Source organism: Sporomusa sp. KB1, from assembly GCF_007830295.1.
Lineage (GTDB): Bacteria > Bacillota > Negativicutes > Sporomusales > Sporomusaceae > Sporomusa.
Genome location: NZ_VLKC01000002.1, coordinates 4,499,746 through 4,615,088 on the forward strand (window position 1 = coordinate 4,499,746; position 115,343 = coordinate 4,615,088).

114 protein-coding genes, 1 tRNA gene, 3 pseudogenes and 2 riboswitches (2 of these 120 only partly in view) are annotated in these 115,343 nt (G+C 43.7%); of the genes and pseudogenes, 102 read left to right on the forward strand and 16 right to left on the reverse strand.

Annotated elements, in window-relative coordinates; genetic code table 11:
• From SALPA_RS24860 to SALPA_RS25005, 32 genes and pseudogenes are all read left to right on the forward strand, one after another.
• On the forward strand, window positions 1-1,054 hold the 3' portion of the coding sequence (locus SALPA_RS24860) for a bifunctional 4-hydroxy-3-methylbut-2-enyl diphosphate reductase/30S ribosomal protein S1 (protein ID WP_255451342.1). The gene continues 944 nt to the left of window position 1, outside the view; only the last 1,054 of its 1,998 coding nucleotides appear in the window; the start codon falls outside the window, past its left edge; the stop codon is at window positions 1,052-1,054.
• Between the two features lie 8 nt (window positions 1,055-1,062).
• Window positions 1,063-2,142 carry a type 2 isopentenyl-diphosphate Delta-isomerase gene (gene fni, locus SALPA_RS24865; RefSeq protein WP_255451343.1) on the forward strand — a complete coding sequence of 360 codons (1,080 nt, stop codon included), beginning with the start codon at window positions 1,063-1,065 and terminating at the stop codon, window positions 2,140-2,142.
• Window positions 2,143-2,227: 85 nt separating this feature from the next.
• Window positions 2,228-2,992 carry a DUF1614 domain-containing protein gene (locus SALPA_RS24870; RefSeq protein ID WP_255451344.1) on the forward strand — a complete coding sequence of 255 codons (765 nt, stop codon included), beginning with the start codon at window positions 2,228-2,230 and terminating at the stop codon, window positions 2,990-2,992.
• The gene (spoIIP, locus tag SALPA_RS24875) at window positions 2,982-4,187 is read left to right on the forward strand and encodes a stage II sporulation protein P (protein WP_145100403.1); all 1,206 of its coding nucleotides are present in this window, start codon (window positions 2,982-2,984) and stop codon (window positions 4,185-4,187) included. The genes SALPA_RS24870 and spoIIP overlap by 11 nt, the downstream gene beginning before the upstream one ends.
• Before the next feature lie 153 nt (window positions 4,188-4,340).
• On the forward strand, window positions 4,341-5,648 hold the full coding sequence (locus SALPA_RS24880; protein ID WP_145100406.1) for a DUF512 domain-containing protein: 1,308 nt from the start codon (window positions 4,341-4,343) through the stop codon (window positions 5,646-5,648).
• Between the two features lie 209 nt (window positions 5,649-5,857).
• On the forward strand, window positions 5,858-7,183 hold the full coding sequence (gene der / locus SALPA_RS24885) for a ribosome biogenesis GTPase Der (protein ID WP_021170347.1): 1,326 nt from the start codon (window positions 5,858-5,860) through the stop codon (window positions 7,181-7,183).
• 21 nt (window positions 7,184-7,204) lie between these two features.
• Window positions 7,205-7,825, forward strand: coding sequence for a glycerol-3-phosphate 1-O-acyltransferase PlsY (gene plsY, locus SALPA_RS24890; RefSeq protein ID WP_145100409.1), 621 nt, complete (start codon window positions 7,205-7,207; stop codon window positions 7,823-7,825).
• Window positions 7,822-8,865 carry an NAD(P)H-dependent glycerol-3-phosphate dehydrogenase gene (locus tag SALPA_RS24895; RefSeq protein WP_304624553.1) on the forward strand — a complete coding sequence of 348 codons (1,044 nt, stop codon included), beginning with the start codon at window positions 7,822-7,824 and terminating at the stop codon, window positions 8,863-8,865. Before plsY ends, SALPA_RS24895 begins: the two co-directional genes overlap by 4 nt.
• A gap of 146 nt (window positions 8,866-9,011) precedes the next feature.
• On the forward strand, window positions 9,012-10,490 hold the full coding sequence (spoIVA, locus tag SALPA_RS24900; RefSeq protein WP_145100411.1) for a stage IV sporulation protein A: 1,479 nt from the start codon (window positions 9,012-9,014) through the stop codon (window positions 10,488-10,490).
• A gap of 152 nt (window positions 10,491-10,642) precedes the next feature.
• The gene (locus SALPA_RS24905; protein WP_021170351.1) at window positions 10,643-11,092 is read left to right on the forward strand and encodes an ACT domain-containing protein; all 450 of its coding nucleotides are present in this window, start codon (window positions 10,643-10,645) and stop codon (window positions 11,090-11,092) included.
• Window positions 11,093-11,102: 10 nt separating this feature from the next.
• Window positions 11,103-12,395, forward strand: a complete 1,293-nt coding sequence (locus SALPA_RS24910) for a homoserine dehydrogenase (RefSeq protein WP_145100414.1) — start codon at window positions 11,103-11,105, stop codon at window positions 12,393-12,395.
• 20 nt (window positions 12,396-12,415) lie between these two features.
• Window positions 12,416-13,321 carry a homoserine kinase gene (thrB, locus tag SALPA_RS24915; protein WP_145100417.1) on the forward strand — a complete coding sequence of 302 codons (906 nt, stop codon included), beginning with the start codon at window positions 12,416-12,418 and terminating at the stop codon, window positions 13,319-13,321.
• 152 nt (window positions 13,322-13,473) lie between these two features.
• Complete coding sequence (locus SALPA_RS24920; RefSeq protein WP_145100420.1) at window positions 13,474-13,968, forward strand: DUF1648 domain-containing protein; 495 nt, start codon at window positions 13,474-13,476, stop codon at window positions 13,966-13,968.
• A gap of 141 nt (window positions 13,969-14,109) precedes the next feature.
• On the forward strand, window positions 14,110-14,580 hold the full coding sequence (locus tag SALPA_RS24925; protein WP_145100423.1) for a YbaK/EbsC family protein: 471 nt from the start codon (window positions 14,110-14,112) through the stop codon (window positions 14,578-14,580).
• Between the two features lie 998 nt (window positions 14,581-15,578).
• Window positions 15,579-15,740: pseudogene (locus tag SALPA_RS31685) on the forward strand (ATP-binding cassette domain-containing protein); the annotation flags it as partial.
• Window positions 15,741-15,915: 175 nt separating this feature from the next.
• Window positions 15,916-16,095 carry a hypothetical protein gene (locus tag SALPA_RS29295; protein ID WP_186451223.1) on the forward strand — a complete coding sequence of 60 codons (180 nt, stop codon included), beginning with the start codon at window positions 15,916-15,918 and terminating at the stop codon, window positions 16,093-16,095.
• 189 nt (window positions 16,096-16,284) lie between these two features.
• Window positions 16,285-17,286, forward strand: a complete 1,002-nt coding sequence (locus SALPA_RS24935) for a radical SAM protein (protein WP_145100428.1) — start codon at window positions 16,285-16,287, stop codon at window positions 17,284-17,286.
• A 240-nt stretch (window positions 17,287-17,526) separates the two neighbouring features.
• A complete protein-coding gene (locus SALPA_RS24940) occupies window positions 17,527-17,952 on the forward strand; it encodes a hypothetical protein (protein ID WP_145100431.1) in 426 nt (141 codons plus the stop codon).
• A 35-nt stretch (window positions 17,953-17,987) separates the two neighbouring features.
• Window positions 17,988-18,143, forward strand: coding sequence for a hypothetical protein (locus SALPA_RS29300; protein ID WP_186451224.1), 156 nt, complete (start codon window positions 17,988-17,990; stop codon window positions 18,141-18,143).
• A gap of 294 nt (window positions 18,144-18,437) precedes the next feature.
• Window positions 18,438-19,220, forward strand: a complete 783-nt coding sequence (gene arsM / locus SALPA_RS24945) for an arsenite methyltransferase (RefSeq protein ID WP_145100434.1) — start codon at window positions 18,438-18,440, stop codon at window positions 19,218-19,220.
• A gap of 454 nt (window positions 19,221-19,674) precedes the next feature.
• Window positions 19,675-21,879, forward strand: a complete 2,205-nt coding sequence (locus SALPA_RS24950; protein WP_186451225.1) for a molybdopterin-dependent oxidoreductase — start codon at window positions 19,675-19,677, stop codon at window positions 21,877-21,879.
• 26 nt (window positions 21,880-21,905) lie between these two features.
• Window positions 21,906-22,445, forward strand: coding sequence for a 4Fe-4S dicluster domain-containing protein (locus SALPA_RS24955; protein ID WP_145100437.1), 540 nt, complete (start codon window positions 21,906-21,908; stop codon window positions 22,443-22,445).
• An 11-nt stretch (window positions 22,446-22,456) separates the two neighbouring features.
• Window positions 22,457-23,143, forward strand: coding sequence for a molecular chaperone (locus tag SALPA_RS24960; RefSeq protein WP_145100440.1), 687 nt, complete (start codon window positions 22,457-22,459; stop codon window positions 23,141-23,143).
• A 66-nt stretch (window positions 23,144-23,209) separates the two neighbouring features.
• On the forward strand, window positions 23,210-24,178 hold the full coding sequence (locus tag SALPA_RS24965; protein ID WP_145100444.1) for a sulfurtransferase: 969 nt from the start codon (window positions 23,210-23,212) through the stop codon (window positions 24,176-24,178).
• A 44-nt stretch (window positions 24,179-24,222) separates the two neighbouring features.
• Window positions 24,223-25,701: a [FeFe] hydrogenase, group A gene (locus SALPA_RS24970; protein ID WP_255451345.1), complete on the forward strand. Its 1,479-nt coding sequence runs from the start codon at window positions 24,223-24,225 to the stop codon at window positions 25,699-25,701.
• Window positions 25,702-26,026: 325 nt separating this feature from the next.
• Complete coding sequence (locus SALPA_RS24975) at window positions 26,027-26,947, forward strand: radical SAM protein (RefSeq protein ID WP_222428112.1); 921 nt, start codon at window positions 26,027-26,029, stop codon at window positions 26,945-26,947.
• 383 nt (window positions 26,948-27,330) lie between these two features.
• Window positions 27,331-27,407: transfer RNA gene (locus tag SALPA_RS24980), tRNA-Pro, on the forward strand.
• Window positions 27,408-27,598: 191 nt separating this feature from the next.
• Complete coding sequence (gene queC / locus SALPA_RS24985; RefSeq protein ID WP_145100449.1) at window positions 27,599-28,258, forward strand: 7-cyano-7-deazaguanine synthase QueC; 660 nt, start codon at window positions 27,599-27,601, stop codon at window positions 28,256-28,258.
• 28 nt (window positions 28,259-28,286) lie between these two features.
• Window positions 28,287-28,901, forward strand: coding sequence for a 7-carboxy-7-deazaguanine synthase QueE (locus SALPA_RS24990; protein ID WP_255451346.1), 615 nt, complete (start codon window positions 28,287-28,289; stop codon window positions 28,899-28,901).
• A gap of 102 nt (window positions 28,902-29,003) precedes the next feature.
• Entirely contained in the window at window positions 29,004-29,741 is a 738-nt protein-coding gene (pyrF, locus tag SALPA_RS24995; protein ID WP_145100455.1) for an orotidine-5'-phosphate decarboxylase, read from the forward strand.
• 25 nt (window positions 29,742-29,766) lie between these two features.
• Window positions 29,767-31,047: a dihydroorotase gene (locus SALPA_RS25000; RefSeq protein ID WP_145100457.1), complete on the forward strand. Its 1,281-nt coding sequence runs from the start codon at window positions 29,767-29,769 to the stop codon at window positions 31,045-31,047.
• A gap of 52 nt (window positions 31,048-31,099) precedes the next feature.
• Window positions 31,100-32,407: an MFS transporter gene (locus SALPA_RS25005; RefSeq protein WP_255451347.1), complete on the forward strand. Its 1,308-nt coding sequence runs from the start codon at window positions 31,100-31,102 to the stop codon at window positions 32,405-32,407.
• A gap of 143 nt (window positions 32,408-32,550) precedes the next feature.
• On the opposite strand, the gene SALPA_RS25010 is transcribed toward SALPA_RS25005, so the two are convergent.
• Window positions 32,551-33,120, reverse strand: a complete 570-nt coding sequence (locus tag SALPA_RS25010; protein ID WP_370516743.1) for a zinc ribbon domain-containing protein — start codon at window positions 33,118-33,120, stop codon at window positions 32,551-32,553.
• Window positions 33,109-33,234, reverse strand: a pseudogene (locus SALPA_RS33345) (recombinase family protein); the annotation flags it as partial. The gene SALPA_RS25010 and the pseudogene SALPA_RS33345, both read right to left, overlap by 12 nt.
• Window positions 33,235-33,459: 225 nt before the next feature.
• Between SALPA_RS33345 and SALPA_RS25015 the strand changes: the two are divergent.
• From SALPA_RS25015 to SALPA_RS25030, 4 genes are all read left to right on the forward strand, one after another.
• Window positions 33,460-33,975, forward strand: coding sequence for a hypothetical protein (locus SALPA_RS25015; RefSeq protein WP_145100462.1), 516 nt, complete (start codon window positions 33,460-33,462; stop codon window positions 33,973-33,975).
• Between the two features lie 481 nt (window positions 33,976-34,456).
• Entirely contained in the window at window positions 34,457-34,708 is a 252-nt protein-coding gene (locus tag SALPA_RS25020) for a hypothetical protein (RefSeq protein WP_145100465.1), read from the forward strand.
• A gap of 90 nt (window positions 34,709-34,798) precedes the next feature.
• The gene (locus tag SALPA_RS25025) at window positions 34,799-35,128 is read left to right on the forward strand and encodes a type II toxin-antitoxin system Phd/YefM family antitoxin (RefSeq protein WP_145100468.1); all 330 of its coding nucleotides are present in this window, start codon (window positions 34,799-34,801) and stop codon (window positions 35,126-35,128) included.
• Window positions 35,129-36,439: 1,311 nt separating this feature from the next.
• Entirely contained in the window at window positions 36,440-39,538 is a 3,099-nt protein-coding gene (locus SALPA_RS25030; RefSeq protein ID WP_186451227.1) for an EAL domain-containing protein, read from the forward strand.
• A gap of 55 nt (window positions 39,539-39,593) precedes the next feature.
• Here the strand turns inward: SALPA_RS25030 and htpG are convergent, their stop codons facing one another.
• From htpG to SALPA_RS25055, 6 genes are all read right to left on the reverse strand, one after another.
• On the reverse strand, window positions 39,594-41,555 hold the full coding sequence (gene htpG, locus SALPA_RS25035; RefSeq protein WP_145100473.1) for a molecular chaperone HtpG: 1,962 nt from the start codon (window positions 41,553-41,555) through the stop codon (window positions 39,594-39,596).
• A gap of 202 nt (window positions 41,556-41,757) precedes the next feature.
• Window positions 41,758-41,922, reverse strand: a complete 165-nt coding sequence (locus SALPA_RS29305; RefSeq protein WP_186451228.1) for a hypothetical protein — start codon at window positions 41,920-41,922, stop codon at window positions 41,758-41,760.
• Window positions 41,922-43,175, reverse strand: a complete 1,254-nt coding sequence (locus SALPA_RS25040) for a Ger(x)C family spore germination protein (protein WP_145100476.1) — start codon at window positions 43,173-43,175, stop codon at window positions 41,922-41,924. The genes SALPA_RS29305 and SALPA_RS25040 overlap by 1 nt, the downstream gene beginning before the upstream one ends.
• On the reverse strand, window positions 43,160-44,269 hold the full coding sequence (locus SALPA_RS25045; RefSeq protein WP_145100479.1) for a GerAB/ArcD/ProY family transporter: 1,110 nt from the start codon (window positions 44,267-44,269) through the stop codon (window positions 43,160-43,162). The genes SALPA_RS25040 and SALPA_RS25045 overlap by 16 nt, the downstream gene beginning before the upstream one ends.
• Window positions 44,266-46,146, reverse strand: coding sequence for a spore germination protein (locus tag SALPA_RS25050; protein WP_145100482.1), 1,881 nt, complete (start codon window positions 46,144-46,146; stop codon window positions 44,266-44,268). Before SALPA_RS25050 ends, SALPA_RS25045 begins: the two co-directional genes overlap by 4 nt.
• Before the next feature lie 124 nt (window positions 46,147-46,270).
• On the reverse strand, window positions 46,271-47,539 hold the full coding sequence (locus SALPA_RS25055) for a DNA recombination protein RmuC (RefSeq protein ID WP_145100486.1): 1,269 nt from the start codon (window positions 47,537-47,539) through the stop codon (window positions 46,271-46,273).
• 194 nt (window positions 47,540-47,733) lie between these two features.
• Between SALPA_RS25055 and SALPA_RS25060 the strand changes: the two genes are divergently transcribed.
• From SALPA_RS25060 to htpX, 3 genes are all read left to right on the forward strand, one after another.
• Entirely contained in the window at window positions 47,734-48,990 is a 1,257-nt protein-coding gene (locus SALPA_RS25060; protein WP_145100489.1) for an acetylornithine/succinylornithine family transaminase, read from the forward strand.
• Window positions 48,991-49,029: 39 nt separating this feature from the next.
• A complete protein-coding gene (locus SALPA_RS25065) occupies window positions 49,030-49,470 on the forward strand; it encodes a type II toxin-antitoxin system RatA family toxin (RefSeq protein ID WP_145100492.1) in 441 nt (146 codons plus the stop codon).
• Window positions 49,471-49,618: 148 nt separating this feature from the next.
• Window positions 49,619-50,488: a zinc metalloprotease HtpX gene (htpX, locus tag SALPA_RS25070; RefSeq protein WP_145100495.1), complete on the forward strand. Its 870-nt coding sequence runs from the start codon at window positions 49,619-49,621 to the stop codon at window positions 50,486-50,488.
• A 162-nt stretch (window positions 50,489-50,650) separates the two neighbouring features.
• Here htpX and SALPA_RS25075 read toward each other — a convergent pair whose 3' ends face one another.
• Complete coding sequence (locus SALPA_RS25075; RefSeq protein WP_145100498.1) at window positions 50,651-51,451, reverse strand: class D beta-lactamase; 801 nt, start codon at window positions 51,449-51,451, stop codon at window positions 50,651-50,653.
• Window positions 51,452-51,757: 306 nt separating this feature from the next.
• On the opposite strand from SALPA_RS25075, the gene SALPA_RS25080 reads away from it, so the two are divergent.
• The 22 genes from SALPA_RS25080 (at window position 51,758) to pyrR (ending at window position 70,643) form a co-directional block, all read left to right on the forward strand.
• Window positions 51,758-52,522 (forward strand): fumarylacetoacetate hydrolase family protein, encoded by a 765-nt coding sequence (locus SALPA_RS25080; RefSeq protein ID WP_145100501.1) that lies wholly within the window; start codon window positions 51,758-51,760, stop codon window positions 52,520-52,522.
• A gap of 20 nt (window positions 52,523-52,542) precedes the next feature.
• Window positions 52,543-53,064, forward strand: coding sequence for a gamma carbonic anhydrase family protein (locus SALPA_RS25085; RefSeq protein WP_145100504.1), 522 nt, complete (start codon window positions 52,543-52,545; stop codon window positions 53,062-53,064).
• A 1-nt stretch (window position 53,065) separates the two neighbouring features.
• Window positions 53,066-53,518: a nucleoside-diphosphate kinase gene (gene ndk, locus SALPA_RS25090; protein WP_145100506.1), complete on the forward strand. Its 453-nt coding sequence runs from the start codon at window positions 53,066-53,068 to the stop codon at window positions 53,516-53,518.
• Window positions 53,511-54,029, forward strand: a complete 519-nt coding sequence (locus tag SALPA_RS25095; RefSeq protein ID WP_145100509.1) for a cob(I)yrinic acid a,c-diamide adenosyltransferase — start codon at window positions 53,511-53,513, stop codon at window positions 54,027-54,029. Before ndk ends, SALPA_RS25095 begins: the two co-directional genes overlap by 8 nt.
• A gap of 279 nt (window positions 54,030-54,308) precedes the next feature.
• Window positions 54,309-54,467 carry a hypothetical protein gene (locus SALPA_RS30605; RefSeq protein ID WP_222428113.1) on the forward strand — a complete coding sequence of 53 codons (159 nt, stop codon included), beginning with the start codon at window positions 54,309-54,311 and terminating at the stop codon, window positions 54,465-54,467.
• Window positions 54,468-54,469: 2 nt separating this feature from the next.
• Window positions 54,470-56,551 (forward strand): elongation factor G, encoded by a 2,082-nt coding sequence (fusA, locus tag SALPA_RS25100; protein WP_145100512.1) that lies wholly within the window; start codon window positions 54,470-54,472, stop codon window positions 56,549-56,551.
• 225 nt (window positions 56,552-56,776) lie between these two features.
• A complete protein-coding gene (pgeF, locus tag SALPA_RS25105; protein WP_145100515.1) occupies window positions 56,777-57,589 on the forward strand; it encodes a peptidoglycan editing factor PgeF in 813 nt (270 codons plus the stop codon).
• A 347-nt stretch (window positions 57,590-57,936) separates the two neighbouring features.
• On the forward strand, window positions 57,937-59,103 hold the full coding sequence (locus SALPA_RS25110; RefSeq protein WP_145100518.1) for an ABC transporter substrate-binding protein: 1,167 nt from the start codon (window positions 57,937-57,939) through the stop codon (window positions 59,101-59,103).
• A gap of 283 nt (window positions 59,104-59,386) precedes the next feature.
• The gene (locus tag SALPA_RS25115; RefSeq protein WP_145100521.1) at window positions 59,387-60,055 is read left to right on the forward strand and encodes a YggS family pyridoxal phosphate-dependent enzyme; all 669 of its coding nucleotides are present in this window, start codon (window positions 59,387-59,389) and stop codon (window positions 60,053-60,055) included.
• A gap of 20 nt (window positions 60,056-60,075) precedes the next feature.
• The gene (locus SALPA_RS25120; RefSeq protein ID WP_145100524.1) at window positions 60,076-60,528 is read left to right on the forward strand and encodes a cell division protein SepF; all 453 of its coding nucleotides are present in this window, start codon (window positions 60,076-60,078) and stop codon (window positions 60,526-60,528) included.
• A 27-nt stretch (window positions 60,529-60,555) separates the two neighbouring features.
• The gene (gene proC, locus SALPA_RS25125; RefSeq protein ID WP_145100526.1) at window positions 60,556-61,368 is read left to right on the forward strand and encodes a pyrroline-5-carboxylate reductase; all 813 of its coding nucleotides are present in this window, start codon (window positions 60,556-60,558) and stop codon (window positions 61,366-61,368) included.
• Window positions 61,368-62,162, forward strand: a complete 795-nt coding sequence (locus SALPA_RS25130) for an RNA-binding protein (RefSeq protein WP_145100529.1) — start codon at window positions 61,368-61,370, stop codon at window positions 62,160-62,162. Before proC ends, SALPA_RS25130 begins: the two co-directional genes overlap by 1 nt.
• 21 nt (window positions 62,163-62,183) lie before the next feature.
• Entirely contained in the window at window positions 62,184-62,636 is a 453-nt protein-coding gene (locus tag SALPA_RS25135; protein ID WP_145100532.1) for a DivIVA domain-containing protein, read from the forward strand.
• 2 nt (window positions 62,637-62,638) lie between these two features.
• Window positions 62,639-62,944 carry a DUF167 domain-containing protein gene (locus tag SALPA_RS25140; RefSeq protein ID WP_255451351.1) on the forward strand — a complete coding sequence of 102 codons (306 nt, stop codon included), beginning with the start codon at window positions 62,639-62,641 and terminating at the stop codon, window positions 62,942-62,944.
• Window positions 62,945-63,243: 299 nt separating this feature from the next.
• Window positions 63,244-66,036, forward strand: a complete 2,793-nt coding sequence (gene ileS / locus SALPA_RS25145) for an isoleucine--tRNA ligase (protein WP_145100535.1) — start codon at window positions 63,244-63,246, stop codon at window positions 66,034-66,036.
• 82 nt (window positions 66,037-66,118) lie between these two features.
• Window positions 66,119-66,445: a DUF5665 domain-containing protein gene (locus SALPA_RS25150; RefSeq protein ID WP_222428114.1), complete on the forward strand. Its 327-nt coding sequence runs from the start codon at window positions 66,119-66,121 to the stop codon at window positions 66,443-66,445.
• A 22-nt stretch (window positions 66,446-66,467) separates the two neighbouring features.
• Window positions 66,468-66,995 (forward strand): nitroreductase family protein, encoded by a 528-nt coding sequence (locus SALPA_RS25155; protein WP_145100538.1) that lies wholly within the window; start codon window positions 66,468-66,470, stop codon window positions 66,993-66,995.
• A gap of 15 nt (window positions 66,996-67,010) precedes the next feature.
• A complete protein-coding gene (locus SALPA_RS25160) occupies window positions 67,011-67,688 on the forward strand; it encodes a TraR/DksA C4-type zinc finger protein (protein WP_145100541.1) in 678 nt (225 codons plus the stop codon).
• 155 nt (window positions 67,689-67,843) lie between these two features.
• The gene (locus tag SALPA_RS25165) at window positions 67,844-68,548 is read left to right on the forward strand and encodes a TVP38/TMEM64 family protein (RefSeq protein WP_145100543.1); all 705 of its coding nucleotides are present in this window, start codon (window positions 67,844-67,846) and stop codon (window positions 68,546-68,548) included.
• 93 nt (window positions 68,549-68,641) lie between these two features.
• Window positions 68,642-69,112, forward strand: coding sequence for a signal peptidase II (lspA, locus tag SALPA_RS25170; RefSeq protein WP_145100546.1), 471 nt, complete (start codon window positions 68,642-68,644; stop codon window positions 69,110-69,112).
• 9 nt (window positions 69,113-69,121) lie between these two features.
• Window positions 69,122-70,075 carry an RluA family pseudouridine synthase gene (locus tag SALPA_RS25175; RefSeq protein WP_145100549.1) on the forward strand — a complete coding sequence of 318 codons (954 nt, stop codon included), beginning with the start codon at window positions 69,122-69,124 and terminating at the stop codon, window positions 70,073-70,075.
• Window positions 70,076-70,079: 4 nt separating this feature from the next.
• Window positions 70,080-70,643: a bifunctional pyr operon transcriptional regulator/uracil phosphoribosyltransferase PyrR gene (gene pyrR, locus SALPA_RS25180; RefSeq protein ID WP_304624555.1), complete on the forward strand. Its 564-nt coding sequence runs from the start codon at window positions 70,080-70,082 to the stop codon at window positions 70,641-70,643.
• On the opposite strand, the gene SALPA_RS25185 is transcribed toward pyrR, so the two are convergent.
• Window positions 70,630-72,384 (reverse strand): NFACT family protein, encoded by a 1,755-nt coding sequence (locus SALPA_RS25185; RefSeq protein ID WP_145100552.1) that lies wholly within the window; start codon window positions 72,382-72,384, stop codon window positions 70,630-70,632. The two genes, pyrR and SALPA_RS25185, sit on opposite strands and share 14 nt — an antisense overlap.
• Window positions 72,385-72,527: 143 nt before the next feature.
• On the opposite strand from SALPA_RS25185, the gene SALPA_RS25190 reads away from it, so the two are divergent.
• From SALPA_RS25190 to SALPA_RS25340, 31 genes are all read left to right on the forward strand, one after another.
• Window positions 72,528-75,284 carry a calcium-translocating P-type ATPase, SERCA-type gene (locus SALPA_RS25190; protein ID WP_145100555.1) on the forward strand — a complete coding sequence of 919 codons (2,757 nt, stop codon included), beginning with the start codon at window positions 72,528-72,530 and terminating at the stop codon, window positions 75,282-75,284.
• A 25-nt stretch (window positions 75,285-75,309) separates the two neighbouring features.
• Window positions 75,310-76,143 (forward strand): diaminopimelate epimerase, encoded by an 834-nt coding sequence (gene dapF / locus SALPA_RS25195; protein WP_145100558.1) that lies wholly within the window; start codon window positions 75,310-75,312, stop codon window positions 76,141-76,143.
• A 118-nt stretch (window positions 76,144-76,261) separates the two neighbouring features.
• Window positions 76,262-76,864 carry a hypothetical protein gene (locus tag SALPA_RS25200; RefSeq protein ID WP_145100560.1) on the forward strand — a complete coding sequence of 201 codons (603 nt, stop codon included), beginning with the start codon at window positions 76,262-76,264 and terminating at the stop codon, window positions 76,862-76,864.
• Between the two features lie 149 nt (window positions 76,865-77,013).
• The gene (locus SALPA_RS25205; RefSeq protein WP_145100561.1) at window positions 77,014-77,898 is read left to right on the forward strand and encodes a YicC/YloC family endoribonuclease; all 885 of its coding nucleotides are present in this window, start codon (window positions 77,014-77,016) and stop codon (window positions 77,896-77,898) included.
• Window positions 77,899-77,948: 50 nt separating this feature from the next.
• Window positions 77,949-78,215: an extracellular matrix/biofilm regulator RemA gene (gene remA / locus SALPA_RS25210; protein ID WP_145100563.1), complete on the forward strand. Its 267-nt coding sequence runs from the start codon at window positions 77,949-77,951 to the stop codon at window positions 78,213-78,215.
• Window positions 78,216-78,235: 20 nt separating this feature from the next.
• Complete coding sequence (gene gmk, locus SALPA_RS25215) at window positions 78,236-78,874, forward strand: guanylate kinase (protein ID WP_145100565.1); 639 nt, start codon at window positions 78,236-78,238, stop codon at window positions 78,872-78,874.
• Between the two features lie 22 nt (window positions 78,875-78,896).
• On the forward strand, window positions 78,897-79,103 hold the full coding sequence (rpoZ, locus tag SALPA_RS25220; RefSeq protein WP_021170572.1) for a DNA-directed RNA polymerase subunit omega: 207 nt from the start codon (window positions 78,897-78,899) through the stop codon (window positions 79,101-79,103).
• Window positions 79,104-79,112: 9 nt separating this feature from the next.
• Window positions 79,113-80,315 (forward strand): bifunctional phosphopantothenoylcysteine decarboxylase/phosphopantothenate--cysteine ligase CoaBC, encoded by a 1,203-nt coding sequence (gene coaBC, locus SALPA_RS25225; protein ID WP_145102273.1) that lies wholly within the window; start codon window positions 79,113-79,115, stop codon window positions 80,313-80,315.
• 54 nt (window positions 80,316-80,369) lie between these two features.
• A riboswitch (SAM riboswitch) is annotated at window positions 80,370-80,478 on the forward strand.
• Between the two features lie 70 nt (window positions 80,479-80,548).
• The gene (gene metK / locus SALPA_RS25230) at window positions 80,549-81,739 is read left to right on the forward strand and encodes a methionine adenosyltransferase (protein ID WP_145100567.1); all 1,191 of its coding nucleotides are present in this window, start codon (window positions 80,549-80,551) and stop codon (window positions 81,737-81,739) included.
• A gap of 105 nt (window positions 81,740-81,844) precedes the next feature.
• Window positions 81,845-82,069: a heavy-metal-associated domain-containing protein gene (locus SALPA_RS25235; RefSeq protein ID WP_186451229.1), complete on the forward strand. Its 225-nt coding sequence runs from the start codon at window positions 81,845-81,847 to the stop codon at window positions 82,067-82,069.
• 234 nt (window positions 82,070-82,303) lie between these two features.
• Window positions 82,304-84,724, forward strand: coding sequence for a primosomal protein N' (gene priA, locus SALPA_RS25240; RefSeq protein ID WP_145100571.1), 2,421 nt, complete (start codon window positions 82,304-82,306; stop codon window positions 84,722-84,724).
• Between the two features lie 78 nt (window positions 84,725-84,802).
• Window positions 84,803-85,255, forward strand: a complete 453-nt coding sequence (gene def, locus SALPA_RS25245; protein ID WP_145100573.1) for a peptide deformylase — start codon at window positions 84,803-84,805, stop codon at window positions 85,253-85,255.
• Window positions 85,256-85,259: 4 nt separating this feature from the next.
• Entirely contained in the window at window positions 85,260-86,222 is a 963-nt protein-coding gene (fmt, locus tag SALPA_RS25250; RefSeq protein ID WP_145100576.1) for a methionyl-tRNA formyltransferase, read from the forward strand.
• The gene (locus SALPA_RS25255) at window positions 86,215-86,994 is read left to right on the forward strand and encodes a DUF116 domain-containing protein (protein ID WP_145100578.1); all 780 of its coding nucleotides are present in this window, start codon (window positions 86,215-86,217) and stop codon (window positions 86,992-86,994) included. The genes fmt and SALPA_RS25255 overlap by 8 nt, the downstream gene beginning before the upstream one ends.
• Window positions 86,995-87,027: 33 nt before the next feature.
• On the forward strand, window positions 87,028-88,371 hold the full coding sequence (rsmB, locus tag SALPA_RS25260; protein ID WP_145102274.1) for a 16S rRNA (cytosine(967)-C(5))-methyltransferase RsmB: 1,344 nt from the start codon (window positions 87,028-87,030) through the stop codon (window positions 88,369-88,371).
• Window positions 88,372-88,384: 13 nt separating this feature from the next.
• Window positions 88,385-89,449 (forward strand): 23S rRNA (adenine(2503)-C(2))-methyltransferase RlmN, encoded by a 1,065-nt coding sequence (gene rlmN / locus SALPA_RS25265; protein ID WP_255451353.1) that lies wholly within the window; start codon window positions 88,385-88,387, stop codon window positions 89,447-89,449.
• Window positions 89,450-89,512: 63 nt separating this feature from the next.
• On the forward strand, window positions 89,513-90,280 hold the full coding sequence (locus SALPA_RS25270) for a DUF3662 and FHA domain-containing protein (protein ID WP_145100580.1): 768 nt from the start codon (window positions 89,513-89,515) through the stop codon (window positions 90,278-90,280).
• Window position 90,281: 1 nt separating this feature from the next.
• Entirely contained in the window at window positions 90,282-90,764 is a 483-nt protein-coding gene (locus SALPA_RS25275; protein ID WP_145100582.1) for an FHA domain-containing protein, read from the forward strand.
• A 4-nt stretch (window positions 90,765-90,768) separates the two neighbouring features.
• Window positions 90,769-91,482 (forward strand): Stp1/IreP family PP2C-type Ser/Thr phosphatase, encoded by a 714-nt coding sequence (locus SALPA_RS25280; protein WP_145100584.1) that lies wholly within the window; start codon window positions 90,769-90,771, stop codon window positions 91,480-91,482.
• 2 nt (window positions 91,483-91,484) lie between these two features.
• Window positions 91,485-92,747, forward strand: coding sequence for an FtsW/RodA/SpoVE family cell cycle protein (locus tag SALPA_RS25285; RefSeq protein ID WP_145100590.1), 1,263 nt, complete (start codon window positions 91,485-91,487; stop codon window positions 92,745-92,747).
• Window positions 92,740-94,164 carry a penicillin-binding protein 2 gene (locus SALPA_RS25290; RefSeq protein ID WP_145100593.1) on the forward strand — a complete coding sequence of 475 codons (1,425 nt, stop codon included), beginning with the start codon at window positions 92,740-92,742 and terminating at the stop codon, window positions 94,162-94,164. The genes SALPA_RS25285 and SALPA_RS25290 overlap by 8 nt, the downstream gene beginning before the upstream one ends.
• Before the next feature lie 12 nt (window positions 94,165-94,176).
• Complete coding sequence (pknB, locus tag SALPA_RS25295) at window positions 94,177-96,060, forward strand: Stk1 family PASTA domain-containing Ser/Thr kinase (protein ID WP_145100596.1); 1,884 nt, start codon at window positions 94,177-94,179, stop codon at window positions 96,058-96,060.
• 25 nt (window positions 96,061-96,085) lie between these two features.
• Entirely contained in the window at window positions 96,086-96,961 is an 876-nt protein-coding gene (gene rsgA, locus SALPA_RS25300) for a ribosome small subunit-dependent GTPase A (RefSeq protein ID WP_145100599.1), read from the forward strand.
• A 9-nt stretch (window positions 96,962-96,970) separates the two neighbouring features.
• On the forward strand, window positions 96,971-97,621 hold the full coding sequence (rpe, locus tag SALPA_RS25305) for a ribulose-phosphate 3-epimerase (protein WP_145102278.1): 651 nt from the start codon (window positions 96,971-96,973) through the stop codon (window positions 97,619-97,621).
• A 60-nt stretch (window positions 97,622-97,681) separates the two neighbouring features.
• Window positions 97,682-97,817, forward strand: a riboswitch (FMN riboswitch).
• A gap of 115 nt (window positions 97,818-97,932) precedes the next feature.
• Window positions 97,933-99,069: a bifunctional diaminohydroxyphosphoribosylaminopyrimidine deaminase/5-amino-6-(5-phosphoribosylamino)uracil reductase RibD gene (ribD, locus tag SALPA_RS25310; protein ID WP_145100602.1), complete on the forward strand. Its 1,137-nt coding sequence runs from the start codon at window positions 97,933-97,935 to the stop codon at window positions 99,067-99,069.
• Window positions 99,032-99,685: a riboflavin synthase gene (gene ribE, locus SALPA_RS25315; RefSeq protein WP_145100604.1), complete on the forward strand. Its 654-nt coding sequence runs from the start codon at window positions 99,032-99,034 to the stop codon at window positions 99,683-99,685. Before ribD ends, ribE (SALPA_RS25315) begins: the two co-directional genes overlap by 38 nt.
• Window positions 99,686-99,722: 37 nt before the next feature.
• On the forward strand, window positions 99,723-100,937 hold the full coding sequence (locus SALPA_RS25320; protein ID WP_145100607.1) for a bifunctional 3,4-dihydroxy-2-butanone-4-phosphate synthase/GTP cyclohydrolase II: 1,215 nt from the start codon (window positions 99,723-99,725) through the stop codon (window positions 100,935-100,937).
• The gene (ribE, locus tag SALPA_RS25325) at window positions 100,937-101,407 is read left to right on the forward strand and encodes a 6,7-dimethyl-8-ribityllumazine synthase (protein ID WP_222428115.1); all 471 of its coding nucleotides are present in this window, start codon (window positions 100,937-100,939) and stop codon (window positions 101,405-101,407) included. The genes SALPA_RS25320 and ribE (SALPA_RS25325) overlap by 1 nt, the downstream gene beginning before the upstream one ends.
• Before the next feature lie 17 nt (window positions 101,408-101,424).
• Window positions 101,425-101,982: a phosphodiesterase gene (gene yfcE, locus SALPA_RS25330; RefSeq protein ID WP_145100609.1), complete on the forward strand. Its 558-nt coding sequence runs from the start codon at window positions 101,425-101,427 to the stop codon at window positions 101,980-101,982.
• A 21-nt stretch (window positions 101,983-102,003) separates the two neighbouring features.
• On the forward strand, window positions 102,004-102,867 hold the full coding sequence (hslO, locus tag SALPA_RS25335) for an Hsp33 family molecular chaperone HslO (protein WP_145100612.1): 864 nt from the start codon (window positions 102,004-102,006) through the stop codon (window positions 102,865-102,867).
• 75 nt (window positions 102,868-102,942) lie between these two features.
• Window positions 102,943-103,233 (forward strand): hypothetical protein, encoded by a 291-nt coding sequence (locus tag SALPA_RS25340; protein ID WP_145100615.1) that lies wholly within the window; start codon window positions 102,943-102,945, stop codon window positions 103,231-103,233.
• Between the two features lie 31 nt (window positions 103,234-103,264).
• Here the strand turns inward: SALPA_RS25340 and SALPA_RS25345 are convergent, their stop codons facing one another.
• Entirely contained in the window at window positions 103,265-104,167 is a 903-nt protein-coding gene (locus SALPA_RS25345) for a LysR family transcriptional regulator (RefSeq protein WP_145100618.1), read from the reverse strand.
• 129 nt (window positions 104,168-104,296) lie between these two features.
• On the opposite strand from SALPA_RS25345, the gene SALPA_RS25350 reads away from it, so the two are divergent.
• The 4 genes and pseudogenes from SALPA_RS25350 to SALPA_RS25365 all read left to right on the forward strand — a co-directional run.
• Window positions 104,297-105,157, forward strand: coding sequence for an EamA family transporter (locus tag SALPA_RS25350; RefSeq protein WP_145100621.1), 861 nt, complete (start codon window positions 104,297-104,299; stop codon window positions 105,155-105,157).
• Window positions 105,158-105,556: 399 nt separating this feature from the next.
• A complete protein-coding gene (locus tag SALPA_RS25355) occupies window positions 105,557-106,504 on the forward strand; it encodes a tripartite tricarboxylate transporter substrate binding protein (RefSeq protein WP_145102282.1) in 948 nt (315 codons plus the stop codon).
• Window positions 106,505-107,049: 545 nt separating this feature from the next.
• Window positions 107,050-107,877, forward strand: a complete 828-nt coding sequence (locus tag SALPA_RS25360; protein ID WP_222428116.1) for a class I SAM-dependent methyltransferase — start codon at window positions 107,050-107,052, stop codon at window positions 107,875-107,877.
• A 19-nt stretch (window positions 107,878-107,896) separates the two neighbouring features.
• A pseudogene (locus SALPA_RS25365) lies at window positions 107,897-108,103 on the forward strand (Hsp33 family molecular chaperone HslO); the annotation flags it as partial.
• Between the two features lie 111 nt (window positions 108,104-108,214).
• On the opposite strand, the gene rpmB reads toward SALPA_RS25365, so the two are convergent.
• Window positions 108,215-108,406 carry a 50S ribosomal protein L28 gene (rpmB, locus tag SALPA_RS25370; protein WP_021170531.1) on the reverse strand — a complete coding sequence of 64 codons (192 nt, stop codon included), beginning with the start codon at window positions 108,404-108,406 and terminating at the stop codon, window positions 108,215-108,217.
• A 194-nt stretch (window positions 108,407-108,600) separates the two neighbouring features.
• Between rpmB and SALPA_RS25375 the strand changes: the two genes are divergently transcribed.
• From SALPA_RS25375 to SALPA_RS25390, 4 genes are all read left to right on the forward strand, one after another.
• Window positions 108,601-108,807, forward strand: a complete 207-nt coding sequence (locus SALPA_RS25375; protein WP_145100624.1) for a DUF1858 domain-containing protein — start codon at window positions 108,601-108,603, stop codon at window positions 108,805-108,807.
• Window positions 108,808-108,817: 10 nt separating this feature from the next.
• On the forward strand, window positions 108,818-110,881 hold the full coding sequence (gene recG / locus SALPA_RS25380) for an ATP-dependent DNA helicase RecG (RefSeq protein WP_145102286.1): 2,064 nt from the start codon (window positions 108,818-108,820) through the stop codon (window positions 110,879-110,881).
• Window positions 110,882-111,064: 183 nt separating this feature from the next.
• Entirely contained in the window at window positions 111,065-111,265 is a 201-nt protein-coding gene (locus SALPA_RS25385) for a hypothetical protein (protein ID WP_145100627.1), read from the forward strand.
• 53 nt (window positions 111,266-111,318) lie between these two features.
• Window positions 111,319-111,978, forward strand: coding sequence for a TVP38/TMEM64 family protein (locus SALPA_RS25390; RefSeq protein WP_145100630.1), 660 nt, complete (start codon window positions 111,319-111,321; stop codon window positions 111,976-111,978).
• Here the strand turns inward: SALPA_RS25390 and SALPA_RS25395 are convergent.
• A complete protein-coding gene (locus tag SALPA_RS25395; protein ID WP_145100633.1) occupies window positions 111,913-112,764 on the reverse strand; it encodes a HipA family kinase in 852 nt (283 codons plus the stop codon). The genes SALPA_RS25390 and SALPA_RS25395 overlap by 66 nt on opposite strands.
• A 128-nt stretch (window positions 112,765-112,892) precedes the next feature.
• Window positions 112,893-113,471 (reverse strand): hypothetical protein, encoded by a 579-nt coding sequence (locus SALPA_RS25400; protein ID WP_145100636.1) that lies wholly within the window; start codon window positions 113,469-113,471, stop codon window positions 112,893-112,895.
• A 195-nt stretch (window positions 113,472-113,666) separates the two neighbouring features.
• On the opposite strand from SALPA_RS25400, the gene SALPA_RS25405 reads away from it, so the two are divergent.
• Window positions 113,667-113,852 carry a 2-hydroxymuconate tautomerase gene (locus SALPA_RS25405; protein WP_145100639.1) on the forward strand — a complete coding sequence of 62 codons (186 nt, stop codon included), beginning with the start codon at window positions 113,667-113,669 and terminating at the stop codon, window positions 113,850-113,852.
• A 56-nt stretch (window positions 113,853-113,908) separates the two neighbouring features.
• The gene (locus SALPA_RS25410) at window positions 113,909-114,397 is read left to right on the forward strand and encodes a hypothetical protein (RefSeq protein ID WP_145100642.1); all 489 of its coding nucleotides are present in this window, start codon (window positions 113,909-113,911) and stop codon (window positions 114,395-114,397) included.
• On the opposite strand, the gene SALPA_RS25415 is transcribed toward SALPA_RS25410, so the two are convergent.
• Entirely contained in the window at window positions 114,394-114,678 is a 285-nt protein-coding gene (locus SALPA_RS25415) for a ferredoxin family protein (RefSeq protein WP_145100645.1), read from the reverse strand. The two genes, SALPA_RS25410 and SALPA_RS25415, sit on opposite strands and share 4 nt — an antisense overlap.
• On the reverse strand, window positions 114,678-115,343 hold the 3' end of the coding sequence (locus SALPA_RS25420; protein WP_145100648.1) for an FAD-dependent oxidoreductase. The gene runs 714 nt beyond the window's last position; the window shows 666 of its 1,380 coding nt (coding positions 715-1,380); its start codon lies off the right edge, out of view — the gene reads right to left on this strand; it ends in the stop codon at window positions 114,678-114,680. Before SALPA_RS25420 ends, SALPA_RS25415 begins: the two co-directional genes overlap by 1 nt.

The following is a 115,343-nucleotide window of genomic DNA, read 5'->3' on the forward strand; positions in this document are numbered from 1 at the left end:
TGTTGACATTGGTTATAAGGCCGAAGGAGTAATTCCGTTATCAGAACTGGCCTACCCGGCACCGCAAACGGCGATTGAAATTGTTGGCGTAGGACAGGTCATTGAGGTGTTGGTGCTTGACGCCGACAGTGCTGATGGTCAGGTCAAGCTGTCCAAGATACAAGCAGATAGAATTACTGCCTGGGATAAATTAGAGCAAGCACTTACTGACAAACTGCCGCTGGAAACTACAATTACCGAAGTTGTTAAAGGGGGGCTGGTTTCCAGCGTTTTCGGCATACGCGGCTTTATTCCGGCTTCGCAGGTTGACCTTAGATTTGTCGAAGATTTGCAGCCGTTTGTCGGTCAGACTGTTCAGGCAATCCCGATTGAAATTGATAGAGAAAAACAAAAAGCCGTCTTATCGCGTAAGCAGCTTTTAGCGCAAGAAAGAGCAGTAAAAGAAAAAGAACTGTTTGCCACACTGGCAGTAGGACAAAACATTACCGGCAGAGTAAGCCGCCTGACTAACTTTGGCGCGTTTGTCGATGTGGGTGGTATTGATGGGCTTATCCATATCTCCGACTTGTCGTGGCAGCGGGTAAAAAACCCCCAAGAAGTTGTCAATGTTGGCGATGAGGTAACTGTGGTTGTCCTCAAAGTCGACCCGGAAGCAAAAAAACTTGCCCTCAGCTTAAAAGATTTAGAACGTGATCCCTGGTACGCCACAGTGGAAACTTTGGCAGTGGGAACCGTCCTGACTGGCAAAGTTAGCAAGCTTGCCAAATTTGGCGCGTTTGTTGAACTTAAAAAAGGGGTTGAAGGACTGGTACATATCTCCGAAATGGCCGAGCGCCGAGTAGCTAGTCCTGAGGAAGTGGTCAGCGTCGGTCAACAAGTTGCTGTTAAGATTCTTGCTATTGACAAAGAAAACAAGCGGATTGCGCTTAGTATCGCCCAAGCCGAACAAGATAAAGAGCGAGCCGAATTCAGCGATTATCTCCTAGCCCAAGCTCCTTCATCAGGAGTTACACTTGGCGATAAGTTTGGTCATTTATTCAAGCGGGAGGACTAAAAAAACACATGATACGGCAGTCACGCAAATTGGAACACTTGAAGTATTCTCTGCTCTTGGATGATGGCCCGGCGGCTGCCGGATTTACTGATTTTCATTTGGTGCATAACTGCCTTCCTGATTTGGCGTGGCAGGATATTACTATCAATACAGCTATCGCTGACATCCCCTTGTCACAACCCATTATTATTAATGCAATTACCGGCGGCGCAGCCGATGTCATGCCTATTAACTGTGAGTTAGCAGAATTTGCCCGGTTGACAGGAGCGGCGATAGCGGTAGGATCACAATATTCCGCTATTGAAGACCCGGCGGCGGCTGAGTCCTATAAAGTGGTAAGAAAGCGTAATCCAAATGGCGTAATATTTGCCAATCTGGGCGCCCATGCTTCCCCGGAGGCTGCTCTTTGTGCTGTTGAAATGATTGGCGCACAGGCTATCCAGATTCATCTTAATGCCGGCCAGGAAATCATTATGAGTGAAGGCGACCGCAATTTTAGCGGCTATCTATCTCATATTGAAGCTATTGTCAAAAAAGTTAACGTGCCTGTCATTGTTAAAGAAGTGGGCTGCGGTATTGCCCGTGAACAAGCGCAAGCACTTACCGGTATTGGCGTTAAAGTCATAGATGTAGGCGGCAGCGGCGGCACCAACTTTCTAGCCATTGAAGCTGCCCGCGGGCAGCTAACCCTAGATGCTGAGATGATGTCCTGGGGGATTCCTACAGCTATTGCAGCCGTCGAAGTAATGTCGGCAGTCACACCAGACGTGAATGTGGTTGTATCAGGCGGCGTGCGGACACCACTTGACGCCGTAAAAGCTCTTGCTCTTGGCGGTATGGCAGTAGGCATTGCCGGTCCTGTATTAAAAGTAATTACTTGCCAGGGACTAGAAGAGGCTATCCGCTGGTATGAAAATTTCATTATTGATATAAAACGCTTCATGCTCTTGATCGGTGCCCATACTATCACTGATCTACGATCAGTCCCGATGGTAATTACCGGTTTCAGTCAAGAATGGCTATCAGCCCGGGGAATTACTACAGCGCAATTTGCTGAGCGAAAAAAATATGCAAAAAGCATGGCTTAAAGCCATGCTTTTTGCATTAATTAAGCGGTAACAGCACAAACTAGCCTTGATAAATCAACATTACAGGGCTATGAGGTGAGATAACATGATGAATATGCCGCTTGGGATGATTTTACTGTTAGTTGTCAGTGTGCTGGTTTACTTTGGATTAGCTCAACGAATCTTAGATCGCATGCGCATGACGGATAAACAAGCATTACTATTTATTGCCGGTATTGTTGTCGGCAGTTTCATTGACATTCCCATTATGCGTTCTCCGATGGAGATTACTATCAATGTCGGCGGGGCGGTGCTACCCGTTATACTGAGCATCTACTTAATTACCAAAGCAGATGAAACAGCCGAAAGAGTACGGGCAATTGTAGCCGCAGTGCTTGTTGCCGCGACTATATCATTAGGCTCTCGCTACCTGCCATATGAGCCAGAGAACATGTTTCTTGATCCCAAACTAATCTATGGATTAGCAGCTGGCCTTATCGCCTATATAGCTGGTCGTTCTCGCCGCAGCGCTTTTGTCGGCGGTGTTCTAGGCGTCGTGCTCAGTGATATTGTCCACATTATTACGCTTTCAGGTTTGGGCATTCCTGGCACTACTTCACTTGGCGGGGCCGGAGCATTTGATGTTACCATTATCGCTGGTATTGTCGCTGTAATGATTGCCGAACTCGTGGGCGAAACGAGGGAGAAGCTTCAAGGCGGTCCAGTACTCGGCCCCAACCGGCCTGAAGGTTTATATGAATTTAGTAAAGAACTACATCCTGAAGAAAAAGCAATAGCGGATCACAAAGTGGCTAAGAAGCTGGAAGATAGCGATACCTCTGACAAGGAGGAAAGCAACAATGGTAAATAAGCTTCTTACTACATTACTGGCTCTGCTATTTATTACAGCAAATGCTTTATGCTACGCTACTGAAAGCAGCAATGGAAATTATTCGACAGTTGTTGATGAAGCCGGTAATTCGGTGTATATGACCGGTTGGAAAATGCGAGCCGGCGATCAGGTACTTACTGAAAATAACCGGCGCTATGAAGTTTTTCGTGTTGAGGGAAACGTTGCCTATGCTAAATTTCTCGGTGATGTTAACTTATCTGCCTATTATTATGAGGATACAAGTATACTTGGTCACTTAAAAGCCTATCTTAAACCAGCCATTGCCGAAGCAGAAGGTAACGGTAAAGTTGCTATTTACCATACCCACTCCGATGAATCCTATGTGCCTACAGATGGTGAAGAAAGCATCTTGGGAGCTGGCGGCATTTACAAAGTTGGCGATGCCTTTACTGCGTCATTAGAGAAAAAGGGAGTTACCGTCATCCACTCGCAAGCAAAGCATGATCCACATGACGATATGGCTTACGAGCGTTCTCGGCGGACGGTACTGGATTTGATAAAAAAAGAACAGCCTGATGCTATTTTTGATGTTCATCGTGATGCAGTACCACCACAGGTATATAAAACCACCATTGATGGGCAAGATGTGAGTAAAGTTCAGCTTGTTGTCGGTAAATACGGACCAACAGGTAAACAAATTGAAGACTATGCACTCCAGATAAAGGCAGCGTCTGACAAACAGCATCCCGGATTGGTAAAAGGAATATTTTTCGCCAAAGGCGGTGATTACAATCAGGATCTGCACCCGCGTTCTATGCTGCTGGAAGTAGGTGCTCAAACCAATGATCGTGAATCAGCCGAAAAGGGGATTGCTTTGTTTTCTGATATTGTGCCCACTGTGCTGGGAAAATCCAGCACTCCCACAGGACCCAATGCTGCCGGGGCGACTGGTGCAGCTGGTAATACCGGTTTAGGTTCGGCAGCTGGTGGCGCGTCAGGTGCGACTAAATCAATGGGATGGATTTTAGGACTCTTACTTGTCGGCGGCGCAGCCTTTTTGCTGCTAAGCACAGGGAGTTTAAAAGAAGCTGGCGCCAAACTTAAAAATTTTACTTCCACTGAGTTTACTAACTTCCTGGGAACCAAAAAAAGCAAGCAGCGTAATACCCCAGCAAAGTCAGAGGACACAGATCAGCAGGACGATAAAAAGTAGCTCTTACCAGGCAGGCTTAGGTCCTGCCTTTTTCTTATTTACCTTATGCCTTACAGTTTGCTGAAGCTAATTCTCACTTTATTTTGTTGTTTAATAAACAATTTGCAGGAAATTATAGCTACTAACGGAATAGTAAAGAAAGGGGGGAATACTTTGACATATAAAGGCATTATATCTACTGTTATACCAGATAGTATCGGCGCTGAAATCGGCCTTGTGCCTGGAGATCGTTTACTTGAGGTCAATGGAGAGGCTGTTCAGGATATTATTGATCTCAGTTTTGCACTAGCAGAGGAAGAAATTGAACTCCTAATTGAACATGCTTCAGGCAATCAGGAACTAATTGCCTTTGAAAAAGAGTACGACGAGGATTTAGGGCTGGAATTTGAAAGTGCAGTATTCGACAACGTACGGCACTGTGCCAACAATTGCATCTTTTGTTTTGTTGACCAAATGCCTAGCGGTATGCGTGATAGTCTCTACATCAAAGATGATGATTACCGACTGTCCTTTTTGTATGGGAATTTTGTTACCTTGACGAACTTAAGTTCACGCGACCTGAATCGAATCGCCAGACTTCACTTATCACCACTCTATGTTTCAGTACATACGACAAATGGTGAGCTTAGACAGCAAATGCTGGGCAGTAAGCATGCTGGGAAAATTATGGAACAGCTAAATGAACTAGTAGCGAAAGATATTGAGCTCCACACTCAGGTTGTTTTATGCCCCGGATTTAATGACGGCATAGAATTAGAGAAAACTATCCGTGATTTATATGCTATGCACCCTGCGGTTTTATCACTGGCCATTGTACCTGTCGGTCTTACCTGTTATCGTGATAACTGTCACCCCTTGACCGGATTTTCATCTTCAGCTGCTGGAGAGATAATTAAGCTGGTACACCACTGGCAAAAAAAATGTCGTGAAGAAAGCCACTCATCCTTTGTATACCTGGCTGATGAATTTTATCTGGCTGCCGGTAAAGAAATTCCTGATTATGAATCGTATGATGGCTTTCCGCAGCTTGAAAATGGTATCGGCCTTGTTCGCAGCTTTTTGGCTGATTGGGAGCAGGAACAGGTAGCAATGGAAGGATATAGTGAACCTCACTATATTGATGTTGTGTGTGGTATTTCAGCAGCGAAAATTCTCTCGCCCCTTATAGCTGAATTTCGGATTTCCAACCTGACAGTCCGAATAATTGCTGTAGATAATAAGTTTTTTGGCAGTAGCATAACTGTCACCGGACTCTTGACAGGCGGCGATATAATAGCAGCTTTACAAGAAATACCAGGTTCCCGTACCGGGGTTATTATTCCAGGGGTGGCACTCCGAAAAGGCGAACATGTTTTTCTCGATAATCTGACACCTGATACAATTGCCGCCAAACTAGATGTTCCTGTGCGCACGGCCTACTTTGCTCAGGATTTAAAACAGCTGCTCGCCGCCTGGCGGTAGTGAACTTGTTTCGGCATAGCTGAAACATCGGCGGGTTCAGGTGGGGAGTCTACTTCGCCTGAACAAACGCCGCCTGCAGAGGCGGGAGTCTTAATTCGCCGCCAAAGATAAGAGTATAGCGTGGCAGGGACAGGCAAAACTATTGCTAACCGGTAACTTGTCTGTGCACAGCAATCGTTGATTATTAGAAAGATACAAGGTGATATTTGATGAGTAAACCAATTGTTGCAATCGTTGGCCGGCCCAATGTCGGCAAATCAACCATATTTAATTATATCGGAAAAAATCGGTTATCTATTGTAGAAGATATACCTGGTGTTACCCGTGATCGCATCTACATGGATTCCGAGTGGCTGGGCCGTAATTTTACCATGATTGATACTGGTGGTATCGAATTTGAAACTACTGACAAAATGCTTACAGCAATTCGCAATCAGGCTAAGCTGGCCATCGACGAGGCTGATGTCATCATGTTTGTTGTTGACGGCAAGGTAGGTATGACGACCGCCGACAACGAAGTAGCCGTGATTCTGCGCAATACCAAAAAACCAGTTTTATTAGTAGTAAACAAAGTTGACAACATGAAGAATGAGGCTGACATTTATGAGTTCTACAACCTGGGACTAGGCGATCCAATTGCTCTTTCGGCCACCAATGCACTTAATTTTGGCGACATGCTGGACAGGCTGATTGAGAACTTGCCTGAAGAACATATTGAACCTGAAGAAAATGATCAGATTAAAGTTGCCGTAATCGGCCGTCCCAATGTTGGCAAATCTTCACTGGTTAATGCTATCATTGGTGAAGATAGAGTCATAGTCAGCGATATTCCCGGAACTACCAGAGATGCTATTGACACTCACTTCACTAAAGAGGGACAGTCCTATGTAATGATTGATACTGCCGGGATGCGCCGTAAGGCTAAGGTTGACATGCCTGTTGAGCGATATAGTGTTATTCGTTCACTGCGGGCAGTTGACCGCTGTGACGTAGTACTCATGGTTATTAACGCCGAAGAGGGAGTAACCGAGCAAGATAAAAAAATCGCCGGCTATGCCCACGAGGCAGGGAAAGCCAGTATTATTGTTGTCAATAAATGGGATCTCGTTGAAAAAGACAGTAAGACTTCCCTTAAATTTACCGAAACCATCCGTGAAGAACTGGGCTTTATACAATATTCTCCGGTTTTATTTACTTCAGCCCTTACCAAACAACGGGTGCAGCGGGTAACCGAGCTTGTTAAATATGTAGCTGATCAACATGCAATGCGGGTGACAACAAGTGTACTTAACCAAGTTATTGAAGATGCAACAGCCATCAATCCACCGCCTTCTGAGCGGGGACGACGGCTCAAAATTTACTTTACTACCCAGCCTGCTGTTAAACCACCTACGTTTATTTTCTTTGTCAATGACCCTGAGATCATGCATTTTTCCTATTTGCGTTTTTTAGAAAATAAATTAAGAGAAGCATTTGGTTTTGAAGGAACCCCACTCAAACTGATTGTTCGCGGACGCAAAGAGAAAGATGAGTAAACAAATTGAGGGAGTGGGAGAATGGAATATTTGCTGGTTATTGTCGCCAGCTATTTGCTTGGTTCAATCCCTAATGGGTTGATTATTGGTCAAAAATTCTATAAAGTTGATTTAAGGCAGTTTGGCAGTAAAAATATTGGCGCAACAAACGCCTATCGAATACTGGGTCCCTGGCCAGCCTCCTGGGTATTTCTTACAGATGCCTGCAAGGGAATCGCCGGGGTTCTTCTCGGTCAGTATATCGGCCAAACGGCGATAGCTGAACTGTTTGGCGGAATGGGGGCCATTGCCGGCCATAACTGGTCAATATTCCTGGGATTTAAAGGTGGACGCGGTGTGGCTACCGGGGTGGGCGTAATTGCAATGCTCGCACCAAAGGTTACAATAATTGTCGTTGTTATCTGGGTAATTATTGTCTATTTTACCCGTTATGTTTCACTAGCATCGATTATCGCCGCCGCCTTAGTTCCAGTTTCAATGTGGCTACTGAACGCCAGGCAGGAATTCTTTTATTTTGGCGTACTAGCTGCACTGTTTGTCATTATCAGACATCGGCCAAACATTGAACGATTACTAACCGGGACAGAGTCGAAAATTAAAGCCGGCAGTAAAACTGAACCAGGCTCCGCGAAAGAGAAGTGATAATTACTAACATGCATATAGCCGTCATTGGTGCAGGCAGCTGGGGTACAGCTTTGGCCACCGTATTAGGCCAAAAACACACAGCTGTTAAACTATGGGTCCGCTCACCTGAGCTATCTGAGCAGATCCAGCTAACCCGAGAAAACGCAACCTACTTGCCGGGTTGCAACCTACCTTATTCGGTTACTGTTACCCATAACCTGGAAGAGGTCGCCGCAGAGGCTTCGCTCATTGTGCTGGTAACCCCATCACATGCTATCAGGCAAACAGCGGCAAAGCTAGCTCCCTATATCAAATCCGGGACTATTCTTGCTACTGCAGCTAAAGGTCTGGAGTTAAGCAGTGTCAAGCGGCTATCGGAGATTATTGCTGAAGAATTACCGGCAATTGCCGGCCAAATAGCGGTATTATCCGGCCCTAATCATGCGGAAGAGGTGGCCCTGCGCTATCCAACAGCCACTGTCGTAGCAGCTAAGTCCCGCAACGTTGCTGAGTATATCCAAGATACTTTTATGCTCCCTTATTTTCGTGTGTATACCAATCCTGATATGGTTGGCGTCGAATTAGCTGGAGCATTAAAAAATGTTATAGCGCTAGGGGCTGGTATCTCTGATGGATTAGGCTTTGGCGACAACGCTAAATCTGCGCTTATGACGCGCGGACTGGCTGAAATTGCCCGTCTGGGTATGGCCATGGGGGCCAATCCCCTGACCTTTGCCGGACTCGCAGGTATTGGCGATTTAATTGCTACCTGCACCAGCATCCACAGTCGTAACCGGCGAGCCGGACTTATGTTGGCAGAAGGTAAGACGGTAGATGAAATCCAGGCTGAAACATCAATGGTGGTAGAAGGCATCAGGGCCACCAAAGCTGCCTATCAGCTAGCAACCAGGTATGAAGTTACTATGCCGATAACAGATCAAATCTATCAAGTACTATATCAAAATAAGTCTCCCAAAGACGCTGTCCTGGAGTTAATGACCCGCAGTCGCACCCACGAGGTCGAGGAAGTTGCTCTTACTAATTTAAACTGGAATTAAATAAACTTGGCATAAAAAAGTATGGTAACTAATAAAGTATGGTAAGTTACTTTTTAGTTACCATACTTTTTTTATTTTGTAATATTTGGAGTGGCCTGTCATATATTTATAATGACAACTACCGTAATCAGGGAGGGATACGCCAGATGGAAAAATTCGACCTGTTTAGAGATATCGCCGAACGCACTGGTGGAGATATTTATATTGGTGTAGTCGGCCCGGTCCGCACGGGTAAATCAACCTTTATCAAGCGTTTTATGGAGACTATGGTACTGCCTAATATCACTAATCCCTATGACAAAGAACGTGCCAAAGATGAATTACCGCAAAGTGCCGGCGGTAAAACCATAATGACGACTGAACCCAAATTTATTCCTAATGAGGCAGTAGAAATTAATGTAAAAGACAACGTGAATGTTAGAGTGCGGGTGGTCGATTGTGTTGGCTACACAGTAGATGGTGCGTTAGGTTATGAAGAAGATGAGGGACCTCGCATGGTGCTCACACCCTGGTTCGAGAACGAAATTCCCTTCCAGGAAGCGGCTGAGGTAGGCACTCGCAAGGTAATTACTGAACACTCAACAATTGGTTTAGTTGTTACTACTGATGGTACTGTTACCGAGCTGTCGCGAGATAAATATCTAGCAGCTGAAGAGCGGGTCATTACCGAACTCAAAGAACTACAAAAACCATTCTTAGTAATTCTAAATACTAGCAAACCCAATGCAAAAGAAACACGGGAGCTGGTAGCAAAATTAGAAGGTACTTATGATGTACCGGTAATTCCGGTAGACTGTGCCCAATTATCCCATGATGATATATATGGCATTTTGCAAGAGGTACTCTACGAGTTTCCTGTTAGAGAAGTCAATATTACCCTGCCTAAGTGGGTTGAGGAACTTGATAAAGACCACTGGTTACGTCAGAAATTCGAAGGCGCTGTCAACAATGTAGTGCAATATATTCGACGCCTGCGCGATATTGACCGGGCAATTGACGATTTATCAGGCTATGATTTTGTCGCCGATGTAATTCTTCATGATATGGATCTTGGCAACGGTATTGCCGTTATTGAAATGACCGCTCGCACAGACCTATTCTACGGTGTTCTTGAAGAGCTCACAGGCTTTACCATCACGGGAGAACATCACCTGCTCAGGCTTATGAAGGACCTTTCAGTGGCCAAACGGCAGTATGACAAAATATCGGCTGCGCTGGAAGAGGTTGAACAAACAGGTTATGGTATTGTGCCGCCGCAGCTTGATGAAATGGTTCTGGAAGAACCAGAGATTATTCGTACCGGCAATCGCTTTGGCGTAAAACTCAAAGCTTCAGCACCTTCTTTACATATCATCCGCACTGATGTGCAAGCTGAAATCTCGCCTATTATTGGCACTGAAAAACAAAGCGAAGAACTGATTCAATATCTAATGCGCGAATTTGAAGGCGAGCCGGAAAAAATCTGGCGCACTAACCTATTTGGTAAATCGTTAAATGAGCTTGTTCGTGAAGGTATTCAAAATAAACTAACAAGTATGCCGGAAAACGCACAAATGAAACTAAAAGATACACTTCAGAAGATCGTTAATGATGGTAGTGGCGGATTAATATGTATCATTTTTTAAATAATCCAGTACTTTATCCAAGGTTAGCAGTCAGTTCTGTAAAGGACTGACTAATTTTTTTGTATTTTTGCTTGTAAAAGCCGCTATTTTGATGATATAATGTCTACCATATAAAGATATCCATCCGCAACAGCAGTACCAAGGAGGGCAAAATGGTTACAGGACAAAAAGCTATTTTTTATCTAGTTCGGGAAGAGATTTTACCCGAAGCCATAAAAAAAACAATTAAAGTAAAAGAATTATTAAAGCGTGGTGAAGCGCGAACAATCAACGAAGCAGTTGAAAAAATGGAATTGAGCCGTAGTGCTTACTACAAATATAAGGACTATGTATTTCCGTTTTACGAAGCAAGTAAAGAAAAAATTGTAACAATCGCTTTACTGCTAGAACACAAATCAGGTGTATTGTCACGGGTTTTGAACACCGTAGCCAACGAACATGGCAGTGTACTAACAATAAATCAAGGTATTCCACTTCAAGGAGTGGCAAACGCGACAATATCTATTGAAACTGCCGAGTTAGTTATCGACTTGGAGGCACTGCTTGACAAGTTGAGAATGGTAGATGGAGTAAAAAGACTGGAAGTTTTAGGCCAGGCTTAGGAGGCTAACTATGAGTGCAATTAATATTGCTTTGTTGGGAATGGGTACTGTCGGTACCGGCGTTGTGAAAATTTTAACTAACAACGCCCGTAATATTTCCCAAAAGGTAGGTATACCAGTTGTAATTAAGAAAATATTGGTGAGAAATCTTACCAAAGCTAGAAATGTAGCAACAGAGGCTGAACTAGTGACAGATATGGAAGAAATCCTAAATGATCCTGACATTTCAATTGTCGTCGAAATCATGGGTGGAGAAATTCCTTCTAAGGATTATATGCTGGCTGCACTTAAAGCCGGTAAACATGTTGTCACTGCCAACAAAGATGTTGTATCCAAATATGGGCGTGAACTCTTTGAGGCGGCTGAAGCCAGCCAGGTTGATTTTCTCTTTGAGGCCAGCGTGGGCGGTGGCATTCCCATTATCCGTCCTCTTAAGCAGTGCTTAGCTGCCAATAAGATTACCGAAATTATGGGCATAGTTAATGGGACCACTAACTATATGCTTACCAAAATGTCAAATGAGAAACTGGACTATGCTGACGTACTAGCCGAAGCACAGGCCAAAGGCTATGCCGAATCTGATCCAACAGCCGATGTCGGTGGCTTCGATGCTGCCCGCAAGATTGCCATTTTGGCATCCATTGCCTTTGGTGTCCGAATTACACTGGATGATGTCTCCATCGAAGGTATAACCAACATCTCTATTCAAGATATTGAATATGCTAAAGAACTTGGTTTTATCATCAAACTACTGGCCATTGCCAAGCAAAATGAGCAGGGGATTAATGTCCGGGTTCATCCGGCATTCCTGCCGTCCAGCCACCCTTTAGCCTCAGTTAATGACGTGTATAATGCAATATTCGTCAAAGGAGATGCCGTAGGTGAAACTATGTTTTATGGCCGTGGTGCAGGGGAATTGCCGACAGCCAGTGCAGTTGTTGCTGATATAATTGATGTCGCACGTGATATTCGCCATAATGTCAGTAGCCGTATTTTATGTACTTGTTTTGATCAAAAGCCTATTTATCCGGTCAATAAAATAGAATCCCCCTATTACATTAGACTACTTGTTGAAGATAAACCTGGCGTATTAGCAGCCATTGCCGGCGCATTTGGCGCTCAGCAAGTCAGCTTACATTCTGTTATTCAAAAGCGAAAAGTCGAAGGTTCTACTGAACTTGTCCTTATTACCTACCGGGTATCTGATGAAAATATTCGTTTGGCCATGAGCACCTTGCTGGGTATGTCAGTAGTAAGTAAATTAGGTAGTGTTATTCGAGTAGAAGCAGAACAAATTTCATAAGTTCAAAGGGTGGCGATACTATGGCAAACACCGTAAAAATTCGCGTGCCGGGAACAACCGCCAATTGTGGCCCTGGGTTTGATGCGGTCGGCATTGCATGTACATTATACAACGATCTTGAGCTTACCTTGAGTGACGAGGACGGTATATCGCTGGCGATAACGGGAGAAGGGGCTGAGTTCATTCCCGCTGACGATTCTAACGTTGTAATTAAGGCGATAAAAATGATTCTAAACAAAACCGGCCATACAGCCAAAGGCATAAAACTCACGATGATTAATAAAATCCCCCTTGCCCGGGGTCTTGGCAGCAGTGCAGCAGCTATTGTTGGTGGACTGGTCGGTGCCAATGAGCTTACTGGTCGCCACTTTACCAAAGAAGATATCTTGGCTATGGCAACAACCATCGAGGGTCACCCTGATAATGTTGCTCCCGCCATCTTTGGTGGGATTACTGTAAGCATTATGGATAGTGGCATCGCTAACTATCTGCGTTTTTTACCACCTACAAATTTTTCGATGGTGGTTGTAATTCCCGAATTTAATCTATCTACTAAAGCCGCCCGCAAGGTACTGCCGGAAACCGTACCTTTTGCTGATGCTGTATTCAATGTCAGCCGGGCAGCACTCTTAATTGGTGCATTATGTACTGGCGAATTGAAGTTATTATCACATGCACTGCAAGATAGACTACACCAGCCTTACCGGGAAAAACTTATTCCCGGAATGGCTCAAGTCCTGTCAGCTGCTCGCCAGGCAGGAGCACTGGGGGCAGTTCTAAGCGGTGCTGGTCCCTGCCTGTTAGCCTTTACTGATGGAGACTCTGATAAGATCGGAAGGGCTATGGTTAAAGCCTTTCGTATTCACAAAGTAAAAGCAAGCTATCAGCTTTTGCAAATTGATCAGCAAGGTGCTGTCATTATATAGTTGTCCGGTTGGATTACAAGTAAAAAAGGAACCCCTGTTCATCATTAATACGAACAGGGGTTCCTTTGATACTAAGCCAATGAAGATTAAAGGAATTACTTGCCAGTGAGCATAATTAACAATTATAGCGATTGGTAAGGAGGGCAAAATATATGGCTTTTTCAGAAAAAAAGAGTGTTCGACCAATCATAAAACTACCGTTTACAAGCACCGAACTTATCTTAGAATGTATTGCAGTTATTAGTTTAATCTTCATGCTTGGAACACTGGTTTCTTCGTGGCCATCAATTCCAGAAGTAGTGCCAAAGCATTTCGGTCTTACAGGAAAAATCGATGCATGGGGCAATAAGAATCTTCTTTATTTGCCCATTACGTCTGCGGTTATCATTTATATCTTCTTATCTGTACTAACTCGTTTTCCGCATAGTTACAACTATCCAGTCAATATTACTGAGGAAAACGCAGAAAGACAGTACAGAACGGCTCGCACTTTAATAATAGCGGTAAAGACTGAAATAGTGTTGCTTTTTATCTACATCCAATGGACTATGATAGCTAAGGCTAAAGCGTTGTTTTCACCTGTGTTTTTATTTATATTTCTGGGGACTTTATGCTATTTCATACACCGCGCCTATAAGCTTAAATAACCTGACACACCAACGCTAAGACATTCCCAATTTGAGTTAAGCAAGGGACGGGGAGACAAATGAACTGTCGTTCTGTCTCTCCAGAAAATTAAGCGTTCGATTTGAAGATTGTAAAATGTTTTGCCGAAAAGGAGAATCATCATGGCGATTGAAAAAGTAAAAGCGTATTTTGAAAAATATAACTTGGCGGATCGGGTACAGGAATTTGAAGTGTCCAGTGCAACCGTGGAGCTTGCTGCAGCCGCATTAAATTGTGAACCGAAAAGAATTGCAAAAACGCTCTCCTTTATGGTCGGCGGACAGGCTATTTTGGTCGTCACCGCCGGTGATGCCAAAATAGATAATGCAAAATACAAGGCACAATTTGGAACGAAAGCGAAAATGCTTACTTCCGACGAGGTAGTTGATCTGATTGGCCATGCTATAGGTGGGGTTTGTCCTTTTGCCGTCAAAGAGGGAGTTGCCGTTTATCTGGATGAATCTCTAAAAAGATTTGAAACGGTATTTCCAGCTTGCGGCAGCAGCAATAGCGCCATTGAGCTGACAATAGAGAAACTGGAAAAATACTCGAACTATTCTGCGTGGGTGGATGTAGGTAAATGCTGGAATTAGTGCACCTGTTTATATCAGCTATTGCAGATTTTTTAAAATAGAAAGTGCCATCAGAAGGACTAAATCCAGTAAGTGTATTATTCGGAGCCGTAATGATAATTCTGCTGTCATTGTGGGGCAGATTGGAGTGAAAGTGGCTCTCTGTCCAGGTAATTGCAGCTTTTGCGCTTTTGGTAAAAATCATACCCACTTTCAAAATAATAGAATCAGCGAGAATGAATTTATTACGAAAGTTACGGACTTTTGTAAAGAAGGAGACTTATATGGTCTATATTTAATGGCCATGCATGAATATGATCTCGATTTTTACTTAAAGATCATTCGCCAGCAAAAAAAATGGTAAAAGCTTTGAAGAGTTTTCAAGTATTAATTGCAAATAAATTTAATCTTGCAATTGATAAAATTTTACTATAAAATAATAGTAGATCTGAAGCACAGCGTGAAACTGGAATGAAGGGAAGTTGATGCATACACAGTGGTTTCAAGCAATAAAGGAGGAAGAAAACTGCAACATAAAAAACTGATACCGGGTATATGTCTCTTACTATCATTATGGCTCTTGGTAGTACCGTTCCTTTTTCCACCATGTGTTTCACAAGTTCACGGCATGGGGCATATGTCTTGCTGGTATACATAGCAATCTGAACCATTTAATGCAATTATGGCTGTCATTGTCAGCATCTACCTCATTTTTACATCAAGCTCTCAGGTAAAAAAGCATTGGGTCTGGTTTTGTGCATCTGTGGAATTATTGCCGCAGCACTACCCCAGTCGTGGGGACTCGGCATGTGTGTCAAAGATACTATGGCCTGTCATAAGACTTATCTGTATACAATGGGTGGGAGCGATTCCCCTGTTCTTATTAGGCATAAGTATTTTCTGCAAAAATTTTCGCAGTCATACACTGATTGACGAGGATGAAGATGAATGACTTTATTTCACATGATCCGCAGCAACCTTTTACATAGAAACTGCAAAATAGTATTGTTGTACATCGCTTCTTTTCCGCTTTTCCCCATCAACTTTCCGGTGGGATGGAACAACGTGTAGCACTTGCCCGTGCCCTTGTAAATCATTCGAAAGCTTTGCTTTTGGATGAACCGTTGGGCGCTCTTGATGCCTTGACTCGCATGAGCATGCAGGGTGAGATCCTGCGCATTTCGAACTGAAAATGACGCTTAAAAATGGATTGCTGATAATGTCAATAGTGGTCTAAAACACTTGGCCAAGACTGTAACATTGCAGATTTGCCCTATTTTTTTAGGCTTATGAATTGCAAATGTATTTATTATTGCAATCGATATTTTAATATATACTGGCTTGGAGGTGATAAAAGTGACAATCTTTCTGAGACGGGCTAACGCAGATATAGACGCTGAAAAATTGGCATCTGCCGTACTTCATCCGGAGGGATGTACAACTAAGCTCAATCATTTGATTAGAATGGGAAATGTAAGCAATGGTGTTGACACTGAGCTTTGCACTGGGAATTGCGGGAACCACTTTTGCCGCTAGCCCGTTTGCCGATGTGCCGGCGAAACACTGGGCCTATAACGCTGTGGACAGAACCAGGTACGCGCTCATTCTTTGAGAGAATGGGCGGTGTACCTAAGCCCTCAATTGATTGATTGGGCCGACGAGATTGCGGGAGGGAGGATAAGAAAAAATTTGTCCAAATAAAAAATGACTGGAGGTTAATTAACCGTGAATAATCAAATTTCGCAGATTACTAATAAGGCGATCGACGGCGGCGAAATTACTGCCCTGGAACTACGCAGCTTACTTAACGTCGATTCACTGTCGGAAGAAGCCTATCTGATTCAATGCGCCGCACGCAAAGTCAGCGCCGCTGCTGCAAATGGAAAAGCTGAGGTATATGCCCAGGTAGGAATGGATGTTGGACCGTGCCCGAAAGACTGTCAATTTTGTTCTTTTGCGCCGGTCAATAAGGTTTTTCCTAAAGAAAAGGTTTACAGTCTGGAAGAGATTATTGAAAAATCGCTACGTTTTGAAGTCGATGGCGCCAACGCTATATATCTTATGGCAACAGCCAATTACAAATTTGCTGATTATCTGGAAGTTACTAAAGAGGTAAGAGCGGCCTTAAAACCGAAAACTCCGATGGTTGCCAACATTGACGATTTTGACGAAGACGAAGCCAGAGCACTGAAGAAGGCCGGTTTTGCCGGAGTCTACCATGTGATGCGGATGGGCGAAGGAATTGTTACCGGGATTGATCCGCAAGTGAGGGTAAGAACAATAACCGCAGCCCAAAAAGCAGGGTTGCTCGTGGGTGCCTGTGTTGAGCCGATAGGGCCGGAACACTCCATTGATGAAATTGTTGAAAAGGCCATGTTTATAAAGAAAATGAAGCTGGTACATGCCGGAGTGGGGCGGCGGTTAAAGATACCAGGATCGCCTTTGGCTATTCATGGCATATTGACTGGAGTTCAGCAAGCCCACATTGTTGGAGCGGTTAAACTAGCAATGGGATATAGTATAGCTGGTCACGGCGCTGGGTGTGGATGCGAGGAACTTACAACTTTAGCCGGAGGGAACCTGTTGTGGGCCGAGTCCGGCTCTAATCCGCGGGATACCAAAGCCAATACGGTAATTGGTGGGACAGTGGCAAGCAAGCGGGAAATACTTCATGAAACCGGCTGGAAAATAGTCGACGGACCGTCGGTGCTATTTAGTCCAAGGTAGAAAAGCAAGCTTTTAAGGAAACATCTTGAGCCACTTTATTTGAATTGCATATAGATTTATATTTGCAATCGCAAATGCGTTGGTATATACTGGAATAGCAGTCTAAAACAAATGACAAGACTGCAACATCGCTGATTTGCCCTATATTTATGGTTTAGCAATTACAAAATGTTTTAAATGAGTAGTCAGTTTGCGAGTATACTCAACCTCCGGGAACAATTATATAAAGGGGGAAAAATTATGTTTGCAAGAATCCATAATAAAAGCGATATTTTAGAAAACGGGAAAATTATGTTATTGACCGATAGTACACCAGGTTGCCGTACACTAACTGATTTACAATATTTAGAACATACACTGCGTGAAGTGCTTGTGGAAACACATAAGAGCATTCAAGAAGCTATGGCGAATAATAACAACTTTACGTTCAAAGCATATGTTGAAATTCTTTCATCTTTAACTGGTAACCTTAAAATTATTACAGAATCTATTCTTGCAGTTAAATCTTGTATACAGGCGAGTCGTGATAAGAATTCTGAGGCTCAAAAACCAGAAAAGTTACAGAAATATAGCGACTTTTTATCATATTCCGTACTAGCACTTTCAGAAACTGATATTTCTAGTACGAACCTACGTGCACGAATTTTTGAATACCATGAGAAATAAGACACTCTTAAACATTTAGAAAAGAGGTGAGCATTTTGAACAGATGTTTGGCATTTACAAAAAAGCAGAGACAAATCAAGACGGAAGCCACGCAGAAATTTGCAAAGACAATAGAAGTAAATAAACGTATTGCAGTAAGAGCAGTCGCTGAAAATGGTGGGTTGCCACATTGGAAGGAAAATTTATGGTAAAAGCCGCCAATGCCCGTACTGTTATTAATATTAATTGCCATAGCAGGTGTGCTTTTTTTTGACATTATAGAAACTTCTTACATTCCGCAGACCAATTATCTTAAATATCAAAACGGTCTTGATGACGTTGAACCGGCAAAAATGAAAAATAAGGCTCATAAAAAACATTCTTGAGGCGGGAATAGCGGAAATATATGTATTGGTTGAAAATGTCTTTGCCTTGAGTATTTTGGAAGAAAAATATAATGGATGTGATTATAGACCATAAAAATAATAATTTAAGGAGGAAGACAAATGCAAGATATTAGAGAAACTGTCAGGAAAAATTATGCGGAAAAAATCACCAACAAGGTTAATAGCTGTTGCGACAATAGTCAACATTCTATTTCGAAAGACCTGTATTTGGTAGACAATTTAGAAAATTTAGATCTTGCACTCATTGCCACTTCTTTTGGGTGTGGAAATCCAACTGCTTTGGCCCACTTAAATCAGGGTGAAGTTGTCTTGGATTTAGGAAGCGGCGCCGGGCTGGATGTATTGCTGGCTGCCAAGCTAGTTGGCCCAAAGGGCAAAGTTTATGGACTGGATATGACCGATGAGATGCTGCTAGTTGCTAAGGAAAACCAGAAAAAGGCTAACATTGCCAATGCAGAGTTTTTAAAAGGGCACATCGAGGATATTCCTTTGCCTGACAATACAGTTGATGTTGTTATCTCTAACTGTGTTATTAATCTCAGTGGTAATAAAAATGAAGTTATAAAGGAAGCTTTTCGGGTATTAAAACATGGTGGAAGATTTGCTGTTTCTGATATTGTACTTAAAAAGCCGCTTCCAGAAAAAATTGCGAAGGATATTTTAGCTTGGGCAGGCTGCATTGCTGGAGCACTTTTAGAAGAAGAGTACAAAAATATACTAACTGCTGCAGGTTTTGTGGAAATTGATATTGAAGTGACACGGGAATTGGATTTCACGAAACAAAATTTTAAAAATTTAATTGACGGCCTATCCTTAACTGAGAGGACGGAACTTAAAAGCTCAATTGTTAGTGCTTTTGTAAGCGGTATTAAACCTTGCTGACTATGACCAAATGCTTTTGCAAATGAATCCAGATGATGTTGCTCAAATGGGGCTAAAAGATGGATTAGACCTGGTTGGTTATTTCTAATAATATAGAACATTTACTTATAATTGCAAATTGTTTTATTCTTGCAATTATAAATATGGTGTTATATAATGGCAATAGTGGTTGAAGCACGTAGCAGAACTGTAAAATACGCAGTTTTGCTCTTATTTTTAGTCTTATGATTGCAAAATGATTGAATGATGCAATTTGGCTTTCAGTATATTTCTGCTTTTGAGGTGATAAAAGTGGCAATCTTTGATGCAAGGAGACAGGTTTGTGTTACCACTGAGGGATCAAAGCATGGACTACCAATCAGAATGGCCTGTTTAACACGTTGGGGGCCTGTCGGTGTTGTTCGACGGCAAACAAATGAACTATTATTATGTAAGAAAAAGGAGCAGTGATTGCATGAGCAACCTATTTAAACCAGGATGTAAAATGACCCGCCGGACATTTTTAGCAGGATCAGTGGCAATGGGAGCGAGCTTGACTCTTTTTGGATTGCTTGATCGTATGACAGCCGAGGCCAGTGGAATAAAAACCGGTGAGTCAGGCATTCTATCCTATCAGGCATGTCCGCGTAACTGCCATGATACCTGTACCCTAATATCAAAAGTAGTTGATGGAAGAATCGTGAACATTACCGGCGATCCCACCCATCCAATTACCGCCGGGACACCTTGTGTGAAGGGACATTGTTATCCTACTTGGGTCTACCACCCTGACCGAATTCTTTATCCGATGAAGCGGGCCGGCAAAAAAGGCGAAGGCAACTGGGAACGGATTTCCTGGGACGAGGCATACAGCACCATAACAGATAAATTTAAAGCAATTATTGAAAGTGATGGTGCCAAAGCCATTCTACCTTATAGCTATTCCGGCAATCTTGGGATTGTTAACAACTACGGGGGGCCCAATCGTTTTTGGAATAAGCTGGGTGCCAGTAAGCTGGATCGCGCGGTGTGCGCCGGTGCAGGTAGTGTTGCAACAAATTATACTTATGGTCAGGTTGGGAGTATTGATCCGGAAACATATTCTAAAACCAAACTTTTCGTTTCCTGGGGCGTTAACCATACTGCGACTAATGTTCATATCATTAAATTCATCAACCGGGCACGGGACAACGGGGCCAAACTGGTGGAAATTAACCCAGTACGGACACCACTGGGTTCCCAGGCTGACATACATATTCAACCAAAGCCGGGAACGGATGCTGCATTGGCCTTGGGTATTATGAACGTTATCATTAATGAAGGTCTATATGACAAAAGTTTTGTGGAAAACTACACTTTGGGTTTTGATAAGTTGGTGGAAAAGGTACAGAACTATCCGGTAGAGCAGGTGGAGCAAATAACTGGCGTACCTGCCGCTACAATAGTTGAATTTGCCAGATTATATGCGACAACCAAGCCGTCTATCATTCGGGTTGGCTATGGCATGCAACGTAGTTCCAATGGTGGCCGGATGGTGCGCGCTATTTCTCTGTTGCCCGCACTGGTAGGCATGGTAGGCGTTGATGGCGGAGGCTATATCTACATCAATGGCGATTATTGGGCGTACGATTGGAAAGCCCTTCAAAGACCCGATTTACTGGCTGATAGCAAGGTACGCTCTATCAACATGAATGAAATCGGTAAGGCCCTTAATGGACAAACCAAAGAAACGGAAGGTATGCCAGTTAAGGCGCTCTTTGTGTACAATAGTAATCCCTTGGCCATGTCTACTAATACCAATCAGATCAAACAAGGCTTAGAACGTGAAGATTTATTTACTGTTGTTGTCGATCCCTTTATTACCGACACAGGCGATTATGCCGATATTCTTCTGCCTGCGGCCACCTTTTTTGAATATGAAGATATAAACTCCGACTATCTCGGCTGGTATGTACGGCTCAATCAACCGGCCATTCCGGCCCTTGGCGAGAGTAAATCCAATTTAGAGATATTCGCTGAATTGGCCAATCGAATGGGCTTTACTGAGCCATGCTTTGGCGATACTGCTGCCGACATTATCAAAGCAGGCTTAAAATCCGGTAGCCCTCTGTTTGAAGGCATAACTTATGAAACCCTTAAAGACAAGCATTGGATGAAACTTAAACTGGATATACCTTTTGCTGACCGGAAATTTAAAACACCCTCCGGCAAGATTGAATTTTATTCTGAAGCCTTAGGCAAGGCCGGTTTTGATCCGGTGGCTGAACATGTGCCACCGGCTGAAGGTTCGGAAGAAACTCCTGAATTGTATAATAAATATCCCCTCCATTTTTTGACCCCGGCCACCAAGCATTTTATTACCACTCAGTTTCACAATCTGCCGTATATACAGGAAATTTACGATGGCCCATTAGTCTATATCAATCCTAAAGATGCTGAAGATAGGGGGATCGAGAGTGGCGACTGGGTTTACGCCTTTAATGATCGCGGTAAGGTTAAGCTGAAAGTTAGAGTAACCGAAGGAGTAAAACCGGGGGTAGCCATGTCGCCTAAAGCTCCGTGGCAAAAACTGAGCCCAGGGAAAACCAATGTCAACGCCCTGGCGCCTGACAGACTAGGCGATATGGGAGGCGTATCGACGTATCATACCAATCTTGTACAAGTTGCCAAAAAGATATAGTATCCGGATAAATGGAGGAGAAATAAATGGGAAAACAAGTAGGCTTCTATTATAATCAAAACTACTGTATTGGGTGTCAGGCCTGTGAAACTGCCTGCAAAAATAAGAACAAGCTGGACGTCGGGATTCGATGGCGTGTGGTTGAGCATTCTGAAACTACCGTTAACGGGCGTCAGGTTGACCGATATTTTACCCATGCCTGCATGCATTGTGAAAAACCGGCCTGTGTTGCCACCTGTCCGGTGAAAGCCTATAGTAAGCGGGCAAAAGATGGTATCGTAGTACAGGATTATGAAAAATGTGTGGGCTGTGGGGCCTGTGTCAATGCTTGTCCCTATAAAGCGGTTAGTTTTAGCCGTAAGAAATTAAAGGCATCGAAATGCAACTTGTGCTTAGATTACCTGCAGCAAGGTGAGGCTCCGGCCTGTGTCCGCGGCTGTCCGTTACAGGTGTTGAAAGCAGGGACGATAAGTGCTATGGATAAGGAAGGGGCCGTAAAGGAATGTAAGGGCTTCTTGCAAACAGGCTCCGGCCCATCCATCCGCTTTGCCCCTGAGAAAAGGTAGGATAAAGCACAATGTACCCAAAAAATGTGGTTAGCGACACTTTTAGCGAGCTTGCTGAAATGTTGCTAGAGCGCGGCTGTGTGTATGAAATGCTGCGGAGATTGTTTTTGTTTGGGCCGACTGTCGGATTAGTAACAGAATTGATTGAATTGTCGTCTGCTTATCAAGAGGAAGATGCGGTGGAGTGCCCAGCAGGAGAAAGAGAATGGGTTGGTTTTTTACAAACCCTGCAGCCTGATTTGGCTGAGGCACTGGTTCAAAAATTGCAGCCGGAATTTACCCGGCTTTTCATTGGGCCCCGTCACTTGCCTGCTCCGCCTTACGAATCGGTTTACAGATCGGCGGAGCGTGTCTTGATGCAAGCAATAACCATTGAAGTTCGGGAGAAATACCGGGATGCCGGTCTTGAGGTGAAAAACCTAAATCATGAACCTGACGATCATATCGGTTTGGAATTAGAATTCATGTACTACCTTAATAGAAAAGCGTTAGAAGCTTTAACGCGAGGCGACGTACCTGCCATGCTCGCGGCACTCGATGCACAAAGCCGCTTTCTCACTGGGCACCTGAGCCAATGGGTTTCGACTTTTTGTGATGATATCGCAGGCAATACCTGTCAAGAGTTTTTCCGGTATATGGCAGAATTCCTAAAAGGATTCATTATGGAGGACTGCGAGCAGGTAAGACGATTCATATAGACTGGACGAGAAATCTTAGAAGACGCAACATGATGCGCAGTTAATCATACAGGAGGTTAAGTACAGATGCCAAGAAGAAAAAGTATTTGCACAAAAACGATTTTTGTTAGCCTGCTTGTGGCGATTTTTGTGAGCATATCATTATGTCCGCAGATTTTTGGCGCTACCGCGAACGCCAATGCTGCAGACTCCAGAAATCAGGGGTTTATTAACAAGGATTCACTGATAACCCCTATAAAATTGAACGACTTAATGAAGGACAGAACCGTCAAAATAATTGATGTAAGGTCACCGGAACGCTATCAGAAAGAACATCTTCCCGAGGCCGTGAATACATGGTGGAAAGACTACGAGGATGAAAAAGGTCTGATCCCGTCACCCGAGCGTTTTGCTGCTTTGCTAAGTAAACTGGGGATTAATAATAAAGATACCATTGTGCTCTATGCCGATTCTGATAAGCATGGCCCGGCGTATGTGGCTCACTTTTGGTGGCTGCTTGATATGTTTGGTTATCATAACGTGAAAATGTTGGATGGTGGTTTGGAAGCTTGGCAGGCTTCAGGGTATAAATTGTCTAACGAGATTTCGAAAGTTGACTCCGGCAATTTCCGGTTAACTAGGATAGATACTAGTAAATTGGCGACAACGGAAGAAGTTTGGACTGCCGTAAAAAAGCATGATTCCAATGTGATTATTTTGGATGTCAGGGAATGGGAAGAATTCTCGGGTAGCATACAGGCCCCAGGCGCAGTGAGAAAGGGCCGAATTCCCGGGGCCGTTTGGCTATACTGGGGAGATGTGCTAAATCCGGATAAAACGCTCAAAAATGCCGGCGAGTTGCGAAAAATATTCACTGCAAAGGGAATTACTCCGGGCAAGACGGTCATTACCTATTGCCAGGCCGGAGTTCGTGCCGCACATACTGCTTATGTGCTGAGTGAGGTTCTCGGCTACAAAAACGTGAAAAACTATGCCGGGTCGTGGATCGAATGGAGTCAACGAGAGGAACTGCCGATAGAGATTGATGGGCAATAGGAAAGCTGATGGAAAATTGGACTACACGTTTTACCAAAGCAAAAATGACACGACGCAGTTTTTTAAAATTCATTGGCGGCGCGAGTCTTGGCAGTATGGCTGTCACAATAGTAGCCTGCAGTACGGAAGCGGCAGAAGGCCGTGTTCCCATCGATCCCGATAATCCATCCATTGTTCGTGATGATCAGAAATGCATCCTCTGTGGCCAATGTTTGGAAGCTTGTGAGAAGGTCCAATCTGTCTATGGATATTATGATCTTCCCATTAAAAAGAATATTATTTGTGTCAATTGCGGACAGTGCAGCTTGTGGTGCCCTACGGCAGCAATTACCGAACGGGACGACATTGATAAAGTTGTTGCAGCTCTTGAAAATAAGGATATCCATGTTGTTGTTCAGACCGCTCCAGCTACGCGAGTTGCCTTAGGCGAAGAATTTGGATTGGTGCCAGGTAGCATTGTTGAAGGACAACAAGTGGCGGCATTAAGAGAACTGGGATTTTCGGCCGTATTTGACACGAACTATAGCGCAGATCTCACTATTATGGAAGAAGGAACGGAACTGGTTAAACGTATCCAAGGCATGAAAGACTTCCCGTTGCCACAGTTTACTTCTTGTAGTCCCGGTTGGGTCAAATTCTGTGAATATTATTATAGCGATTTGATTCCGCATCTTTCCACAGCTAAGTCGCCGCAGCAAATGCTGGGCGCTCTTGTCAAAACCTACTATGCCAAAGAAAAAGGGATTGCTCCCGAAAAGATCATTTCTGTTGCTATTATGCCATGTACAGCTAAAAAATTTGAATGTCTACGTCCGGAAATGAATTCTGCTGGCGTGTTACACGGCAAACCGCAGATTCGCGATGTAGATATTGTATTAACGACGCGGGAGCTGGCTCGTTTAATGAAACGAAAGGGCCTCGATCTTAATGCCCTAGAGGATGCAGCGTATGACCGTATCATGGGTGAAGGCACTGGCGCAGGCGTTATTTTCGGTACCACAGGTGGTGTTATGGAAGCCGCCGTGCGCAGTGCCTATTATCTTATTACCCATGAGGACCCACCTGAAACATTGTTAAATCTTGCTCCAGTGCGTGGATTACAGGGCGTAAAGGAAGCTACGGTAACTATTCCGGGTGTCGGACCGTTTTCTGTAGCTGTTTGCCATGGCCTCAAAAATTCCCGGGTTATTTTAGATGAAATCCAAGCCGGAAAATCGCGCTGGCAGTTCATCGAATTTATGTCCTGTCCAGGCGGTTGTGCTGGGGGTGGAGGACAACCCCGTACTTCCCTTCAACCATCAGATGAAGTGCGTCAGGCACGTATCGCCAGTCTCTACCGTCTGGATGGGAAAATCTACAAAAAACGTCTGAGCTATCAAAATCAGAAAGTGCAAGCTCTCTATCAGAACTACTTGGACCATCCCATGAGCGAACTGGCTGAAAAACTGCTTCATACGCATTACACCGATCGGAGCAAAGAGTTGTCAGTTAAAAGAAAGTTTATAAAGAGAGATACAACATGAAATGATCATGTCGAAAAGCTTGATAATTAAGCCTTTTTTCAAAATTCCACTCCAACAGGGAACTAACTACCACAATTAGCAGGTGTCCTTATTTACATGTTTAGGTATTACTCTACAAAGGTTACCCATCAAGGATCGGGTAGAAACAAGGTGATTAGTTAAGAAGAGCTAACGATTGCGATATAATTCAATATTGCAATCGTTAGCTCTTTTATTATATAATGGATATATGTATGAAAGACAGGAAAATGTGGACCATCATTTCATCAATGTCATGTTATTGGGGAAATAACGTAAATTTTCAAAAGAACGGAGTACATAAGAAATGGATATAAATATTGCTCAAGTTATTCAAAAGGCTGTGGATGGCGGTGAACTCAACGCATCAGAGTTACGCCAGTTGTTTAGTGTATATTATCTTTCTGAAGAAGCATATATGATTCAACATGCTTCAAGGAGACTCAGTAGCGCTACTTCAAAGGGAAAGGCGGAAGTTCATGGTCAGGTGGGAATTGATGTTGGACCATGTCTCAAGAACTGCGATTTTTGTTCTTTTGCAATCAAAAATAAGATTTTTCATGAACCCAAGGTACATGCATTGGAGGATATTATTGAAAAATGCCTTGAATTTGAGAATGCGGGTGCTAATGCAGTTTATCTCATGGCAACGGCTGCTGTTAACATCCATGAATTCATTAAAATGGGGAAAGAAGTGAAAGCTTCATTAAAAACAGAAATTCCCCTTGTAGCAAACATTGACGATTTCGATGAAGATGGAGCAAAGGCACTTAAAAAAGCCGGATTTGCCGGCATTTATCATTGTGTACGCATTGGAGAGGGAACAATTACGGACATTGATCCTAAGGTGCGGATAAAAACAATTCATGCGGCACAAAAAGCAGGTCTGCTATTAGGAACAAGCGTAGGTCCGGTAGGACCGGAACATACGCTTGATGAACTAGTGGAAACCACAATATTAACCAGAAGCCTGAAACCGATAAATAACGCCTCATGCCGTCGTATCAACATCCCCGGTTTACCGCTCACCGCCCATGGATCGATGAATTACGGACAAATGGCGCATGTTCTTGCGGTAATCCGGTTAGCCAGCGGCTATAACATCATTGGTCACGGTACACATGAACCGAATGGCATAGGGGCTATGGCCGGAGCTAACCTTTTTTGGGCTGAGCAAGGTGCAAATCAAGAGATACCAGTGAACAAACAGTTAGAGGATGGACCGTGAAACGAACGCAAACAGTGTTCAAAGAAGCTGGCTGGGATATATTGCAAGGTCCTTCGGTAATGTTTGGTTGTTAATATTCTAATGAATGACGAAGAGGTTGTCAAAGACAGGGGGATGGTGGTAGTGTCTTGAATCAAACAGCCGTAGACCGAAATATATTTATCAAAGAATTAAAAAAAGAGGTTTATCTATACGGCGGACATCTAGAGTGAGTGGTGTAAGTAAAGGGATTATTGAAAGAATAAAGACATTACCACTGTCCGTGTATCCCTTCATAAAAATTTTGGCATTTAGGGTTGACATCTCTCTCTAAATTGGGTACAATGAATTTTGTCAGTCAGATACTAGACGCAGCAGTTGCCAATGGCTGGAGACAAGAATATCGGGGCGTAGCGCAGTTTGGTAGCGCATTAGTCTGGGGGACTAAGGGTCGCAGGTTCAAATCCTGTCGCTCCGACCAAAAAAGTTTTGGGATTCCATCTTGGAATCCCTTCTTTATAACATGATAGTAAAATCCTTGGCTTCTATGCCGTTATCCTACTCTTTTGACCGAGGGTAGGAGTTTTTGGTTTTTTACTGTCACTTTTGACCATTCTTAGTATTTGAGCAGAAGAAAGTAACCCAACTAAGCATACCAGGGGGTAAAAATTAATGTCAAAAGCAGCGCTAGTAGTCTTCAGTGGTGGACAAGACAGCACTACATGTCTGTTCTGGGCAATGCAACACTTTGATAAAGTGGAAGCGATTACGTTTAACTATAACCAAAGACATAAACAGGAGATAGAGTGTGCTACTACTATTGCCAATGAATTTAAGATACCTCATATGGTTTTAGACATGAGCTTGCTGAATCAGTTGGCTCCTAATGCGCTAACCAGAAGTGATATCGAAATAAAAGCCGGTGAAAACGGACAACTACCTACAACATTTGTAGATGGTCGTAATTTACTCTTCCTGTCATTTGCAGCAGTAGCCGCCAAACAAAAGCAGATTCGTCATATTGTTACAGGGGTTTGTGAGACTGATTTTAGTGGTTATCCCGACTGCCGTGACGTTTTTGTCAAATCAATGAATGTTACTTTAAATCTGGCAATGGACTACCCGTTTGTCATTCATACTCCCTTGATGTGGATAGATAAGGCCGATACCTGGGCGTTAGCCGATAGCTTAGGTAAATTGGAGTACATTCGTCAGAATACACTTACCTGTTATAATGGCATCATGGGAGACGGGTGTGGCGAATGTCCCGCATGTAAACTACGGAATGCTGGTTTGAAAAAATATCTTGAAACAAAGGCAGGCAAACAATAATTGGGAAAATTTATTAAACTAACGAAGGTTGATCGTAAGGTGTGCAATGGTTGACATCCTTTATCCGATAATCGAAATATTTAGTAGTATTCAAGGTGAAGGCTTTCATATGGGTAAGGGAGCAACCTTTATTAGGGTCGCGGGATGTAATCTAAGATGCTCATGGTGTGACACCGGGTATTCCTTTGATTTGTCAAAATCAAAGTGGATGAGTGTTGATGCTATAGTAGCTGCTGAGCATTTTTCTCATCAGCTTGTTGTCATTACCGGAGGAGAACCGACATTATACAATCTTGAACCATTAGTACGGGCATTACATAAATTAGGTAAGTATGTCACTATAGAAACCAATGGCACAAATCCAATACCGGTTGAGTGGGGGATCGATTGGATTACTGCATCCCCAAAACCAGCTAACGGATTTGCTTTGTCTTGTCGGGCGGATGAATTGAAATATGTAGTGGATGACGAATTTAGCATTGATGTTATCAGCAAGCATGATGTACCAGAAGGAAGGATCTTTCTTCAAATAGAAAGTGGCCGGCAAGAGTCACTCCAAAAAGCATATGATTTAATTAACCGCTATCCGGAACTACAGTTACGACTAGGGATACAGATGCATAAAGTTCTTAATTTTAGGTGAGAGTTTATTATTTTGTATAGTAAGGCCCTATGCAGACCAAACGCTCACCTATTTTTTAGGTAAGCGTTTTCTTAGATAACATGAAGGAAAGGATGGGCAAATATGGAAAACATAACAAATCGGCTTATTGTTGCACTCGATGTTCCTACAACAGAACAGGCCATTAGTGTGGTAGATTCATTGGGAGAACTTGTGCAATATTACAAGGTTGGGATGGAAGCATTTTATGGAATGGGGCATGCTGTATTGGCACAAATCGCCGGTCGCGGCAAGAAAACCTTTCTCGATCTCAAGCTGCACGACATTCCCACAACGGTAGCCAGAACAGTAACAACCCTTTGCCAGTTTTCACCGGCATTTCTTACCTTACATGCAGCAGGCGGATCAAAGATGATTAAAGCAGCGATTGGGGCAGCCGATGAATGGGCCGGTAAAACCAATCGACCGCGTCCCAAACTGCTGGCTATCACAGTTTTGACAAGTATTGGCGAGCGTGATTGGGTTGAAATTGGCTACCAGAGTCCCATACGTGAGTCAGTACTGCGGATGTCAGTCATGTGCAAGGAAGAAGGACTTGACGGTGTTGTTGCCTCTCCCCGGGAGGCTGGCGCCATTCGCGCCTTGTGCGGGCCGGACTTCTTGATTGTTACACCAGGCATACGTCTTCTTCCTGATGAACAGGGGGATCAAATGAGGACTGCCACACCGGCCCAGGCGCTGAAGGTGGGCGCAAACTATTTAGTTGTCGGTCGACCGATCTTATCAGCAGATAATCCTCGTGAAGTAGCCGCAAGTATCATAAATGATATGAAGCCCGCCGAGCAGGAGGCTACTATTTAGGTAAAGCACGGAAGGTGGTGTCATTATGGAAGGAGAAAAAATCATACAATTGGCAGAGCCGATACTCCTGAAAAATGGCCGGGTTATTGATCCAGCCCAAGGCATTGATGGTCCTGCAGATGTTCTAATTTCTGAGGGTCAAATAGCTGCTCTTGCTCCAAAATTGTCTTGCGAGGGAGCTATCAGGATTGATTGCACCGGCAAGTGGGTGGTACCGGGATTGATTGATGTTCATTGCCACTTACGCGAACCAGGTTTTGAACACAAAGAGACAATTGAAACTGGCAGCAAAGCCGCCGCTCACGGTGGATTCACAACAATCGTAGCCATGGCTAACCTCAATCCTGTTCCGGATAAGCTCAGTGTGTATAACAAAATCCAGCAACTAATTGCCGAAAAAGCCCTCGTGCATGTTATTCAGGCTGCCAGCGTCACCAAGGATTTAAAAGGACGTGACCTGTGTGATATGGCTACGCTGGCGGCTGCAGGGGTTCGGATATTTTCTGATGATGGGCTGTATATTGATCGTGCTTCGGTATTGTATCAAGCGTTACAGTTAGCCAGGAAGTTAAAGGTCGTACTTTCGCTGCATGAGGAAGATGCAACCTTAAAATCGTATTGGCCGACTGCCTATGAACCGGTTAATGAGATTGCCGCCATAGCGCGCGATCTCGAAATCTTGCGTGTTACTGGCGGGCAGGTACATTTTCAGCATTTGAGTACAGCAAATAGTATTGAGTTGATTCGCCGGGCAAAAAAAGAGGGGCTTAATGTAACAGCAGAAGTTTGTCCGCATCATTTAACTCTTTCATTAGCCGATGTTATCCATCAAGGCACAAATGCCAAAATGGCTCCGCCTGTACGCACCCACGAGGATATTGCTGAACTAATTCACGGCTTGGACGATGGAACGGTGGATATGATTGCCACCGATCACGCACCACATGCCCTAGATGACAAGAATGTGACCTTTGACTTGGCGGCCAATGGCATTGTTGGCTTTGAAACAGCGCTGCCTACTTTACTCACTAAACTTGTGCATGAGCAAGGCAAATCACCTGCCTGGCTGATTAAACGCATGAGCAGCAATCCGGCACAAATCTTTGGTCTTCCCGGGGGAACGCTGGCAGCAGGAGCAGCAGCAGATGTCTGTGTTATTGATCCGATTCGGGAATGGACAATAGATAAAAATGCTTTTTTTTCAAAGAGTCGTAATACACCCTACCACGGAGCCAGCGTAAAAGGCAGTGTTTGGCTTACTTTAGTTAACGGAAAGGTAATCTTTGATGGTAGAGCAAGCCGTTAAAGATTACCTTTTGTTAAATAAAATTATTATGATGAAATAAGGAGGAGAAAAAGTGGAATTGCAAAGCAAGCAAAATCTGTTTTCGGGTGAGGATGAAGCCACCTGGAAACGCCGCTGGAAAGTGATGTATGCCTCGATAGCCGGGTATGCCATGGATGGATTGGATATGCTGATTCTTTCCTTCGTTATGACCGCCATTATAAAGGAATTCGGCTTGTCTTTCGTTGATGCTGGCTTAATTGCGACCTATACTTTAATAGGGGCAGTCATGGGTGGTTATATTTTTGGCATTATGGCCGACTACATAGGCCGGGTAAAAGTATTCGCACTTACCATTATTCTTTTTTCAATTTTTACGGGACTGTGCGCAATAGCAAGTTCCCTAACTGAACTGAATATCTACCGTTTTCTATCTGGTTTGGGTCTGGGAGGCGAATTTGGCATCGGAATGACACTTGTCGCTGAAACCTGGCCTGCTGCCAAACGGGCGCGTGCGACTGCTGGTGTAGCTATTGGCTGGCAGCTAGGTGCAGTATTGGCTGCCGTTCTCGCAGCTATGGTAGTTCCACATTTCGGCTGGAGAGGTCTTTTTGCCATTGGCGTGTTACCTGCCTTATTTGCTGCTTGGGCACGGCGGGGTCTGCCTGAACCTGATATTTGGGTTAACCGCAAGATAATGAAAGACACGGTCGCAAAAAAATTAGCTAACAAAGAAGCACTTTCTGATACTGAAAAAGAATTTTGGAATAAGGCTAACAAGTTCCCGCTGACTCATCTCTTTGCCAGCAAAAGAAAATTCATAACTACTTTTGCGCTTACAGTAATGACCAGTGTCCAAAACTTCGGTTATTATGGCATCATGATTTGGCTGCCAACTATCTTGATGCAAAAACATAACCTTTCACTCAATAAAACCACAACATGGATGATTGTTACGGTAATCGGAATGGTTATCGGTATTTACCTTTTCGGACAATTCGCTGACCGAGTGGGTAGAAGACCGGCCTATATTACCTTCTATATTTGCTCAGCGGCGGCTGTTTGGATATACTCCATTTTGAATGATCCAATTTTTCTCCTCATCGGCGGCGCTCTCCTCGGCTTCTTTTGCAATGGAATGATGGCCGGTTATGGTGCACTATTATCTGAGCATTACACTACCGACGCCCGCTCTACAGCGCAAAACTTTATCTTTAATTCAGGCCGGGCTGTCGGCGGTTTTGCCCCGGTTATTATCGGTATGCTGGCAGCCAAGTATACTCTCAACGGCGCCCTGGTAATCCTTGCCTTTATGTATGTGGCAGCCGCAGTGAATGTATTTTTCCTGGTGCCGGAAACAAAGGATGTTACGTTAGATTAGAAAAATTGTCTCAGCAGAAGAGGTCCTGCCTTGCCAGTCAAGGCAGGACCTCTTTTTTACTTTAGTTTAAGTTGAACATTGATTTGAGGACAACTGCCGCGCCCCCGGGTATTTGTCAACTCGTTCAACGATAACCCTGTCCATTATAGCCCGTACTGCGGCTTTTTTTCATCGCTGGTAAAATTTCCTTTGTCAAAACTGGTCTTAATTGTAGCGGCAATTTCGGCCGTCGAGCGAGCAGGGGCGATAGTAGCCAATTCGGCTTGGTATGCTTTTTTCATTTGCGCAATATCGGCTAATTGACGGCTGATATCTTGCAGTTGGCTTTCGGCATCATTCTCAGTCAACATCTTTTGCCGAAACCAGCGAAGAACGCTTTCTCTTTGCTTTATCAGCTCTTTTTCAGCGTTGCCCATTTGCTCTAGTGCTGCTTTATGCTGCTGCATGTCTTTGCCTTCAGGAACTGCCTGAATATGCTCGGCAAGCTTATCATGATTGTGATAGAATTCCAGCAAGTAATTGAAAACATACTCATCCAATACTTTGGTAGGAACTTGCCTGGCTGTACATGGCTCCAGGCCGGAATACGCATAGGAGGTGCTTTTCTGGCTAAGACAGGCATAGTAGCTGATATGTTCTTTACAGCCAGAATGCGAGATAACCATAGCTCGCCCGCAGCGGGCACAGGTAATCCTATATATGCTGGAAACTATCCAATATTTTTTTGCGCGGGGCGAGGGGATACCCCGCGCATTGAGCTCCTTGCAGATTCGTGCTGTACCCATTTTATTGATAACAGAGAAGTTGAAAATCATTCTAACAATATTGGCTTCATTTTCACCTCAGTTAATCCTATGCTGACTCAGGTTGTCTGCTTGACGGAAATCTTATTAAAAATTCATATCAGCAGACTCACATTTAATTTGTGAGTATACAGTTTGCGTGTTATAATATACTCACGAAAAATTTGTGAGTATACCGGTTTTCCTGGGATATATACTCATAAATTTAATGTGAGTATATATGTATTTAGGTTTGAGAGGTAACTGAAAATGAATATTGAGCTACGTAAAAACGGAACGTTTTATCTGAAAGACAGCAGCTATAATCCTGAAACCAAGCTTCCTAAAAACACCTCTATTTATCTTGGTTCCAATCCTCTGCAGGCAAAAGCTAAGCTAAAAACGTTTACAGATGATTTGGCACTTCTCGATCAAATACCTGACACACTACCGTATGAGATTGAACTTAACAAGGCCATTAAGAATCTGCAAAAATTGAATACGTTGCAGACAGAGGGTGTAATGAGGCTTATTAACTATTATTTAAATGACCTCTTACATGCCAAGCAGTTTATTCATAAGGCAAAGCAGGGAAGCATTCCGCCTACTAGTGATTGTCCGGGTTGCCGCTTTAAAACCGCAAATCGCTGTGACCACTTTAAACAAAATTTTTTGATCGGAAATAATAGATATAAAGAAGGTACGCCAATACGATGTCCGGCCTATGAATTAGGGCAAGTAAAATTGCCGGCAGGTTCAATTAAGCTGCCGCGAGACTTTAGATAGTTGCATTACAATTATTTCCAGGAAATAATTGTAAATCTATTTTTATACTGATTTGCATCCTGGGTTTTGTGAAACCGTAGAAGTAAATCAGCATTTAAAACTGGTATTTTTTCCCGCAAACACTTAAGCATTAGGTCCTCGCTATTCGAGGATTGATAACTAAAATACCCTAATGCTTCTAAAAAACACTCAAATAGAGCGAGACATTGCTTTCTTTTTAAGGCTAACCAAAGTATGCAAAATATGTTTCCTCATACGAGCCACGTGGAGTGCACAGTTCTGCTGAAAAGAAAACACAGCCCGTGAAGCTAGGCGGCGCCTGACTTCATGGCTGTGGGGAAATATGGTATATGTTTCCTTAGACGTAGGAAGAAAACTTTAGGTATTAATATTGTGAAAGCATAACTGAAGAAAATGCCATCAGATTTCACATAGTCTGATGGTGTTTTTTATACTCTGTTTTTTAAAAAAACTGTAGAGCATGAACGGCGTTAACAACCAGTTTCGCTCCTATTTCAATGTTGGCATGAATGTAGGGCTGACCGAAGCGCAGATGAGGAGCTTGGTAGTAGTTCTCGAAGCCAGAGTCGGACAGCAGGAAGCCGATAATGCAGCCGCTGAACAAGGTTATAGAAAGCAGAATACGCAAGTAAGTATACTGGCTTCCGATCCAGCGCCCACTATAATCGATATTTTGATACCATCATTGACACAGCGGTTTTTCACAAAATAAATGATTATAAAATGATTATAAATTGATTTTATATTGATATTTGGGTATAATAAATATAGGTAGAATTCTAACATAAAGAGGTGAAACAATATGAAAGCTATCATTCGTCCCATGACGGATTTGGCAAAGAAGATGGACGAAATTGAACATTTTTGTATTACCGAAAGCTTACCGGTATATATCACGAAAAAAGGCACTGGCAGGCTGGTTGTCCTTGGTCATGCAAACTATGAAAATCTAATGTCCGAACTCGAAAAAATTAAAGAAGAAAATGAATTGTATAAATCTCTTATTCAAGCGGCGGGCGAGAGCCGTAGAGGCGAAAGTCGGGATGTTAATGATGTCTTGGACGAATTAGACGCTGAATTAAGGGAGCGAGAAGATGACGACAGGCAAACAGAGCGGAAAGTATCAGGTTAAAATCGTACCTACGGCTCAGAAAGACCTCCGGGATGCAGCTATGTATATAGCGCAAGACAGTTCTGCGAATGCCAGAAAATTTGTCGCAGACGTAAAGGCCAGAACAATGTTTTAGCGAATAGTCCCAATATCTGTTTACCGCCTAGAGCGTACCCTTTTTTAGCGGAACAAGGATACTTACGGTTTTCCGTGCACACAAACTATTCAGCCCTATGGGTCTGGAACGGGCCGGTTATTGAGATACATCGTATTTTACACAACAAGAGAAATTGGACGCTGATCATAAGTGGCCCTGAAGACATGGAAGGAATATAACCCTCCGAATAATTCGGAGGGTTATATTCCTTCATGCACTGTTTAGCTTACCCTGCACCGAATGATAGGCGCCTTGCTGGTTTTTTTGCGCCAGCAGAATAACATTGGCTTTGCGGATGGCCTGAGGATAGGTAAGCAGGTTAGCCCTGTTTCCAGAGCACTTGCAAAGATTCGGCAAAAGGCTCGTCTGTTTTTTGAGCAGTCATGAGCAATTTAGCAGGAGCAACAAAACTTGTGAACCTGTAGCACGTTCAAAGAATTCATCAAATATGTTAAATAATTCGTGCTGAAGTTGAGTATAATTGATTATTTGAGATTGCTCCAACGTGCGCAATTAATTAGTGTGATGGAGGAGGCGGCGTGCTCCCTCTTGGAAAAAAATTCAGCCCTGGATATTTATTTCTATTGAAAAGCAATCTGATAAGTTGAAATTAGCAGAAGCGTTTGCTATGGGAGTATTGATAAAAAAGATTCCGCTACCATGCTGTGTTGGTCTCAATTAAAAGTCATGGGATAAAAATAATCAGCATGGAAGGTAAAAGAGTTATTAATTAATTCTGGATTTAATATGTCTGATGAGGAATATTGACAAAACCTATCTTAATACCGAGTTAGCTCAGGCTCTAGCTGCGAAGTCATCTTCACTGATGGCAAGGACATTTGAGAATATGGGAATAGCTTCTGGATTTATAATTTTGGAAGCTATGAATCAGGGATTGGGTGCATGGTATTACTAAGCAGCCTTGCGGCCCATAAAGCCACAAACTGGCTGCTTTTATTTATACTGATTTGCATCCTGGGTTTTGTGAAACTCAGGATGCAAATCAGTATTTTAAATTCAGTCAGGCAAATACACTCTCTGATAGACGCACTATTTTTCAATCTCAAAATTATCTATACGATTTTTGGCAAGGGTATGGCCGAATAATGGCGAATTATATACCTGCTTATTCAATGCAATGGTAAATAATTTCGGAATGAAACGAGTGGATGGATATGTTACCTTCAATTCGGCAGCAATTGACGTTAATTATATGCTCTTTGATTTTGCTAGCGATGGTTTCAACGCTGACGATTAGTTATTCTTTAATTGCAGCAGATTACGAAACCAATATGCAACATAACAACTCGGTTATGTCAGAAAGCTTGGCAGGTAATATCACTCAATTCATGCAGAATGCTTACAATATTAGCCAATTTATCGCAGAGTATCCCGATTTGGAAAAGTGGGATACAAAAAGACAACAAAAACTATTGGCAGATACGACAAAGCTGTATCCATTTTTCCAAGTACTGGCCGTGCATAATCTTAATGGAGACCAATTAGCCAGATCAAGTGGTCTTTTGGCTAATCGCTCTGAACGCTGGTGGTTTAAAATGTTCATGACGGAAAAGCAGCCATTTATCTCTAAGACTTATTATTCACTATTCTCTGAGTCTCCTGTCACAACGATTGTTCATGGCATATACTCAAATGGCAATTTAGCCGGACTGCTTATGGCTGATATTGAAACAAACAAATTACAGCAGATGGTCGAGAATTATAATTCTGGGGAGGGTAGCTACGCCTATCTTTTAGATGGGGAAGGTGTGGTGATTGCTCATCCTAATAGGCAACAGGTTGCCGAATTGTATAACTACAAAACCATGAAGAAAAAGGTGTTATTGCGAGATGCTGGCGGCAGGATAGTAAAAGATGATAAGAATAACGAAATTACCGAGGAAATCAATTTTGACGTTGCGTCTTCCCTGCAGACTATTATTACTAAAGCTATGGCCGGCGAAATTGGAGTTGGTGAATATACTGACCTTAACGGCGAGGAGTATCTGTGTGCTTACCGGACTATAGCATTGCCAGGAGCATCTGCCCCGTGGAGCCTGATTGTTGTACAAAAGAAAAGTGCTGCTATGGCCTTTATGGAGTATGTAACAGTAAAGACTACTATTGTGGGAATGTTGGTCATTGTGTTTGCAATACTCTTGACAATTTGGTTTTCACGGAAAATAACCAATCCATTGATCGATGTTGTGAATGCCACTAACCAAATCAAAGAGGGCGATTTGGCAGTGCAGCTTGCCATTAAATCGTCTAATGAAATTAATGCGTTAGCGAAAAATTTTAATCAGATGGTAGCTGAGCTGCGCCAACACCGTGAAGGTTTGGAAGAGTTGGTGGAAGCACGCACGGTTGAGCTGGGTGCTGCTAATCAAGAGCTAACAGCCATGAATGAAATCTTAGAGGATACAAATCAACGGTTGAATGATGAAAACAAAGCTAGGTGTCAAACCGAAGGCAAGCTTGTTTTGCGTGAACGGCAATACCGAGCCATAACAAGCCTCTTGATACGAGCCGGCGATGACACGGAAGATATCCTTGCGTTAATTTTGCATAATGCAGTCCGCCTGCTCAACTCGGCAGCAGGCTATATCGGCTTGTTTGATGAGGGCGGAAAGACTTTTTATATACATAATGGTATCGGGATTGATGCAGCTTTGATCAGGAAACCGCTACCGGTTGAAGTTGGGATGAAATGGCAGGTTTATACTAGTGGTGAGATTTTCTATGTTGAGGACTATCGTAACTATCCCGGTTGCCTCGACGATAAAAGAATGGATTCTTCAGCAAGCAGTGTGATTATGACGCCGCTGAAACAAGCGGGTAAGGTTAAAGGCGTTCTTGTGTTAAGTTGGGAGGATAACATACATCCAGTCAATAAGGAAGATTTGGATGCTTTGCGTCAGTTTGGCGATTTGGCTGTGGTAGCGCTGGAACGGGATATGATCGAGAAGAAAATTAGCCACATGGCATTTTGCGACCCATTAACAGGTTTGCCTAATCGGGCGAGTTTAACTGCTTTTCTTGAGGCCGAAATGGAGAAGGCTCATCGCGGCGAAACACAGGGTATTATTTTGTTTATTGATCTTGATGATCTTAAAGCGGTAAATGACAATTTTGGGCATTCTTTTGGTGACAATATTATTGTTGCAGCAAGTCAGCAGATTGTTGTTGCAGTCGGTGAACAGGCTTTTGTGTCCCGCATTGGCGGTGATGAGTTTATTGTTATTATGCCGGGGAAGAGCAGCAGGGGAAGAGCGGCCCACATTGCAGACATAGTCCTTGCAGAACTTTGTAAAGAGTACGAAGTCGCTACCCAAAAAATTCAAATGTCAGCCAGTATTGGAGTTGCGGTGTATCCTGATGATGGTGATAGGGCGGAGGATATCCTAAAAAAGGCCGACAGTGCTATGTATGCTGCTAAGAAGGCGGGAAGAAACTGCTGGCGTTTTTATGAACCAATTTTACTACAGGCGGCTTATGAAAAGATGATGCTGACAAATGGTTTGCGTCGTGGATTAGAACGGGGCGAATTCTTTCTAAAGTATCAGCCGCAGTTTACTGCAAAGGGTGACCGTATTGTCGGGTTTGAGGCCTTGCTGCGGTGGAATAGTCCTGATCATGGTTTCGTGTCGCCAGCAAAGTTTATTCCTTTGTCTGAGCAAAACGGACTTATTTTGCCTATTGGGCAATGGGTGCTTCAAGAAGCCTGCCGGTTTGCCCGGCGACTAGCCGATATGGGGAAAGAAAGTATTCGTGTAGCGGTGAATATATCGTCTCGACAGCTGATGGCAGATGATTTTGTTACCCATGTTCGCACAAGTATTGAGAATGCCGGCATAAAGCCATGGCAAATTGAAATTGAAATTACGGAAAGTGTTTTTATTGAATCTATGGAAGAGAGTGTTTTCAAACTTTGTCAGTTACGGGATATTGGAGTGATATTGGCGCTAGATGATTTTGGCACAGGCTACTCTTCGTTAACTTATTTACGCAGTTTACCTGTGGGAGTATTGAAGATAGATAAGTCATTCATTGACAAGATTAGTAATGATAAAATGCAGCTGCAGGTGGTAGGCTCAATTATTGATTTAGGTCATAATCTGGGGTTGACGATAGTGGCTGAAGGGGTGGAATTGGAAGAACAGTTAAACATATTGAAAGTGCTTGGATGTGACTATATTCAAGGATATATTTTCAGTAAACCGCTAACGGAGGAAGCCGCTGCTATGTTGGTGGTGCAAAGAAACAATACATAGTAAAAAGTACTATATAAATAAGCGCCTACCCCAAAAATCAGGTAGGCGCTTATTGCTATTGTGCGCTACGGGCCATTAGACGGGCCACTTTATTGGCAAAACTGATGGGGTCATCTGGGGTAATTCCTTCCATCAGCAATGCTTGTCCATACAATAAATCACAATAATCGTTAAATGAGTCAGAATCAGGAGCTGTCTGATACAGATTCTTCAGTACACCAAATATCTCATGATCAGGATTAATCTCAAGAATCCGGCTAGCTTTATACATAGTTTTGTTCATTTCCGATAAAATTTGTTCCATGGACAGGCTAATGCCGCTATCATCGCTAACCAGGCATACGGCACTGGATTTTAAGCGATTGCTGATTTTAACGTCAGCTACTTTACCGGTAAGGCGTTCCTTGACGGCCTTGATCAGCGGCTCATTTTCTTTTGCTAGTGCATCAATATCCTTTTTGGTTTCAGGCGAGTCAATGTCGTCAAGTTCCAGGTTGCCGCGGCTGACTGACTGAAACTTTTTCTCTTCATATTCTTGCAAGGCATCAATAGCAAATTCATCTACCCGGTCAAAAAGATAGAGCACTTCAATGTTCTTTTCACGCAGTAATTCCATTTGTGGTAAGCGTTCCACTGCGGAGCGGTCTTTGCCTGTCGCGTAGTAGATAACCTTTTGGGTTTCCGGCATGCGTTTGGTGTAGTCTTCCAGCGTAGTCAGCTCATCGGCCGCCTGCGAGGTGGCAAAAAGCAAAAGGTTCTTTAATTTATCCCGGCTCTGGTACTCAGAATATATGCCAGTCTTGATGGCTTTGCCGTACTCATGCCAAAATTTTTCGTATTTCGGCCGATCTTTTGATAGCATAGTTTCCAGCGTTTTTAGTATGCTTTTCTCCAGATTTTTGCCAACCCGTTTCAACTGTTGACTCTGTTGGAGCAGTTCACGGGAGATATTGAGGGAAAAGTCGGGAGAATCGACTAACCCGCGAACAAAACGCAGGTACTCAGGCAGGAGATCCTGACAATTATCCATGATAAAGACATTTTTTGAATATAAACGAATGCCTGTCGTAGACTCGCGCTGGTAAAAGTCAAAAGGCGCATGCGATGGAAGAAACAGCAGACTGGTATATTCTACAGCTCCTTCCACTTTGGAGTGGATAATCTCCAGGGGATTTTCCCAGTCATGGAATAGATTTTTGTATAATTGATAATACTCCTCCTGAGTGATGTCGTTTTTATTCTTAGTCCAGAGGGGGGCCATAGAGTTGAGTGTACGAACTTCAACGGTCTTGGTGGGCGGGGCATCTTCTATCACTTTGCCGTCCGCATCCAGCGGTTTTTCCTCTTTAGTAAAATTCATCTTAATTGGGTAGCGGATATAATCAGAATATTTTTTGATCAGGTTTTCCAGACGGTAGTTGTTGAGAAAGTTTTCCTCAGCATGTTCGGCAGAGCGATATTCCTCTTTGAGGGTTAAGATGATTGTCGTACCTCGAGTATCTTTGGCGTACTCTTCAATAGTATAAGTGCCATCACCGTTTGACTCCCAGCGAATGCCCTTAGACTGACCGGGAGCACGGGTAAGTAAAGTAACTTTTTCTGCTACCATGAAGGCCGAATAGAAACCAACGCCAAATTGACCGATTAGTTCAGTATCAGCTGCTGAGCCAGCTGTTTTTATTTTATCTAAAAAGGCTTTGGTGCCAGATTTGGCAATTGTGCCGATGTTTTCCACAACTTCGGCGTAGGTCATACCCATGCCATTGTCAGAGATAGTGAGGGTGTTGGTCGTTTCGTCAGGCAGGATAAAAATTTCAAAATCAGCAGTGTCTTCAAGCAAGTCATGATTTGTTAATGATTCAAACCGAATTTTATCAATAGCATCTGAGGCGTTTGAGATAAGCTCCCGTAAAAAAATCTCCCGGTTTGTATAAATTGAGTGAATCATTAGATCCAGTAGCTGCTTAGTCTCAGCCTGGAATTCTTTTGTTTCTTTGTTGATTGTTTCTTGAGACATTACGAACCTCCAATATCATCAAAAATTCTGTTGTTAGCACTCTTAGAAGCTGAGTGCTAACACTATCTAAATAATAACGAAAATAATTTATAAAATCAAATATTCGATAACAGAAAAAAGACAGATACCGGCGTATTCCTACCAAATTTGCAAGATATCTCCTGCTTTTGTGGTATAGCATGTTTTTTCTCAAAATGATGTTCTAATTTTCCTTGAACATATGCAGCAATGACAGAGCCAGACCGGTCAGAACCAAGATAGCTATTCCAATTGCCCCCAATATATTGCCGTTATTTTTCAGCCAACGGGCATATGTCAAGGCATGAAAACCAATGACAGCACCTATAACGAGGTTGATATAATTCATTAGTCATTACCCCTTATCGGCATGCTCTTAAACATTAGTCCGGTACGACGGATTTTAGTATTGATTTGGACATGAATTTCAGCCTCAGGATAAAGGCTGTTCCAATTAAAACTGGCAACCTCATCATAGGTCTGGAACTTAGGTCGGAAGTAGCGGCCAAAATTAACAACATCAGTTTCCAGCGCTTGCGTATGGTTAAGCATATCTACCATTTCTAGCTTGATGGTTTTTGACACTTCTTGTTCCAGAAGTTTCCTGTTATCCTCGGATTCATAGTTAATATCGCTGGCAATACTGGTGAGTTCGCCTTCTAACAGCACATCAATATCAATAACAGGCCGGTTATTTACGAAGCCAACATTAATTTGTGGATCTTTGCCTAGCCGGAAAAGAATATGCACATTCCGCTCGGGTTTTTTGGGATCAATTATAGTTAAGAAGCCTTTAGGAAAATTCCCCATAAGAATAGCCATCATGCGTGTTTCTTCATTAGTCAGCATCCCTGCCAGTTTGCCACCCTTAAATACAGCCGTACCAATAACAGCGGCAGGATTACCGCCTTCACGCGGTATATCGCCGGGCAAATACTCTTTTGCTCGTTCTGGTGGGATTGGGTTGGCTGTAGGCCTGTCTGTACCTGATAAGGGATTAATTCCCGCCAACACGGCATAGGGAGCGCCGCTCGTAGTCTTTAGTCGATTATAAAATTCATGAACATGCGTAGGCAGTAAATAGCCGGTCTCACTCCCTGATAACAAGAGACCTTCAATCCAGCGTGAAGGTAATACTTCAATTGACGGCTTATTTTTGTTGATAAATTCCTGTGCTGTATTACGAACCACCATCATAAACATAGATCCGCGAAATTCACGAAACCGGAGGAGTGGTCCTACTAAATTCTCTAGTCCCTGTCGTGCTAATTCTTCACTGACGATCCATACCTTAACATGGGATAAATTAGGGGCCCGGCCAATTGAGGCGCCGAGCAAAGACTGGCCTTCGGCTAGGGAGGGAGCCTTGATGGTAGTAATAACCACGCTTTTGTCACGGTCTGCATTACTGCCACTTCCACTAGTGCCTAGTGCCCTGGGAATAGCAATCAGATAGGTAATATTTATCTGTTCGTTTGGCAGATAATCAACACCAACAGCCAAAACATAGGCCACTTCGTCGGTTTCCTTAGCACCGGAACAACCTGATAGTATAAGGCATACGGCTAAGCCTAAAGATAATATAGTCAATCGGCAGAACACGACTGGCCCCCCTTTTTGCTAGTCTTCACCATCGCCGCTACCAGCAGCAGCGGTGTAAGGGAAAATAGAGTAGTGGTAAAGAAGTTAGCTACTACAAACTCATCCAGGCGAATAACGGTGGCAATATCAGGTGGTATCATGGCTAGCTGCGCAATGATATAAGCCAAGAGCGGAATGAGTGGTTTAAGGGCTGGCAGCTTCAATAAACGGGTAATTAAATAGGCTCCCATATAAAGGCTGATAGCAATTCCCAGCAACCCTACAATAACCCACAGTATGATAAATAATGACTCAATCCGTTGCAGGTAGCGGCTCAAATATACTAAGCGTGACATCTCAAAAAAAGGTAGTGTTTTTTCACTTGCCACGGCCACTCCAAATACTATGATGAATACCATCATGGAAAATGCCTTGAGCAAGACACAGCCCATTATTCCAAAGATACTAGCCCATTTAAAAGTTCGGACATTCTGCATAGCAGGTGCAACAATCACAAGAACCAGCGCGCCAAAGTTGGTACCTGCTCCATACATTCCCTGTTTGAGTGAAGGTAGAAGCCCGTAACCCTGCCAGGGAGCTAGATTATAAATGTCATAATTGGGAGCTAATAAGAGCAGGACTATTAGTAAACTAAAAACGCTTATCGGCAATAACAAGTAGGTTCCGCGTGCCAATACTTCCAGTCCTAAGCGTGCACCTAGTGCAGCGATAAAAGCATACCAGCCGACAATGAAATTAAACTCCATTTTGGGTAAGGCTGTAAGTAAGGTATTCTCGGCAAATTGGCGCAGTAAGAGCGCTGCGTTAAGAAAGAAAATAACAATGCATACGCTTGTCACTACCCATGCACCAACACGTCCTATCAGCTGTTCAGAAACGCTATAAAGGTCGCCAGGCGTCTGCTGCAAAATATAAACCCAGGCGATAATGGTCAAGATCGCGGGTAAGCCGGCAACAATGCCTACCCACCAGCTGGCAGTAGCGACATCTGCGGCGTCATTGGCAGGTGATGTCAGAAAAATACGAGGCAAGAGTATAATAAATACTAAGGCCATTCCCTCAGCCATACCCATGCGTCCAGGTTGATAACTCATGGCTTATCTTGTCCTCCTAGTGGTTTTTCCTTTAGCCATTCGCGACTTACGGCAGGCTGCCTTATAGTATCTTTGGTATCCAAACCGTCTGGTCGTTTCTCTTGCTGAAACACGGGACCGCGCACCACCACATCCAGGTTGCCCTCCACCCGGGGAGCTATTGGCAGCATATACGGCATACCGAAAGATTTCATACTGCATAATAAGAGTACAAGCAGTAGTAACCCGGAAGCAACGCCGACTAAGCCTAATCCCGCTGCCAGCATAAGCATGAGAAAGCGGAAAATGCGGAAAGCCAGTGCCATCTGAAAATCAGGAATAGCGAAGGAAGCAAGTCCTGATAAGGCGATAATAATAACTACAATCGGACTGACAATATTGGCAGTAACCGCGGCCTGCCCCAGAATAAGCGCACCGACAATTCCGATTGTCGACCCCAGCACTCCTGGAATCCGCAATCCTCCTTCCCGAATAAGTTCAAAAGAAAATTCCATGAGGACAATCTCAATGAGTGCGGGAAATGGTACTCTTTCGCGGGCGCCGGCAATAGCCAGAGCAATCTCGGTAGGTAGTGCCTCCTGATGGAAATAGTTAATTGCCAAATAGAAAGAAGGCAGTAATAGCATAATAAAGGCAGCAGCAAGACGCAATATACGCAGCCCAGTACTTGCAATTGCTTTAAGCGAGAAATCTTCTGCTGAATGAAAGAATGTAAAAAAGTTGACAGGCACAACATGGGCAAGCGGCACGCCATCAAGTATAAAGGCTACCCGGCCTTCGGCCAGATGCACACACACCCGGTCAGGCCGTTCCGTTGAAAGGGCCTGGGGAAACAGATTGCCAGGATGATCCTCAATGAACTGCTGGAGCGACCCGATATCTCCCATATAGTCGGTAGAAATTCCCTCAATCCGGCGCTTTAGTTCAGCTACGAGCAACGGATTGGCCACAGACTCTAAATACATAATGGCACAGCTGGTATTGGTTCTTTTGCCGACAGATAGGATCTCGGTAACAAGCTCACTGCTCTTTAACGTACCGCGAATCAAGGCAGTATTAATGCGCAGCCCTTCACTAAAAGCTGCCTGTGATCCGCGCACCGTTTGCTCTGTTGTAGGTTTATTTACGCCGCGCTGCACCATACCTCTGGTGTTAATTAAGACAGCTTCAGGAACACCATCAACGAAGAGTGCGGTATCCCCACTGTTGATACCATGCTGGACAGATTGGTAATCTATGGCTTTGTTGATTTGGTTGGCAGGTAAACATTCCTCGATAATCTGAGCGGTAAGACCGCCAGGAGCACCGCCTTCTCGCACATGATCAGCCGAGAAAAGCATTAATGGCTGTAAAACAGCCAGATTGAGTGTTTTACTATCAACCATACCATCTAAAAACACCAGCATAGCTTTTATCGGCGGGGCAAAAGGCAAAATAAGATTACGAATAATAAGATCTCTGTTGTGCGGCAGCTTGTATAGTTTTTCCAGCAGCGCGCGGTTTTCGGCAAGCACACCACTCACCTGCCTGTTATCCGGGTGACTTGCGGCGTCATAAGCTAGTCTGACAGGAGAACGCTCTGCCTTAATCGCTGCCAGTTTTTTAACCACAGCTTTCATTTGTTTTAGATGAGTAAACTGACCTGGTTTAAGATGTTTAGCCGCCATTTCTAAGACTTCTTTTAGCTGTTTGGCTTGGCGCAAAAGTATCTGAAGTTCCTCCGCCGGCCCCACAAGTCCGTTTTCTAAGCGCAAACTGCTGTTTTGTTGCTTTTGGTCTAACCTATCATCTAATACAAAGGGAGTAGGAGTATGCGGTGGCTGATAGACAAGGATGTTTTTCAAATATTTGTAGGTTTTAGAAAAGATAGTCTCCATAGCAGCGTTCCTCCTTTCGAACTATTTTGTGGTTATTATTACCAAAAAGCAGTTTAATTATTATGTGAGTAGTTCTGAGAGTAAAGCAAAAGCACATCCAACCATGGTTGGATGTGCTTTTGCTTTACTCTTGATTACTATCATATTGTCCCAGGATACGAACAGCATCTGCTGCGGGCAGTTGTTCAACGTCCTTAAGTTTCCGTTCAATGGCTCTGGTGCGTACGGCAGCAGCGTCAATTTGTTTGCTGGCCTGATCCAGCTTTTCCTTGGTCTTACTAAGAACATCGCCGAACTTACCAAACTCTGTTTTTACAGCGCCCAGAAGGCCCCAGACTTCACTTGATCGTTTTTCAATCGCCAATGTCCGAAATCCCATTTGCAGACTATTCAATAACGCCGCCAGCGTAGTTGGACCTGTAATACTAATACGATATTCCCGCTGTAGGCTGTCACATAGTCCAGGACGCCGTAATACTTCGGCGTATAATCCTTCGATAGGCAGAAACATAATAGCAAAGTCAGTAGTATTGGGCGGATCAATATACTTATCTTTGATGGTTTTAGCTTCCAGACGAATCCTGGTCTCTAAACTGGCCGCAGCAGCGGCGGCCAGTTCGGCATTAGCCATATCCTGGGCTTCTAACAGCCGTTGATAATCTTCCTGGGGAAACTTGGCGTCAATGGGCAGCCACACAGGAGTATCATTACTATCTTTGCCTGGCAGGCATACGGCAAATTCTACCCGGTCCTGGCTGCCACGCTTTGTTGCCACATTGGCAGAATACTGCTCAGGGGTTAGGACTTGTTCTAATAGCGAGGCAAGCTGCATTTCACCCCAGATGCCACGGGTTTTAACGTTGGACAAGACTTTCTTGAGATCTCCGACCCCGGACGCCAGCTGCTGCATTTCTCCCAACCCTTTGTGCACTTGTTCCAGACGCTCGCTCACAAGTTGAAACGACTCCCCCAACCGTTTTTCTAGCGTTGCATGCAGTTTTTCATCTACCGTTGCCCGCATTGCTTCAAGTTTTTTGCTGTTATCATTTTGAATATCCATAAGTTTGACTTCAATTGTCTCACGGAGTTTGTCAAGTCTTTGTTCATTAAGCTGAATAAGACGCGTAAATCGCTGGTCATTACTATTCGTAAATTCATGCAGCTGGCCTGCCAGTTCTTCCCGCAGTATTTTACTCGTAAAAGCCAGTTCCTGGCGATTTTTTCCCAGTTCATCGCGCAGCATGGCCTCAAGGCGTTCCTGATTATAGGCGAGTTGCTTGAACGGCGTCAAGTCTGGACTCCCAGCCTTGTTAGCCTTTACTAGCAGCAGTAAGAGTAATCCGCCGTTACCGAAGAGTAAAAGCAGCGTGATTGCAGCAAATATGTCATTCATTAGTTACACCATCCCTTAACTTAGTTAGCTCTTTCTTATTCAAGACGAGTAAGGGCAAATCCTGTTGTCAACTAGAAATTTCACTTATGTCTGCTTTTTTTGAATAAAGCAGGAGTTCTTTTGATATTAATAGAAAATAATGTCATGTGTAGATTTTTATAAATTGTGGCATTGACTTTACAAGGAGGGTTTATATGTCTAATAAAGAACAAATGATAAACCAAACAATTAACAAGTATGAGCAATATATTAACCCGGCTATGGCCAAACTGTTCCGATTCATGGGGCTGTCTACCATTGAATGGGAGGCCGAAGGTACTATTATCAAGGACATTGGCGGTAAGGAATATATCGACTGTCTGGGGGGCTATGGGGTATTTAGTCTGGGACACCGTCACCCCAAAGTGGTTGAGGCTGTTAAGCGCCAACTAGATTTCATGCCGCTATCAAGTAAGGTGTTATTTGATAAGCCGATGGCTGATTTGGCAGAACTTCTGGCTGAAATAACGCCTGGTGACCTTCAATATAGCTTCATCGTCAACAGTGGAACGGAAGCAGTAGAAGGCAGTCTCAAGCTGGCACGGGTCCACACCGGCCGGAGTAAGTTTGTTGCTACCACCAATTCGTTTCATGGCAAAACACTAGGCTCCCTGAGTGCTACTGGACGGGAAATGTTCCGGGAGCCGTTTCAACCGCTGCTTGCGGGCTTTAGTCATGTGCCATTTGGTGATATTGATGCTTTAGCCCAAGTTGTGGACAAGGAGACAGCAGCTGTCATTATTGAACCCATTCAGGGCGAAGGGGGAATCATTGTCCCTCCTGATACCTATCTGCCTGCAGTACGTGAGATCTGTGACAAAACAGGAGCACTGCTGTTATGTGATGAAGTACAAACCGGGTTAGGCCGTACCGGCAAGATGTTTGCGGTTGAGCACTATGGTGTGGTGCCTGATATTATAACAACCGCTAAAGCCTTAGGCGGCGGTATTATGCCTATTGGTGCGTTTACAGCGCGGCCAAAGGTCTGGGATAAGTACATCACCAGTCCGTTTTTGCATACCTCAACCTTTGGCGGCAACCCACTGGCCTGTGCAGCTGCTATCGCCGCTGTCAGCGTTATCCGCGAGGAGGGCCTACTTAAGCGGGCTGAACAAAGCGGTCACTATTTTATGGGTAAGCTAACAGAGCTAGCCAAGACGTACCCTGAGGTAATAGCCCAAGTACGCGGCAAGGGTCTGATGATTGGCATAGAACTGACTAAAGAAGGTATTGGCGGGTTAATCATGTCTGAAATGATTGACAAAGGTGTTCTTATTGCGTACACACTTAACAATCCTAAAGTTATGCGAATTGAACCGCCGCTTATCATTGAGCAGGAGCAGATTGATTATGTCATTTCAGCTTTGTCAAGTGCATTAGTAAAGGCACAGGATATGCTGGAAGACCTATAGTTTTGCATAAATAGCATAATTGGACAGGAGGAAATGAATATGCCGTATGTAGAAGTGACTTTGCCTGTTAACGCTGATCGCAGCCAAATTTATCCTATTTTAAAGGATATGGAGAAATACCCCGAGTTTATGGCTGATTTGGTTAGCGTTGAGGTTATTGAACGAAAAGACAATACCACCATAACGAAATGGGTATCAAATGTAGATGGTCGAATTATCAAGTGGACTGAGCTTGATAATTTTGATGATACCAATATGCATATTAGCTATAAACAAACCGAAGGCGATTTAAAAAGATTTCAGGGCGAATGGATATTAACACCAATTGCCAGCGGCACCGAGATCAAACTAACCGTTGATTTTGAATTTGGCATTCCGATGATTGCGGGATTGCTTAATCCGATTCTTAAGAGAAAGGTACGGGACAACAGTATGAATATGTTGACCGCCATCAAGGAACGCATGGAAAATCGGGCTTAAATGCTTGTTGTTAATTATAAGTTAATCACTTATAATTAATATAGATTCATAAAAAGAATGGAGGAGCGATGTCATCTTTAGCTAGCGTGGAATAGTTAAGACGGTAAAGTTTACTATAGAATAAAATATATGCTATGGAGGTGTCTTAATGAACACGCTTAAGACTACTGTTTTACTTGCTGCACTAACAGGTTTACTAATTGCAGTTGGTGCCTTTTTTGGTGGCACTAAAGGCATGACGTTCATGTTTGTTATTTCGATTTTGATGAACTTTGCCAGCTACTGGTTTAGTGATAAAATTGTACTCAATATGTATGGTGCGCAAGCGGTTACGCCCCAAGATGCCCCAGACTTAATCCGCATGGTGAGCAATTTGGCGCAAAAGGCCAAACTGCCGATGCCTAAGGTTTATATTATCAATACAGATGTGCCTAATGCCTTTGCCACCGGTCGTGATCCTGAGCATGCTGCTGTCGCTGTGACAACAGGTATTATGCGCGCGCTCAACTATGAAGAGTTAGAAGGCGTTGTCGCTCACGAATTGTCTCATATCAAAAACCGTGACACTTTGATTAGCACTATTGTTGCTAGTCTGGCTGGTGTCATCACCATGATTGCTAATATTGCACAATGGACAGCCATCTTCGGCCTGGGTCGTGGCGATGATGAGGAGGGGGGCGGTATCGGCGGTATTATTGAGTTTGTCTTCCTGGTTGTACTGGCACCGCTAGCTGCTACTCTTATCCAGCTTGGTGTCTCTCGTTCGCGCGAATATCTGGCTGACCAAACAGGAGGCTCTATTTCCGGCAATCCATTAGCACTAGCCAGTGCTCTTAAGAAGATTGAATACTTTGCCCAACACCGGGTAATGGCTGAAGCTACTCCTGCTACCTCTCATCTCTTTATCATTAACCCGTTTAGCGGTGCAGGCGGCATGATGGTTAGTCTATTCAGCACCCACCCGTCAACAGCTGATAGAGTGGCTAAATTGGAAGAACAGGCAAAAAAAACAAGGTAACAGCAAGCATAAGAAGAAGGAGCATATCATTGTGATATGCTCCTTCTCTTTATACTTGGCATGGTTGACGGACTGATGGAGAATTGGGGTTTCTAACTTAGTTGGCCCCAATGCTGTATGCTAGTCGGGAACTCGTCGTAAAAATCGGCGGCAATGACAGGATTACAAGAGATTAAGTTCTTTGGCGATCATCTTGGTTATTTCTCTGGCTTTGCCGCCGGTTGCTCCGTCTAATGCTTCAATATTGGTTGCGACAATATATCGTTGACCATGTTTTTCTATACAACCGACAAACCAGCCTGAAATCCACTTTCCATCCGCAAACCCTGAGCCAGTTTTGCCCATAAATTTGATGCCATTACTGTCTGATAACGTGATGTTCTTTTTTACTATCTCTTGTGTGCTTGCTGAGAACGGCAATTGATTGGCAAATAGTTTATTAAGTAAGTTTACTTGTTCTATTGCCGAGATTTGCAAGGAAGATCGTAGCCAGAAAGTGGTCAATCCGCCGGATATGTCTCGATTGCCGTAATCAATTTTGTTTAGGTACTCCTGCATGCGCTCTTGTCCTATACGGGACGCCAGCTCCTGGAAGTACCAGACCACTGACTCTTGGGTTGCAGAGGCCAGCGTGTGGTCATGGTTCCAGTGGGGAAAATCGTACTTTGTTCCGTTCCATTTAAACAGGGTGAAGACATCCTCCTGATCTAACACACCTGTTTCAAGTCCAATGAGGGAATTGTAAATCTTAAAGGTTGAGCAAGGGGAGAGTCTTTTTTTGCTTTGTGATTCGTTGTAGATCACATAGTGATCGTTTGCCGGGTCATACATAACAAAGGTACCGGTAAAGCCTGCAAAATATTTCTCAAAATCATTCCTTATAGTAATTTCGGCCGCACTCGCACTACTTAGTGTAAGGTTGAGAGCCACTGCGCACAATATGAGCACAAGAATTTTTTTCACTTAGTCATTCCTCCTAATCGTTCCTTCAATAATCAAGTATAATCTGATGCTAGCACCAATTTCTACTAGTAATCGGGCCAAAGAGAATTCGCTTTGTACTAGCATAAGATCATCTTCATATAACACTGCAATAGTACTTTAATGTTATACCCAATAAATGTTGAATGCAAGCTTTGCTCAGGGACCCATATAAACTGCAAATCAAAAAAACTGCTAAATTTTTGTAGTTAGCAGAATCCTTTTGCAGGATATAGGCTAATAGGTAGGGAAAAAATATACTAGTTTTTAATACAAGGGAGGCTGGCTATGAAAATAGTACGATTTGAAATTGACAACACGGTTAGCTATGGAGTTTTAGCAGCAGACAACCAGATTCATGTGCTAAGTGGCGATATATTTAGCGATACTTTCACTGAAACCGGCAAAAGACTACCTCTGGAGAATGTAAAATTGCTGGCACCCTGTGTACCAAGCAAAGCCGTGTGCATTGGTCTTAATTATCACGATCATGCGCGGGAAATGAATCTTCCATTGCCGGAAGAGCCATTACTATTTCTTAAGCCATCCTCGGCATTAAATCATCCTGGCGGCACTGTCGAGTATCCATCAATCTCGAAGAACCTTCACTATGAAGGTGAATTGGCCGTTGTAATTAAGAAGGAAGCGCGTAAAGTTCCTGTCGAAACAGCCTTTGAGTATGTATTAGGTTATACCTGTGCCAATGATGTAACTGCCCGCGATATTCAGATGAAGGACAGTCAATGGACACGCGGTAAGTCGTTTGATACCTTTTTGCCGTTAGGCCCATGCATAGAGACTGAGCTTGATCCACATAACGTCGCTATTATGCTTTTACTTAATGGGGAGGTAAAACAGTCTTCTAATACGTCTAATCTGATATTTACTGTTCCTAAATTAGTAGCGTTCATTAGCCAGGTTATGACCTTATATCCTGGTGATGTCATCCTGACAGGCACACCTTCAGGAGTAGGCCCGATGCAGGTGGGAGATACGGTTACTGTTGAGATTGAGGGGATTGGTTGTTTGAATAATAGTATCGTGTCTGGCTGAGAAGAGGAGTGATTGGTTGCTTGGAAAGTTCACTTTTTCGATATAAAGACTTGAGTCCGGAAATTGACAACAGCGTGTTTCTAGCTGCGGGAGTAAGAGTTATCGGGGATGTGTCGATTGCAAAAAACTCCAGTGTTTGGTATAACACAGTTGTCAGAGGCGATATTAACCCGATAAAGATTGGCCAGTATACTAACATTCAGGATAATTGTACGGTACATGTTATGTATGACTTTCCCTGCATTATTGGTGATTATATTACAGTGGGTCATAACGTAATACTCCACGGCTGTACCGTAGCTGATAACTGCTTGATCGGTATGGGAGCCATTCTATTAGGCTATGCCGAGATTGGTGAAAACTGTATTATTGGAGCTGGATCCCTGATTACTGAACGTAAAAAGATTCCACCCAATTCGTTAGTTATGGGTTCACCTGGCAAAATCATCCGCCAGGTCAGCCCGGAAGAGATTGAAGCCATACGCAACTCGGCTTTAAAATATGCTGAAATCGCCCAAAACTATATGAGGAGTAGTACATAACATGAGTGATATCGCCCAAAATACCCTGGTGCTTTTAAAACCTGATGCGGTACAAAGAAAGCTTTGCGGTGAAATTATTCATCGATTTGAACGTAAAGGCTTGTTGCTTTCAGCGCTTAAATTGCTTCAATTAACGCCTGAAATGGCTGCAAAGCATTATGCTGAGCATATCGGCAAACCATTTTACCCGGCTCTTGTCAAATTTATTACTTCCGGACCGGTAGTAGCCATGGTACTAACCGGATCTAATGCCGTTAAAGTAGTCAGAACCATGATGGGGCCGACCAATCCAGTTGATGCACTGCCAGGAACCATTCGTGGCGACTATGCTAAGGTTATGTCCTATAATATTGTACATGGTTCCGATAGCGCCGATAGCGCGGCACGAGAGATAGCTATTTATTTTACTGAACAGGAAATTGTTCAGTATCACTGGGAGGATTGTTATGAGTAAAGTTTATACTAAAACCGGGGACAAAGGAACAACTGGTCTCCTAACTGGCGAGCGAGTTAAGAAAACCAGTGCCAGAGTAGAAGCCTATGGTACTGTCGATGAAATTAATTCAGCATTAGGCTTAGCCCGCGCTAATTGTACCAGGCAAGAGGTCAAAGAAGCCATAGTAAAACTACAGAAACTGCTGATGTTGATTATGGCCGATTTAGCCAGTGGCGGTGATAAAGAGCAATATGTAACGAATGACCATGTTATAACACTGGAACAAATGATTGATGAGTTTGATGCCAAGCTGCCGCCGCTAAAAAGTTTTATTATCCCCGGCGATACTCCGGGAGCTGCAGCACTGGATTTGGCAAGAACAGTAACCAGGCGGGCTGAACGCCAGACCTTACGGTTCAAGGAAGCTGAGACTGATGCTGGCGTCACAGAACCTTTACTTATCAGCCTAAATCGTCTGTCAGATTTTTGTTTTGTATTATCCCGTTTTGAGGCCGAAAGTACCAAATAGCTGTTAGCAGGTAAGGCACAATTTTCTTCGCTCCGCATAAACTATATCGACAGCATAAAGATGCATTAGCTATAGATAATAGCTAAAATGAGGGGGCGAGCACTGTGAATTTTCGTTTTTATGTAATGTCACTGCCAGGACCGCTGCGTAAATTGATGCGTATGTTCTTGAAAGGATAGAGCAGATAGATACAAAAAGAGCTATTGTGATGCAGTAGCTCTTTTTGTATGTACTGGAAGTTTCCAATAATTTTGTTGATTTTTATTCTTGGTATATATTTTGGAAAAAAATTATAAATATGGAATAAATAATAGAAAAATTGCTCATTTTAACCTAAACAAAATAGACAGAAAAGAAGGAATATTTACAGTAAACAGAGAACTAGAAAAAGCATATGTCAGTAATGAATTTAAGCAGACCACAACAGGAGGGGACTAGCCATGAAAGAGTACAAGAGCGACAAGTTGAGAAATGTTGGAATTGTAGCCCACGGTGGAGCCGGTAAGACATCCTTAACAGAAGCCATGCTATTTAATTCTGGCGCGGTTAACCGTTTAGGACGTGTTGATGATGGTTCGGCGACAACTGACTTTGAACCGGAAGAGGTAAAACGGAAAGTAACAATTAGTACGGCTTTGGCGCCTTGTGAGTGGCGCGATCATAAGATAAATTTTGTTGATACTCCCGGCTATGCTGATTTCGTAGCTGAAGTTAAGGGCGCTCTACGTGCTGTAGATAGTGCGCTCATTGTTCTGTGCGCCGCTGCCGGCGTCGAAGTGGAAACCGAAAAAGTATGGAACTATGCCAATGAATTATCTTTACCACGGATAGGATTTATTAACAAAATGGACCGGGAAAACGCTGACTTTTATAGTGTTGTCGAAAGTATGAAAGAAAAATTCGGCAATGGCGTTATCCCGGTTCAATTGCCTATTGGGGCCCAGGATAGTTTTAACGGCATTGTTAATGTGCTTACCATGAAAGCTTATTTAGCGGCGAAAAATGGTAAAGAATGTACTGAGATAGATATCCCGGCAGATATGCTGGAGCAAGCCCAGGAAGCAAGAGCGGCACTTATTGAAGCAGCTGCCGAAGGAAATGATGAGCTGTTAACGAAATACCTTGAAGGAGAAGAGTTGAGCAATGAAGAAATAAACACCGGTTTATTGGCTGGTATTGCCCAAGCCAAAGTATTTCCGGTACTTTGCGGTTCAGCTCTTAAAAATATTGGTGTGCGACAAGCATTGGACACTATTATCAGCTGTCTGCCATCTCCAGAGGCCACGCCGGTTCTCGGCTATCATCCGGTAAGCAAGGATCCTATTGAAAGAAGCGCTGCCGATCCAGTTTCGGCAATGGTATTTAAAACCACTGCCGACCCGTTTGTCGGCCGCCTAAGCTATATTCGTCTGTTCTCAGGCAGTATGAAGCCAGACAGTACCTTGTATAACGCCACCAAAGAAAAGTCAGAGCGTATCGGTTCAATCTTTACCTTGCGTGGTAAACATCAAGAGCCAATTTCGAATATATATGCCGGCGATATTGTTGTGGTGGCGAAACTACAGGAAACGGCTACTGGCGATTCGCTCTGCGACAAAGATAAACCTATTCTGTTTGAATCAATTGCCTATCCTAAGCCAATGTTCACCAGAACTATTGAGGCTAAGAATAAAGGCGACGAGGATAAGATTGGTCAGGCGTTGGCCCGCCTCATGGACGAGGATCCTACATTTAAAGTATATAAGAATGTGGAAACCCATCAGTTGCTTATTTCAGGCATGGGCGAACTGCATTTGGATATTATGTCTGAGCGCATGAAGCGCAAGTTTGGCGTCGAAACACTGCTTGCAACCCCCAAAGTACCTTACCGCGAAACCATTCGAGGCTCAGCCAAAGTAGAAGGCAAGCATAAAAAGCAAAGCGGAGGACATGGTCAGTACGGTCATGTCTGGCTGCAGCTTGACCCGTTAGCACCAGGCGCTGACTTTGAGTTTGTTGACTCTATTTTTGGCGGATCGGTACCTCGCCAGTATATCCCGGCTGTTGAAAAAGGGGTAAGAGAGGCATTAGCCGGCGGCCTGCTCGCCGGTTATCCGATGGTTGATGTTAAGGTAACGTTAACCGATGGATCGTATCATACGGTCGACTCATCAGAAATGGCCTTTAAAATTGCCAGCACGTTGGCTTTGCGCAAAGGGGTATTACAAGCCAAGCCTGTTTTACTTGAGCCCATCTATGCCATAGAAGTTATCGTGCCTGAATCCTATATGGGAGATGTCATTGGCGATCTTAATACCAAGCGAGGGCGGATTCAAGGCATGGAGCCTATCGGGGGCGGCTTAGGCCGGGTCAAAGCCCAGGTACCATTGGCAGAAATGTTTCGTTACAGCATTGACTTGCGTTCCATTACCCAGGGGCGGGGCTCTTTTGATATGAATTTCTCCCATTACGAAGATGTTCCGGCGCGTATTGCGGAAGCGATTATTGCTAATGCTAAGAAAGATAAAATAGAAGAAGCCTAGCAACTAAGCGAAAAAAACCTTGGCACGGGATAAACGTCTGCCAAGGTTTTTTATATTTGTAAGATTGACAACGCTCCACCATGGCGTTTGACTTCCGTTTTGCCAACACACCACCAGCCTGCAAAAATTTTCAGCACGTTGTATACAGCAGTAATCAAATTTTGCGCTTGTAGCTATATTTGTGTAAAATAGGAGTAACATTAGTATTTTACGGAGGGTTACTATATGGGTGAATTTATGTTGAAACAAAGTGTAAATAAAGTTTGGTACGGAATATTCACCAGCTTTGCTGCGTTAGGTATCAGGCATGGTATATCTACACGGCTGGGTGGTCACAGCACAGCGCCGTTTCTTAGCCTGAACTTAGGACTACATACTGGTGACGACGCTGAGACAGTTTGGAATAACAGGCAGCTTTTTTGTCAAGCAGTAGGTCTGTCAGCGGACAAAGTGGTCACTGCCGAACAGATACATGGTGTTGTGGTTAAGCAAGTTACAGCTGCAGATGCGGGTCGCGGCGCTAAACATTATCATGAAGCTATTAAAGGTACGGATGCCCTTATCACTAACGTGCCAGGGCTGCCACTTATGCTGTTCTTTGCCGACTGTGTGCCTGTACTCATTGTTGATCCGGTAGCTAAAGCGGTTGGCATTAGCCATGCCGGGTGGAAAGGCACGGTTGGCAAAATAGCACAAAAAACAGTACTTGCCATGCAGCAGCAGTTTAACACCAACCCGGCCGATTGCCTGGTAGGCATTGGGCCATCAATTGGTTCCTGCTGCTATGAAGTTGACGAAGTCGTGATTAATAAGCTAAAAGATAACTTCGATAAATGGGAAGAACTTGTGGAGCCTCACAATAACCGTTGGCGACTAAATTTATGGGAAGCCAATCGCCGCCAACTTAGAGAAATCGGAGTACCCGACAATACTATCACTGTATGCGACATATGTACCGCCTGCAACACTGAAATTTTCTTTTCTCACCGTGCTGAAGCCGGACGAACAGGACGCATTGGCGCCATTATAGCTTTATAATTGGTGAATGTTCTGCCGGTTTTACTCCGCAAATATAACTAAACGTAACTTAATGTATATTGACAACATACAAAAGTACAAGTAAAATTAGATGCAAGATCAGCAAAGGCGCTTTTTGGGGAGATACTTATTCCTTCTCCCTAAAAAGCTTTTTTTATAAGTGAACTTGTTTCAGCATAGCTGAAACATCGGCGGGTTCAGGCGGGGAGTCTACCCTACCTGAACAAACGCCGCCTACAGCGGCGGAAGTCTTAACTCGCCGCAAAAGCTAATCGCTGCGGAGGTGATATAGGTAGATATATGGTATCCTTAGAACTTTGGAATAATAGGGGAGGAAAGAAATAGCTATGAGAAAATTAGGATTAAAAATGTCCTGTTTGTTAACCATGCTAGTAATGCTGGCCGGCTTAGTCTCTGGTTGCAGCGATACCGCCAGCAAAGACCTCAAAATCGGTGTAGTGTACGAACTTACCGGTAATACTGCGTCATTCGGTACTGCGGCAGCTAACGGTGCGAAATTGGCATTTAAAGAAATCAATGCCAAAGGCGGTGTTCTCGGTAAACAAATCCAACCGATAATTGCCGACAATAAGGGTGAACCAGCCGAATCTACCAATGCTGTAACAAAGGTCATTACTCAGGATAAAGTAGTAGCTATAACCGGCTTTACTGTTAGTTCCTGCGGCATTGCCGGATCAACAGTCGCTGAAGTAAACAAAATCCCGCTTGTAGCCGCAGCAACTACTAATCCGAAAGTTACCCTTGACGAAAATTCAGGCAAAACAAAAGACTATGTATTTCGCGCTTGTTTCATAGATCCGTTTCAAGGTACAGTAGCAGCAAACTTCGCCATCAACAGTCTTAAAGTGAAAACAGCCGTTGTCTTGATTGACAACTCCAGTGATTACAGTAAAGGTTTATCTCAGTTTTTCAAGGAATCCTACACTAAAAACGGTGGACAGATTATCGCCGAGGAAGCGTATCTGCAAAAAGATCAAGACTTTAAAGCTATTCTAACTAAAATTAAGAGCCTCAATCCAGAAGTTATATATCTTCCGGGCTACTACGAAGAGGTAGGTAAAATTATTAAGCAAGCCCGCGAAATGGGGATTACTGTACCGTTTTTGGGCGGTGATGCCTGGGATTCTCCCAAATTGCTGGAAATTGGTGGTGCCCAACCTTTAAATAATACTCATTTCACTAACTTTTATTCAATAGAAGATACTAATCCAGCCTCCATGGCCTTTGTCGATGCTTTTAAGAAAGAATATGGTCAAGTTCCTGATTCTATGGCTGCTATGGGTTACGATGCAGCTTACTTACTGGTAGATGCCATAAAACGGGCTAACAGCGCCGAACCAGCCAAGATTAGGGAAGCTCTGGCAGCAACCCAAGGTTTCAAAAGCGTAAGCGGTGATATGAGTTTGACTTCGACGCACGACGCAATTAGAAGCGCAGTCATTATTGAATTGAAAGATGGTAAGCAAGTGTATAAAGAGACTGTGAAACCATAACAGATGCTGCTATAAAGAAAACACGGCTTACGCCCAGCCTTTGATGACAGTAGAAGTGGATGTTGTTCTTATCCTGTTTATCATTTCTGTTAAGGCAAAAAAAGATCACCATCTGATTAGTTCAAGTCAGGTGGCGATCTTTTTTCCATCTCCAATAGTAGCTTCACTCACACATTAGATATCTATTAATAGATTTTACGTCAAAAAGATAGAATAATATATGTACTTGATAGAGGAAAATTTTGTTTGTGGGCGAATAAACTATTTGAATGGAGGGTTTACCATGTCCATAGCGCAAAATATTGCGGAAATAAAAACTAAAATAGATACAAGCAAAGTAAAACTGGTAGCTGTTACCAAAAATCATAGCGTTTCCTCCATGCTAGAGGCATTAGCTGTTGGAATAACAGCTGTGGGAGAAAACCGGGTTCAGGAAATGCTGTCTAAGTATCCTGAGATAAAGGCGGCTGGTCTATCGCCTGAGTGGCATCTTATTGGTCACCTACAGACAAATAAAGTTCGTCAGGCAGTACCGCTGGCAGACCTCATTCATTCTGTAGACAGTGAACAGCTGGCTGTTGAGATTGATAAGGTTGCTGCTAAGCTAGGCAAATGCCAGGATGTACTCCTACAGGTTAATGTCGCTGATGAAGAAAGCAAGTTTGGCACTGAATTTGGTCAGGCCTTGCCATTAGCTAACTATATTAGCCAGCTCGAACATGTCAGGTTATGCGGTCTTATGACGATTGCGCCCTATAGTGAAAACCCGGAAACAGTGCGTCCGGTATTTAAAGAACTTTATCAGTTATACGCCGAATTAAAGGGCTTGCATCTGGCAAATACTGACATTAAATGGTTATCCATGGGAATGACCAATGATTATATGGTAGCTATCGAAGAAGGAGCAAACTTGGTTCGTATTGGTACTGGAATATTTGGTTCGCGTCAATAGTAAGGAGGAGAAAGAACGTTATGAAGTTTATGGAAAAAGTTTGGGGCAGTCTTGGTCTGTTTGAATCAGCAGAACAAGAGGAAGATCGTTCGAAACTAGAGGAGGCCGAAACAAAAGTTAAACCAAAAAATAATAATGTGGTCTCACTACCCATGGCCCAAAATAGCAATAATACCCAACAGCAATCGAAACAAATCAAGGTTATGGTTGTTGAACCCTTTTCGTTTGATGACGCTCAGCATATTGCCGATTATCTAAAAAGCCGTAAACCAGTAGTCGTTAACCTTGAAAGCTCTGACCCTGATATTGCCAAACGGATGATTGATTTTATTAGTGGTACGACCTATGCATTAAATGGTCAAATTCAGAAAGTCGGCAATAATATTTTCCTATGTGCCCCCAATAATGTTGACGTTGCCTATAGTCCGCGGGAAGATGTCAGTGATAAGACGTTCTTGCCTTGGGGCCAATAAATAGACTGAATGCCAAATGGAGGAATTATGTTAACAAATAAACAGCTTGGTTTTATCGGCGGCGGTGCGATGGCCGAATCAATCATTCGCGGTATTTTACATGCGGAATTGGTAATGCCGTCCCAAATAATGGTGAATGATATTTCCCGTGAACGTCTGGCTTACCTAAGCAGTACGTTTGCAATTGCAACAACACCTGATAGTCAGGAAATTATCAAACAATCTGATATCGTATTTCTAACAGTAAAGCCACAAGTTATTGCTAACGTTATTGACACAATTGCACCGCTAGTAACGAAAACTACGATAGTGGTATCAGTGGCAGCCGGCGTGACAATTGCTGCATTGCAAAGCAAATTGGCTGAAGTTCCAATCATTCGGGTTATGCCTAATACCCCGGTGGCCGTTGGTGAAGGCATTTCCGCTATGGCGCTGGGGAAGTATACAACAAAAGCAGCTAGTGACCCAGTGGCCGAAGTATTTGCGTCTGTTGGCCGGGTTGTTACTGTTAGCGAAGATTCGATGGATGCTGTTACCGGCCTGTCAGGCAGCGGTCCGGCGTATGCCTTTGTTTTAATTGATGCTCTCGCCGATGCTGGCGTCAGAGTTGGTTTAGCCCGGCAGACATCAATATTATTGGCAGCCCAAACGTTAATGGGCGCTGCTAAAATGGTACTCGAAACAAACGAACATCCTGCCAAACTGAGAGATATGGTAACATCGCCGGGTGGTACTACTATTGCTGGTGTCCATGTATTAGAACAAAAGGGAGTAAGGGCTGCACTTATTGATGCTGTTGTTGCTGCCACAGAACGGTCCCGGGAGATGGGAAAAAGGTAATGAGTGAACGGGACAAAATTTTACGCTATTATCGCGCTTCAGGTGATGCGGAGCTAGCAGCAAAGCTTTTGGATTTGGCAGAGATTGCGCTCAAAAGCCGCAAATACAAAGTCAGCGAATTCCTTGATCCGTATGGTTTAAGTATTGCTGAAACTATCGTTGCCCATTATGATAGGCTGACATTGGAAACAAATGGCGGTTATCCTGGTGCAGAACGGGTTAAAGTGGCGTTTGTTGACACTGAGTTTCTTGAGTATGCCGATTCATTTGATTTTGGGTTAAAAGTCATTTTGCTTAAATGGGATAGTCGTTATTATCGCCTGTCACATCGGGACGTGCTCGGAGCGCTCATGGGTATTGGCATAAAACGTGAAATCCTTGGTGACATTATTGTAGCTGGAGATCAATGTTATGTCTTAGCCGACGCAACTATGGCTGCTTATATTGTACAGAACGTAACTGAAGTTGGACAAGCTGTGGTCTCTGTTTCACAAGTATCGCTTGATGATATTCCGGCAAAAGAGGAAAAAATCAAAGAAATCCGGGCAACTGTGGCTTCTATGCGAGTAGATGCTGTAGCAGCCGCTGGTTTTGGAACCTCACGCACCCGAATGGCTGAAGATATTGTAGCCGCCAAACTAAAAATCAATTGGCAAGAAGCCAAAAGCCCATCACAAGTCATAAAGGTGGGGGATATTATTTCTATGCGTGGCCGGGGACGGGTAGAAGTTATTGAAGTGCCTGGACAAACGAAAAAAGGCAGATATAGCGTTTTACTTAGACGCTTTATGTAATTTGAATAGGGGTGGGGAGTTATGCTAACGCCATTAGACATCCATAATAAAGAGTTTAAGCGTAGTTTTCGTGGCTATAAAGAAGATGAAGTCGATGAGTTTCTTGACGGAGTTATTAAAGATTATGAGACACTATATCGTGATAATATTGAGCGGAAAGAAACAATCGAACGCCTTAACAGCAAACTCGAGCACTACCAGCATATGGAGAACACTCTCCATAGCACACTGGTCATTGCCCAGGAAACAGCTGAAGAAGTCAAACTTAATGCCAAAAAAGAAACAGAGCTCATAATTAAGGAAGCTGAAATTAGTGCGCAAAAACTGGTTGAGGAAGCCTTGGCTAAAGTTCGCAGAATGACTGGCGAATATGAAGAATTACAAAAACAATCGAAGGTGTTCCGTACTCGGCTGCGTACTCTCTTACAAGCGCAAATGGAAATGCTTAACAATGTTGATGAGGATGAAAACTAATCTTGCCTGACAATGTACTTGACATTAGAGAGCTGCCAGACGGCATTGCCTTTAAAGTTCGTGTTCAGCCGCGTGCAAGTAAAAATATGGTTGCCGGCATTATGGGAGATTGTCTTAAAATTAAACTGACTTCGCCGCCAGTTGATGGTGCAGCTAATGCTGCCTGTACTGCCTTTATTGCTGGCATTCTGGATGTAGCAAAAAGTTCTGTAGTTATTACTACTGGCCAAAATAGTCGTTTAAAAGTGATTAAGGTAACAGGCATTGATAAAAAGAAATTTTTCACTATGCTCTGCCTGGATAATTGACTTTGTGCGCCAATCATGTATAATATATGCGTACATGATAATATTTTATCAGTAATGACGGAGACACGCTTTGATGGCGGTTTACAGCGAACCAGGACATGGTGTGAGCCTGGTAATCAAGATCATGGCCTAACATCGCTCCTGAACTGCGGACTGAAAGTTCAAGTAGGCTCCGCCGTCTAACGCCCGTTACCGCGTTGTAGAGCGGCTATATCAGCCAGTAGGGTGGTACCACGGGAACTTATCTCTCGTCCCTTTTTGGGGATGAGGGTTTTTTATTTTATATGGAGGTGCTAATTTTGGATTACAGCAAAACACTTAACTTGCCACAAACCGATTTTCCAATGCGCGCGAATCTTCCCGAACGGGAACCGAAAATGTTGGAATACTGGAATGAGCAACAAATCTATGAGAAAAAACTGGCTCAAAGCAAGGGTAAAACCAAGTTTATCTTGCATGACGGCCCGCCATATGCCAATGGTAATATTCATATCGGTACTGCTTTAAATAAAATCCTTAAAGATATTATTATCAAATATAAATCGCTACAGGGATTCGATGCTCCTTACGTTCCAGGTTGGGACACTCATGGCCTGCCGATTGAGCATGCTGCCATTAAAATTCTTGGGTTAAACCGCCATGAGCTCAACCCGCTTGATTTGCGGCGTGAATGCAAGCAATATGCTCTTAAATGTCTAAACCTTCAGCGGGAAGACTTCAAACGTCTGGGCGTTGCTGGTGACTGGGAAAATCCATATATAACACTCTACCCCGAATATGAGGCCAAACAAATTGAAGTGTTTGGGGAAATGGCCAAAAAAGGCTATATTTATAAGGGCCTAAAGTCTGTTTATTGGTGTACTTCGTGTGAAACCGCATTAGCTGAAGCCGAAATTGAATATGCCGAGAAAAAATCACATTCTATCTATGTTAAATTTCCTCTTATTGATGATAAAGGTAACCTGCCGGTGGGTGTTGACCGGGAGAAAGTGTATGCCGTTATCTGGACAACAACTCCCTGGACTATGCCGGCGAATGTTGCCATTTGTGTTCACCCTGAGATTGAATATGCCTGGGTAGAAATTAATGATGAAATTTATCTCTTTGCAAGTGAATTGGTGGAATCAGTTGTTAAGGCTAATAATCTGGGAGAATACACAATCCTGGGAACAATGAAGGGTGCTGCCATTGAAGGTATGACCTTCAGTCATCCATTCTTTGAGCGTGAGTCACCTATTATCCTTGGTGAGCATGTCACCCTGGAAGCTGGCACCGGCTGTGTACATACGGCTCCCGGCCATGGCCAGGAAGACTTTGAGGTAGGTATGAAATACGGCCTGCCGATCATTAGTCCTGTTGATCCAACTGGTAAATTTACTGCAGAAGCCGGTAAATTTGAAGGCCTGACTGTGTCTGATGCTAATGTGCCTGTTATAAAAGAATTGGCTGGGCGTGGGCTGCTACTCGGCAAAGGCTCGGTTAAACATCAATATGCTCACTGCTGGCGCTGTAAGAACCCGATTATCTATCGTGCAACTGAACAATGGTTTGCCTCAGTTGATGGATTTAGAGATGCTACTCTCAAAACCATAGCCAACGAAATTCAGTGGATTCCCACCTGGGGCGAAGATCGTATCCGCAATATGGTGGCTGATCGTCAAGACTGGTGTATTTCGCGGCAACGGGTGTGGGGTGTTCCTATTCCGATTTTCTACTGCACCAAATGTAATGAGCATATAATTAATGATGAAACAATTAATGCTGTCAAAGAACTTTTCCGCAAAGAAGGCTCTGACGCCTGGTGGGCCAAAAAGCCGGAGGAAATTCTGCCACAAGGCTTTACCTGTCCGCATTGCGGCCATGAAGAATTCAGAAAAGAAACCGATATTATGGATGTATGGTTTGACAGCGGTTCCAGCCATGCGGCTGTACTTGGGCAGCGTAAAGAACTTCAGTGGCCGGCTGATTTATATCTGGAAGGCAGTGACCAGCATCGCGGCTGGTTTCAATCCTCACTATTAACTTCAATAGCCACACGGGGGGTAGCGCCATACAAAGCGGTATTAACCCATGGTTTCGTTGTTGATGGTGATGGTCGAAAAATGTCCAAGTCAATTGGCAATGTCATATACCCGCAGGAGGTTATCCAAAAATATGGTGCCGATGTGCTGCGCCTTTGGGTAGCATCAGCCGACTATAAAGCTGATATTCGCATTTCCAATGATATCCTTAAGCAGTTGTCAGAAGTATATCGCAAAATCCGCAATACTTTCCGCTACATTCTAGGCAGCTTGCATGACTTCAACCCTGACACCGACAAAGTGTCCTACAACCAGCTGCTTGAGATTGACCGTTGGGCGCTGATGCGGTTAGAACAAGTCCGGACTAAAGTCACTCAGGCCTATGAAGATTACGAATTCCATTTGTTATATCATACAGTGCATAACTTCTGTGCGGTAGATCTAAGCGCTTTTTATCTTGATATCCTCAAAGATCGCGTTTATACTGGGTTGCCGACTTCAATTGAACGCCGCGCTGCGCAAACGACGATGTATGAGATTCTCAACACCCTGGTTGCTGTGGTTGCGCCGGTATTAACCTTTACTGCCGAGGAAGTATGGCAGTATATGCCCAAAGAAGCAAACCGTGCTGAAAGCGTTCAGTTAACAAGTTGGCCAGTAGCCCGTCCTGAATATTTGGATACTGCGCTGGAAGCTAAATGGGGAAAAATACTTGAATTACGCGGTGAAATTACTAAAGCACTTGAAACAGCCCGCCGCAACAAGGTTATTGGTCATTCGCTAGATGCAGCGGTTAGTCTGTATGCTGCCGGGGAGGAGCTGACTGCACTTTCGACCATTAAGGACGATTTAGCCACACTACTCATTGTGTCTGAAGTAACTTTATCTGATACTATTGAACAGGCTCCGGGTGAAGCCTACCGGGCCGCCGACATGCAACTTGCAGTTGCTGTGGCTCCGGCTCAGGGCGTGAAATGCGAACGTTGTTGGATTTATAGCCCGACAGTGAACCAGGACAAAGAACATCCAGCTCTTTGTCAACGGTGCGCTGCTGTAGTAAAAAACATGTAAGCATGTATGATAAACCGGAGCTTAATTCCGGTTTATTTTTATTCGCCGGGTAATAATAATAATACAAGTGGGGGACTATTGTATGGATAATAAACATCCGGTAAATACTACAAAGACTGCTAAAGATCAGACCGAATTTGTAGCCAAACAGCTAGAACGGCTGGTAAACCGGTTAGAGGCTATGAGAATTGCTGCTTATATGGAGATGCTGGAACGTCCGGCTAAGCTGATTTTCACCAATTTTGTGGCCGGTATTGCCCGCGGATTAGGGATTGCCATTGGAGCCAGCTTGGTGTTCGCCTTATTACTCGCTTTTCTCAAGCAGTTGATTATGCTCAATATACCGGGTATCGGTGGTTTTATCGCCGATATTCTCCGGTTTGTTGAAACCAAGAACGGAACATTCTAATTCCAAGCCAGGAGGATGACGCATGACAAAAGACATTTTTGATTGCATCCGTGAAAGTCACAGTGTTCGCCTATTCAAGTCTGAACAAATTCCGGAACCAACATTAACTAGAATTTTAGACGCCGGTAATATGGCGCCTAGTGCCGGCAACCTGCAGCCCTGGTATTTTTATGTAGTACAAGACTCAGCAGTAAAAGCAAAATTGTCTGCTGCCTCCTTTAATCAAGAACAAATTAGCGACGCACCCACTGTTGTTGTTATTTTAGCTGATCCCGCCCGTTCCAACGAAAGGTACGGCGAACGTGGAGCCCAGTTATATTGTCTCCAGGATTCAGCTGCCGCCGCCCAAAACATTCTCCTGGCAGCAGAAGGATTAGGTATTGCAGCCTGCTGGGTCGGCGCTTTTGATGAAAGAAAAGTCCAGGAGGCCGTAGAGGCTCCGCCTCGCCTTAGGGCTGTAGCCATGATTTGTTTAGGCTATAGTGGTGAACAGCCAAAAGAATATAAAGAGCGGCTACGCTTGAATGAAGTCGTCAAATTTATTCACTGACAAGGGGGCTTTACCTTGCACCCTGAACAAATAACAAAATTCAAACTACAGCTGGAAGCCAAAAAACGGGATTTAGTCCATACCATCTTGCAGTTAGAAGATAATGGCCTGCGTGCTGCATTATCTAATACAACCGGTGAACTGTCGGCTTATGATAATCACCCGGCTGACTTAGGTAGTGAGACCTTTGAGCGTGGCAAGGATTTGGGACTAAGAGACAACGAGCGCGTGCTTTTACGAAGCGTAGAACACGCACTGGATAAAATTCATCAAGGAACCTATGGGCGCTGTGACACTTGCGGCGCCGAGATAGCAACTGAGCGGCTTGAAGCGCTTCCGTGGGCCACTCAGTGCAAAAAATGCCAAGAGGAATCAGAACAGATTGATGTTACACCCCGTCCGCTGGAAGAAGATTCACTTGCGCCGCCGTTTCATCGAAGTTTTCTTGACTCGGACAGAGTTGATTCTGTCGGTTATGACGGGGAGGACGCCTGGCAGGACGTGGCCCGCTATGGCAGCTCAGACACACCGCAGGATATCCCCGGAACCTATGATTATAAAGCTCTATTTCTTAATAGCAATGAACACCAGGGTATTGTTGACTTGGCTGACGCTATCCCTAATGAACCCGGAAGCACTAGTAACCATGCTAGAAAACGACGGCAAATAGAAGAAAAAGAAACCGGGCGATAGCCTGGTTTCTTTACTTGGTATGCAGGAATTTAATTGCTTGTGTTTAATTATAAACTGTGCAAGTGGATACACTAGTTTGGTTGCTAGCATAGACATCATATAAGAGCGAGACGATAGTATTTATGGAAAAAGTTAATGCACTAGGAGGGCGCTTAATGACCAGTCCCAAAAACACCTATATAGTGCTAAGTAGAATTGGCGTTTTTGGACTGGTTGTAGCCGCTTATTTTTGTTTACCCGGAGTACAGCAGTTTGCCAGTGAAGGCATTACCTATCTGCAATATCGCAATTTTCAAGGTCTGCGCCAGTTTATCCTGTCTTATGGCATATGGGCACCTATAACAAGTATTGCCCTTATGGCTCTACAGTCCTTGGTACCACTGGTTCCGGGAATTATCATAACGATTACCAATGCCTGGATATTTGGCTGGCAATATGGTGCCCTGTATTCCTGGTCCGGAGCACTCCTGGGCGCCGTCCTTGATTTTTTGATTGCCCGCTGGTATGGCCGCCCGGTAATCGAGCGATTTGTCAACAGTAAATATCTAAACTTTACTGATCGTTTTTTTAAGCGGCATGGTATCATAGCCGTATTTATCACCAGACTAGTGCCAATTGTACCTTTTAAAGTTATTAGCTATGGGGCTGGTCTGACTAGACTTACCTGTTGTGAGTTCACTACCGCGACTGCGATCGGCCAAACACCCGCCATTGTGCTCTATTCGATCCTTGGACAACACCTTTTCCATAATAGTAAGGCAGTAGCCGCTATTACCTCCATATTAATAGCGCTTGGCCTACTAGTCTATTACTATCGCAGTACTATTGAGCGTTATTTCACTTTCCCAAAAGAGAAGTAAATTATAGCGCGGCAACTATTGCTGTGCTTTTCTTTATATTGGTATCATGTTATCATAGCTTATACAGTTGATGTAGGATAGGAGAGAAGATGGGTGCCAATATCACTATTAGCAGTTATTGCTACAACAGTAGTACTTATTGACCAGTGGTCAAAACAGTATATTCAGAGCCAGATGCTGCCCGGAATGTCTATACCTTTGGTGGACGGGATATTTCATATTACCTATGTATTAAATCCTGGCGCTGCTTTTGGTATTTTAGAAAATCAAAGAATGCTTTTTATTGTAATTGCACTCGTAATGCTGGGACTTACCGGTTATTTCTTAAAACATATACCCGAACCCTTCCGGCTTATGCGACTAGGCCTAAGCCTGCTCGCGGGCGGAGCAATTGGCAATGTTATTGATCGGGTGCAAACCGGACATGTGGTGGATTTTTTGGACTTTCGCATTTGGCCGGTTTTTAATGTGGCCGATATTGCCATTGTAACAGGTGTTGGTTGTGTTATTTATACCCTTGTGTTTAGCACTTTTCCAACAGAAAACCAAGAAAACCCAAGATAGGATGATATCATGGAACAAAATGAAAAAGCTAGCAGCAGCACGTCCAATTTTATAGCTACAGCCGAAGACAAAGACATTCGCCTGGATGTTTTATTAGCAGGCCGGTTTGGAGAACTGTCCCGTTCTCATTTGCAAAAACTTATTGCCGATGGGCTGATTACTGTGAATGGTAAGCAGGCTAAAGCAAACTATAAAACCCAGGCTAACGACACTATAACTGTAACTATTCCAGAAGCCAAACCGGTCGAGATTCTGGCTGAAAACATTCCGCTTGACGTCCTTTATGAGGACAAAGATATTATTGTGATCAATAAACCACGCGGTATGGTTGTTCATCCGGCAGTCGGCAATTATCAAGGCACGCTGGTCAATGCGCTCTTGGATCACTGCCAGGATTTATCCGGTATCAATGGTGAAATCCGTCCTGGTATCGTACATCGTTTGGATAAAGACACTTCTGGTGTCATGGTAGCGGCTAAGAATGATCATGCTCATCTTACCCTTGCTGAACAAATTAAAACCCGCACGGCTAGCCGCAAATATCTGGCAATTGTTCATGGGAATATTGCGGAAGAACAGGGGATTATCAATGCTCCTCTCGGGCGGCACTCTGCTGACCGAAAAAAAATGGCCGTCACATTTAGTAACAGCAAAGAAGCGATAACCCGTTTTCGCGTTATTGAAAGGTTTATTAACTTTACTTTGGTTGAGTGCAAATTACAGACAGGACGGACTCACCAAATTAGAGTTCATATGCAGTATATTGGCCACCCTGTTGTAGGTGACCCCAAATATGGTCCTGAAAAAAAACAATTTGCGATAAAAGGGCAGGCATTGCATTCAGCTGAACTGTCACTAAAGCATCCCATTACCGGGGAGGACATGCTGTTTACCGCACCACTTCCAGCAGATATGACTACTATACTTAACCGCTTACAGGCAAGTAGAAGAAAGGAGATATAAGAATATGGCAAAGCAGGTTACGATGTTAGATAAAGCCATCATTATGGATTCCCAAGCGATTAAACGTGCCCTGACCCGGGTGGCCCATGAGATTGTCGAACGCAACAAAGGAGTTAGCGATGTAACACTAGTTGGTATCAGAACACGCGGCGTTCCGTTAGCCCAGCGAGTTGCTGAAGAAATCAAACGAATCGAAGGGGTTGACCTGCCTGTTGGGGTACTGGACATCACCTTATATCGGGATGATTTATCAACCTTGGCTTATCAGCCTATTGTGCATGAGACGCTAATCCCGTTTTCCATTAATGACAAGAAAGTCGTACTAATTGACGATGTTTTATTTACAGGACGAACCGTAAGGGCAGCACTTGATGCTATCATGGACATTGGCCGGCCAGCTGCTATTCAATTAGCGGTACTAATTGACCGCGGTCACCGTGAGCTGCCGATTAGGGCTGACTACGTCGGCAAGAATGTGCCAACCTCAAGCAAAGAAATCGTCAGCGTGCAGCTAACGGCAACAGATTGCAGTGAACAGGTTGTCATTAAAGAAATTATTGAGGAGTAAGTAATTTGCCGATAAGCGCCTCTTCAGGAGTTACATAAACAGTATTTTGATGGTCATAAATAACAAAGCCTGGTTTTGCACCTGAAGGTTTGCGCACATAGCGGCGTTTTGTATAATCGACAGGAACACTGGCCGACTGACGGCTTTTGCTGTAATAGGCGGCTAATTGTGCGGCCTCATTGATCGCCTGTGGTGATATTTCCCGGTTTTCACCGCGAATAATAACATGTGAACCGGGAATATCTTTCGTGTGCAGCCAAATGTCATCCGGGCGAGCCTGTTTGAAAGTTACTAAGTCGTTTTGACGATTATTTTTACCAATAATAACAGTAAAACCATCGGTAGTTATCACCGAAAGCGGTGCTAACGGAGCAGCTGACAAACGTCGTTTGTCGGCTGTTTTTATGTATCCGGCAGTGACTAATTCCTGACGAATTTCATTTATCTCGGCACTCGCATCGGCATGGGAAAGGGCGACGGCAATGCTCTCCAGGTAGGTAAAATCTGTCTGGCATTCCTGCAGCTGACCGGTCAAATGCTCTTCCGAACGTTTGGCTTTATTGTACTTGGTGTAATATTGCTGCGCATTTTCGATCGCGGATAGCGCCGGATTGAGGTTGATAATAATTTCCTGTGCTTCGCTTGTTTCACTATATATGTCTAAGAAAGCCTGTTTGTCAGCACCTGGAATAATACTATACAAATTGGCCATAAGAATATCGCCGCACTTTCTGAGTTCACCGGCGTTTTCGGCCTGAGACAATTCTTCTGCCAGCACAGCATGCTTACGGGTTAACTTTGCTATTTCTGCAGCTAGTAGTTTTGTTACTACTTCTTTTGCAGGCAAGGGCGGCCGGCCTTTAAACTTATCGAAAAAATCGACAGCAGCACTCATTGTAGAAAAATTGTGCAGGTTATGCTGTCTAAGATGTTCGGGAACAAAGGCGGCAATGGCCAGCGGCTTGTCCTGCCCCTCAACTACAACAGTCGGTGCTGCCAAACCGTCCTTGAGTTGGCTGGCAATACTGGTGACGGCTTCACTTAGTGCGCCTATGTCGGCAGTATCAAGATCGTTCATGCGAATATCAGGGGAAAAACCACCACGCCAGGCAAGTTCTTTTGCCGTAAGCGGGCCAAGACCAATTCCGGTTGCAATAATAGCCTTGCTCAGTGAAGTGGCAGGCGCAGCTAATACTTGCGTGACAAACTGGGTAGAATCAATATCCAGGATATTCAGGCGATCCTGACCAGGCGGGTAAATATACTCTTTACCAGGCAAAACCTGACGGTGGCGGCTTACATGAGCACTGACTCTTTTTATAGAATCAATAATAATATTATCTTGCAGTAAAATAATATTGCTATATTTCCCCATTATTTCAATGACTAAGCGTTTAGTGAAAATCCGGCCGCGTTCACCACGAACATCAATATTGACATTGACAATACGGTCAAGACTATGCTGCTCAATACTGGCAATGCGCCCATCTTCCAGGTGTTTCCGGAGCAACATGCAAAAATTAGGGGCTACAGCCGGATTTTCGGGTATAGTCGTTGTAATGAGCAATTTAGGGCGCTCAGGGTTTGCCGATAGAAAAAAACGCAGGTTTTCTCCTGGCTGGCGTACCCATAGTAAGAGGGAGTAAGAGTCTGGTTGAAATACTTTATCAATGCGTCCACCCGTAAGCGCTGCATTAAGCTCACCTACAAGCGGTGCAAGCGACAATCCATCAATATTCATACTATAACCTCCGCAAAAACATAAGACAATTTGCCAATAGTATAACACCCTGCCATTTAGCGGTCAAACCCGGTCTAATTCTGCTGCCAATAGAATACTATGGTTAATATAGCAAACACAACACATGGTAGCGAGGTGGCTGCATGGATAGGAAAAAATGGTATACACGTACGTCTGAGGAGGCAGTTCAATTCTGGCAAACTAGTTTTACTGATGGCTTATCTTCTGCTGAAGTCAAGACCAGGCTGGAAAAATTCGGCTGTAATGAACTGGCTGAAAAAGAAAAACCAGCTTGGTGGAAACGGTTTTTGGCACAATTTCAGGACTTTATGGTATTAGTGCTGCTAGGAGCGACACTGATATCGGCTTTTCTGGGTGAATATGCTGATGCCATTACCATTTTAGTCATTGTCCTTATGAATGCTGTATTAGGTTTTATTCAGGAATATCGAGCTGAGCAGTCACTGGCGGCATTAAAAAAACTGGCTTCGCTTACTGCCAGAGTAGTGAGAAACGGTATGGTCCAACAAGTTCCAGCCAGAGAACTTGTGCCTGGTGATATTTTAGTACTTGAAGCAGGTGACAAGCTTTCGGCTGACGGCCGACTCATTGATGTACATAATATGGAGGTAGAGGAAGCAGCGTTAACCGGAGAATCTACGTCTGTTCGCAAAGTAGCTGACCGCAAATTTAGTGAGGATGCTCCTTTAGGCGACAGGAAAAATATGGTCTTTTCCGGCACTAACGTAGTCCGGGGCCGTGGCAGGGCTGTTGTTTGTGCGACTGGCATGGCTACCGAAGTCGGTCATATAGCAGATATGATTCAGGCTACAACAGAAGAAACCACTCCGCTGGAACGACGCCTTGAGCATTTGGGAAAATGGTTAGTTTGGGCTTGTCTGGTTATTTGTTTAATTGTCGTTATTACCGGGGTAGTTAGAGGAGAATCGGTATTTCTTATGTGTATGGCCGGTATTAGCCTGGCAGTTGCTGCTATTCCGGAGGGGTTGCCCGCTATTGTTACAGTCGCCTTGGCACTTGGTGTTCAACGAATGATTAAACAACACGCCATTATTCGAAAATTACCAGCAGTTGAAACATTAGGCTGTACAACAGTAATATGTTCAGATAAAACTGGTACACTAACACAAAATGCCATGACGGTACGCCAAATATTCACTGATGGCAATCATTATGAAGTTACCGGTTCGGGGTATGATATTAAAGGCAGCATCCTGCTCAACCAGCAGCCCCTTGATATAAATAAAAATAAAGCGTTGCAACAATGCCTTACAATCGGCGTGCTTTGTAACAACAGCATCTTAAAACAGAATACGATTGCTATTACCGGTGTATGGCGTAATAAAACTGAAACTGGCTGGTGTATAGAAGGTGATCCAACAGAAGGGGCTATTATTGTAGCAGCAGGCAAAGCAGCCATTTGGCAAAGCGAAATTGAGAAAGTCCAGGAACGGGTAACTGAAATTCCTTTTGAATCCGAACGTCGCCGGATGTCGGTTGTGTACCGTGATACTAACGGCAACAATACTCTCTATGTTAAGGGCGCTCCTGACGTGATCCTGGAATTATGCCGGTATTATCATACAGATGCCGGTCCCACTACGATAACCAAGAATCACATTGCCCAGATAAACAGCATGAATGAACAAATGACCTCAGGAGCCCTCAGAGTGTTGGCTGTCGCTTACCGTCGCCTAACCCCTGCACAAGCCCAAAATCCTGATGAAGCCATCGAAAATGATTTGGTATTTGCCGGCATTATCGGCATGATTGATCCCCCGCGGGAAGAGGTTAAAATATCGATTGCCCTGTGTCGTGATGCTGGTATTAAAACAGTGATGATTACTGGCGATCATAAGAATACAGCGATTGCTATTGCCCAGGAGCTAAATATTTATAAAGAAAACCAGCATATGACACTGACTGGTAAAGAACTTGACGCCTTGTCTGAGCCTGAGCTTGATGCAATTGTCAATCGTGTTACCGTTTATGCCCGTGTTTCGCCAGCCCATAAATTAAGAATCGTTCGGGCGCTTAAACGGCAAGGGCATATTGTAGCCATGACCGGTGACGGCATTAACGATGCTCCAGCTATTAAAGAAGCTGATATCGGCGTTGCCATGGGAATTACCGGCACCGATGTAACTAAAGAAGCCTCGGCTATGGTTCTAGCTGATGATAACTTTGCAACAATCGTGGCCGCGGTAAAAGAAGGCCGCGGCATCTATGAGAATATCCGCAAATTCATTCGTTATCTGCTAGCTTGCAATATCGGCGAAGTCCTTACTATGTTTTTAGCTGCCCTTTTCGGGCTGCCGATGCCACTTTTACCTGTACAAATACTGTGGGTCAATCTTGTCACTGACGGACTGCCTGCCATGGCACTGGGAGTTGACCCCAGCAGCCCCAATGTTATGCAGCGGCCACCCCGCCATCCTGGAGAAAGCGTTTTTTCCCGGGGACTAAGTCAGAAAATCATTGGCCGTGGCATCCAAATTGGTTTGAGCACACTTTTTGTCTTTAGTATGATATACTATATGCAGGACGATTTAGCTGCAGCCCGTACAGCGGCCTTTGCTACATTAGTATATTGTCAGATGTTTCATGTATTTGATTGCCGGTCGGAAATGGCTACTATCTTCGAACTTAAGTTCATGACCAACAGATACTTGCTGGCAGCCGTTGCTTTTTCGAGTATCATGCAACTTTCTGTAATGTACATACCTTTTTTAAGCGCCATCTTTTCGACGGTACCTTTATCTGTGGGGCATTGGCTGTTTATCTTGATCGTATCAGGCTGGACACTAATAGTAAGTGCCTGCAAGCAGATATTCAAACGTCGTCCCGCCCGCCGAGCCACTATACCACAAAGCCGATAGCTATACTATCCTAGGAGGAAATAGCATGCAGTTTACTAAATGGCATGGATTAGGTAATGATTTTGTAATTGTCAATGGTATGGAAGAACATATTGCTGATTACCAGCAACAAGCGATTGCTGTCTGTGACCGAAACTTTGGGATTGGTGCCGACGGACTTGTCATGCTGCTGCCATCAGACATTGCTGATTTTAAAATGCGAATTTTTAACTCAGACGGCAGCGAAGCTGATATGTGTGGTAATGCTACCCGCTGCGTTGCCAGGTATCTCTACGAAAACAAATTAACTGCCAAAACCGTTATTACCCTAGATACCCTGGCGGGAATTATTACGCCTGAACTAATCTTTAAAAATGGTACACTGGCAACAGTTAAAGTTGATATGGGACTCCCCAGACTTAAGCGGGGCGAAATTCCTATTATCGGTAATGCGGAAGAACAAGTAATAAACACGCCGCTGGCGATAGAGGGAGAAACGTATCACATCACCTGTGTCTCTATGGGTAATCCCCATTGCCTGATCTTTGTCAACGATATCACCAAAGTTGAACTGGCACTTATTGGGCCCAAAATCGAAACCCATGCCTTATTCCCCAAAAAAACCAATGTTGAGTTTCTGCAAATTATTGACAGGAAAACAATAAGAATGCGGGTTTGGGAACGTGGTGCCGGCATAACCAAGGCCTGTGGCACAGGAGCTAGCGCCGCCTTGGTAGCTGCGGTTTTAAATGGCTGTACCGATCGCCAGGCCACAGTCAAATTAGATGGCGGTGATCTTTACCTTGAATGGGCCGAAAACAACCATATCTATAAATCAGGTCCGGCCGTAGAGGTATTTCGCGGTAACTATTTATTATAAAGTAACTGGCTCATGCAGATTCGATTAATGATTGATTTAAGATTCAGAAAAAAAAGGAATTTTTTAATCGGAAGTATAATAGTTATACGGAAAGTATTTTGTCCGCGGAGGTGTTTAGGTGAAGCTTGTTACCGTTATTCTCGGCTTAATCATCATGCTTTCTGTTCCGCTGTCTGCTAGGGCTATCACTTTTATTAATAGGGATGTTATCTTAGAAGCGCAAGAATATGGCGTCAAACGCAGCCAACTGCCTCTCTCAGATTTTCTTCAGCCTTGGCTTGCTTATGAGGAACAAGCTGCTATCATCAATGAAACAACGGAAAGAGCTTATTTGTACACACCATTTTTGCTCTTAGCTTACGACGCTCGTGATAAAGCTATTAGCAAGCAAACTATTGAGCTTGCTAATAGCGAACAGATTCTGGCTGACTATGCCGGGTGTCTTGTTTTCAGTATAATCGTAAATGGCAATACTGAAAAATTTAGTGATAATGTTCAAGTTATTATTAAGCAAGAAAAAAAGATAATCAAACCCTACCATGCTGTAATCAACCCCCCGGTAAAAAATTCCTGGACCTCAAAGGAGCCGCATTATACTGCTCATTACTATTTTTATTTTTATGAGCGAGACGTAGTTTTAAGCAAGCCAATTACCCTGACAGTAACTACCAAAGACAAACAAGAACGGCGCTTTTATTTTGAGTTACCCAACTTTAAATAATTTTTAAAATAAATGGAGATGATCTCCATTTATTTTTTTATTTGGCGAAAAAGGGATTTATAACGAGCAAAGCGAAGTAAATGTAAAAAACTACGGTTAAAATCGTGTTATCCGTCAATAATAACATACGCAAAGGAAGGTGCAAATTTGTGCTCAAAAGTATGACCGGTTTTGGCCGGGGAGAATATATTGATTCTACTCACCGTATTGTGGTTGAAATTAAAGCAGTAAATCATCGTTACAATGAAATTGTCATTCGCATGCCTAAAACTCTGGGAAGTCTGGAGGATAGGATTCGCCGCACGATTGCCAATACTATTTTACGCGGACGGATAGACGCTTTTATTACCGTTGATGAATATGGGGAAAAGAAAAAGGCCGTAAGGGTTGACAAAGAATTGGCAATGGCTTACCATAATGCAATGAGAGAATTAGCGGGTTTGCTAGAAGTACCAGTAACTGACAATATATACCATTTATCAAAGTATCCCGACGTTCTCAAAGTGGAGGAAGTTACTGAAGATGTAGAGTGTTTATGGCCCAAACTGCTTACCGCCATTGAAGGGGCAATCGGTAATCTTATGAAAATGCGTGAAACTGAAGGGTCCAACATTGAGCAAGACCTGGAAGCGCGGGTTGATAAACTCCAGACATATATTGCAACAGTAGAGGAACGGGCACCGCAAATTCTTGTCGAATACCGGGAGAAATTATTATCCCGCATGCGTGAACTGCTAACTGCCGCAGGGGCCGAGCCTGATGAAACCAGACTGCTCCAGGAAACAGCTATATTTGCTGACAGGACAAATTTTACTGAAGAGATTGTCCGGCTCAAAAGTCATTTAGCACAGTTTAACACAACGATTAAAGCCTCTGAGGCGGTAGGACGTAAACTGGATTTTATTGTTCAAGAAATAAACCGGGAAACGAACACTATTGCTTCCAAGGCAAATGATTCTACTATTGCCAATGTTGTGGTTGAAATTAAAAGTGAAATAGAGAAGGTCAGAGAGCAAATCCAAAACATAGAGTAATATAGAAACATTACGTCTAAATAGCCTATAAATTTATAGGAGGAGTTCTAATGGATATAAAATTGATTAATATTGGCTTTGGTAATATTGTTTCGGCTAACCGGATTATCTCTATTGTCAGTCCTGAATCAGCCCCCATAAAACGTATTATTCAGGAAGCGCGTGACCGGGGTATGCTTATTGATGCTACCTACGGCCGCCGGACTCGCGCTGTAATTATTACCGACAGCGATCATGTCATTTTATCGGCAGTGCAGCCTGAAACAGTAGCTCACCGCTTGACCAGCAAAGAGACTGCTGATGACCCTGCTGAATAATCTTGGAAAGGAGACAGCCCATGCCGCAAAAAGGAATATTAATTGTTGTTTCCGGCCCTTCGGGTACTGGTAAAGGCACCGTTTGTCGAGAGTTATTGCATAGCAACCCCTATTTGAAATACTCTATATCGGCTACTACACGGTCGCCCCGGGCAGGAGAAGTGGAAGGAATAAATTATCTATTTGTTGCCAAAGACCAATTTAAAACGATGATTGAAAATGACGATCTCCTGGAATGGGCTGAAGTCTACGGTAATTTTTATGGGACACCACGTCACTATGTGGTTGAGCAGTTAAACAGGGGCTATGATGTCATATTAGAAATAGATACACAAGGAGCCATGAAAGTTAAAGAAAAATTTCCGGAAGGTGTATACATATATATTATTCCACCTTCGCTGGATGAACTGGCTGACAGAATTCACAAGCGTGGCACCGATAGCTCTGATGTCATCAAAAAACGCCTGAAGTGCGCCAGTAGTGAGCTTTCCCTGGCACATAACTATCACTATATTGTGATGAATGATCAGGTGGCGACAGCCGTACAGAAAATCAAAACCATTATTGCGGCTGAAAAATTAAGGGCCCAGCGTAACACAGCTTTAATTGATAATCTCTATTATGCTGGTTGTGTTGGTGAAGAGTGCCAACACCGTTAAATAATAAATAAGGGGAAACGCTATGATTAATCCGTCATTAGATTCTTTAGTAAAAAAGGTTGACAGTAAATACACACTTGTAGTGCTAGCTGCCAAACGGGCGCGGGAAATTATGGATGGGCAGCAGCCGCTTATTGAATGCAAATCCAACAAACCAGTGACAATTGCGTTAGAAGAAGTTGCTCAGGGCGAAATGTCCTATGAGCGTACTAAAACTGGTATTAAATAGGAGTCAATGATGTCTTCAGGTCAAAACATTGTTATGGGAGTTAGCGGCGGAATCGCAGCCTACAAGGCAGTTGAGGTTGTCAGCCGTTTGAAAAAAGCGGGTTGTAACGTCAACGTTATCATGACCAAAGCAGCCGCAGAGTTTGTCACCCCGTTAACTTTTCGTGAGCTTAGCGGTAACCCGGTAGTAACTGATATGTGGGAAGAACCCAAAACTTGGAACGTGCAGCACATTGCCTTAGCTAACTGGGCGGATGTGTTTCTTGTTGCACCTGCTACCGCCAATATTATTGGTAAAATCGCCAATGGTATAGCTGATGATATGCTTACTACTACCATTATGGCTACAAAAGCCCCGGTAGTACTGGCACCGGCTATGAATACCAATATGTATCTTAACCCGGTTACTCAGCAAAACTTAACCAAATTGGCAGGGTTGAGTTATCATATTATAGAACCTGCTACCGGCTTGTTGGCGTGTGGCGTTGAAGGACCGGGGCGGTTGCCAGAACCGGTAGTCATCGTGGATAAAGTAGTAGCGCTGCTACATAACTGCCAGGATTTACGGGGGCAGCGCATACTAATTACAGCGGCCGGTACCCGTGAGGCCATCGACCCTGTCAGATATATTGGCAACCGTTCGAGCGGCAAGATGGGATATGCGCTTGCCGGAGTAGCAGCCAGACGGGGGGCTGAAGTCATACTTGTTTCCGGTCCGACAAGTCTGCCTGCTCCACCGGGGGTAACTATTACCAGAGTAGAAACAGCTGCCCAAATGCAGGCTGCTGTACTTGCTGAATTTGATACTGTCGATATTGTAATCAAAGCGGCAGCTGTTGCGGATTATCGTCCAGAGCAGGTAGCTGAACAAAAGATAAAAAAGACAGGGGACACTTTGACCATTAATCTCATTAAGAATCCGGATATTCTTCTTGAGCTGGGGCAAAGGAAAAAACGGCAAATACTAGTTGGCTTTGCCGCCGAAACGAAAGACCTTATAATTCATGCCCGGGAAAAATTAACCAAAAAAAACCTTGATATGATCATTGCTAATGATGTCACCCTGCCTGGGGCTGGTTTCAATATTGATACTAATATTGTAAAAATTATCCATAAAAATGGCAATGTAGAAGAACTTCCTCAGCTTAGCAAACAGCAGGTAGCTGAGATCATGATAGACAAAATCAGTACATTGCTGACAAAATCTACTTGATTTTTTTAGGTAATTAGTTTAAAATTTTTTTGAAGTGACAAATTGCATATACTATACTCATCAAGAGTGGTGGAGGGACTGGCCCAATGAAACCGCGGCAACCATTTAGCATATTTATGTTAAAAACGGTGCCAATTCCAGCGGTAAAACCGCGAGATGGGAGTGGAAAATCACACCTCCCTTGCGGGAGTTCTTTTTTTAGTAACCCAGTTAGGATTAGGAGGAATACTATTTTGACCAAAAAACGTGTGCTGTTTACATCTGAGTCTGTAACGGAAGGCCATCCTGATAAAATTGCTGACCAAATTTCTGACAGTGTGCTTGACGCTATTATCGCCCAGGACCCTGAGGCCCGGGTAGCCTGCGAGACATTAGTTACCACAGGGATCGTACATGTAGTAGGTGAAATCAGCACTAAGTGCTATGTTGATATTCCCAAAATTGTGCGTGAGACCATTAAGAGCATCGGTTACACCCGTGCCAAGTATGGTTTTGATGGTGAAACCTGCGGTGTATTAACTTCCATTGACGAGCAGTCGGTTGATATTGCTTTGGGTGTAGACAAAGCACTTGAGGCTAAACAAGGTGAGATTGATGCCATTGGCGCTATTGGCGCCGGTGACCAAGGCATGATGTTTGGTTACGCAACAAATGAAACTCCGGAATTTATGCCGCTGCCTATTGCCTTAGCACATAAAATGGCTCGGCGCTTATCAGAAGTTCGTAAAAACGGCGATCTGAATTATTTGCGTCCTGACGGAAAAACACAAGTCACTGTTGAATATGAAGATGGCAAACCAGTGCGTGTTGACACAATTGTAATCTCAACCCAGCATAGCCCTGACGTTGACCGTGAGACTATTGAAAAAGACCTTATTGCCAACGTAATCATACCCATAGTTCCGGGAGAATTATTGGATGCTAAAACTAAATACTATATTAACCCGACCGGCCGGTTTGTAGTGGGTGGACCGCAAGGCGATTCTGGTTTAACCGGACGTAAAATAATAGTTGATACCTATGGCGGTATGGCGCGTCATGGCGGCGGTGCTTTTTCGGGTAAAGATCCCACAAAAGTTGACAGGTCTGCTGCCTATGCTGCCCGCTATGTTGCAAAGAACGTAGTTGCTGCCGGGCTAGCCGATAAATGTGAAATTCAATTGGCTTATGCCATCGGTATTGCCCGGCCAGTATCTGTTATGGTAGAAACTTTTGGAACTAATAAAATTGCAGAAGATAAAATTATTGAACTTATCAATAAACATTTTGACTTACGGCCTGCCGGGATAATTAAGTCGCTTGATCTTAGACGGCCTCTGTATCGCCAAACAGCCGCCTACGGTCACTTTGGCCGTACTGACGTGGATTTGCCCTGGGAACATACTGATAAAGCCGAACTTCTTCGCAAAGAAGCCAATATCTAAAGGAGCCTTAGCGCAACTTGGGACAGCGGATAAACTTATTAATTGATAGCCAATGGTAATACTAACATTGCTGGACATTTAATTCAGTAATAAGGAGGTATTCTATTGGTTACTCAGAAAAATACCACACAATCTGTTTACCATGTTGGCGGCATCAAAGGCGACCACTGCCGGGACCGTATTGAACATACCTTGTCCCATCTCCAGGGCGTTGCCTCAGTTAAGGTGGACATGGCCTCCAAGCAAGTTGCCGTTAGCCACGATGAAGCGTTACCTTCTAGCGGAATTGAAGAAACACTACAATCACTTGGCTATTCAGTTCTAAGTTAGGAATAAGCAAATGAAGCTTCATTTTTCTCCGCAAAAAAGGAAACGGATTAAACATTTTTTTAAACGTTTGCCAATGGACACCGGTCTTGATTGGGAAATGGCCGCTCATTACCATGAAAAACCGGTAGCAGGTATTTGATAGATAAAAGCGAATATATATTGTAATTAAAAAGGGGACTGAACAAGTCTCCTTCTCTTTTATCCCAATAAAGAAATGATACTTTAGGTGAAAAAATGTCAACTACCGCCCAAATAATTGTAAATATTCCTACTCGCAGCATAACTAAGCCTTTTTCCTATCTTATTCCCGCACACTTGTCCTTTGCAGCTATAGGCTGGCGCGTGCTGGTGCCGTTTGGTAATCGAAAAGTAGAGGGATTTATTGTCGGTTTAGAGGCTGAAAGCATCCCCGGCTTAAAATCCATTCTTGATGTTCTCGATGATTATCCGTGGTTTGATAACAATATGCTACAAACTGCCAAATGGCTAAGTAACTATTACCTATGCTCGCTGGCTGAAGCAATGCGGTTATTTATTCCAGGTCAATCAGGCATCAAAACGCAAAAAGCATATCAAGTGCCGCGGGCGCTTGATTGGGAGTATACCAAAGCATTGCTGCGTGATAAACCAGAAGAATACCGTACAATACTTAACTACATCTATGAGCACGGTCCGGTCACATTGACCGACCTTGCTAAAAGATTCACCAGTATTGAGGGCATGATAAAATTCTGTTTACAGCACAAGCTAATCATAACTGCTGATACTGTCAGTAAGCGCGGCAAGGCTAACTCAACCATGCTTATTAAGCTGGCCGTAAGCAGGGAAGTTGCTGCCCAAATGGAAAAAACGCTGCCTAAATCTAAAACTGCCCAACGACGCTTGCTCCAGGCGCTTTTACCTACGCAAGAACTAACTGCAGCTGAGCTGCGCAGTCTGGCTATTACCCAGGCTACTGTGAAAAAACTAGCTGAACAAGGGCTTATTACTATCTGCAGCGTGCCGGTATTTCGTAATAGTTATACCGCAGCCCAGCCCCAGGCAGCCGAATTGACCCTGACCTCAGAGCAGTTACAGGCCCTGCAGCATATTATTCCAGCGATCAATACAGGTGCTTATACATCTTTTTTAATTCACGGTGTTACTGGCAGTGGTAAGACGCAGGTTTATATCAATGCAGCAGCTGAAGCGCGGCGTCTTGACCGCCAAGCTATCGTCCTGGTACCGGAAATAGCGTTAACAAGCCAGATTGTCGCTCGTTTCCGGGCGGCTTTTGGTGATGACGTAGTTGTTATGCATAGCAAGCTGTCAGTAGGTGAACGCTATGATGCCTGGCGGCGACTACATGCAGGCCAAGCTGGAATTGTCATTGGCGCCCGGTCAGCATTGTTTGCACCAGTTAGCCGGTTAGGGCTTATTATCATTGATGAAGAGCACGAATTTACCTACAAACAAGAGGAAACACCCCGTTATCATGCCCGGGAGGTGGCGTCAGCCAGAGCTAAATTTGCTGGAGCTACGGTACTGCTTGGCAGCGCGACACCTGCTATTGAAACCTATTACCAGGCGTTGCAGGGAGAACATCGATTGCTGCCGATGAATAAACGGGTGGACGATATACCGATGCCAGCAGTTACTATTGTTGACATGCGGCAAGAACTGGCACAAGGTCGCCGCAGTGTCATTTCACTGCCTTTGCAGACCATGTTAACCGAAATCTTAGCCAAGAAAGAACAGGCTATTATTTTGCTTAACCGTCGCGGCTATTCCACATTTGTCCTGTGCCGTGAGTGTGGCCATGTTCTTAAATGCGGCCACTGCGATATCTCACTTGTCTACCATGCTCCCACTAGTATCTTACGCTGCCATTATTGTCAGGAACGCCATGCAGTACCAGATGTTTGTCCTGAATGCGGCAGCCGGTACATCCGTTATTTTGGTGCAGGCACCCAGAAGGTGGAAGAAGCGCTGAAAGGGTTATTCCCAGCTGCCAGAATTGCACGTATGGATCAAGATACTACCCGTGGCAAGCTGGCCCATGACAAGATTCTCGCTGCTTTTGCTGCCGGTTCGTATGACATTCTCCTCGGTACGCAAATGGTGGCTAAAGGTCATGATATTCCCAATGTAACGGCAGTTGGTATTATTTCAGCAGATACGGCGCTCAACTTGCCTGACTTTCGCGCCGCAGAAAAAACCTTTGCCCTCCTGACGCAGGCTGCGGGGAGAGCCGGACGTGGCAGTAAACCAGGACGAGTAGTCATGCAAACCTATAATCCGGAACACTATGCGATAACTGCCGGGGCAGAGCATAATTATCAGGAATTTTATCAACAGGAGCTGAGCTTTCGCCAGCAGTTAGGCTACCCGCCCTATGCGAATCTGATAAAAATAACGGTACAAGCGAATGACGAAACCATAGTTCACCGTCAGGCTAACCAAGTAGCCGCAGAACTTACTCAGTCATTAGCTATGGCGGGCGCTTCCATTATCGGACCGTTTCCGGCGGCGGTAAATAAAGTTAAGGATATCTTCCGGGTGAATATTCTCATTAAAACCAAAGATTTACCCACAATAACTAAACAAATTAGCACGATGAGCATAGCGAATCAAAAAAATATTATTGTCGATATTGACCCGGTTAATGTTCTTTAGTCTAGAGGAACACTTTTATGATGAGCTAATCTATGGTAAAATTCTTTTGATGGCCTGATAGGTAAGGAGGAACACATAATGCCAGTAATGGAAATTAGAAAAGCAGGAGACAGGGTGTTAAAAGAAATTGCTGCCCCTGTTGAAAAGATTGATCGCAAAATCAAACATTTGCTTGATGATATGGCTGAAACCATGTATGCTGCAGATGGTGTAGGGCTGGCCGCACCGCAGGTTGGCGCTTCTCTACAGCTAGTCGTCATTGATGTTGGCGAGGGTATTATTGAGCTTATTAATCCTAAAATTATTGCCTGTGAAGGCTGTGAAATTGGCAGCGAAGGCTGTTTGAGTGTTCCCGGTATGTTTGGCGAGGTTGAAAGATACGCAACAGTAACAGTGGACGCGCTGAATCGAGCTGGTAAAATGATTCGGGTTAGCGGCTCAGGTCTGTTGGCACGGGCGTTGCAACATGAAATTGATCATCTTAAGGGGATTTTGTTTATTGAACTGGCTAAAACCATACACAAGGGGTAGTTAGATGAAAAAATTACGTACAGTATTTATGGGAACGCCTGATTTTTCGGTACCTTGTTTAGATATGCTGGTTAGGGAGGGCTATCCGGTAGCCGCAGTTGTCACCCAACCTGACCGTCCCAAAGGACGCGGACAGAAACTAGCCTACTCGCCGGTTAAAGAAGCGGCTTTACACTATAATCTTACCATCTTACAGCCTGACAACATTAAAAATGATGATTTCTATAACCGGATTGCCGTTATTAAACCTGATATTATTATTGTTATCGCTTTTGGACAGTTTCTGCCCCAAAGGCTCTTAGACTTACCGCTTCATGGCTGTATTAACGTGCATGCCTCACTTTTACCTGCCTACCGGGGATCAGCACCCATCCACTGGGCCATAATCAACGGCGAACCAATGAGCGGTATTACTACTATGTATATGGATGCCGGCATGGATACCGGTGATATGATCATAAAAGCCAAAACACCAATTTTACCAGTTGATACCACCGGTAATCTTCACGACAAATTAAAAGACTTGGGCGCAAGCGTACTATCAGATACCTTGCAGCAAATAACAGCCGGCAATGCACCACGCATACCGCAAAATGATAGTGAGGCAACTTACGCTCCGCTGCTTTGCCGCAGTACGGAACGCATCGACTGGCACCAACCGGCAGCAGCTATTCATAACTTAGTACGCGGACTGAATCCCTGGCCGGGAGCCTACTGCAAATACCAAAATAAATCGCTAAAGATATGGCAAACTAGAGTATATAACGAATCAACACCATGCGCTCAACCAGGACAAGTTATCCAGCTCACCAAAGAAGGGCTGGTTGTTGAAACTGGTAAAGGGACCATTGAGTTGCTGGAAGTACAGCCTGAATCCAAACGGCGAATGAAGGCCAGCGACTTTGTTTGCGGCTACTCTCTTACAACAGGTACTATGCTAGAATGCGAAGGTGTCGGGGATGATTGAAATAATACACAGACCTCGTAAACGCTTGTTTCTAACATTAATTCTGATTAGTTTATTCCTGGCAACTGTATCAAGTTACGGTATCTGGGTCGTCAGTCTGCCAGGGTTAGCAAATATCAGTACCTACTTACCGCTGATGCTGGGTATAGTTTTAGCAGCCGTTATTTTAGCGATTGCCTGTGGTGTTGGCGGTATTATACTGGCTATTTTAGGATTTAGGACCCTGGGAATTTTTCAAGGTCTGGCATGGTCAGCGATTAACCTGCTATTCCCTGTGGCAATTTTCATTGGCAAGCTGTTTGATGTGGATAAGGAACGGATTGAACGTTCTTTTATTGAAGTAAGCAACCATTTAATCAAGCAAAAGAAAATAATGGTGCAACCGTCTAAGCTGCTGATTATGACACCACACTGCTTACAACATGAGACCTGTCCTTATAAAATTACGCGCGATGTATCAAATTGCCATCACTGTGGGCAGTGCCAGATCGGCGACTTAGTGACACTTGCTGAAACCTACGGTGTTCATTTGGCAGTGGTAACTGGCGGTACGTTAGCCCGTAAGGTAGTAAAGACCATCCGTCCCCAAGCCGTACTGGCCATTGCCTGTGAACGCGATCTTACGAGCGGTATTCAGGATGTTTTTCCATTACCGGTAATTGGCGTGCTCAATGATCGTCCATTTGGTCCTTGCTGCAATACCCGCGTTAATCTTGCTAAGGTGGAAGCAGCTATCCAAAGCTTTTTACCCAAAGCTAATTCAAGAAAATAGTAGAGATGGTGCATTGACATGACTGATAAAATAGTGAACGCCCGGGCAATTGCGCTAAAAATACTTAATGAAGTTGAAAATAATGGTGCTTATGCTAATATTGCCCTGGCAAAAGAGATAAACCGTCAAACACTTCAGGGACATCTTTCTGAGCAAGACCGGCGGTTTATTACAGAGCTAATATATGGAACTGTTAAAACTGGCGCTACTTTGGATTGGATGCTCAGTTGCTATTTGAGCCGTCCGCTTGCCAAAGTAGCTCCTGTTATTAGAAATATTCTGCGGCTAGGCATGTACCAGTTATTTTATCTTAAAAAAGTACCTGCATCGGCAGCCTGCAATCAGGCTGTTGAATTGACAAAAAAATATGGCCATGCCGGTACCGTCAAATTCGTTAACGGCGTTTTGCGAAATGCTGCCCGCAGTCCGGAAAAAATCGTTTATCCAGACAGAGAACAACAACCTGTGAAATATCTTGCCCTTAGATACTTTCATCCGGAGTGGCTTATTGCACGCTGGGTTAAACGTTTAGGCGCAGCGGCCTGTGAAGAATTATGTCAAGCCAATAATACAGTACCGCCGCTTTCGGTGCGCACAAATACCATCAAAATAGATCGTGATTCCCTTTTGCTGCGTTTGGCAGGAGAGGGAGCAGTATGCCAGGCGTCAAACTGGACGCCGGAGGGCATTGTCTGTTATGAACATCCAGGTTTTGCCACCCTTACGTCCCTGCAGGAGGGACTATTTCAGGTACAGGATGAAAGCTCGATGTTGGTAGCACATGTTCTTGATCCTCAACCAGGCGAATTTATTATTGATGCCTGCGGTGCTCCAGGAGGAAAAACTACCCATATCGCTGCTTTAATGAATAATACCGGACAGGTTTTGTCTACCGATATTTATGAGCACAAATTAGCACTTACCCGCGAAAATGCTGAGCGATTGGCATTAACAAACATTGAGACCAAGGCTTTGGATGCCGTTAATTTAGGTACTATGTATCCACGTAAGGCTGATAGAGTACTTGTAGATGCCCCGTGTTCAGGTCTTGGGGTACTACGGCGCAAGCCGGATGCCCGTTGGCGCAAATCTGAGGACATTTTGCGAGATCTGCCTGCCTTACAGGCAGCTATCTTAGCAAGTGCTGCCCAGTGTGTAAAACCAGGTGGGGTGTTGGTTTATAGCACCTGCACAACGGAACCTGCGGAAAATCAGGATATTGTTACTGCCTTTTTACAGGCCAATCCTGAATTCATACCGGAAACTACCGGTCAATACCTGCCGGCAGCTAAAAGGTCTGACACGATGATTCAACTGTGGCCACATACCGATAATGTAGACGGGTTCTTTATAGCCCGTATGATTCGGCAAAAATAAGGCGGTAACAACCATGACAACCAACATAAAAACAGACTTATTCGGCTTGTTTGCCACCGAGATTGCTAAGCAAATAAAACCGCTGGGTTTACAAGCATACCGGGGCAAGCAAATTGCTGAATGGCTGTATAAGCATAATGTACGCCAGTTTGAAGCGATGACCAACATCGCCAAAGAATGGCGCGCTAGCTTGGATAATAGTTTTACAATTACCCAAGTTAGTCGTAAGGCAACGCAACACTCGGCCGATGGCCGGACAAGCAAATTTTTACTGGCCTTTCCTGATGATATGGCTGTGGAGACTGTTCTCATGCGCCACCCCTATGGTAACAGTGTTTGCGTATCTACCCAGGTAGGCTGCGCTATGGGGTGTTCTTTTTGTGCTTCAACGCTGAGTGGGCTGGTGCGTAATCTCACTGGCGGTGAAATTTTGGCGCAAGTACTGTATATTACTGAGTTATTACAACAGGAAGAGCAAAAAATTGACTCCATTGTTATTATGGGGTCAGGTGAACCGTTAGCGAACTATGACAATGTTTTGCGCTTTATCCGGCTTGTCCATGAAGGTTACTGTCTCAACATGAGTTACCGTAATATCACGCTATCAACTTCAGGACTTGTTGCTCAAATTGATAAGCTTGCGGGGGAAGGACTACCGATCACATTATCAATTTCCTTACACGCACCTAATAACCTGCTTAGAACCAAGCTTATGCCGATTAATTCCCGTTATCCCCTTGAACAGGTCTTGGCCGCCAGTGACCGTTACGCCGCCGCAACCGGCAGACGCGTCACCTATGAATATATCTTGATTGCCGGTGTTAATGATGGGCCCGCACAAGCAAGAGAACTGATAACACTTCTTAAAGGACGACTGGCAAACGTCAATCTAATTCCCATTAATGCGGTACCCGAACGTGGTTTGCTTCGTCCTGCGGCCAGCGATATTATTAGATTTGAAAAACTCTTGCAAAACGAACATATCAATGTAACTGTCAGGCGGGAGATGGGCACCGATATTGCTGCTGCCTGCGGACAACTGCGACACAAATTTGTTAGAATGGTTACTTTTGACTAGACTGCTAATATCGCGTATAATAAAAAAGATCCTATTTTATGCAGTTTAGCGGGAGTGTTTTAAGTGAAGTTTGTCCGCAATATTGAGAGCTTTTTTGAAAAATATATTGAAGGTTTCTTTAACAAACAATTTTCCAGCAGCTTGCAGCCTATTGAAATTGCCAAACAATTAGCCAGGGAGATGGAAGACGAGCGTACAGTTGGTGTTTCTCATGTCTATGTGCCTAATCACTATGCCATCTATATAAATCATGAAGACTATGGACGGCTGGAACCATATGCTGAATCTGTATGCAGCGAATTGGCGTCTTACTTGATTGATGAGAGCCGCCGCAAAGGCTATACTATGGCTGGCGGACCGCAAATCGAATTCTTTTCAGATGAAAAATTAGGCAGGCAGGCGTTTCGTATTACGTCAGGTTTTACGGAAACTTCTTACGACGAAAGTGTGAAAAAGCCTGAAAACATGTCAACAGACAGTGAAACCAAAGTATTTGATAAACTAGAACCTATGATTCTAATCCCATCGGTGCAGCACCAATTGCATAGTTTCTTAACCGTGATTGACGGCTTAGATGCCGGTTTAAAAGTGGACTGCACAACAAACAGAATAAACATTGGCCGTCGCAACACCAACGAATTGCCGCTTACAGATATGAATACTTCACGTTTACATGCTTACATTGTTTACGAAGACAACAACCATGTCATTCATGATGCAAAAAGCCTTAACGGGACGTATGTCGGAGGAATTCGTATTACTCATAAGCATCTAAAAAACGGTGATAGAATAAAAGTAGGTAACACCGTTATTTTATATGAGGTGAAGTAGATTGCCTGGTAAATTGCAAGTTTTAAATATAGTTGTAATCGCGTTGCAGTATAGCCTGGTAGTGCTGCTCTATTACTTTTTGTACCGGGTAGTAAAACTGGCAGCCCGGGATTTGAATCGCTTGGCCTTTGATGATCTGGATGATTCGATTGTTAATAACACCGGGGTAAGCGATGCTGATTTTTCTTCTCAGCCCAGATTAGTAGTAGTTGATGATCATCAGGAACTGCTATCACAGACGTTTTTTACAATAGTCGACAGCTTAACCATTGGTCGCAGTCAGCATAATAATGTAGTTATTGACAGTAGTTTTGTTTCACATGAACATGCCTGTATATCCAAAGTGAAACACAACTATCTGCTGGCTGATTTAAACAGTACAAACGGGACACTTGTTAATGGTCAACAGGTAGAAGAAGAAATTGCCCTGGTAGATGGTGATATAATACAAATTGGGGCAGTTACGCTTAAGTTTGAGAGGTGATTCCATGCTGGCATTTGCACAGTCAGACATTGGTATGGTACGTAAAACCAATGAAGATAGTTATGTTTTTTTGCCACCGCACTTATTTGTAGTTGCTGATGGCATGGGGGGACATGTTGCCGGAGAAATTGCCAGCAACCTTGGTGCCAATACTATTCAGGAGTACATAGAAAAAAATTCACCACCAGTAGATTGGGAACAGTCTTTACAAGCAGCAATTGTCCAGGCGAACACTAGAATTTATCAAATGTCTCAAGCTAAAAGTGAGTGCCAGGGTATGGGTACTACGGTTACTGCTGCCTATCTTGATAATGAGGAAATCTATTGGGGCCATGTAGGTGACAGCAGACTGTATCTAATCAGAGAAAACAAGCTACACCAGATAACCAACGACCATTCGCTGGTTTGGGAACTGATGCAAAATGGCAGTATTACCAGCGAAGAAGCGCAAACCCATCCTCATCGCAATATATTAACAAGAGCTGTAGGTACTAGTGATACACTTGCTGTAGATTCAGGTAAGTTCCTGTGGCAACCAGGCGATAATTTGCTATTATGCACAGATGGGTTAACCAACATGCTTAGTGAAGAAACCATTCTTAATATCTGCCTGCAACCTAGCAGCCCGCAAACAATTGTTAATACCCTTGTGGCCCAAGCCAGACAGGCAGGCGGCTATGACAATATTACTGCTATTTTACTGCAATACAGGGATTGACCATGAGACGCACAAGATTAACCGAGTTTGGACTTTTACTCCTGGCTGGTCTCATTTTGATAAATGGTTACCTTGTCGTAACACTGGCAAATCATCGATTTTCCTCTCAGGGTCTTGCCATTATTGTCGGTTTACCTGTTCTTTGGACGATTACTGCACTAGCGCTTCGCCGTTATTTTTTCAGGGCAGATCCGGTGCTGTTGCCTTTAGCTGTATTTTTAGCTTCTATTGGGTTAACACTTATTCTAAGGCTGCGTCCTGATTTATTCATTCCGCAGGCTATGTGGTTAGCTGCAGGACTAATCGCCTTTATTATTACAGTGGTAATTTTTCGCCAGCCGGAAGATATTTCTAAATACAAATATCTTTGCGGCATAACTGGTCTTGTTTTATTGGTGAGCACAATTGCGTTTGGCGTCGACATCGGCGGTAACAAAAACTGGATTATTCTAGGCCCGGTACGATTTCAACCTGCCGAGTTTGCCAAATTGTTGATTATTATATTTTTAGCAGCGTACCTGAGCGAGCGGCGTCAGTTGCTAACTTACGCTACCCGCCATTACGGTCCGCTAACCTTGCCGCATCCCCGCTTTATTGCACCGCTGATGGTGCTGTGGGCGTTAACTATGGCGATGCTCATCGTCCAGCGGGATTTAGGTTCTGCTTTACTATATTTTGGCACAACGGTAACGATGGCTTATATGGCAAGTGGCAGATGGAGCTATGTAGCGTTAGCACTTTGTCTGTTTTTTTCCGGCTCTGCTGTATGTTATCTTTTATTTCCTCACGTGCAAGTTAGAATTGATATCTGGTTAAATCCGTGGTCTGATCCGACTGGACGTTCGTACCAGATTGTCCAGTCACTATTTGCGTTAGGTTCAGGCGGAGTGCTGGGCAGCGGTTTAACTTTCGGTTATCCTGGCATTATTCCTGAAGTACATACTGACTTCATTTTTGCTGCTATTGGTGAAGAACTGGGTCTTGCTGGTACTGCCGGAGTAATCATTGCCTATATCCTTATTGTTTACCGTGCGTTTCGCACAGCACTTGCTTCGCAATTACCGTTTACCATGCTGCTGGCTGCCGGCTTAGGTGTGCTTACCGCATTGCAGGTTTTTATTATTATCGGTGGGGTCACCAAGTTTTTGCCGCTGACAGGCATAACACTGCCACTTATCAGTTATGGCGGCAGCTCTATGGTGGCAAGCTTTATCCTGCTGGGTATGTTATTTGCCATATCGGAGGCGACAGCCACCTATGAATAAACACGACATTCCCCATAAGGCAATACGCAGGAGTATCCATAAAGCAGCACTTTTTTCTATCAGCCTGTTGGTGTTGCTGCTCAGTTATGTAATATATATTCAGGTTATCGAAAGTAACACACTTGCGTTTCATCCGCTTAATCGCCGGACAGCTGAGGCGTCCCGCAAGGTAGAACGAGGTCAAATTACTGATATTCATGGGAAAGTTCTGGCTGTAAGCAAACTCACAGCACAAAAAGTATACCAGCGGGAATATCCTTATGATGCCGTATTTGCCCATGTTGTGGGTTATGCTAATTCTACCTATGGCAAAACAGGCATTGAAGGCAGCTATGACGGTTATTTATCAGGGCAAATAAATCCTGAAAAACGCTTAGGTGCAATCAGTCAATTGTTTGCAAATGCTGCCGGTAATACGGTCGTACTTACGGTTGATACTGAGCTGCAGCAAACGGCTTATAAGGCCCTGGGCAATCAGCGTGGCGCAATTGTTGTCATGTCACCTAAAACGGGTGCGATATTGGCAATGGTTAGTCGCCCAAGCTTTGATCCAAACACTCTTGACACTACCTGGGAGAGTATTTCACAAGCTGCAAATAGTCCGCTTCTTAACCGGGCCGCGCAAGGATTATATCCCCCAGGTTCCATTATCAAAGTCATGGTGGCCGAAGCCGCGCTAGCCGAACAATTAGCTAACGGAAACCACCAATTTACCTGTAATGGATCTCTCAAAATCGGTTCTGATTATACATTAACAGAATCTAATAATATAGCTCACGGCAAAGTAAATTTGCGCGAAGCGCTAGCTGTGTCCTGTAACGTCACTTTTGGTCAGTTAGCACTTGAGCTTGGCCGCACAAAAATGGCCAAGAACTTTGAACGCTATGGTTTTACTCAACTGGTGAATGGTGATATTCAAGAATCTGCTAACCGGATTCCCGATTTTTCACAGCTAAATGATGGTGATTTGGCGCAAATCGGCATTGGACAGGGTAGTCTCTTAATTACACCACTTCGCATGGCCATGCTGGCATCAACTTTTGCGAACAAGGGAATTATGATGAAACCCTATTTAGTACAAAAAATTATGGCACCTGACGGCACTATCGTAAAGCAAACGATACCAAATGCCTGGCTGTCACCCACAGACAGCCAGTTGGCCGGTCAGGTAGCTGCTATGATGGTAAGCGTGGTAGATGAAGGTACCGGCACTGCGGCAGCAATACGCGACATCCAGGTTGCCGGCAAAACAGGTACTGCCGAAAATCCGCATGGTGCTTCCCATTCCTGGTTTATTGGCTTTGCACCAGCAAACAATCCACAAGTTGCCGTAGCGGTAATTGTTGAAAATGCGGGTTCTGGTGGTAAGGTAGCAGCACCACTCGCCAGGCAGATTTTGTTACAGGCATTACGTTAAGGGGGTGAATTAATGCTTAATCGCACACTTGATGATCGTTATACAATATTAGAACGAATTGGCGGCGGTGGTATGGCTGATGTATACCGCGCGCATGACAAACTGTTAGACCGTTCAGTAGCTGTCAAGGTATTGCGTTCTCAGTTTACTGATGATGAAGAGTTTATTAGTCGCTTTCGTCGGGAAGCCCAGGCAGCAGCTAAGCTTTCTCACCCTAATATTGTTAACATCTATGATGTTGGTTTTGATGAACAAACGTACTATATAATTATGGAATACATTTCCGGCGAAACGCTTAAAGATAAAATTGACAGAGAAGCTCCACTGCCTGTAGAAACTGCGGTACACATTGCGATGGAAATAGCAGAGGCATTGGAACATGCTCATCAAAATAATTTAGTACATTGCGATATTAAGCCACACAATATTCTTATTACCCGTTCAGGGCGGGTTAAGGTAACCGACTTTGGTATTGCCAGAGCAGTTACGTCATCAACAATGACTAATTCGGGTACAATTATTGGTTCCGTACATTATTTTTCACCAGAACAGGCCAAAGGTACGTCTGTCGGCGCTAAATCCGACATCTATTCTCTTGGTGTTGTACTCTATGAGATGCTTACAGGTCAGGTGCCATTTATTGGTGAATCACCAATCAGTATTGCCCTTAAGCACATTCAGGAAGAACCAAAACCGCCACGGGAACTAAACGCTTCTATACCGCCATTGATTGAGGCCATTGTCGTAAAGGCGATGCATAAAGATCCAGTTGCCAGATTTGATGATATTGGTGAAATGATTGCTGATTTTAAATTAGCCCAAAATTATTTAAGAGATGATCATACCCGGCGGTTATCGCCTACTGATTTCCCTACCCAAGTATTACCGACAGTTACTCCAACATCGCAGCAGGATGATTCAAAGCACATAGAACCATCCAATACGCCTGCCTCTTTATTAAGGGAGGCCAAACTTTCTAAAGCCTGGCTTTTGGGAATAGCACTGTTGCTGCTGGTCTCAGCAGTAGTTGCTTTTCTGGGATTTGGTAAGTTTTGGAGTCTAAATGAAGTTACCGTGCCAGACGTTGTGGGCAAGCAGGTAGATACTGCCCGTAATATTATTACCAGTAATAATCTCAGAGTTTCTGTCTCAGAGGCCTTTAATGACAAAGTTCCGGCAGGCCAGGTCATTTCCCAGCAGCCAGAAGCAGGAACCACAGTCAAAGAACAACGGACAATAACTATCATTGTTAGCAAAGGCGGTGAAATTACTGTTGTTCCGGATTTACGCGGTCTTAGCCGCCGGGATGCCGAACTGCAGATTAAAAACTCCGGTCTGAAACTGGGACGGGTTGACGAACAATTTGCTGATGCTGCGCCAGCTGATACGGTCATTAGCCAAAATCCCCGTCCGCCGGCACAAGTAACCAAAGGCACAACGATTGATATTGTCATAAGTAAAGGGACTAGTCCGAAAAAAGTTGCCCTGCCGGATTTCCAAGGCTCGCTCTTAACCACAGTGGCAACTCAGCTCGAAAGCCTGAAGCTTAAGCAAGGAAAAATAACAGAAACTCCTAATGACAAATATCCGCCAGGAACAATTATTAGTCAAAATCCGCCACCGGCTACTGAAGTTACGGAAGGAACAACTATTGATTTCTCTGTTGCCAAAGGTGTGCCTGGAGCTGTCAAGCGGGCAGTTGTTCAAGTAACTGTCCCCGACGGCTCAGGTCGCCAGGCACTGCAAATAGTAGTTACCGATACCAATGGCCGCCGGGTTGCTTATGAAGGCACACACAAACCGGGTGAACGGATTGAAAAAACAGTAGAAGGCACTGGCCAGGTACGCGTTCAGGTTTATATCAACGAAAAATTGCTTCAAGAACAAACAATTTAGACATTTTTATCGTAGGAGGTCCTATGTGCTGAATGGCATCGTAGTAAAAGCCTATAATAGTTACTACTATATCCAGTCAGGCAGCAAAATTGTCACTTGCAATTTACGCGGCCGGTTTAAGAAAGGGCGTTTTTCCCTACTTGTAGGCGATGAAGTGGCCTATACTCTAACCGGCCCGGAAAAAGGCATCATTGAAGAAATACTGCCTAGACGCAGCCTGTTAAAGCGTCCAATGGTCGCCAATGTAGATCAGGTTGTTTTGACTTTTGCCGCTGTTAATCCTGACATTAGTTCATCCTTAGTTGACCGGTTCCTGGTAATTGCTGAGTTCTCAGAACTTGAGATCATTCTATGTATTAACAAAATTGATTTAGCGGATTCTGAGGTTCTAGCTGAATTAGTTGAGCGTTATCAGCAAATTGGTTACAAGGTGCTCTCTGTAGCTGCTAAATTAGGTACCGGTATAGAGCAATTGTACGCACAGCTGCATGATAAAATATCAGTTTTTGCCGGTCCGTCAGGTGCGGGAAAATCCACCATCCTTAATGCCATCCAACCCGGACTTGGCCTTACAACTGGTGAAGTCAGCCAAAAAATTGGCCGTGGTAAACATACCACCCGGTTTGCTGAACTTTTGCCATTTGAGGGTGGTGGCTTTGTAGTAGATACTCCCGGCTTCAGCTTTACTGAATTCAAGGATATGGAAGAAACCCACTTAATGGACTATTTCCCCGAGATTTTCCCACTAGCTCCTAAATGCAAATTTAACACTTGTATTCATTATAAGGAGCCACAGTGTGCTGTTAAACAGGCGGTAGCTGAGGGGGTTATTCATGCTGACAGATATCAGTCTTATCTTGAAATACTGAACGAAATTAGAGAAAACAAGAAGGGATACTAGATGAATACGATGATTAAAGTTGCTCCCTCTATCTTATCCGCCGATTTTTCCCAGTTAGCTAATGAAATAATCAAGATAGAAGAAGCAGGCGCTGATTGGGTTCATATTGATGTTATGGATGGTCATTTTGTCCCTAACCTGACATTTGGCCCACCGGTTGTTGCTGCTATTCGCAAAGTAACCAAATTGCCTTTTGATGTTCACTTAATGGTTACTAATCCTCAAGACTTAATTGAACCCTTCATCAAGGCTGGTGCCGATATTATTACTGTTCATGCCGAAACTGCGCCCCATCTGCACCGCTTGCTGCAAACCATCAAAGAGCATGGCAAGAAGGCCGGGGTATCATTAAACCCGTCAACGCCGCTTACTGTAGTTGAAGAAGTACTTGATGACCTGGATATGATTCTTATTATGAGTGTTAATCCTGGCTTTGGCGGCCAAAAATTTATCCCGGGAGCCATTGACAAAATTGCCCGGTTGCGGGCAAAAATTGAGCAACGCAAACTCACTATTGCTATTGAAGTTGACGGGGGCATTAATGCCAGTACGGCGCGTCAGGTAATCGCCGCTGGTGCAACGATATTAGTTGCTGGATCAGCAGTATATGGAGCGCCGGATATGAGGCAGGCAATTAAAGACATCCGGGGGCTTGATTAAATTGCTGCTTAGTGGTAACATAGGTAGTAGATAGTTACATTATGGATGAAAATTACATACTAAAGCCTTTGGGGCAAGGTGAAAAAGAGTAAAATCTTTTAATTCCTGACCGGCGGTATAGCCCGCGAGCCGTTTTTACGGCTGATCTGGTTCAATTCCAGAGCCGACAGTATAGTCTGGATGGTAAAAGGCGTAAGTTCTGCCATATTGGCATTTCCCAACCACATTGCCTATTTAACTGTTGATAGCCCCAAAGCTAATCAACAGTTTTTTTATTTACTCACTTACTACGTTTGCATTGGAGGACTTCTATGGACAAATATTATATGCAGCAGGCCCTTACCATTGCGCAGTATGCAATCGGCCGTACCAGCCCCAATCCACTGGTGGGTGCCGTTATTGTAAAAGATGGACACATAGTCGGCCAAGGCTGGCATCATCAGGCCGGTACACCGCATGCAGAAATTCATGCTTTGGCCCAAGCCAGCGAGTTAGCTAAAGGAGCAACCATATATGTTACTCTTGAACCGTGTTCCCATCATGGGCGAACCGGTCCTTGTGCCGATGCCCTGATTGCGGCTGGAATAAAAAAAGTTGTTGCCGCCATGACTGATCCTAATCCTGAGGTCGCCGGCAAGGGCCTAACCCGGCTTAGAGAAGCTGGTATTGAAGTGGTTGAGGGAATACTAGCAGCCGAAGCCGCAAAACTCAATGAAGTATTTATAAAGTGGATTACTACCAAAATGCCATTTGGTGTTCTTAAAACAGCGATGTCACTTGATGGAAAAATTGCTGCCTATACTGGCCATTCTAAGTGGATAACAGGCCCGGTTGCCCGGGAGTATGTGCATCGACTGCGTGATATATATGATGGCATACTGGTAGGTATCGGTACAGTACTGACAGATAACCCCAGGCTAACAACCCGTTTGCCGGCAGGTGGACAAAACCCTGTACGAATTATTATTGACACCATGGCCCGCACACCACTGACTGCTAACGTCATAACAGACAAGCAGGCGCCAACGATCATTGCGGTAAGCCAGGCAGCACCACCAGAACGGATAGCTGCATTACAGAGCCATGGGGTAGAGGTGTTGGTGCTTGCGCGATCGCCGCTTGGTGTTGATTTGCGTCAGCTGTTTACGATTTTGGGCGAACGCCGTATTACCAGCGTGTTTGTTGAAGGCGGTGCAGCCATAAACGCCTCGCTCTTAGCCGCTAATCTGATTGATAAGGTGTATTGCTTTATAGCCCCCAAAATACTTGGTGGTAAAGCGGCGCCAGGCCCAGTTGGCGGTATAGGCGTAGAAACAGTAGATCAAGCCATACTGCTTGAGGATATTGCCACACAAACCATCGGGACAGATGTCTTACTAAATGGTTATATAACTGGACGGGAGGGACGAAATGTTTACCGGACTTGTGGAGGAATTAGGGAAAGTTAAGCATATTGTACGCGGCAGTAAATCAGTTCGGCTCTCGGTTTTTGGCAGTAAAGTATTGGCTGACGTCAAACTGGGTGACAGCATTGCCGTAAATGGCACCTGTCTGACAGTAGTCGAGTTTAGCCGTGATTGGTTTACTGCTGATGTTATGCCTGAGACAGTAGACCGTACCGTGCTGGCTGGTCTCAAAGCAGGTGACACTGTCAACCTCGAACGTACCCTGCGCGTGGGTGATCGACTTGGTGGTCACATGGTCAGCGGTCATATTGATGGAGTAGGAACTATTTTGATCAAAGAACAAAATGATAATGCCATACTTGTCCGGATCGGCGCTGGTCCTGAAGTTATGCGCTACATTATCTCCAAAGGCTCCATTGCTATTGACGGTACAAGTCTTACGGTTATTGACGTTGGTGCTGACTGGTTTACCGTGTCACTTATTCCCCATACGGCTGCTATGACCACAGTAGGCCTGAAGGCGCCAGGGGAGCCAGTTAATCTGGAAGCAGATATTATTGGCAAATATGTGGAAAAAATGCTGGGCTTACAACAAAATACGAAACCAAACGAAAAGATAACACTGGGATTTCTCGAACAGCATGGATTTACCCTATAAATTAACGCGATTGCCAATACGAAATGGAGGAATTTACATGAAATTCAATACGATTGAGGAAGCTATTGCAGATGTACAAAACGGTAAAATGGTTGTCGTAATTGATGATGAAGACCGGGAAAATGAAGGTGATCTGCTAGTAGCAGCCGAAAAAGCAACACCTGAAGTCATTAATTTTATGGCAACTCATGCCCGCGGTCTTATTTGTATGCCAATCATCGGCAGCAGACTGGATGAACTTGATATCGGTCAGATGGTAATAGAAAATACAGATAATCATTGCACTGCATTCACAGTATCTATTGATGCCAAAGACACAACTACAGGCATATCAGCTTACGAACGTTCCATGACGGTGCAGGCCGTGTTAGACAAAAAAACAATTGCCAGTGATCTTAGACGACCTGGCCATATTTTCCCGCTCAGGTATTGCGAAGGTGGTGTACTACGCCGTTGTGGACATACTGAAGCTGCTGTTGATTTAGCTAAAATGGCTGGTTTATACCCGGCAGGTGTAATTTGCGAAATCATGAATGAAAATGGCACTATGGCCCGGACGCCAGAGTTAATGGAGTTTGTACAAAAACATGATTTAAAAATAATCACTATTGCCGACTTGATAAAATACCGCAAAAAGCACGAAAAATTTATCACCAGAGCGGCCGAAACCAAACTGCCAACAAAGTATGGTGACTTCAAACTGATTGCTTACGAAAGCCAGCTGGATAACCAATGCCATATTGCCCTGATTAAAGGCGATGTAACTAACAAACAAGATGTGTTGGTCAGGGTTCATTCCGAATGCCTGACAGGTGATGTTTTAGGCTCACTACGCTGTGATTGTGGTGATCAGTTGGCCCATGCCTTAAAATGCATTGAAAAAGAAGGCTGTGGCGTATTGCTCTATATGCGCCAGGAAGGCAGGGGTATTGGACTTGCCAACAAAATCCGGGCGTATGCGCTTCAGGACAAAGGCAAAGACACTGTCGAAGCCAATGAATTGCTGGGCTTTGCCCCAGATCTTAGAGATTACGGTATTGGGGCGCAAATTTTGGCTGACATAGGCTTAACCAGTATTAGACTGTTAACGAATAATCCTCGTAAACGGGTAGGTCTTGAAGGCTATGGCTTAACCATCAGCGAACGGGTGCCGCTGGAAATCATTGCGAACAAATTTAATAACAGATATTTGTCTGCCAAAAAATCCAAACTTGGACATCTATTAAAACAATATGAGGGGGCACAAAAATAATGGAAACAATTAAAACCTACGAAGGAAACTTAGTTGCTGAGGGATTAAAATTTGGTATTGTTATTGCCAGATTTAACGAGTTTATTACCAGTAAATTGCTGGGTGGCACCTTAGATGCACTAAAACGCCATGGCGCCAGCACAGACAATGTGGAGATTGCCTGGGTACCAGGTGCTTTTGAAATTCCCCTTGCTGCAAAAAAAATGGCTGTAAGCAAAAAATATGATGCCGTCATTTGCCTGGGTACAGTTATCAGAGGCAGCACTAGTCATTACGACTATGTCTGTGCCGAAGTATCCAAAGGCGTAGCTCATGTTGGTTTAGAGAGCGGTGTTCCCACACTCTTTGGTGTGCTTACAACCGATACCATTGAACAAGCTATTGAACGCGCTGGCACCAAAGCAGGCAATAAAGGCTTTGACGCCGCTGTTTCCGCTATTGAAATGGCCAATCTGCTCAAAGGATTATAGTTCCAGGGAGGGTAACTATGAAAATAGGCATAATCAGCGATACTCACGGTTGTCTGGAAACCTGGGAAAAAGTATTTACTGCATATTTTCAGGATTCCGACCTAATCATCCATGCCGGTGATGTTCTTTATCATGGCCCGCGTAACACCATTCCTGCCGAATATAATCCGAAGCAGCTGGCAGAGGTTCTTAACAACTGCCCGGTGCCGATTGTAACTGCCTGTGGTAACTGTGACGCCGAAGTTGACAGTATGGTGCTTAAACTGCCTATTCAATCACCATATTCTTACCTACTGCTAAACGGCTTACGAATTGTTGTCACTCATGGCCACAATCTTACTGATGAAGCTAAACAGGAGTTGGCAAAGCGCCTGAAGGCCAATATCTTTATTACTGGTCATACCCATATTGCCACAATGGAAAAGCTTGATGGAATTATTTATTTGAATCCAGGCTCACCTGGCATGACCAAACGACCGGATGGTCGCGGTACCATTGCCTGGATAAATGACAATCAAGTTGAAATACTAGAGATAGCAACAGGTCAGCCTCTTATTTCCGAGGTTTTGGCCTAGTATCCGGAGGTTTAAGAAACTATGCACGACCATCTTATCCGGGCGACAGCGCCCGGAATTCGTGCCTTTGCGGCTATTACCACTAATCTAGTGGAAGAAGCACGGGGGCGGCATAATTGTTATCCTACAGCTACAGCTGCGCTGGGGCGCACCATGACAGGGGCATTATTATTGGCTGCCAACTTAAAAACAGCCGAAAGCATAACTGTAAGGATATCTGGCGACGGGCCGTTAAAAGAGATCGTGGCTGATGCCTATCCTGATGGCTCAGTACGTGGTTATGTCAGAAATCCCTTTGTCGATCTACCACTTAATCAGGGTAAATGGGATGTCGGACAGGCTGTAGGGAAGGGGCACATCTATGTCACCCGCTTTGTTGGCCTCAAGCAGCCCTTTACAGGCAGTGCAGAACTAGTCTCAGGCGAAATAGCGGAAGATATAACCCAGTATCTTGCCGTATCAGAACAGACGCCGTCAAGCGTTGCGTTAGGCGTTTTGATTGCCCCTGACACAACTGTAGCGGCGGCAGGCGGATTTTTTATTCAAGCATTGCCAGGTGCAGAAGAAACTGCACTGGCTCAACTTGAAGATAATCTTCGGCAGCTGCCGCCAGTTTCACAAATGATTAGTAGTGGTAAAGATGCTAAAGGGATCTTAGAAATGCTATTTGCCGGACTGCCAATCACCTGCTATGACTCCCTGGAACTTACGTTTAACTGTCAATGTTCCCGGGAAAGAGTGGAAAATATGCTCATTAGTCTTGGCGCTGACGAAATTAAAGCAATGATTATTGAAGGCCAGGCAGAAGTCTGTTGTCATTTTTGCAGCGAAAAGTATCAATTTTCCGCTCAGGAACTTACTGCTATTTTGCAAGAAATCGTATAATAAGCAAACCAAAAACAGCGGTGTAACTATCGCTGTTTTTTTGCATTATAGTGAACTCTGTGAGGGGTTTTACTTTTGGCATTGCCCCAAGTAACAAAAGGTCTAAGCCCTAAGCCTCCAAAGGCTGAAAAGCCGGGCGATATTCCTAAAATCCGTAAACTCGCTATGCTCAAACAGTACGGATTTTTTAACGGAATACCGCCCGGCTTTTCTCCTGCGGAACGCTTTTCCGGCAAAGTCCAGGGGGTTACGGGAGTTACGAGGGGTGCAGGGGTACCACCTTATGGGGATACAATTTCTTTAAGGCAAGGAGGTGGCGAAAAGAAGACTATCGTCATAGTCCTCTTCGGCAAAATGCTTATATAGCTTCACAGTGCAATCGTATAGCCGTTCTTCTTCAAAAAGAAGACCAGGATTGAAATACGCCAAAAATTTCTTGGAGATATTGATCAAGAATACGAATACTTTTCATAGTGGACTCATTGGGAAATTTGTGAATCACTTGCAAACATCGCCACCCTGGTATTTTCTCGGATAACTTTTGAAGTACAAACGGGTTGGACTGAATAAGCTGCTTCCCTACGGAAGCAGGAACAATGGCCCAATGTTGCATATCCTTCATAAAGACGGGAATCAGACCCGCATTATCCAAATGAATGCGCGATGGACAGACAGGATCCCACCATTGGTCATGTTTAAATTGAAATTCTTTATTTAAATTTACATAGATTTCATAGCAAGGATTTAGGTCTTTTTTATCAACACTGTCACCAGTCTGTCGCTCAGGAGCCGCCAAACGCAACAAGACCATATCTTCTGTAAAAATTGGTTTAACAGTAACACTTGGCGATACAATCTCACGCACCACAAATGCCACGTCCATTTCACGGCTTTCAATGCTATGAAAAGCTTCCTGTGTATGCTGGGTACGAATTTGCAGGCGTATCGGCGGAGAGTATTGACTGAGTCTGTGATAAACAGGAGGCAAAACAAAATGACTCAAACTTTCAGCAACACTAATGGAAAGAGCCAATTGAGGACCGTTAGTTTGTAAAATTTGCGTTTCCCGCCTCAATGCATCCAACCGCTCCGCAATGCTAAAAAAACTTTCTCCCATAGGAGTCAGACTAATTTTTTTTAGTCCTTTCTTTCGCTCCATTAATAATCCGCCCATCTCTTCTTCCAATGTCTTGAGCCGGTAACTTACGGTGGCCTGCGATAGATGCAGCAGATTGGCAGCTTTGCTAATGCTTTGAGTCTGTACAATAGCTATAAAAGCTTCAATTCCAAGAAAATACATCAATAAACACCCTCTAATTATAGAAAATATTAATATAAATCACAAATTATTTGAGTTTTACAAGAAGCATCTATATGTTTAAAATTATCATGAATGAATCTATTAGTCAATTTTATTGGAGGGATGTAAATGACAGGGCTCGCTATTGCTTTTGTACTAGTGGCCGCTTTCGCTCATGCCGGATGGAACTATCTATCGAAAAGAGCAGCAGGAGGAACAGCTTTTATCTGGTTATTCGCCAGTATGTCGGTCTTAATTTATCTGCCCTTAGCCTGTTGGATTGTATTCATACAACAACCTGTTATCGGCTGGCATCAGTTGGCCTTTATGGTCGGCAGTGCTGCTCTTCATTCTTTGTATTTTATCTTACTGGACAAGGGATATACTGTTGGCGACCTATCGCTGGTCTATCCTTTAGCCCGCGGCACAGGTCCCATGCTTTCGACCATTGCTGCCATTGTATTTCTTGGCGAGCAACCATCTCTCATTGCACTACTAGGAGCCGGATTAATTGGACTGGGAATTATTATAATGACCGGAAATCCCCTGGAAATAAAAAAAACTGCCGCCTATAAACCCATTTTTTTTGCCATACTGTGTGGTACGGTGATTGCCGCTTACACGATTTCAGACAAATTGGCTGTTAGCACTTTTTTGATTCCTCCGCTATTACTGGATTGGTCAGCCAATTTAGGCCGGACATGTATGTTAACTCCATATGCATTTAGAAATTGGAACAGCATAAAAGAGCAATGGAAAATTCATAAATTGGAAATTTTAGGCGTTGCGATACTATGTCCGTTGGCCTACATTTTGGTCTTGTCTGCTATGGTTTTTAGTCCCGTAAGTTATATCGCACCGGCAAGAGAAATCAGTATTTTAATCGGAACTTTTATGGGAGCTAAATTTCTTGCTGAAAAAAACATAAAACTGCGCCTTGCAGGGGCTACCGCAATACTTTGCGGCCTTGCGGCCTTGTCTGTTGGCTAACTTAAAGACATTTTTTAATTAAAACTTTGCTAACATGGAATACAAAAGCCAGTAACCCGGGGAAAGACCCAGTGTTCCTGGCTTTTACTATTTATATAATCGGTTGTTTTCGGACGTACCAGGGGCGAGTGAATAAACAAGCATGGTGGTTAATTTATTTTTTGTAAAAAGCAGGAATTTATTGTTATTTTGTGGTAGTAATTATAATATTACACAATTTTATAAGAAATAAACAATTTATAAGGGGTGATGCCAACTAAGCAAATCTCAAAGAAAAAGCACCGTTTCACGATACCATTATGAGAGGAGATGGAATCCGGCTTAATGAATTCAAAACGGCTTTTACTTATTGGAATTACCAGCCTATTAGGCATGACAATCACGCTAGGAGGTTGTGGCATGGGAGCAAAAGAGAGTATGGTTTCTGAAAAATATCCGGCAAAACCCATTACGATAATTGTGCCGTTTGCCGCTGGCGGTAGCTCAGACATAATAGCACGAATGCTGGAAAAGCCAGCTCTAAAACAATTCGGACAATCGTTTATTGTTGTTAATATGCCTGGTGGAGCAGCTACAATTGGTATGAACGAATTAGCCGGAGCTAAACCAGATGGATATACAATTGGAATTGTTGGCGCTAGTGTATTTTTACAACCTTTATACGGACAAACCAGATACCATTATCCTTCTGCGTTGGAACCATTAGTTCAAACTACATCTATGCCTATGGTTTTGGCCACTCTTTCGGAGAAACCTTGGAAGAACCTTAATGAATTAGTCAGCTATGCGAAACAACATCCAGGTGAAATAAAATATGGGCATAATGGTTTAGGTTCGGCACCACATATTACAGGAGAGATGGTTGCTAAAGAAGCAGGTATTTCGATAGTACCGGTTCCATTTAAGGGTGATTCAGAAGCACTTGCTGCACTTTTAGGTGGGCATGTGCAATTGATAGTTGCCGCCACTCCTTCTGCTTTAAAGGAACATATACAGAACGGCACAATCCGAATACTGGGAGTTGCAGAAAAAGATAGATTAAGTATTCCCGGATTTGAAGATGTTCCCACTTTCAACGAACAAGGGCTTAATGTCGCTTTTAGTCTTTGGAATGGTATCGCTGCCCCCAAGGGCATGCCACTAGCGGAAAAGGCCAGGCTGGCAGCCGGGCTAAGGGAAATGATCAATGACCCTGACTTCAAAAAGAACATGGAGGAACTGGGAATGTCAGTCCAGTATATGGGGCCTGAGGATTTTAGTGAAAGATGGATAGAAGATAATGCAAAATTAACGAAAATAGTAAAAGAGACCGGAATTGCAGAACTTATTGCGTCTCAGAAAAAATAATCGTGGGCCGAAAGCCAAAACGACGCAAATTATAAGCGACAAATCAAGACCACCCCATAAAACGGGTAATCCTGATCATAGATAGGGGTGTCGCCAACATTTCCGACAAATTCCACGCTAATAGAAAATATATGCGAATTTCATACGTTAAGGAAGTTGTAGCAGGAATAAAGCCGTTTTCCCATACGACCGGCTTGACCGAAATTAGGCGATAGTTGGAGACGTTATGGAATACAAGGAGAGGGGTTTTACTTTTGGCATTGGCCCAAAAGTTGGATTGAATTTTGAAAGTACTGAGATTTTACGTTGACACCTATATGAAAATATAAAATAATGGAAAATAATCAGAAGATGGTTATTGCTTATTCGTTTTATATGGGGTAACGCCAACATTTTCGACAAAACCCACGCTAAGACAAAAACTGGATGAAAAGTCGAATTTTCACCCACTCTAAGCTATAACGAATCTTTACATATAGTGGTATAATTTAGAAATACGTTATTATAGAATAGTAGTAAATTGTGAACTGAAGATAATTATATTAATGGAGGGTGTCGGCATAGACAAGAATTCTGATTATAGAACAAACATTATAGGTGCTGGCGAGGTTGGCTGCGCCAGCTCGATCGACATGGACAAGCAGTTTGTTTATAAAACAAACTGCTTCTTTTGGGACACAAAAGGAAATGATGTTTTAGGAGCAATCTCGCTTCCTTTTTATGGAGCGTTTGTCTCAGAAGAAAAATGCCAACTTTTTGGCGATATATCAGGAAAAAAGATGCTGGAGATAGGCTGTGGAACCGGTCATTCCTTGCAATATCAGGGGGAACGCAAAGCATCTGAACTATGGGGTATGGATATATCAGAAAAACAAATCGAAAAGGCAAAGCAACATTTGACGGCATGCGGTCTTTCAGCAAAATTGATCTGTTGTCCCATGGAAGAAGAATGTGGCATACCAGTGGATTATTTTGACTTTGTTTATTCGATTTATGCCATAGGCTGGACCACCGACCTTGAGGGTACTTTTTGCCGGATCGCTTCTTACCTTAAAAAAGACGGCGCATTTATTTTCAGTTGGTCTCACCCTATACACAAATGTGTTGTTGCAGAAAATAATATACTTGCTTTTAAAAAATGTTATTTCGATGAATCTTGGTATTCGGTATCTCTTGATGAAGGTGCGCTAACATTATCAGACCGTAAACTATCAACCTATGTGAATGCGTTGGCAAAAGCGGGATTTGTAATTGAACAAATGATTGAGCAATCTGATGATGAAATTATGCAATCGCGGGACGATAACAGCGATTTTTCCCAAAAAGCAAAGATGCTTCCTATAACTTTTGTAGTCAAAGCAAGAAAACTATAAGAGTACAGTATAAGCATTTTCAGTACCAAAACTACTTGGCCTCAAGCAACCCTTTACAGGCATTGCAGAACTAGTCTCAGGCAAAATAGCGGAAGATATAACCCAATATCTTGCCGTATCAGAACAGACGCCATCAAGCGTTGCGTTAGGCGTTTTGATTGCCCCTGACACAACAACCGTAGCGGCGGCAGGCGGATTTTTTACTCAACCATTACCAGAGGTAGAAATCGGATAATAAGCAAACAAAAACCAGCGGTATACATATCGCTGGTTTTTTTGCATTATAATAAATAAAAAAGGACTTGGTTAATCAAGTCCTCCAGTGCTTATATTGAGATTATACCGCGCGTTGGATTTTACCGGAACGTAAGCAGCGAGTGCATACATTAACCCGTTTAATTTCACCTTTAACTAATGCTTTCACTCTTTGTATATTAGGTTTCCAAGTGCGCTTGGTTTTAAGGTGAGAATGGCTGACATTGAAGCCGGAACGTTCACCTTTACCGCAAATTTCACATAAATTTGCCATCTATTTACACCTCCTGTAGGAATCATCCTCATGTACTTAACGTGACTATTTTAGCACAATTTACTTATGATATGCAAGGGCAAATAAAATTTTCAACCGATATTTTCATAAATACCTGGCATTTAGTGTGCATCAGCAGGAATTATGCGTATTATATTGAAAATAGAAATAAGTAAATGAAGGGGGGCTTACCTATGATTACCAAAAGCACTCCGATAATTGATGCATTACGCTCACATCCACAGGCACGCGAAATTTTCACCAGACACGGTATGGGCTGTATCGGTTGTATGGGCTCAATGACGGAAACGATCGAAAATGGTGCCAAGATGCATGATATTGATATTGAAGCACTACTTGCAGAATTAAATAGCCTGCTGGTGGAACCAGTAAAATTGTAAGGTGATTCTTATTCAAAACTTTTTGTCTGCTAAAATCCAATTTTTAAAAGGTGTAGGACCGGCAAATGCTGCTAAGCTCAACAAACTGGGGATTTATACTATTGGTCAGCTGCTGCAGCATTATCCGCGCCGGTATGAAGACCGGAGTACACTAAAATTAATTGGCGAGTTGACTGACGGATTGTATGAAAGCTTCCGGGCAGTTGTCATTAACATTAGTGACTTAAAATCACAGCGTGGCCTTAAAATAACCAAAATTACCGTCCGGGATCAATCCGGTATAGCGCAACTCACCTGGTTCAACCAGGCCTATATGAAAAGCAAATATAAACCTGGTATGGAGCTTATTATATCAGGGAAAATTCAGCGTCGTCTCAATGTGGTTGAAGTAAATAAACCAGATATTGAACTAGCCGCTGAATTTAATGCTGGTTCCGGGCACATTATCCCTGTTTATCCAACTACCGAAGATTTTCCCCAATGGCGCTGGCGAGCTCTTATCATTCAAGCGCTGGAACTCTTTCAAAATGGTGCAGCTCCGGAAGTGGTCGAATCGCTGCCTGCAGATATAATAGCTGCTCACAAGCTTCTGAATCGTCAGCAAGCAGTAGTAAATATCCATTTGCCTGCAAATATGGAAATCCTAATTAATGCCCGTCGGCGCTTAGTATTTGAAGAATTATTCCTGTTGCAATGTGGGTTAGCCTATTTGAAGCAAAAAACCAAAGCTGGATTGAAGGGTGTTAAACATGCTCCTGACGGAGAGTTAGTGTCCAAAATTGAAAAAAGTCTGCCATTTACCCTAACTAATGACCAATTAAAAACATTACAGGAAATTAAAGCCGATATGGAAGATACTACTACCATGCAACGGCTGGTTCAAGGGGATGTCGGATCAGGAAAAACAGTTATTGCTGCTATCGCCCTGGCTAAGACAGTCGAAAGTGGCTATCAAGGCGCGATGATGGCTCCAACTGAGATATTAGCCGAACAACACTATCATACACTAGCTCAATTGTTGACTCCACAGGGTATTACAGTGGCGGTACTAACAGGGAAACTGACTCGCAGGGCAAGAGATAAAATCGTACACCATTTCAAGGAAGGCGTAATTGATATTGTTGTCGGTACCCACGCACTTATTCAAGATGATGTTGAATTTGCGCAGCTTGGCCTGGTAGTCACTGATGAGCAGCACCGGTTTGGTGTACGCCAACGGGCACGACTAGAAGCCAAAGGCAATCAACCAGATGTGCTTATCATGACGGCAACGCCTATTCCCCGAACAATGGCGCTTACTGTCTATGGCGACCTTGATGTATCCGTTATTCGTCAGCTTCCGCCCGGACGACAGCCAATTGCTACTTATTCCCGCAGCAATAACCGCCGGAATAAGGTTTATCTTTTTGCTGTCGAACAAATCAAAGCTGGACGGCAGGTATATGTCGTATGTCCACTAGTTGATGAATCAGATAAAGTTGCCGCCCAATCGGCTGTAAAAATGCATGAAGAACTCTCAGCTACTTTTTTAAAAAACATTTCCTGCGGTCTACTGCATGGCAAAATGAAATCACAGGAAAAGGATGCTGTCATGGCATCCTTTTCCTGTGGTGAAATTAAAGCATTAATTGCTACAACAGTTATTGAAGTAGGTGTTAATGTACCTAATGCTACTGTCATGATTATTGAAGGAGCCGACCGCTTTGGTTTGGCACAACTCCACCAGCTGCGTGGCCGCGTTGGCCGGGGCGAGCACAAATCTTATTGTATTTTATTATCTGACAACACCAATGAAGAAACGGTGGAACGGCTTACCATTATGACCCAGGTAAATGATGGGTTTGTGCTTGCAGAAAAAGATTTGCTGTTACGCGGTCCGGGTCAGTTTTTTGGCACTAATCAGCATGGCTTACCTGATTTAAAGATTGCTGATATCGTAAGAGATACCGATATTTTGCTGGAAGCCAGACGGGCAGCACAGCAGACAATTTGCTCAGCTGAGTATTTAGACAAAGTATGGAAAACACTCCAGGATTGGTTTGGCGAAAAATTCAAAATGATATTTTGTAGATAAAAGAAAGCAAAAAAGGGACGGCCCGCAGGCCGTCAATTATGGGAGAGGAGAAAATTTACATTCATAATATTGGCATTCTAGACAATATTTATACATGGTTTCACTAAATATTTTAAAAAGATTCTTATTTTTTTTGCACCCTCGCGCACACTAAAGATAAATAACAGTGAGGAGTGGTGCAAAATGGAACAGTACACACAAAACCAGCTTAGAAGTATTGCCGAAGAATGTCAGGAGTTTGAACATATTATCAATGCTATGGGGTATGGATATTCACTTCTAAACGTATCAGCTGAAGATTTTAGTCGACGCTGTACTGATTGTACCAATTGGCTAGGTGGCTCGTGTACGATTTTCCAAAATGAAATTTCTCAATGGAAATAGACCTTAAACGGCGCTGCCTTACAGCGCTGTTTTTAGAGAACAGGATGGTATTAATGAACAAACTATTGGGTTGGCTGGCTATTGCAGCAATGATTGGGTTAACATACATGTGGCAGCCTGAATTTTTTCATCATGCATATGGAATTATAGAGAGAGGCGATATTGCAGCGTTAGCTGAATATCTTCGCTCTTTTGGTGCTAGCTCTGTTTTTATCACAATTATTTTATTTGTAATCATGACCTTTACAATTGTTTTTCCGTTTATGATTTTGTCAGGCGCAGCAGGTATTGTCTTTGGACTTTTCTGGGGTACAATCATTTCCTGGGCTGGTGAAGTCACCGGTGCACTAGTGATGTTTGTATTTGCCCGCTATTTCTTTCGGCATACTGTTGAAGGTTGGATTAGGAAAAGCCGTTATTTGAAACAGGTGGACGATTATAGTGCCGAAAATGGGTTTAAGGCCCTATTATTTGCCAGATTATTACCACTGGCCCCCTCAGGTATTATTACTGCCATAGCGGCGATTAGCCGAATGTCGTTTAAGGATTTTTGGTGGGCGACGCTAATCGGAAAATTGCCGCCAGTTATTATCAAAGTTCTGCTTGGCCATGATATCGTTTTTGCAGGCGAAAACATGGGAAGGCTACTATTTATTATTGTCATTGTTGTCCTTGTTTACGCCATCCTCTGGTGGCGGAGAAGAAGAAAATAACCATCTTCGGCCACCACGGCTGCGAGGAATAAGCCGGCAGAGTTTTTCCCAGATTTCACCAGCCATATCCCGTCGCATTTTGGTATAGTCGGCCAAAGCCAGACGCTCTGTTTCACCAGGCAGCCATTCATGAGGAATTTCTTCCACGATGCAGTCAATCTGTTTATCACTAATCTTTTTTACTAACTCAATGTAGGGAACAAAATCTTGGGGAGTAAGAAGGTCTTTAAGTAAATTTCGATAATGCTGATAATAATACGTTTTTATTTTTGTTCCCAAGTTTTGAAAAGATTCAATAGTCCAGCGACTGGATCGAAACAAATGTGAATTATCTATCGCATAGATTCTATATTGTTCATCTTCAAGTCTAAGTAACAGGTTTTTTTGATTTTTAGCGCGATCTGCATTATGAAACATATGGTCAAACAACACAACTCCAGCCATTTCTGATACATTAATTGCTTTGCATAATCGGTTTTTGCCAACATATTCTGCGTGAGTCAGATAGAGAGAGGCGAAATCCAGTCCTGGTTCTAAGCCGATATCCATCAAAGCAGGATTTTCCTGTAACAGCTGTTCACCAATTTCAATAATATCGCTGGGCGGAAAGCATAAACCCATGAGTGCACCAATCTTAGCTGCCAATAATTCGCTTACTAATACCCTGGAGCCTAGTCGATTATTTTGGAATTTTACTACATAGATATTTCCATCATGAGCGCGAAAAAACTGAGGCAAAGTGACCCCAACGCCCACTTTGCCCAAATACTCTATCGCCATGAGCATACCGCTCAGCCTCCCACAATATAAATATAGTTATAAGAAAAAGGACCCGGTAAAAAATTCACCGAGTCTTTTACCCTAATAGCAGTATAAAATTTACCAAGCTTTACATCATACCGATGTTGCGGAAGTTAACAGCATTCTGCTGAGCGGGATACGGATGTTATTGCTTCAAGATTAATTACGGCTGTGCTTACCACACTGTCAGAGATTCCTGAAGAGGTTGCCGGACCAAAAATCTCATCAACCGATATAAATGCCAGTTCATCATCGACATTGCCCAGTGTTCCTTGAAATATGAAACCACCAAGGGTTGTAATTACTACAAGATCACCGATCATGCGCCTTAAAAGGCAGATCAATTCGTGGCTCTCCTGACGCTCACTTGCTTCGGTTCTTTGTGAGACAGCAGCAGTAGTAGTACTATTGTCAAAAGGACTTGTCTTTACTCCCGTAGCTTTGGCGACGATTTGCCACAAATCAAGATTAAGGAATCTTACATCCACAACCTCTCCGCCAGGAGAAAGAATCTCTACGTTCGAATCCGCTTCAATGGCTGGCGATAAAAAGGCTATACGGCAGTCATCAACTTTTTGCAGATTGCCAAAATAAACTATACCATCAAAACCAAACAATAATACGTCAGTGTTTAACTCATGTTCGAGTTCTTTAATTAAGCATTCGTTGCGGAGCTCTCTGAATATGCCCATAAGTAGACCCCCTTCAATATATCTGATAAACAGGTATGTTACTATACTGTATGAGCAGTAGCAGCAAAATGTTACTCGCGAATGGTTTTATGTCAGGCTAGTGAATAAAAAGTTTACTGTTGCAGGGATTCTTGCTTTTGATAAAGAAAATACTAGTTGCAAGTGAAAGCAAAATATCATGAGGAGGTGACTCATATGCCAATCGTACAAATCGACTTGATTGAAGGTCGTTCCTTAGACCAAAAACGGGAAATGGTAAAAAAAGTAACTGAAGCCATTGTTGATACAGCCAAATGTCCACCGGAAGCTGTAACGATCGTGGTTCGCGAAGCTCCTGCCCAACATATTGGTAAAGCAGGTGTATTAGCCTCTGACAGATAAAAGAGTAAGCCATTTCATAAATCAATGGCTTACTCTCTAAAAAGGTGGTGCCTTATATGCTGCCGCTGCATTTTGCGATTGAACTTGAAACAGTGATAAACAGTCAGTTAACAAAGCTAGCTGCTCCAGCTGCTATTATACCGGTAATCACGCTTATCCATAACTGTCAAATGAATTTTTTGGAGTTGTTATCAGCCGCCAGCACAATAAATATCGACATAGCTCCGTATCCGCTGGTAGCAGAGGACCAATTACTTGGCTCAGATACCTCCTGGCAACAACTTACTTTACATACCGATGCCACTAACGCCAGTTTGCAGGTATTTACAACTCTGTGGCCTATCTACATGGCAACCGATAAGACAGTCCAATTTTACCAACAGGCAGCTGCGAACAGCGCCCAGCCTCAGACTCGATTATTCTTTAGTTCCCTTAGTCATGTAAAGAAGATTTTGTGCAGAAGATTGAATGGTATTATCCAGATATACTATAACCACTACTGGGGAGAGCTCGGGTTTGCACCGTTTGTACTGGGAAAGGATTAGCCTTCCCAGTACGCCACTCCCATACCTCCTGGCGGATACTCAAACAGGATGTTGTCAAACCGGCAAATTAGCCGGCAGGCACCGCATTCAACACATTGCTTATAATGTACTAGTATGGGACTGCCTGCTTGGCAGTCCCATTTAAATACGCCGGTAGGACAGATAGTTAGGCATTGCTTCTCTTCACAGGTAAGGCAGTGTTCCTGATTATGTACAGCAACATGCTGAATGCTGTTATCTGGATTAAAATGTATGAGCATAATTTTATCCTGTAGTTGCATTAACGAATCACCTTCCACGTTTTCCAAACATCGGACAATATCTTCAAGACCGGCTGCATGCTTGTTATTTTTTTGTACACCATAAGCCTCTTGGCCCGTTTGGGCATTGTATATACCCGCGCAACCTGATAAGCCGCTTCGTTTCCCATGCGGGAATAAAGATCAAAAGCATAGGGGATATTGCGCATTAGTGCAGCAGCACCGGCATTAGCTTGTAAATCTTGTATAATGAAGCTTTCTTGCAAGAGCTTGGTATATAAAGACAGCTTACCTACCGAATAATCCCGGCTAATCTTTGCCGCATAGACGGCTTTGGCCGCATAAAAGCCAGACCACATTGCAAGGTTTATGCCATGCGTACCATTGACCAATGAACCAGCATCACCAATAATCACCAGGCCGGGATGTACCAATGGGGGAATAGCGTTATAACCCCCCTCAGGAATTAATGAGCCGCCATATTCAATAGTCTGGCCCCCAGCAATCAACCGTTTGATGTGGGGGTGTTTTTTTATGCGTTCTAAGAGGTCATTGGGGTTGAAGCCTGCTTGGGCAAAACTGGCTACCGCCATGCCTACACTGATATTAATACTGTCGCTAAAGGTATGTATGGAACCAGTGCCGTTAAATCCAGCAGTAGGATAACCAAGCAACCCGATTATTGT

Coding starts and splice junctions, on each gene's coding strand:
- fni (WP_255451343.1), top strand. CDS start 1,063: ATGATACGGCAGTCACGCAAATTGGAACACTTGAAGTATTCTCTGCTC.
- SALPA_RS24870 (WP_255451344.1), top strand. CDS start 2,228: ATGATGAATATGCCGCTTGGGATGATTTTACTGTTAGTTGTCAGTGTG.
- spoIIP (WP_145100403.1), top strand. CDS start 2,982: ATGGTAAATAAGCTTCTTACTACATTACTGGCTCTGCTATTTATTACA.
- der (WP_021170347.1), top strand. CDS start 5,858: ATGAGTAAACCAATTGTTGCAATCGTTGGCCGGCCCAATGTCGGCAAA.
- plsY (WP_145100409.1), top strand. CDS start 7,205: ATGGAATATTTGCTGGTTATTGTCGCCAGCTATTTGCTTGGTTCAATC.
- spoIVA (WP_145100411.1), top strand. CDS start 9,012: ATGGAAAAATTCGACCTGTTTAGAGATATCGCCGAACGCACTGGTGGA.
- SALPA_RS24905 (WP_021170351.1), top strand. CDS start 10,643: ATGGTTACAGGACAAAAAGCTATTTTTTATCTAGTTCGGGAAGAGATT.
- SALPA_RS24910 (WP_145100414.1), top strand. CDS start 11,103: ATGAGTGCAATTAATATTGCTTTGTTGGGAATGGGTACTGTCGGTACC.
- thrB (WP_145100417.1), top strand. CDS start 12,416: ATGGCAAACACCGTAAAAATTCGCGTGCCGGGAACAACCGCCAATTGT.
- SALPA_RS24920 (WP_145100420.1), top strand. CDS start 13,474: ATGGCTTTTTCAGAAAAAAAGAGTGTTCGACCAATCATAAAACTACCG.
- SALPA_RS24925 (WP_145100423.1), top strand. CDS start 14,110: ATGGCGATTGAAAAAGTAAAAGCGTATTTTGAAAAATATAACTTGGCG.
- SALPA_RS24940 (WP_145100431.1), top strand. CDS start 17,527: ATGTTTGCAAGAATCCATAATAAAAGCGATATTTTAGAAAACGGGAAA.
- arsM (WP_145100434.1), top strand. CDS start 18,438: ATGCAAGATATTAGAGAAACTGTCAGGAAAAATTATGCGGAAAAAATC.
- SALPA_RS24950 (WP_186451225.1), top strand. CDS start 19,675: ATGAGCAACCTATTTAAACCAGGATGTAAAATGACCCGCCGGACATTT.
- SALPA_RS24955 (WP_145100437.1), top strand. CDS start 21,906: ATGGGAAAACAAGTAGGCTTCTATTATAATCAAAACTACTGTATTGGG.
- SALPA_RS24960 (WP_145100440.1), top strand. CDS start 22,457: ATGTACCCAAAAAATGTGGTTAGCGACACTTTTAGCGAGCTTGCTGAA.
- SALPA_RS24965 (WP_145100444.1), top strand. CDS start 23,210: ATGCCAAGAAGAAAAAGTATTTGCACAAAAACGATTTTTGTTAGCCTG.
- SALPA_RS24970 (WP_255451345.1), top strand. CDS start 24,223: ATGACACGACGCAGTTTTTTAAAATTCATTGGCGGCGCGAGTCTTGGC.
- SALPA_RS24975 (WP_222428112.1), top strand. CDS start 26,027: ATGGATATAAATATTGCTCAAGTTATTCAAAAGGCTGTGGATGGCGGT.
- queC (WP_145100449.1), top strand. CDS start 27,599: ATGTCAAAAGCAGCGCTAGTAGTCTTCAGTGGTGGACAAGACAGCACT.
- pyrF (WP_145100455.1), top strand. CDS start 29,004: ATGGAAAACATAACAAATCGGCTTATTGTTGCACTCGATGTTCCTACA.
- SALPA_RS25000 (WP_145100457.1), top strand. CDS start 29,767: ATGGAAGGAGAAAAAATCATACAATTGGCAGAGCCGATACTCCTGAAA.
- SALPA_RS25015 (WP_145100462.1), top strand. CDS start 33,460: ATGAATATTGAGCTACGTAAAAACGGAACGTTTTATCTGAAAGACAGC.
- SALPA_RS25020 (WP_145100465.1), top strand. CDS start 34,457: ATGAACGGCGTTAACAACCAGTTTCGCTCCTATTTCAATGTTGGCATG.
- SALPA_RS25025 (WP_145100468.1), top strand. CDS start 34,799: ATGAAAGCTATCATTCGTCCCATGACGGATTTGGCAAAGAAGATGGAC.
- SALPA_RS25030 (WP_186451227.1), top strand. CDS start 36,440: ATGTTACCTTCAATTCGGCAGCAATTGACGTTAATTATATGCTCTTTG.
- htpG (WP_145100473.1), bottom strand. CDS start 41,555: ATGTCTCAAGAAACAATCAACAAAGAAACAAAAGAATTCCAGGCTGAG.
- SALPA_RS29305 (WP_186451228.1), bottom strand. CDS start 41,922: ATGAATTATATCAACCTCGTTATAGGTGCTGTCATTGGTTTTCATGCC.
- SALPA_RS25045 (WP_145100479.1), bottom strand. CDS start 44,269: ATGAGTTATCAACCTGGACGCATGGGTATGGCTGAGGGAATGGCCTTA.
- SALPA_RS25050 (WP_145100482.1), bottom strand. CDS start 46,146: ATGGAGACTATCTTTTCTAAAACCTACAAATATTTGAAAAACATCCTT.
- SALPA_RS25055 (WP_145100486.1), bottom strand. CDS start 47,539: ATGAATGACATATTTGCTGCAATCACGCTGCTTTTACTCTTCGGTAAC.
- SALPA_RS25060 (WP_145100489.1), top strand. CDS start 47,734: ATGTCTAATAAAGAACAAATGATAAACCAAACAATTAACAAGTATGAG.
- SALPA_RS25065 (WP_145100492.1), top strand. CDS start 49,030: ATGCCGTATGTAGAAGTGACTTTGCCTGTTAACGCTGATCGCAGCCAA.
- htpX (WP_145100495.1), top strand. CDS start 49,619: ATGAACACGCTTAAGACTACTGTTTTACTTGCTGCACTAACAGGTTTA.
- SALPA_RS25080 (WP_145100501.1), top strand. CDS start 51,758: ATGAAAATAGTACGATTTGAAATTGACAACACGGTTAGCTATGGAGTT.
- ndk (WP_145100506.1), top strand. CDS start 53,066: ATGAGTGATATCGCCCAAAATACCCTGGTGCTTTTAAAACCTGATGCG.
- SALPA_RS25095 (WP_145100509.1), top strand. CDS start 53,511: ATGAGTAAAGTTTATACTAAAACCGGGGACAAAGGAACAACTGGTCTC.
- fusA (WP_145100512.1), top strand. CDS start 54,470: ATGAAAGAGTACAAGAGCGACAAGTTGAGAAATGTTGGAATTGTAGCC.
- pgeF (WP_145100515.1), top strand. CDS start 56,777: ATGGGTGAATTTATGTTGAAACAAAGTGTAAATAAAGTTTGGTACGGA.
- SALPA_RS25110 (WP_145100518.1), top strand. CDS start 57,937: ATGAGAAAATTAGGATTAAAAATGTCCTGTTTGTTAACCATGCTAGTA.
- SALPA_RS25115 (WP_145100521.1), top strand. CDS start 59,387: ATGTCCATAGCGCAAAATATTGCGGAAATAAAAACTAAAATAGATACA.
- SALPA_RS25120 (WP_145100524.1), top strand. CDS start 60,076: ATGAAGTTTATGGAAAAAGTTTGGGGCAGTCTTGGTCTGTTTGAATCA.
- proC (WP_145100526.1), top strand. CDS start 60,556: ATGTTAACAAATAAACAGCTTGGTTTTATCGGCGGCGGTGCGATGGCC.
- SALPA_RS25130 (WP_145100529.1), top strand. CDS start 61,368: ATGAGTGAACGGGACAAAATTTTACGCTATTATCGCGCTTCAGGTGAT.
- SALPA_RS25135 (WP_145100532.1), top strand. CDS start 62,184: ATGCTAACGCCATTAGACATCCATAATAAAGAGTTTAAGCGTAGTTTT.
- SALPA_RS25150 (WP_222428114.1), top strand. CDS start 66,119: ATGGATAATAAACATCCGGTAAATACTACAAAGACTGCTAAAGATCAG.
- SALPA_RS25155 (WP_145100538.1), top strand. CDS start 66,468: ATGACAAAAGACATTTTTGATTGCATCCGTGAAAGTCACAGTGTTCGC.
- SALPA_RS25165 (WP_145100543.1), top strand. CDS start 67,844: ATGACCAGTCCCAAAAACACCTATATAGTGCTAAGTAGAATTGGCGTT.
- SALPA_RS25175 (WP_145100549.1), top strand. CDS start 69,122: ATGGAACAAAATGAAAAAGCTAGCAGCAGCACGTCCAATTTTATAGCT.
- pyrR (WP_304624555.1), top strand. CDS start 70,080: ATGGCAAAGCAGGTTACGATGTTAGATAAAGCCATCATTATGGATTCC.
- SALPA_RS25185 (WP_145100552.1), bottom strand. CDS start 72,384: ATGAATATTGATGGATTGTCGCTTGCACCGCTTGTAGGTGAGCTTAAT.
- SALPA_RS25190 (WP_145100555.1), top strand. CDS start 72,528: ATGGATAGGAAAAAATGGTATACACGTACGTCTGAGGAGGCAGTTCAA.
- dapF (WP_145100558.1), top strand. CDS start 75,310: ATGCAGTTTACTAAATGGCATGGATTAGGTAATGATTTTGTAATTGTC.
- remA (WP_145100563.1), top strand. CDS start 77,949: ATGGATATAAAATTGATTAATATTGGCTTTGGTAATATTGTTTCGGCT.
- gmk (WP_145100565.1), top strand. CDS start 78,236: ATGCCGCAAAAAGGAATATTAATTGTTGTTTCCGGCCCTTCGGGTACT.
- rpoZ (WP_021170572.1), top strand. CDS start 78,897: ATGATTAATCCGTCATTAGATTCTTTAGTAAAAAAGGTTGACAGTAAA.
- coaBC (WP_145102273.1), top strand. CDS start 79,113: ATGTCTTCAGGTCAAAACATTGTTATGGGAGTTAGCGGCGGAATCGCA.
- priA (WP_145100571.1), top strand. CDS start 82,304: ATGTCAACTACCGCCCAAATAATTGTAAATATTCCTACTCGCAGCATA.
- def (WP_145100573.1), top strand. CDS start 84,803: ATGCCAGTAATGGAAATTAGAAAAGCAGGAGACAGGGTGTTAAAAGAA.
- fmt (WP_145100576.1), top strand. CDS start 85,260: ATGAAAAAATTACGTACAGTATTTATGGGAACGCCTGATTTTTCGGTA.
- SALPA_RS25255 (WP_145100578.1), top strand. CDS start 86,215: ATGATTGAAATAATACACAGACCTCGTAAACGCTTGTTTCTAACATTA.
- rlmN (WP_255451353.1), top strand. CDS start 88,385: ATGACAACCAACATAAAAACAGACTTATTCGGCTTGTTTGCCACCGAG.
- SALPA_RS25280 (WP_145100584.1), top strand. CDS start 90,769: ATGCTGGCATTTGCACAGTCAGACATTGGTATGGTACGTAAAACCAAT.
- SALPA_RS25285 (WP_145100590.1), top strand. CDS start 91,485: ATGAGACGCACAAGATTAACCGAGTTTGGACTTTTACTCCTGGCTGGT.
- SALPA_RS25290 (WP_145100593.1), top strand. CDS start 92,740: ATGAATAAACACGACATTCCCCATAAGGCAATACGCAGGAGTATCCAT.
- pknB (WP_145100596.1), top strand. CDS start 94,177: ATGCTTAATCGCACACTTGATGATCGTTATACAATATTAGAACGAATT.
- rpe (WP_145102278.1), top strand. CDS start 96,971: ATGATTAAAGTTGCTCCCTCTATCTTATCCGCCGATTTTTCCCAGTTA.
- ribD (WP_145100602.1), top strand. CDS start 97,933: ATGGACAAATATTATATGCAGCAGGCCCTTACCATTGCGCAGTATGCA.
- ribE (WP_145100604.1), top strand. CDS start 99,032: ATGTTTACCGGACTTGTGGAGGAATTAGGGAAAGTTAAGCATATTGTA.
- SALPA_RS25320 (WP_145100607.1), top strand. CDS start 99,723: ATGAAATTCAATACGATTGAGGAAGCTATTGCAGATGTACAAAACGGT.
- ribE (WP_222428115.1), top strand. CDS start 100,937: ATGGAAACAATTAAAACCTACGAAGGAAACTTAGTTGCTGAGGGATTA.
- yfcE (WP_145100609.1), top strand. CDS start 101,425: ATGAAAATAGGCATAATCAGCGATACTCACGGTTGTCTGGAAACCTGG.
- hslO (WP_145100612.1), top strand. CDS start 102,004: ATGCACGACCATCTTATCCGGGCGACAGCGCCCGGAATTCGTGCCTTT.
- SALPA_RS25345 (WP_145100618.1), bottom strand. CDS start 104,167: ATGTATTTTCTTGGAATTGAAGCTTTTATAGCTATTGTACAGACTCAA.
- SALPA_RS25350 (WP_145100621.1), top strand. CDS start 104,297: ATGACAGGGCTCGCTATTGCTTTTGTACTAGTGGCCGCTTTCGCTCAT.
- SALPA_RS25355 (WP_145102282.1), top strand. CDS start 105,557: ATGGGAGCAAAAGAGAGTATGGTTTCTGAAAAATATCCGGCAAAACCC.
- SALPA_RS25360 (WP_222428116.1), top strand. CDS start 107,050: ATGGAGGGTGTCGGCATAGACAAGAATTCTGATTATAGAACAAACATT.
- rpmB (WP_021170531.1), bottom strand. CDS start 108,406: ATGGCAAATTTATGTGAAATTTGCGGTAAAGGTGAACGTTCCGGCTTC.
- SALPA_RS25375 (WP_145100624.1), top strand. CDS start 108,601: ATGATTACCAAAAGCACTCCGATAATTGATGCATTACGCTCACATCCA.
- SALPA_RS25385 (WP_145100627.1), top strand. CDS start 111,065: ATGGAACAGTACACACAAAACCAGCTTAGAAGTATTGCCGAAGAATGT.
- SALPA_RS25390 (WP_145100630.1), top strand. CDS start 111,319: ATGAACAAACTATTGGGTTGGCTGGCTATTGCAGCAATGATTGGGTTA.
- SALPA_RS25395 (WP_145100633.1), bottom strand. CDS start 112,764: ATGCTCATGGCGATAGAGTATTTGGGCAAAGTGGGCGTTGGGGTCACT.
- SALPA_RS25400 (WP_145100636.1), bottom strand. CDS start 113,471: ATGGGCATATTCAGAGAGCTCCGCAACGAATGCTTAATTAAAGAACTC.
- SALPA_RS25405 (WP_145100639.1), top strand. CDS start 113,667: ATGCCAATCGTACAAATCGACTTGATTGAAGGTCGTTCCTTAGACCAA.
- SALPA_RS25410 (WP_145100642.1), top strand. CDS start 113,909: ATGCTGCCGCTGCATTTTGCGATTGAACTTGAAACAGTGATAAACAGT.
- SALPA_RS25415 (WP_145100645.1), bottom strand. CDS start 114,678: ATGCAACTACAGGATAAAATTATGCTCATACATTTTAATCCAGATAAC.